Source organism: Bacteroides sp. MSK.18.37 (assembly GCF_019129155.2).
In the GTDB taxonomy this organism is placed as follows: domain Bacteria; phylum Bacteroidota; class Bacteroidia; order Bacteroidales; family Bacteroidaceae; genus Bacteroides; species Bacteroides ovatus.
Genome location: NZ_JAHOIB020000001.1, coordinates 6,574,549 through 6,686,903, shown reverse-complemented (window position 1 = coordinate 6,686,903; position 112,355 = coordinate 6,574,549). Strand labels below are relative to the sequence as shown.

Annotated in this window: 138 protein-coding genes, 2 tRNA genes and 6 pseudogenes (2 of these 146 only partly in view); 49 read left to right on the top strand and 97 right to left on the bottom strand. The window is 39.3% G+C overall.

The window, feature by feature from the left end:
* The 10 genes in view from KSX81_RS26380 to KSX81_RS26335 are tightly spaced (at most 49 nt apart) and all read left to right on the top strand, a layout consistent with a single transcriptional unit that may run on beyond the window.
* Positions 1-125, top strand: partial view of a hypothetical protein gene (locus tag KSX81_RS26380; protein WP_117833884.1) — the end only. It extends 250 nt beyond the left edge of the window; only the last 125 of its 375 coding nucleotides appear in the window; its start codon lies off the left edge, out of view; its stop codon occupies positions 123-125.
* Positions 126-135: 10 nt separating this feature from the next.
* Complete coding sequence (locus KSX81_RS26375; RefSeq protein ID WP_217725899.1) at positions 136-618, top strand: DNA N-6-adenine-methyltransferase; 483 nt, start codon at positions 136-138, stop codon at positions 616-618.
* A 10-nt stretch (positions 619-628) separates the two neighbouring features.
* The gene (traM, locus tag KSX81_RS26370) at positions 629-1,774 is read left to right on the top strand and encodes a conjugative transposon protein TraM (protein WP_032577472.1); all 1,146 of its coding nucleotides are present in this window, start codon (positions 629-631) and stop codon (positions 1,772-1,774) included.
* Between the two features lie 12 nt (positions 1,775-1,786).
* Positions 1,787-2,122 carry a hypothetical protein gene (locus KSX81_RS26365; protein ID WP_004322067.1) on the top strand — a complete coding sequence of 112 codons (336 nt, stop codon included), beginning with the start codon at positions 1,787-1,789 and terminating at the stop codon, positions 2,120-2,122.
* A 49-nt stretch (positions 2,123-2,171) separates the two neighbouring features.
* Positions 2,172-2,771 carry a hypothetical protein gene (locus KSX81_RS26360; RefSeq protein ID WP_007218153.1) on the top strand — a complete coding sequence of 200 codons (600 nt, stop codon included), beginning with the start codon at positions 2,172-2,174 and terminating at the stop codon, positions 2,769-2,771.
* A 12-nt stretch (positions 2,772-2,783) separates the two neighbouring features.
* A complete protein-coding gene (traN, locus tag KSX81_RS26355) occupies positions 2,784-3,629 on the top strand; it encodes a conjugative transposon protein TraN (protein WP_007218152.1) in 846 nt (281 codons plus the stop codon).
* On the top strand, positions 3,626-4,138 hold the full coding sequence (locus KSX81_RS26350; protein WP_065739942.1) for a hypothetical protein: 513 nt from the start codon (positions 3,626-3,628) through the stop codon (positions 4,136-4,138). The genes traN and KSX81_RS26350 overlap by 4 nt, the downstream gene beginning before the upstream one ends.
* 21 nt (positions 4,139-4,159) lie before the next feature.
* Entirely contained in the window at positions 4,160-4,816 is a 657-nt protein-coding gene (locus KSX81_RS26345) for a DUF1566 domain-containing protein (protein ID WP_004310168.1), read from the top strand.
* Positions 4,817-4,829: 13 nt separating this feature from the next.
* Positions 4,830-5,567, top strand: a complete 738-nt coding sequence (locus KSX81_RS26340) for a DNA-directed RNA polymerase subunit alpha C-terminal domain-containing protein (protein WP_004310167.1) — start codon at positions 4,830-4,832, stop codon at positions 5,565-5,567.
* Positions 5,568-5,570: 3 nt separating this feature from the next.
* Positions 5,571-7,757 (top strand): type IV secretory system conjugative DNA transfer family protein, encoded by a 2,187-nt coding sequence (locus KSX81_RS26335; RefSeq protein ID WP_004310166.1) that lies wholly within the window; start codon positions 5,571-5,573, stop codon positions 7,755-7,757.
* A 123-nt stretch (positions 7,758-7,880) separates the two neighbouring features.
* Here the strand turns inward: KSX81_RS26335 and KSX81_RS26330 are convergent, their stop codons facing one another.
* Genes KSX81_RS26330 through KSX81_RS26320 form a run of 3 tightly spaced genes read right to left on the bottom strand, consistent with a single transcriptional unit; the run spans position 7,881 to position 8,826 of the window.
* Entirely contained in the window at positions 7,881-8,237 is a 357-nt protein-coding gene (locus KSX81_RS26330; RefSeq protein WP_004310165.1) for a hypothetical protein, read from the bottom strand.
* Positions 8,238-8,270: 33 nt separating this feature from the next.
* Positions 8,271-8,543 (bottom strand): hypothetical protein, encoded by a 273-nt coding sequence (locus KSX81_RS26325; RefSeq protein ID WP_004310164.1) that lies wholly within the window; start codon positions 8,541-8,543, stop codon positions 8,271-8,273.
* A 7-nt stretch (positions 8,544-8,550) separates the two neighbouring features.
* Complete coding sequence (locus KSX81_RS26320; RefSeq protein ID WP_065739955.1) at positions 8,551-8,826, bottom strand: hypothetical protein; 276 nt, start codon at positions 8,824-8,826, stop codon at positions 8,551-8,553.
* A gap of 295 nt (positions 8,827-9,121) precedes the next feature.
* Between KSX81_RS26320 and KSX81_RS26315 the strand changes: the two genes are divergently transcribed.
* A complete protein-coding gene (locus KSX81_RS26315; protein ID WP_081305297.1) occupies positions 9,122-9,259 on the top strand; it encodes a hypothetical protein in 138 nt (45 codons plus the stop codon).
* A 70-nt stretch (positions 9,260-9,329) separates the two neighbouring features.
* Here the strand turns inward: KSX81_RS26315 and KSX81_RS26310 are convergent, their stop codons facing one another.
* Positions 9,330-11,069 carry a ParB/RepB/Spo0J family partition protein gene (locus KSX81_RS26310; protein ID WP_181989547.1) on the bottom strand — a complete coding sequence of 580 codons (1,740 nt, stop codon included), beginning with the start codon at positions 11,067-11,069 and terminating at the stop codon, positions 9,330-9,332.
* A 48-nt stretch (positions 11,070-11,117) separates the two neighbouring features.
* Here KSX81_RS26310 and KSX81_RS26305 point away from each other — a divergent pair, with 48 nt between their 5' ends.
* Both KSX81_RS26305 and KSX81_RS26300 read left to right on the top strand, forming a co-directional pair.
* Positions 11,118-11,354 (top strand): hypothetical protein, encoded by a 237-nt coding sequence (locus tag KSX81_RS26305; protein ID WP_005777345.1) that lies wholly within the window; start codon positions 11,118-11,120, stop codon positions 11,352-11,354.
* Positions 11,355-11,623: 269 nt separating this feature from the next.
* On the top strand, positions 11,624-12,943 hold the full coding sequence (locus tag KSX81_RS26300; protein ID WP_117833881.1) for an ATP-binding protein: 1,320 nt from the start codon (positions 11,624-11,626) through the stop codon (positions 12,941-12,943).
* Positions 12,944-13,013: 70 nt separating this feature from the next.
* Here KSX81_RS26300 and KSX81_RS26295 read toward each other — a convergent pair whose 3' ends face one another.
* On the bottom strand, positions 13,014-13,268 hold the full coding sequence (locus KSX81_RS26295) for a hypothetical protein (protein ID WP_004310159.1): 255 nt from the start codon (positions 13,266-13,268) through the stop codon (positions 13,014-13,016).
* A 6-nt stretch (positions 13,269-13,274) separates the two neighbouring features.
* Positions 13,275-13,367: pseudogene (locus KSX81_RS26290) on the bottom strand (ParA family protein); the annotation flags it as partial.
* A gap of 1 nt (position 13,368) precedes the next feature.
* On the opposite strand from KSX81_RS26290, the pseudogene KSX81_RS26285 reads away from it, so the two are divergent.
* Both KSX81_RS26285 and KSX81_RS26280 read left to right on the top strand, forming a co-directional pair.
* A pseudogene (locus tag KSX81_RS26285) lies at positions 13,369-13,818 on the top strand (hypothetical protein); the annotation flags it as partial.
* 5 nt (positions 13,819-13,823) lie between these two features.
* Positions 13,824-15,506, top strand: coding sequence for a zincin-like metallopeptidase domain-containing protein (locus tag KSX81_RS26280; RefSeq protein ID WP_032577413.1), 1,683 nt, complete (start codon positions 13,824-13,826; stop codon positions 15,504-15,506).
* A 54-nt stretch (positions 15,507-15,560) separates the two neighbouring features.
* Here KSX81_RS26280 and KSX81_RS26275 read toward each other — a convergent pair whose 3' ends face one another.
* The 4 genes from KSX81_RS26275 to KSX81_RS26260 all read right to left on the bottom strand — a co-directional run bounded on the left by KSX81_RS26275 (position 15,561) and on the right by KSX81_RS26260 (position 17,343).
* The gene (locus tag KSX81_RS26275) at positions 15,561-15,932 is read right to left on the bottom strand and encodes a hypothetical protein (protein WP_004308703.1); all 372 of its coding nucleotides are present in this window, start codon (positions 15,930-15,932) and stop codon (positions 15,561-15,563) included.
* A gap of 10 nt (positions 15,933-15,942) precedes the next feature.
* Positions 15,943-16,227: a hypothetical protein gene (locus KSX81_RS26270; RefSeq protein WP_004308705.1), complete on the bottom strand. Its 285-nt coding sequence runs from the start codon at positions 16,225-16,227 to the stop codon at positions 15,943-15,945.
* Positions 16,228-16,231: 4 nt separating this feature from the next.
* Positions 16,232-16,426, bottom strand: coding sequence for a hypothetical protein (locus KSX81_RS26265; RefSeq protein ID WP_004313635.1), 195 nt, complete (start codon positions 16,424-16,426; stop codon positions 16,232-16,234).
* Between the two features lie 431 nt (positions 16,427-16,857).
* Positions 16,858-17,343, bottom strand: coding sequence for a hypothetical protein (locus KSX81_RS26260; protein ID WP_217725900.1), 486 nt, complete (start codon positions 17,341-17,343; stop codon positions 16,858-16,860).
* Between the two features lie 15 nt (positions 17,344-17,358).
* On the opposite strand from KSX81_RS26260, the gene KSX81_RS26255 reads away from it, so the two are divergent.
* Positions 17,359-17,595 (top strand): hypothetical protein, encoded by a 237-nt coding sequence (locus tag KSX81_RS26255; protein ID WP_117833921.1) that lies wholly within the window; start codon positions 17,359-17,361, stop codon positions 17,593-17,595.
* A gap of 201 nt (positions 17,596-17,796) precedes the next feature.
* Here the strand turns inward: KSX81_RS26255 and KSX81_RS26250 are convergent, their stop codons facing one another.
* Both KSX81_RS26250 and KSX81_RS26245 read right to left on the bottom strand, forming a co-directional pair.
* The gene (locus tag KSX81_RS26250; RefSeq protein WP_008640420.1) at positions 17,797-18,153 is read right to left on the bottom strand and encodes a hypothetical protein; all 357 of its coding nucleotides are present in this window, start codon (positions 18,151-18,153) and stop codon (positions 17,797-17,799) included.
* A gap of 175 nt (positions 18,154-18,328) precedes the next feature.
* Positions 18,329-18,799: a hypothetical protein gene (locus tag KSX81_RS26245; protein WP_004308716.1), complete on the bottom strand. Its 471-nt coding sequence runs from the start codon at positions 18,797-18,799 to the stop codon at positions 18,329-18,331.
* A gap of 469 nt (positions 18,800-19,268) precedes the next feature.
* Here KSX81_RS26245 and KSX81_RS26240 point away from each other — a divergent pair, with 469 nt between their 5' ends.
* A complete protein-coding gene (locus KSX81_RS26240; RefSeq protein ID WP_004323432.1) occupies positions 19,269-19,442 on the top strand; it encodes a histone H1 in 174 nt (57 codons plus the stop codon).
* Positions 19,443-19,571: 129 nt separating this feature from the next.
* Here KSX81_RS26240 and KSX81_RS26235 read toward each other — a convergent pair whose 3' ends face one another.
* From KSX81_RS26235 to KSX81_RS26205, 7 genes are all read right to left on the bottom strand, one after another.
* A complete protein-coding gene (locus tag KSX81_RS26235) occupies positions 19,572-21,014 on the bottom strand; it encodes an OmpA family protein (protein ID WP_004308721.1) in 1,443 nt (480 codons plus the stop codon).
* A gap of 53 nt (positions 21,015-21,067) precedes the next feature.
* Complete coding sequence (gene mobV / locus KSX81_RS26230; RefSeq protein ID WP_032946564.1) at positions 21,068-22,525, bottom strand: MobV family relaxase; 1,458 nt, start codon at positions 22,523-22,525, stop codon at positions 21,068-21,070.
* 206 nt (positions 22,526-22,731) lie between these two features.
* A complete protein-coding gene (locus tag KSX81_RS26225) occupies positions 22,732-23,592 on the bottom strand; it encodes a hypothetical protein (protein ID WP_008640423.1) in 861 nt (286 codons plus the stop codon).
* A 24-nt stretch (positions 23,593-23,616) separates the two neighbouring features.
* On the bottom strand, positions 23,617-24,174 hold the full coding sequence (locus KSX81_RS26220; RefSeq protein WP_004323436.1) for a hypothetical protein: 558 nt from the start codon (positions 24,172-24,174) through the stop codon (positions 23,617-23,619).
* Entirely contained in the window at positions 24,171-24,566 is a 396-nt protein-coding gene (locus tag KSX81_RS26215) for a hypothetical protein (RefSeq protein WP_008640424.1), read from the bottom strand. Before KSX81_RS26215 ends, KSX81_RS26220 begins: the two co-directional genes overlap by 4 nt.
* A gap of 10 nt (positions 24,567-24,576) precedes the next feature.
* The gene (locus tag KSX81_RS26210; RefSeq protein ID WP_004308726.1) at positions 24,577-25,023 is read right to left on the bottom strand and encodes a hypothetical protein; all 447 of its coding nucleotides are present in this window, start codon (positions 25,021-25,023) and stop codon (positions 24,577-24,579) included.
* Between the two features lie 17 nt (positions 25,024-25,040).
* Entirely contained in the window at positions 25,041-26,090 is a 1,050-nt protein-coding gene (locus tag KSX81_RS26205) for a hypothetical protein (protein ID WP_004323439.1), read from the bottom strand.
* 235 nt (positions 26,091-26,325) lie between these two features.
* On the opposite strand from KSX81_RS26205, the gene KSX81_RS26200 reads away from it, so the two are divergent.
* Complete coding sequence (locus KSX81_RS26200; RefSeq protein WP_032946524.1) at positions 26,326-26,970, top strand: recombinase family protein; 645 nt, start codon at positions 26,326-26,328, stop codon at positions 26,968-26,970.
* A 369-nt stretch (positions 26,971-27,339) separates the two neighbouring features.
* On the opposite strand, the gene KSX81_RS26195 is transcribed toward KSX81_RS26200, so the two are convergent.
* The 6 genes from KSX81_RS26195 to KSX81_RS26170 all read right to left on the bottom strand — a co-directional run bounded on the left by KSX81_RS26195 (position 27,340) and on the right by KSX81_RS26170 (position 32,340).
* Positions 27,340-28,020, bottom strand: a complete 681-nt coding sequence (locus KSX81_RS26195) for a hypothetical protein (RefSeq protein WP_217725901.1) — start codon at positions 28,018-28,020, stop codon at positions 27,340-27,342.
* A 480-nt stretch (positions 28,021-28,500) separates the two neighbouring features.
* Positions 28,501-28,755, bottom strand: a complete 255-nt coding sequence (locus KSX81_RS26190; RefSeq protein ID WP_032946527.1) for an LPD11 domain-containing protein — start codon at positions 28,753-28,755, stop codon at positions 28,501-28,503.
* A gap of 490 nt (positions 28,756-29,245) precedes the next feature.
* The gene (locus KSX81_RS26185) at positions 29,246-29,746 is read right to left on the bottom strand and encodes a DUF4313 domain-containing protein (RefSeq protein ID WP_007218096.1); all 501 of its coding nucleotides are present in this window, start codon (positions 29,744-29,746) and stop codon (positions 29,246-29,248) included.
* 418 nt (positions 29,747-30,164) lie between these two features.
* Positions 30,165-30,479, bottom strand: coding sequence for a hypothetical protein (locus KSX81_RS26180; protein WP_008640431.1), 315 nt, complete (start codon positions 30,477-30,479; stop codon positions 30,165-30,167).
* A 465-nt stretch (positions 30,480-30,944) separates the two neighbouring features.
* Complete coding sequence (locus KSX81_RS26175) at positions 30,945-31,472, bottom strand: hypothetical protein (protein ID WP_004308734.1); 528 nt, start codon at positions 31,470-31,472, stop codon at positions 30,945-30,947.
* Positions 31,473-31,959: 487 nt separating this feature from the next.
* Positions 31,960-32,340: a single-stranded DNA-binding protein gene (locus KSX81_RS26170; RefSeq protein ID WP_004308735.1), complete on the bottom strand. Its 381-nt coding sequence runs from the start codon at positions 32,338-32,340 to the stop codon at positions 31,960-31,962.
* Between the two features lie 431 nt (positions 32,341-32,771).
* Here KSX81_RS26170 and KSX81_RS26165 point away from each other — a divergent pair, with 431 nt between their 5' ends.
* Complete coding sequence (locus KSX81_RS26165) at positions 32,772-33,044, top strand: hypothetical protein (RefSeq protein WP_004323449.1); 273 nt, start codon at positions 32,772-32,774, stop codon at positions 33,042-33,044.
* Here KSX81_RS26165 and KSX81_RS26160 read toward each other — a convergent pair.
* From KSX81_RS26160 to KSX81_RS26145, 4 genes are read right to left on the bottom strand one after another with little or no spacing between them, the layout of a single operon-like run.
* On the bottom strand, positions 33,038-33,298 hold the full coding sequence (locus KSX81_RS26160; protein WP_004308737.1) for a hypothetical protein: 261 nt from the start codon (positions 33,296-33,298) through the stop codon (positions 33,038-33,040). The genes KSX81_RS26165 and KSX81_RS26160 overlap by 7 nt on opposite strands.
* Positions 33,299-33,312: 14 nt before the next feature.
* Positions 33,313-33,642: a hypothetical protein gene (locus KSX81_RS26155; RefSeq protein ID WP_004323450.1), complete on the bottom strand. Its 330-nt coding sequence runs from the start codon at positions 33,640-33,642 to the stop codon at positions 33,313-33,315.
* 27 nt (positions 33,643-33,669) lie between these two features.
* Positions 33,670-33,801, bottom strand: coding sequence for a hypothetical protein (locus KSX81_RS26150; protein WP_016662077.1), 132 nt, complete (start codon positions 33,799-33,801; stop codon positions 33,670-33,672).
* Positions 33,802-33,824: 23 nt separating this feature from the next.
* Positions 33,825-34,127, bottom strand: coding sequence for a hypothetical protein (locus KSX81_RS26145; RefSeq protein WP_004323452.1), 303 nt, complete (start codon positions 34,125-34,127; stop codon positions 33,825-33,827).
* A gap of 71 nt (positions 34,128-34,198) precedes the next feature.
* Here KSX81_RS26145 and KSX81_RS26140 point away from each other — a divergent pair, with 71 nt between their 5' ends.
* A complete protein-coding gene (locus tag KSX81_RS26140; protein ID WP_032946529.1) occupies positions 34,199-34,498 on the top strand; it encodes a hypothetical protein in 300 nt (99 codons plus the stop codon).
* A 489-nt stretch (positions 34,499-34,987) separates the two neighbouring features.
* Here KSX81_RS26140 and KSX81_RS26135 read toward each other — a convergent pair whose 3' ends face one another.
* Positions 34,988-35,812 carry a hypothetical protein gene (locus KSX81_RS26135; protein ID WP_217731662.1) on the bottom strand — a complete coding sequence of 275 codons (825 nt, stop codon included), beginning with the start codon at positions 35,810-35,812 and terminating at the stop codon, positions 34,988-34,990.
* Between the two features lie 616 nt (positions 35,813-36,428).
* On the opposite strand from KSX81_RS26135, the gene KSX81_RS26130 reads away from it, so the two are divergent.
* The 5 genes from KSX81_RS26130 to KSX81_RS26110 all read left to right on the top strand — a co-directional run bounded on the left by KSX81_RS26130 (position 36,429) and on the right by KSX81_RS26110 (position 39,324).
* Positions 36,429-36,905: a hypothetical protein gene (locus KSX81_RS26130; RefSeq protein ID WP_055167978.1), complete on the top strand. Its 477-nt coding sequence runs from the start codon at positions 36,429-36,431 to the stop codon at positions 36,903-36,905.
* A 158-nt stretch (positions 36,906-37,063) separates the two neighbouring features.
* Entirely contained in the window at positions 37,064-37,477 is a 414-nt protein-coding gene (locus tag KSX81_RS26125) for a hypothetical protein (protein WP_055167980.1), read from the top strand.
* Between the two features lie 104 nt (positions 37,478-37,581).
* Positions 37,582-38,271 carry a DUF2971 domain-containing protein gene (locus KSX81_RS26120; RefSeq protein ID WP_217726188.1) on the top strand — a complete coding sequence of 230 codons (690 nt, stop codon included), beginning with the start codon at positions 37,582-37,584 and terminating at the stop codon, positions 38,269-38,271.
* A 33-nt stretch (positions 38,272-38,304) separates the two neighbouring features.
* Positions 38,305-38,781: a hypothetical protein gene (locus KSX81_RS26115; RefSeq protein WP_217731661.1), complete on the top strand. Its 477-nt coding sequence runs from the start codon at positions 38,305-38,307 to the stop codon at positions 38,779-38,781.
* Positions 38,782-38,922: 141 nt separating this feature from the next.
* Positions 38,923-39,324 carry a hypothetical protein gene (locus KSX81_RS26110; RefSeq protein ID WP_217726155.1) on the top strand — a complete coding sequence of 134 codons (402 nt, stop codon included), beginning with the start codon at positions 38,923-38,925 and terminating at the stop codon, positions 39,322-39,324.
* Between the two features lie 50 nt (positions 39,325-39,374).
* On the opposite strand, the gene KSX81_RS26105 is transcribed toward KSX81_RS26110, so the two are convergent.
* From KSX81_RS26105 to KSX81_RS25950, 32 genes and pseudogenes are all read right to left on the bottom strand, one after another.
* Positions 39,375-39,641 (bottom strand): hypothetical protein, encoded by a 267-nt coding sequence (locus KSX81_RS26105; protein ID WP_254884658.1) that lies wholly within the window; start codon positions 39,639-39,641, stop codon positions 39,375-39,377.
* 88 nt (positions 39,642-39,729) lie between these two features.
* On the bottom strand, positions 39,730-40,131 hold the full coding sequence (locus KSX81_RS26100) for a KilA-N domain-containing protein (RefSeq protein ID WP_254884283.1): 402 nt from the start codon (positions 40,129-40,131) through the stop codon (positions 39,730-39,732).
* A gap of 59 nt (positions 40,132-40,190) precedes the next feature.
* On the bottom strand, positions 40,191-40,898 hold the full coding sequence (locus KSX81_RS26095) for a hypothetical protein (RefSeq protein WP_217726154.1): 708 nt from the start codon (positions 40,896-40,898) through the stop codon (positions 40,191-40,193).
* A 54-nt stretch (positions 40,899-40,952) separates the two neighbouring features.
* Positions 40,953-41,420: a hypothetical protein gene (locus KSX81_RS26090; RefSeq protein ID WP_217726153.1), complete on the bottom strand. Its 468-nt coding sequence runs from the start codon at positions 41,418-41,420 to the stop codon at positions 40,953-40,955.
* A 6-nt stretch (positions 41,421-41,426) separates the two neighbouring features.
* Positions 41,427-41,828 carry a hypothetical protein gene (locus KSX81_RS26085; RefSeq protein ID WP_217726152.1) on the bottom strand — a complete coding sequence of 134 codons (402 nt, stop codon included), beginning with the start codon at positions 41,826-41,828 and terminating at the stop codon, positions 41,427-41,429.
* Positions 41,825-42,286, bottom strand: coding sequence for a hypothetical protein (locus KSX81_RS26080; RefSeq protein WP_217726151.1), 462 nt, complete (start codon positions 42,284-42,286; stop codon positions 41,825-41,827). The genes KSX81_RS26085 and KSX81_RS26080 overlap by 4 nt, the downstream gene beginning before the upstream one ends.
* A complete protein-coding gene (locus KSX81_RS26075) occupies positions 42,277-42,597 on the bottom strand; it encodes a hypothetical protein (RefSeq protein ID WP_118299741.1) in 321 nt (106 codons plus the stop codon). Before KSX81_RS26075 ends, KSX81_RS26080 begins: the two co-directional genes overlap by 10 nt.
* Entirely contained in the window at positions 42,594-42,920 is a 327-nt protein-coding gene (locus KSX81_RS26070) for a DUF6706 family protein (protein WP_055167998.1), read from the bottom strand. The genes KSX81_RS26075 and KSX81_RS26070 overlap by 4 nt, the downstream gene beginning before the upstream one ends.
* A 399-nt stretch (positions 42,921-43,319) precedes the next feature.
* Positions 43,320-43,649 carry a hypothetical protein gene (locus KSX81_RS26065; RefSeq protein ID WP_118299743.1) on the bottom strand — a complete coding sequence of 110 codons (330 nt, stop codon included), beginning with the start codon at positions 43,647-43,649 and terminating at the stop codon, positions 43,320-43,322.
* The gene (locus KSX81_RS26060) at positions 43,646-44,722 is read right to left on the bottom strand and encodes a major capsid protein (RefSeq protein ID WP_118299744.1); all 1,077 of its coding nucleotides are present in this window, start codon (positions 44,720-44,722) and stop codon (positions 43,646-43,648) included. Before KSX81_RS26060 ends, KSX81_RS26065 begins: the two co-directional genes overlap by 4 nt.
* Positions 44,722-45,126, bottom strand: coding sequence for a hypothetical protein (locus tag KSX81_RS26055; protein WP_055168006.1), 405 nt, complete (start codon positions 45,124-45,126; stop codon positions 44,722-44,724). Before KSX81_RS26055 ends, KSX81_RS26060 begins: the two co-directional genes overlap by 1 nt.
* 10 nt (positions 45,127-45,136) lie before the next feature.
* Positions 45,137-45,811: a hypothetical protein gene (locus tag KSX81_RS26050; protein WP_217726150.1), complete on the bottom strand. Its 675-nt coding sequence runs from the start codon at positions 45,809-45,811 to the stop codon at positions 45,137-45,139.
* A 320-nt stretch (positions 45,812-46,131) separates the two neighbouring features.
* Entirely contained in the window at positions 46,132-47,280 is a 1,149-nt protein-coding gene (locus KSX81_RS26045) for a PD-(D/E)XK nuclease family protein (protein WP_217731660.1), read from the bottom strand.
* A gap of 166 nt (positions 47,281-47,446) precedes the next feature.
* Positions 47,447-47,773 (bottom strand): annotated as a pseudogene (locus KSX81_RS26040) (helix-turn-helix domain-containing protein); the annotation flags it as partial.
* Between the two features lie 35 nt (positions 47,774-47,808).
* On the bottom strand, positions 47,809-48,111 hold the full coding sequence (locus KSX81_RS26035; protein WP_118496663.1) for a helix-turn-helix domain-containing protein: 303 nt from the start codon (positions 48,109-48,111) through the stop codon (positions 47,809-47,811).
* Positions 48,083-48,424, bottom strand: coding sequence for a type II toxin-antitoxin system RelE/ParE family toxin (locus KSX81_RS26030; protein ID WP_055168014.1), 342 nt, complete (start codon positions 48,422-48,424; stop codon positions 48,083-48,085). Before KSX81_RS26030 ends, KSX81_RS26035 begins: the two co-directional genes overlap by 29 nt.
* A gap of 212 nt (positions 48,425-48,636) precedes the next feature.
* The gene (locus tag KSX81_RS26025; RefSeq protein ID WP_118496710.1) at positions 48,637-50,037 is read right to left on the bottom strand and encodes a phage portal protein; all 1,401 of its coding nucleotides are present in this window, start codon (positions 50,035-50,037) and stop codon (positions 48,637-48,639) included.
* A gap of 11 nt (positions 50,038-50,048) precedes the next feature.
* Positions 50,049-51,242 (bottom strand): annotated as a pseudogene (locus KSX81_RS26020) (PBSX family phage terminase large subunit); the annotation flags it as partial.
* Positions 51,243-51,434: 192 nt separating this feature from the next.
* Positions 51,435-52,244: pseudogene (locus KSX81_RS26015) on the bottom strand (Hint domain-containing homing endonuclease); the annotation flags it as partial.
* A 101-nt stretch (positions 52,245-52,345) separates the two neighbouring features.
* Positions 52,346-52,861, bottom strand: coding sequence for a hypothetical protein (locus tag KSX81_RS26010; protein WP_217725893.1), 516 nt, complete (start codon positions 52,859-52,861; stop codon positions 52,346-52,348).
* A gap of 207 nt (positions 52,862-53,068) precedes the next feature.
* Entirely contained in the window at positions 53,069-53,809 is a 741-nt protein-coding gene (locus KSX81_RS26005) for a ParB N-terminal domain-containing protein (RefSeq protein WP_118299750.1), read from the bottom strand.
* A gap of 1 nt (position 53,810) precedes the next feature.
* Entirely contained in the window at positions 53,811-54,026 is a 216-nt protein-coding gene (locus KSX81_RS26000) for a hypothetical protein (protein ID WP_055168021.1), read from the bottom strand.
* Positions 54,023-54,730 (bottom strand): phosphoadenosine phosphosulfate reductase family protein, encoded by a 708-nt coding sequence (locus KSX81_RS25995; protein ID WP_217725892.1) that lies wholly within the window; start codon positions 54,728-54,730, stop codon positions 54,023-54,025. The genes KSX81_RS26000 and KSX81_RS25995 overlap by 4 nt, the downstream gene beginning before the upstream one ends.
* A 199-nt stretch (positions 54,731-54,929) precedes the next feature.
* Positions 54,930-55,319 (bottom strand): ASCH domain-containing protein, encoded by a 390-nt coding sequence (locus KSX81_RS25990; protein ID WP_118299752.1) that lies wholly within the window; start codon positions 55,317-55,319, stop codon positions 54,930-54,932.
* Between the two features lie 31 nt (positions 55,320-55,350).
* Positions 55,351-55,424: transfer RNA gene (locus tag KSX81_RS25985), tRNA-Val, on the bottom strand.
* Complete coding sequence (locus tag KSX81_RS25980) at positions 55,402-55,911, bottom strand: HNH endonuclease (protein ID WP_217725891.1); 510 nt, start codon at positions 55,909-55,911, stop codon at positions 55,402-55,404. The genes KSX81_RS25985 and KSX81_RS25980 overlap by 23 nt, the downstream gene beginning before the upstream one ends.
* Positions 55,912-55,990: 79 nt before the next feature.
* Positions 55,991-56,197 carry a DUF3873 family protein gene (locus KSX81_RS25975; RefSeq protein WP_217725890.1) on the bottom strand — a complete coding sequence of 69 codons (207 nt, stop codon included), beginning with the start codon at positions 56,195-56,197 and terminating at the stop codon, positions 55,991-55,993.
* 6 nt (positions 56,198-56,203) lie between these two features.
* Positions 56,204-56,449, bottom strand: coding sequence for a hypothetical protein (locus KSX81_RS25970; protein ID WP_217725889.1), 246 nt, complete (start codon positions 56,447-56,449; stop codon positions 56,204-56,206).
* Positions 56,450-56,459: 10 nt separating this feature from the next.
* Positions 56,460-56,669 carry a hypothetical protein gene (locus KSX81_RS25965; RefSeq protein ID WP_118161096.1) on the bottom strand — a complete coding sequence of 70 codons (210 nt, stop codon included), beginning with the start codon at positions 56,667-56,669 and terminating at the stop codon, positions 56,460-56,462.
* Between the two features lie 10 nt (positions 56,670-56,679).
* Positions 56,680-56,862 carry a hypothetical protein gene (locus tag KSX81_RS25960; protein WP_217725888.1) on the bottom strand — a complete coding sequence of 61 codons (183 nt, stop codon included), beginning with the start codon at positions 56,860-56,862 and terminating at the stop codon, positions 56,680-56,682.
* A gap of 43 nt (positions 56,863-56,905) precedes the next feature.
* Positions 56,906-57,121, bottom strand: a complete 216-nt coding sequence (locus KSX81_RS25955; protein WP_217725887.1) for a hypothetical protein — start codon at positions 57,119-57,121, stop codon at positions 56,906-56,908.
* 45 nt (positions 57,122-57,166) lie between these two features.
* The gene (locus tag KSX81_RS25950) at positions 57,167-57,343 is read right to left on the bottom strand and encodes a hypothetical protein (RefSeq protein WP_217725886.1); all 177 of its coding nucleotides are present in this window, start codon (positions 57,341-57,343) and stop codon (positions 57,167-57,169) included.
* A gap of 192 nt (positions 57,344-57,535) precedes the next feature.
* On the opposite strand from KSX81_RS25950, the gene KSX81_RS25945 reads away from it, so the two are divergent.
* Complete coding sequence (locus KSX81_RS25945) at positions 57,536-57,790, top strand: helix-turn-helix domain-containing protein (protein ID WP_118299759.1); 255 nt, start codon at positions 57,536-57,538, stop codon at positions 57,788-57,790.
* A gap of 3 nt (positions 57,791-57,793) precedes the next feature.
* Positions 57,794-58,387 (top strand): hypothetical protein, encoded by a 594-nt coding sequence (locus KSX81_RS25940; RefSeq protein WP_118299760.1) that lies wholly within the window; start codon positions 57,794-57,796, stop codon positions 58,385-58,387.
* A 33-nt stretch (positions 58,388-58,420) separates the two neighbouring features.
* On the opposite strand, the gene KSX81_RS25935 is transcribed toward KSX81_RS25940, so the two are convergent.
* The 31 genes and pseudogenes from KSX81_RS25935 to KSX81_RS25785 all read right to left on the bottom strand — a co-directional run bounded on the left by KSX81_RS25935 (position 58,421) and on the right by KSX81_RS25785 (position 76,014).
* Complete coding sequence (locus KSX81_RS25935) at positions 58,421-58,858, bottom strand: hypothetical protein (RefSeq protein WP_118299761.1); 438 nt, start codon at positions 58,856-58,858, stop codon at positions 58,421-58,423.
* A 96-nt stretch (positions 58,859-58,954) separates the two neighbouring features.
* Positions 58,955-59,134 carry a hypothetical protein gene (locus KSX81_RS25930; protein ID WP_217736708.1) on the bottom strand — a complete coding sequence of 60 codons (180 nt, stop codon included), beginning with the start codon at positions 59,132-59,134 and terminating at the stop codon, positions 58,955-58,957.
* Positions 59,135-59,521: 387 nt separating this feature from the next.
* On the bottom strand, positions 59,522-60,106 hold the full coding sequence (locus KSX81_RS25925; RefSeq protein WP_217731659.1) for a hypothetical protein: 585 nt from the start codon (positions 60,104-60,106) through the stop codon (positions 59,522-59,524).
* A gap of 25 nt (positions 60,107-60,131) precedes the next feature.
* Positions 60,132-60,587 carry a RusA family crossover junction endodeoxyribonuclease gene (locus KSX81_RS25920; protein ID WP_217725884.1) on the bottom strand — a complete coding sequence of 152 codons (456 nt, stop codon included), beginning with the start codon at positions 60,585-60,587 and terminating at the stop codon, positions 60,132-60,134.
* Between the two features lie 133 nt (positions 60,588-60,720).
* The gene (locus tag KSX81_RS25915) at positions 60,721-61,113 is read right to left on the bottom strand and encodes a YopX family protein (protein WP_217725883.1); all 393 of its coding nucleotides are present in this window, start codon (positions 61,111-61,113) and stop codon (positions 60,721-60,723) included.
* Positions 61,114-61,139: 26 nt separating this feature from the next.
* Complete coding sequence (locus KSX81_RS25910) at positions 61,140-61,358, bottom strand: hypothetical protein (RefSeq protein WP_217725882.1); 219 nt, start codon at positions 61,356-61,358, stop codon at positions 61,140-61,142.
* A gap of 158 nt (positions 61,359-61,516) precedes the next feature.
* A pseudogene (locus KSX81_RS29160) lies at positions 61,517-62,026 on the bottom strand (ASCH domain-containing protein).
* A 346-nt stretch (positions 62,027-62,372) separates the two neighbouring features.
* On the bottom strand, positions 62,373-62,981 hold the full coding sequence (locus KSX81_RS25900; RefSeq protein ID WP_217725881.1) for a hypothetical protein: 609 nt from the start codon (positions 62,979-62,981) through the stop codon (positions 62,373-62,375).
* A 12-nt stretch (positions 62,982-62,993) separates the two neighbouring features.
* Positions 62,994-63,749 (bottom strand): DNA-methyltransferase, encoded by a 756-nt coding sequence (locus KSX81_RS25895; protein ID WP_217725880.1) that lies wholly within the window; start codon positions 63,747-63,749, stop codon positions 62,994-62,996.
* A 120-nt stretch (positions 63,750-63,869) separates the two neighbouring features.
* Positions 63,870-64,274, bottom strand: coding sequence for a hypothetical protein (locus KSX81_RS25890; RefSeq protein WP_118299769.1), 405 nt, complete (start codon positions 64,272-64,274; stop codon positions 63,870-63,872).
* Positions 64,275-64,278: 4 nt separating this feature from the next.
* Entirely contained in the window at positions 64,279-64,479 is a 201-nt protein-coding gene (locus KSX81_RS25885) for a hypothetical protein (protein ID WP_217725879.1), read from the bottom strand.
* Entirely contained in the window at positions 64,476-65,132 is a 657-nt protein-coding gene (locus KSX81_RS25880) for a DUF6633 family protein (RefSeq protein WP_254884211.1), read from the bottom strand. The genes KSX81_RS25885 and KSX81_RS25880 overlap by 4 nt, the downstream gene beginning before the upstream one ends.
* Entirely contained in the window at positions 65,029-65,637 is a 609-nt protein-coding gene (locus tag KSX81_RS25875; protein WP_254888211.1) for a hypothetical protein, read from the bottom strand. The genes KSX81_RS25880 and KSX81_RS25875 overlap by 104 nt, the downstream gene beginning before the upstream one ends.
* 388 nt (positions 65,638-66,025) lie before the next feature.
* The gene (locus KSX81_RS25870; RefSeq protein ID WP_217725878.1) at positions 66,026-67,195 is read right to left on the bottom strand and encodes a DEAD/DEAH box helicase; all 1,170 of its coding nucleotides are present in this window, start codon (positions 67,193-67,195) and stop codon (positions 66,026-66,028) included.
* Entirely contained in the window at positions 67,179-67,574 is a 396-nt protein-coding gene (locus KSX81_RS25865; RefSeq protein ID WP_099147150.1) for a hypothetical protein, read from the bottom strand. The genes KSX81_RS25870 and KSX81_RS25865 overlap by 17 nt, the downstream gene beginning before the upstream one ends.
* Complete coding sequence (locus tag KSX81_RS25860) at positions 67,571-68,050, bottom strand: recombination protein NinG (RefSeq protein ID WP_118299772.1); 480 nt, start codon at positions 68,048-68,050, stop codon at positions 67,571-67,573. The genes KSX81_RS25865 and KSX81_RS25860 overlap by 4 nt, the downstream gene beginning before the upstream one ends.
* On the bottom strand, positions 68,035-68,454 hold the full coding sequence (locus KSX81_RS25855) for a zinc-finger-containing protein (protein ID WP_118299773.1): 420 nt from the start codon (positions 68,452-68,454) through the stop codon (positions 68,035-68,037). Before KSX81_RS25855 ends, KSX81_RS25860 begins: the two co-directional genes overlap by 16 nt.
* A gap of 410 nt (positions 68,455-68,864) precedes the next feature.
* Positions 68,865-69,710 carry an RNA polymerase subunit sigma gene (locus KSX81_RS25850; protein WP_217725877.1) on the bottom strand — a complete coding sequence of 282 codons (846 nt, stop codon included), beginning with the start codon at positions 69,708-69,710 and terminating at the stop codon, positions 68,865-68,867.
* Positions 69,707-70,225, bottom strand: a complete 519-nt coding sequence (locus KSX81_RS25845) for an Nmad5 family putative nucleotide modification protein (protein WP_118299775.1) — start codon at positions 70,223-70,225, stop codon at positions 69,707-69,709. The genes KSX81_RS25850 and KSX81_RS25845 overlap by 4 nt, the downstream gene beginning before the upstream one ends.
* Before the next feature lie 2 nt (positions 70,226-70,227).
* Positions 70,228-70,665, bottom strand: coding sequence for a hypothetical protein (locus KSX81_RS25840; RefSeq protein ID WP_055167884.1), 438 nt, complete (start codon positions 70,663-70,665; stop codon positions 70,228-70,230).
* A complete protein-coding gene (locus KSX81_RS25835; protein WP_118299776.1) occupies positions 70,646-71,413 on the bottom strand; it encodes an HNH endonuclease in 768 nt (255 codons plus the stop codon). Before KSX81_RS25835 ends, KSX81_RS25840 begins: the two co-directional genes overlap by 20 nt.
* Entirely contained in the window at positions 71,403-72,335 is a 933-nt protein-coding gene (locus tag KSX81_RS25830) for an ATP-binding protein (RefSeq protein ID WP_118299777.1), read from the bottom strand. The genes KSX81_RS25835 and KSX81_RS25830 overlap by 11 nt, the downstream gene beginning before the upstream one ends.
* Positions 72,336-72,358: 23 nt before the next feature.
* The gene (locus KSX81_RS25825; RefSeq protein ID WP_055167878.1) at positions 72,359-72,586 is read right to left on the bottom strand and encodes a hypothetical protein; all 228 of its coding nucleotides are present in this window, start codon (positions 72,584-72,586) and stop codon (positions 72,359-72,361) included.
* Positions 72,583-72,945: a response regulator transcription factor gene (locus KSX81_RS25820; RefSeq protein WP_118299778.1), complete on the bottom strand. Its 363-nt coding sequence runs from the start codon at positions 72,943-72,945 to the stop codon at positions 72,583-72,585. Before KSX81_RS25820 ends, KSX81_RS25825 begins: the two co-directional genes overlap by 4 nt.
* Positions 72,946-72,964: 19 nt before the next feature.
* Complete coding sequence (locus KSX81_RS25815) at positions 72,965-73,159, bottom strand: hypothetical protein (protein WP_118299779.1); 195 nt, start codon at positions 73,157-73,159, stop codon at positions 72,965-72,967.
* A 338-nt stretch (positions 73,160-73,497) separates the two neighbouring features.
* Positions 73,498-73,564 (bottom strand) — tRNA-OTHER (locus KSX81_RS25810).
* Between the two features lie 160 nt (positions 73,565-73,724).
* Positions 73,725-73,883, bottom strand: coding sequence for a hypothetical protein (locus tag KSX81_RS25805; protein ID WP_182423825.1), 159 nt, complete (start codon positions 73,881-73,883; stop codon positions 73,725-73,727).
* A 228-nt stretch (positions 73,884-74,111) separates the two neighbouring features.
* The gene (locus tag KSX81_RS25800; RefSeq protein WP_182423826.1) at positions 74,112-74,276 is read right to left on the bottom strand and encodes a hypothetical protein; all 165 of its coding nucleotides are present in this window, start codon (positions 74,274-74,276) and stop codon (positions 74,112-74,114) included.
* Positions 74,277-74,290: 14 nt separating this feature from the next.
* Positions 74,291-74,719 (bottom strand): YopX family protein, encoded by a 429-nt coding sequence (locus tag KSX81_RS25795; RefSeq protein ID WP_118299790.1) that lies wholly within the window; start codon positions 74,717-74,719, stop codon positions 74,291-74,293.
* Between the two features lie 714 nt (positions 74,720-75,433).
* Positions 75,434-75,679: a hypothetical protein gene (locus tag KSX81_RS25790; protein WP_118299783.1), complete on the bottom strand. Its 246-nt coding sequence runs from the start codon at positions 75,677-75,679 to the stop codon at positions 75,434-75,436.
* Between the two features lie 2 nt (positions 75,680-75,681).
* On the bottom strand, positions 75,682-76,014 hold the full coding sequence (locus tag KSX81_RS25785; protein WP_118299784.1) for an SH3 beta-barrel fold-containing protein: 333 nt from the start codon (positions 76,012-76,014) through the stop codon (positions 75,682-75,684).
* Positions 76,015-76,173: 159 nt separating this feature from the next.
* On the opposite strand from KSX81_RS25785, the gene KSX81_RS25780 reads away from it, so the two are divergent.
* From KSX81_RS25780 to KSX81_RS25765, 4 genes are all read left to right on the top strand, one after another.
* Entirely contained in the window at positions 76,174-76,872 is a 699-nt protein-coding gene (locus KSX81_RS25780; protein WP_217725876.1) for an XRE family transcriptional regulator, read from the top strand.
* Between the two features lie 79 nt (positions 76,873-76,951).
* A complete protein-coding gene (locus KSX81_RS25775) occupies positions 76,952-77,620 on the top strand; it encodes an FRG domain-containing protein (RefSeq protein WP_217725875.1) in 669 nt (222 codons plus the stop codon).
* Between the two features lie 100 nt (positions 77,621-77,720).
* Positions 77,721-78,920: a hypothetical protein gene (locus tag KSX81_RS25770; RefSeq protein WP_217725874.1), complete on the top strand. Its 1,200-nt coding sequence runs from the start codon at positions 77,721-77,723 to the stop codon at positions 78,918-78,920.
* Positions 78,921-78,929: 9 nt separating this feature from the next.
* Positions 78,930-79,757, top strand: a complete 828-nt coding sequence (locus KSX81_RS25765; RefSeq protein ID WP_217725873.1) for a hypothetical protein — start codon at positions 78,930-78,932, stop codon at positions 79,755-79,757.
* 397 nt (positions 79,758-80,154) lie between these two features.
* Here KSX81_RS25765 and KSX81_RS25760 read toward each other — a convergent pair whose 3' ends face one another.
* Positions 80,155-81,363, bottom strand: a complete 1,209-nt coding sequence (locus KSX81_RS25760) for an ROK family transcriptional regulator (RefSeq protein ID WP_004307234.1) — start codon at positions 81,361-81,363, stop codon at positions 80,155-80,157.
* A gap of 334 nt (positions 81,364-81,697) precedes the next feature.
* Here KSX81_RS25760 and KSX81_RS25755 point away from each other — a divergent pair, with 334 nt between their 5' ends.
* From KSX81_RS25755 to KSX81_RS25690, 14 genes are all read left to right on the top strand, one after another.
* A complete protein-coding gene (locus KSX81_RS25755; RefSeq protein WP_004307233.1) occupies positions 81,698-83,572 on the top strand; it encodes an FAD-dependent oxidoreductase in 1,875 nt (624 codons plus the stop codon).
* Positions 83,573-83,616: 44 nt separating this feature from the next.
* On the top strand, positions 83,617-84,714 hold the full coding sequence (locus KSX81_RS25750) for a DUF4434 domain-containing protein (protein WP_004307232.1): 1,098 nt from the start codon (positions 83,617-83,619) through the stop codon (positions 84,712-84,714).
* Positions 84,715-84,719: 5 nt separating this feature from the next.
* Entirely contained in the window at positions 84,720-86,123 is a 1,404-nt protein-coding gene (locus KSX81_RS25745; protein WP_217725872.1) for a sugar porter family MFS transporter, read from the top strand.
* 131 nt (positions 86,124-86,254) lie between these two features.
* The gene (locus KSX81_RS25740; protein ID WP_217725896.1) at positions 86,255-87,424 is read left to right on the top strand and encodes an AGE family epimerase/isomerase; all 1,170 of its coding nucleotides are present in this window, start codon (positions 86,255-86,257) and stop codon (positions 87,422-87,424) included.
* Between the two features lie 15 nt (positions 87,425-87,439).
* Complete coding sequence (locus tag KSX81_RS25735) at positions 87,440-88,684, top strand: alpha amylase family protein (protein ID WP_004307206.1); 1,245 nt, start codon at positions 87,440-87,442, stop codon at positions 88,682-88,684.
* A 42-nt stretch (positions 88,685-88,726) separates the two neighbouring features.
* Positions 88,727-91,846, top strand: coding sequence for a SusC/RagA family TonB-linked outer membrane protein (locus KSX81_RS25730; protein ID WP_004307207.1), 3,120 nt, complete (start codon positions 88,727-88,729; stop codon positions 91,844-91,846).
* Positions 91,847-91,864: 18 nt separating this feature from the next.
* The gene (locus KSX81_RS25725) at positions 91,865-93,580 is read left to right on the top strand and encodes a RagB/SusD family nutrient uptake outer membrane protein (protein WP_004307208.1); all 1,716 of its coding nucleotides are present in this window, start codon (positions 91,865-91,867) and stop codon (positions 93,578-93,580) included.
* Positions 93,581-93,606: 26 nt separating this feature from the next.
* Entirely contained in the window at positions 93,607-94,050 is a 444-nt protein-coding gene (locus KSX81_RS25720) for a hypothetical protein (protein WP_004307209.1), read from the top strand.
* A 27-nt stretch (positions 94,051-94,077) separates the two neighbouring features.
* Positions 94,078-95,553, top strand: coding sequence for a DUF5018 domain-containing protein (locus tag KSX81_RS25715; RefSeq protein ID WP_004307210.1), 1,476 nt, complete (start codon positions 94,078-94,080; stop codon positions 95,551-95,553).
* A 17-nt stretch (positions 95,554-95,570) separates the two neighbouring features.
* Entirely contained in the window at positions 95,571-96,866 is a 1,296-nt protein-coding gene (locus KSX81_RS25710) for a family 10 glycosylhydrolase (protein ID WP_004307211.1), read from the top strand.
* A complete protein-coding gene (locus KSX81_RS25705) occupies positions 96,863-98,836 on the top strand; it encodes a glycoside hydrolase family 97 protein (protein ID WP_217725871.1) in 1,974 nt (657 codons plus the stop codon). The genes KSX81_RS25710 and KSX81_RS25705 overlap by 4 nt, the downstream gene beginning before the upstream one ends.
* A 12-nt stretch (positions 98,837-98,848) precedes the next feature.
* The gene (locus tag KSX81_RS25700; protein WP_217725870.1) at positions 98,849-100,237 is read left to right on the top strand and encodes an SGNH/GDSL hydrolase family protein; all 1,389 of its coding nucleotides are present in this window, start codon (positions 98,849-98,851) and stop codon (positions 100,235-100,237) included.
* A complete protein-coding gene (locus KSX81_RS25695) occupies positions 100,234-101,706 on the top strand; it encodes a calcineurin-like phosphoesterase C-terminal domain-containing protein (RefSeq protein ID WP_217725869.1) in 1,473 nt (490 codons plus the stop codon). Before KSX81_RS25700 ends, KSX81_RS25695 begins: the two co-directional genes overlap by 4 nt.
* 131 nt (positions 101,707-101,837) lie before the next feature.
* Positions 101,838-103,196 (top strand): transposase, encoded by a 1,359-nt coding sequence (locus KSX81_RS25690; protein WP_217726205.1) that lies wholly within the window; start codon positions 101,838-101,840, stop codon positions 103,194-103,196.
* 278 nt (positions 103,197-103,474) lie between these two features.
* Here KSX81_RS25690 and KSX81_RS25685 read toward each other — a convergent pair whose 3' ends face one another.
* Both KSX81_RS25685 and rlmD read right to left on the bottom strand, forming a co-directional pair.
* Positions 103,475-104,395: an RluA family pseudouridine synthase gene (locus KSX81_RS25685; RefSeq protein WP_004317963.1), complete on the bottom strand. Its 921-nt coding sequence runs from the start codon at positions 104,393-104,395 to the stop codon at positions 103,475-103,477.
* A gap of 36 nt (positions 104,396-104,431) precedes the next feature.
* A complete protein-coding gene (gene rlmD / locus KSX81_RS25680; protein WP_217622112.1) occupies positions 104,432-105,802 on the bottom strand; it encodes a 23S rRNA (uracil(1939)-C(5))-methyltransferase RlmD in 1,371 nt (456 codons plus the stop codon).
* 247 nt (positions 105,803-106,049) lie between these two features.
* Here rlmD and ppdK point away from each other — a divergent pair, with 247 nt between their 5' ends.
* Complete coding sequence (ppdK, locus tag KSX81_RS25675; protein ID WP_217725969.1) at positions 106,050-108,779, top strand: pyruvate, phosphate dikinase; 2,730 nt, start codon at positions 106,050-106,052, stop codon at positions 108,777-108,779.
* A gap of 315 nt (positions 108,780-109,094) precedes the next feature.
* Positions 109,095-110,591 carry a tyrosine-type recombinase/integrase gene (locus tag KSX81_RS25670; RefSeq protein ID WP_022162034.1) on the top strand — a complete coding sequence of 499 codons (1,497 nt, stop codon included), beginning with the start codon at positions 109,095-109,097 and terminating at the stop codon, positions 110,589-110,591.
* Between the two features lie 100 nt (positions 110,592-110,691).
* On the opposite strand, the gene KSX81_RS25665 is transcribed toward KSX81_RS25670, so the two are convergent.
* Positions 110,692-110,889 carry a hypothetical protein gene (locus KSX81_RS25665; RefSeq protein WP_217725968.1) on the bottom strand — a complete coding sequence of 66 codons (198 nt, stop codon included), beginning with the start codon at positions 110,887-110,889 and terminating at the stop codon, positions 110,692-110,694.
* 824 nt (positions 110,890-111,713) lie between these two features.
* Here KSX81_RS25665 and KSX81_RS25660 point away from each other — a divergent pair.
* Together KSX81_RS25660 and KSX81_RS25655 are read left to right on the top strand one after the other, a co-directional pair.
* Positions 111,714-112,106 carry a plasmid mobilization protein gene (locus tag KSX81_RS25660; protein WP_075318831.1) on the top strand — a complete coding sequence of 131 codons (393 nt, stop codon included), beginning with the start codon at positions 111,714-111,716 and terminating at the stop codon, positions 112,104-112,106.
* 31 nt (positions 112,107-112,137) lie between these two features.
* Positions 112,138-112,355 carry the 5' end (the start) of a relaxase/mobilization nuclease domain-containing protein gene (locus KSX81_RS25655; protein ID WP_217725967.1) on the top strand. 1,345 nt of this gene lie beyond the right edge of the window, so the window shows 218 of its 1,563 coding nt (coding positions 1-218); its start codon is at positions 112,138-112,140; its stop codon lies beyond the right edge, outside the window.

The following is a 112,355-nucleotide window of genomic DNA, read 5'->3' as shown; positions in this document are numbered from 1 at the left end:
ACAGACACAGTCCGGCAAGTCGCACGGCGACGGAAATGCAGGATTCTGTGCTTCGGAAACGGCACAAGCTGTTGCAGGAAGTCGAAATAAGGGAACATAAAAACAGAGGGGACAAACCACAATAAAAGAATACTTATGAATACACGGCTTGAAAAATCAGTCCGTTCGTCAGACGAATGGTACACGCCAAAGGAGATACTGGACGCATTGGGCAAATTCGACCTTGACCCTTGCACTCCCATCCGTCCGTTGTGGCCGACTGCCGAGGTCATGTATGACCAGAACATAGATGGGTTGTCCCAGATATGGGAAGGGCGTGTGTGGCTCAATCCTCCCTATTCGCGTCCTCTTATCGAGCTATTCGTCCGGAAATTGGCAGAACATGGCAACGGCATTGCATTATTATTCAACCGTTGCGATTCCAAAATGTTTCAGGACGTCATCTTCCCAAAAGCGACGGGAATGAAATTCCTACGCCACCGCATCCGATTCTACCGACCAGACGGAGCACGAGGTGACTCTCCCAGTCGCGGTAGCATCCTATTAGCTTTCGGAGAAGACAACGCAGAGATACTGAGAAATTGTGCCATTGAAGGCAAATATGTACAACTCAATTAAAAGATGTATAATGAAGATATTGGAGAAAATCAATTTTCGCCAGCCGAAATATATGCTTCCCGCCATCCTTTATTTCCCCCTGCTCGGCACGTCTTATTTCATCTTCGACCTGTTTCAGACAGAAACGATAGAAATACAAGACAAGGCGTTGCAGACGACGGAGTTCCTGAACCCCGAATTGCCGGGGGCACAGATCAAGGACGATGGCATAGGCAGCAAATACGAGAATATGGCGAAATCATGGGGTAAGATACAAGACTACTCCGCTGTAGATAACATAGACCGGGAAGAACCCGATAAAAACAAGGAAGAGTATGAATCGAAATACACGCAGGACGACATCGACCTGCTCACGGAAGAACAACAGGAAAAAGCTGCGGCAGCGGAAATTGCCTCTGCCAAGACACGAGAACAGGAAGCACTTGCCGAACTGGAAAAAGCACTCGCAGAGGCGAGACTGAGAGGGCAAAACGCGACTGTACCCCCGGCAGAAGCGGACACGGCCAACATTGCTCCACCACAAGGAGCAGCAGCCTCCGGAACCATCAACGAAGAGAGCCGGGCTGTGAAAACGCCATCAGCGGACGAACCGCCCAGCGAGGTGGTACGCAAGGTGAAGACAACCTCGGACTACTTTAACACACTGTCGAAGAATGTCCGTGAACCGAAACTCATCCAAGCCATCATTGACGAGAACATCAAAGCGGTGGACGGCTCGCGCGTGAGGTTGCGCCTGCTTGACGATGTGGAGATTGGCGAGTGTGTGATAGCAAGGGGAACATACCTGTACGCTACGGTAAGCGGATTCTCATCCGGGCGCGTGAAAGGTAATATCAGCAGCATCCTCGTGAATGACGAATTGGTGAAAGTGAGTCTCTCACTCTATGATACAGATGGCATGGAGGGGCTGTATGTGCCCAACAGCCAATTCCGGGAAACGAGCAAGGATGTAGCAAGCGGGGCAATGTCGGGCAATATGAACATGAGTATGGGAAGTACAACAGGAAACAGCCTTGCACAATGGGGGATGCAGGCGGTGAACAATGCCTACCAGAAAACAAGCAATGCCATTAGCAAAGCTATCAAGAAAAACAAAGTCAAGTTGAAATACGGAACTTTCGTGTATTTAGTGAACGGACAGGAAAAAAGGAATTAAAACGATGATGACATGGAAACAGATTTATCAGAATATCACAAAGGTACGGATGGGCTTTATTATGCGGACTATATAGCCCCAAATAAAGCCGAAACATTTATCGGAAAACTTGTGAGTACCGAATGGTGGCATCACAGAGGGCAGTTTGCCCTAATATGCAACTTCCGAACAGAAGACAGACGGAGGATTGCCTTATTCGCTTTTCAAAAACATACCGGTTTTTACGGACCAAGATACGGGAATGTTAATTTCAAAACAGTGGAGAAGGGCACTCTTTGGCAATGTGAAATCCAAATGACCCGGACGGGACGTTGTACTTGGGCGCGTGCCAGGCAGATAAAGAAATGAAGCGAAATAGGGAAAAGAAATCAATATAAATATTTTTAATCATGTGCCTATGAAATCTTCAAACTACTTAAAAAAATTATACGGGAATCCGACAGATGAAAAATATACACCGGGATATGGTGTATTACCCATTATCAAATATATACCCGAAGGCAAGATAGTCTGGTGTCCTTTCGATACGAAGCGCAGTGAGTTTGTGCAGAAATTCAAGGATGCCGGTTTCCATGTCGTGTATTCCCATATCTATAACGGACAGGATTTTTTCAACTATGAACCGTCCCAATGGGATATACTCGTATCCAATCCTCCTTTCAGCCGGAAGGTGGAAGTCTTTGAACGCTGTCTGAAACTCGGAAAACCATTCGCCTTGCTGATGTCCAACTATTGGCTGAACAACGTAGCACCCTGCCGACTTTTCCAGAATACTGATCTGGAATTACTCATGTTCGATAAACGTATTCAGTTCGGAAAAGGGAAAAACGTACCGTTCAACAGCAGCTATTTCTGCCATAAAATACTTCCGAAACAAATCATATTCGAACAGATAGATGTTACGGACAAATCTCCAAGTTGTATGCAGGATGACATCCCAGATAAGGCAAATATCAATTCGCAAGAGAATAAAGCAATCATGAATTTTCAATTATAACTCTGTATTTCAATGAAAAGGAATTTATTTGGCATTATGCTTCTATCAGGTATTTCCATTTTACCGAAAGCTAACGCACAAACTACCTACGAAGAAATGGAACAACTGACGGTAAACGAACAGATAACAACTGTCATCACTGCATCGGAACCGGTGCGTTTCGTGGATATTTCCACTGACAAGGTGGCGGGCGATCAGCCCATTGACAACATCATTCGCCTAAAGCCCAAGGAAAGCGGACACGAGGATGGTGAAATACTCGCCATCGTCACCATTGTGACGGAACGATACCGCACACAATACGCACTGATTTATACCACAAGGATGAAAGAGGCAGTAACAGATAAGGAGATATTGCTACAAGAGCGTAATGCGTACAACAATCCGGCAGTCTCAATGTCCACTGCCGACATGACACATCATGCACGGCGCATCTGGAACTCACCTGCAAAAATCCGCAACGTAGCTACCAAAGCACACCGCATGGTGATGCGTCTGAACAATATCTACTCGGTGGGTGACTACTTCTTCATAGACTTTTCCATCGAGAACAAGACGAACATCCGTTTTGACATTGATGAGATACGGATAAAGCTGACAGACAAGAAACTCGCCAAGGCAACCAACGCACAGACTATCGAACTGACACCTGCCCTGGTTCTGGAATCGGGCAAGACATTCAGACACGGCTATCGGAATGTGATTGTCGTGAAAAAGATGACCTTTCCCAATGACAAGCTACTGACCATCGAAATGACGGAGAAACAGATTAGTGGCCGTAACATCAGTCTGAACATCGACTATGAGGATATACTGGCGGCAGATTCGTTCCATGCAGATTTATTGGAGGAGGAATGACTATGAAAAAGACAATCATCGTGATAATTACCTGCGTGTGTATCGCTGCAAGTACAAATGCACAACAAGGTAGCGGACGCCTCTCGCTTGGCACAGGGCTACTCTACAAGAACGGCATGGATATAACGCTCGCCTACGAACACGAAATGAACTATCGCCATACGTGGGAGTTCTTCGTCAACGGCTATCTACAATGGGCAGAGTGCGCTTCGTGCGGGCATATCTGCCTGGAATCATTTTGGCGAAACTACCGCAGCTACGGTTTTGGCGTGGCCTACAAGCCGTGCATGACGCGGGGACGCAACCACTATGGCAGTCTGCGTATCGGAGCTTCAGCCGGAAGCGACATGAATAAGTTCCTCGGTGGCCTGCACTTCGGTTACGAACACAACTATGTGCTACGGGCCGGATGGACACTGTATTGGCAAGTGAAAAGCGATGTGATGATAAAAGGTGCGGACGTGCTGCGAGCAGGTGTCGTGCTGGGTGTGAAACTACCTATAAAATAGGGAAACAAAAAAGAAAGCAATATGATACGAAAGATACATTTGGTGGCAGCGGCAACGGCTGCCGTGCTTTGCGCTGCCTGTGACACGCATATAGACGTACCCGATACAGCAGTTCGTCCAGGACATATCCTCTGCGAGGATGGAACAGCCTTGCCTTACGCACAATATGAACAATCGGGGAAAAAAGCGATAGCGGTTGTCTTCGATACCGAAAAACGCGGAGATACGGAGGGGGACGGTTATGCAGTTTACCTGTGGGACATTGCTCCACAGGCATTCGCCGACAGCCTCGGCATCGCACAAGGCACATCGGCTGACATCATGGCTTATGATGGCAATGAGAATACATTCGCACTGTATGATACACAAGAAACCGCTTCGCCAATGGCAGAAGCGGTTTTCGACCTATGGCGGTACGGGCAGAGTGCCTATGTACCGTCCGTGGCAGAGATGCGGCTGCTCTACACCATGCGAAAGATAATCAACCCTGTCATCGAACAATGTGGCGGTGAGCCGTTACCACTGGATGAAAACGACTGTTGGTACTGGACATCCACAGAAGTCGAAAAGCAACAGACAGCCAAGGCATGGCTCTATTCCATGGGGAGCGGCGCAATGCAGGAAACACCTAAAGTACAGGCGCACAAAGTACGCCCTATAATTACCATAAACGAATAAAAGATAGAAAGATATGAAAGATACGGATATATTTTTCAGCATAGCATTGATGATATTGGGAATTGTCCTCATGTATAAGTCCATGAAAGGTAATTCATGCCGACAAATACTGGCAAAACTCGCAGATTCCATAGCATCGGATAAAGAAGATATTAATTTTCAAATTAAAAGGTTCGGCTACCTTTTGGACGAAATGACTGCCGATAATGAAAAAAATTCAATCTTGAAGCGTCATGCCGACAGACTGGAGGAACTTGTCACGCAATTAGACCGCACACGAAACGAGCTTGAAACAAGTAATCTGTCAATGGCGGATATTAACGGAGAGTTGAAAAGAAGTAATGCCGAACTTGTAAAGAGAGCAACCCAATTACGCAATGAGATACAGCAAGACGAGCTTGTCATCCAAAAGATGCAAGAACGCCTTGATTCTCTCAAAAGAATCAAAGTGGGGCTTGAAATAGCCCTGAATAACATTCAGGCAGAAGAAGTACACTATCTCTCGGAACCGGTATTCAGTTTGGGTATTACCCCATCCATCAAAAGCCATCTTGAATCTCATGGAATATTATATATCGGAGACCTGATTCATCTTAACGAGCAATATCTCATGGAAATCTGGGGTATCGGTCCGGTAACACTTGATAAGATAAAAACAAAACTGAACGAGAATGGTGCATGGTTCGGTATGGATGTAATCAGAGTAGGTAATCATTGGTATCGTAGAAAACAAGGACTAATAACAGACTGACTTATGGAAGAAAGTAAGGAATTGCAAGGGTTCTATAAAATATTCCGCACAGTGGTATATGTGTCCGTGCTGCTGGAGTTCTTTGAATATGCCATTGACCCTGCAATGCTCGACCACTGGGGCGGCATACTGACCGACATTCACGGACGCATCAAACAATGGATGATTTACCACGACGGCAATCTTGTGTACAGCAAAATCGCAACGGTACTGCTTATCTGCATCACTTGTGTCGGAACGCGGAACAAGAAGCATCTGGAGTTCAACGCACGCCGGCAGGTGGTGTATCCATTGACGAGTGGGTTATTGCTGCTCGTACTCTCTGTATGGCTGTTCGGCCATACGATGGAAACAAGGCTTTATACCTTACCTCTGAATATCATTCTCTATATGATTGCCTCCATTGCTGGCGTAGTACTGGTACATATCGCATTAGACAACATTTCAAAGTTCATCAAGGAGGGACTGATGAAAGACCGTTTCAACTTCGAGAATGAAAGTTTTGAACAATGTGAAGAAAAAGTCGAGAATGAATACAGCGTAAATATCCCCATGCGATACTACTATAAGGGTAAATTCCGTAAGGGGTGGATTTCTGTAAGCAACTGCTTTCGAGGAACATGGGTAGTTGGAACACCGGGATCGGGTAAGACTTTCAGTATCATAGAGCCGTTTATCCGACAGCATTCGGCCAAAGGTTTCGCCATGGTGGTGTATGACTACAAGTTTCCTACATTGGCGACCAAGCTCTACTACCATTACAAGAAGAACGAGAAACTGGGCAGAGTACCCCAAGGGTGCAAGTTCAACATGATTAATTTTGTGGATGTGGAGTACAGCCGTCGGGTGAATCCAATTCAGGCAAAGTACATCAACAATCTTGCGGCGGCCAGCGAAACGGCGGAAACATTATTGGAAAGCCTACAAAAGGGTAAGAAAGAGGGAGGCGGCGGAAGCGACCAGTTCTTCCAAACCTCGGCGGTAAACTTCCTTGCCGCTTGTATCTACTTCTTCGTGAATTATGAACGTGAACCCTACGATGCCAACGGCAAGCCTCTATATGCGGAAAGACAGCAAGATCCGCAGACCAAATTCTGGAAACCGACAGGTATCGTGCGCGACCGTGAAGGCGGCAATATCGTGGAACCTGCCTACTGGCTGGGAAAGTATTCGGACATGCCACATATTCTGTCATTCTTGAATGAAAGTTATCAGACGATTTTCGAGGTACTGGAAACTGACAATGAGGTTGCTCCGCTGCTTGGTCCATTCCAGACAGCTTTCAAAAATAAGGCAATGGAACAATTGGAGGGTATGATTGGCACGTTACGTGTTTATACCTCGCGTCTGGCAACCAAAGAGAGCTACTGGATATTCCACCGGGATGGCGATGACTTCGACCTGAAGGTGAGTGACCCGAAGAATCCGAGTTACCTGCTGATTGCAAATGACCCGGAAATGGAATCCATCATCGGTGCATTGAACGCTCTTATCCTAAACCGTCTCGTTACCCGTGTGAATACCGGGCAGGGGAAAAATATTCCTGTGAGTATTATAGTGGACGAGTTACCGACACTTTACTTTCACAAAATAGACCGTCTGATAGGTACGGCGCGAAGCAATAAGGTGAGTGTAACGCTCGGCTTTCAGGAACTACCGCAACTGGAAGCCGATTATGGTAAGGTAGGTATGCAAAAGATCATTACGACGGTAGGTAATGTGGTAAGCGGCTCGGCACGTGCCAAAGAAACGCTGGAATGGTTGTCCAATGACATCTTCGGCAAGGTGGTCCAGGTCAAAAAAGGCGTGACTATTGACCGGGACAAAACAAGTATCAATCTCAATGAGAATATGGATAACCTTGTGCCTGCCTCGAAAATCTCGGATATGGCAACCGGATGGATATGCGGTCAGACGGCACGGGACTTTGTGAAGACGAAAACAGGTATGGGCGGTTCAATGAATATTCAAGAATCGGAAGAGTTCAAGACTACAAAGTTCTTCTGCAAAACAGATTTTGATATGGCAGAAATCAAGAAAGAAGAAGCGGCGTATGTGCCGCTGCCGAAGTTCTACACTTTCAAGTCGAGAGAGGAACGGGAGCGCATCCTATATAAAAACTTCGTACAAGTGGGGCAAGATGTGAAAGAGATGATAAAAGACGTTCAAAATAAGCGCAACGCGAAATAAAAATCCGGCTGTCTGACATATAATGTAAATAAAAACAACAAAAACAAAAACCGTCAGTACAATCGTACTGGCGGTTTACTACTAACTAATCTCTTCTTCTGGTTTATCAGGAGAGCTACCTGCTTAATAATTGGGTGAGTTGCTGATGGCAATTTTTTCGTATTCCTCTTTGTCAGTACCGCATTCAATTGCCCTGTCAATGACATCCCCTAACTCGTTGTAACAAACTTCTTCATTGACACACTCTGCATCTTTGCCTTTCAACAGATATACCTCATAATAGTCCGACCCATTAAGTGCAATAATGACGTATCCGGTGTGTAACAGTCCGTTTACTTTGATACGAAGTGCAGGCAGGTCTTTGAAGATGGTGGCTGCAAACTCTGCGATACCCCATGACATGAGGACGGGCATAGGGGTAAGTCCTATCAACTGCTCTTGAATGGTCTGTGCTATTTGTATTACATACTCTTTTTCCATAACTATGCTATTTTTAAGATGATTATTGTTTTTTTATTCGAACCATTCCGGGTTGTCCTTTTTCAGTTCGGCAACCAATTCTACGTCTGTCAGTCGCAGGTTTGCCATGTCGGTAAAGAAGAAAACCTCGTCATAGATTCTTTCGGCTTCCTTGCTTGCGAAGCCTTCGTTTTCATCGTTGAAACTACCGGGCTGAAGGGCATCAAGCAAGGTAATCGAGCCGATAAGGAGTTCTTCACCCTCGTTGGATTCCACCACACGGCAAGGATAGTTATTGCCGCCAAATTGTACTTCTTGTGTTTTCATACGCTTGTTATTTTAATGGGATATGCTTTCCATTTGTCTTGAGGTATTCCATAAGACACTTTGCTTCTTCATGTGATGCACGATTGCGGTCATCATAGTGACGTGTCTCATCCGCCATCACAATGATGCACTCCTTAAACAATCTATAGAGGCTCTGTTGCAGTGTGGGGTGCATATCAGGTATAGCGGCTGCAAAACGCTTGGGATTGAAACTAAAACTATTCACTGCCATTTCCCATTCTTTGGCAAGTTTGTACTCTTTGCTTTCTTTGATGTTGTCCATTGTCATGAAATTTTAATGATTTATTTTTCTTCCCTCTGTTCGGTTCTATATTCTGTCTGAACCGCTTGGGATTTACAGATGCTTTACAGGACTGACGAACAAGCTACTTCCAACGCTTTTTTTGGAAAATTACTCTTTCACAGAAAGGAAGAATTTTATAAAAATGCACTTCAAAGCGATGGAATCAAGTGTGGCAGTCCACCTTCGCGTCTGGAAAACCAATCGGCGAGGACAGGAAGGAACCGGAGAAGGAATAAGATGGAAAAGATAAAAAGGAGGAAACTGATAGGTATAAATGAAGACGGGTGGCGGCGGGGTATCGGGAGGTAGCTATAAATGGGATAGAAAAGGCATAATCGCGCGGATGGCGGGTTTGCCCGGCAGACGCGCCGCCCGACAACGGTTTGGAGCAGTTGTCCGTGAACATCTTTAATCTAATTACAAATTAGGAACGAATAGAGGACAGATTACTCCACCCTCTATTCGTTGGTTACTGATTATGGTTAAGCTGCAATATCTTCCTCTTGTGGCTGTTCTTCGGTCTGCATCCCTACTTCGGATTGCTGTTTGTCAGATTGCTCCGCTTCCTGCTTTGCTTGTTCCTGCACCAAAAGAACGGCTTTTTTCTCTTCGATACGTTGGTGACGCTTCTCATACACTTCATTATGTCCGTTCTTGATGTCTGCCAACAGGTCGGGCATATGTTTTTGTGCGAAGTCAAGCAAGAGGGATGCAATGGCATTGTTGCCGTATGCGTTCTTGAAATTAGCAATTAGAAAATCCCTGCGAATAATCGCTTTCTGCTTGCTCGTGAGGTTGGCAATGATGTTTATCTTTTCTTCATCTGTAAGGTAGGAATAAGGCTTTTTTTCCTCGATACCTACCGCTTCGAAATGCTCTTTGCGGAGGGATGATAGCAAGAAGAAATAAATCATCTTGTCCTCGTCTTGCCCAAACTTGCAATCGGACATATCAACCTCCAAAATCTGTTTTTTTGTGTCCTCTACAGTCTTTTCAAGGGCAATTTCCTTGTTGCGTTTGTCTTGCTTTTCCAACTTCTCTACCGGTGAAAGCGTCTGCTCCTGTTTTGTGTCATTGGTAGTACAGGTAACTTTCGGAACATAACAGAGTACGATGTCCTTGCTCTCAATACGGAAATAAAGGATGATTTCACCTGCTTCACTTCGGGTACGGATTTCTTCGCATTCTTCCGTGTAATCGTTCAAATCCTGTTCGAACTCGCTCTGTGCCTGTTCGTATTCTTCGGTGGTGTCGTACTCATCTTTTCGGGGTGCTTCGGGCTGTTCGGGATATGCCTTTGCATAATAGTTAAGGCTTTCCACTTCGTAACCCATGGCGGTAAGACGTTCTACTACGGCTTCATTGCTGTTGAAACTTTCATAGCAGAGGGATACCTCAGGGCGTTCTTCCATAAGGCGCACGGCTTTCTCCGTGAGATATGCTGCATTCATTTCAGCAAGGCAAGTACGATTGGCGCAATTTCCGCAACCACCCTCGCAAAATAACATCATATTATTTGTATTGTGAGGACACGACAGACAGAGGGTCTTGTCAAATGCGTATCGCTCCAAGTCGGTGGTATATTGCCGTTCGATGTTCCGTGCAACATCAGAGGCTTTCATTCCTCGCCAACTATTGTACTGCATCCCCTCTTTAAGATGCTTGTTGTACACCTCTTTCTGAATATCTTCCCCATAACGGCAAATTTCGCTCGCTACGCTGATTGTGATTTCGTCCTGTTCCAAAAGCTGTGCGATTTCGGGCATTAAGGAAACGAATTTAAGGCGTGTGCGGATATAGCTTTCGTTTTTACCGAACTGCACCGCCAAAGACTGCACATCGTGGCGACCACTATCAATGAGCTTTTGGTAGGCATTTGCTTCCTCTATCGGGGTAACATCCTTGCGCTGGAGGTTTTCAGTTACCGCCATTTCTTCGGCAACTTCGTCTGAAATTTCCATAACGACAGCCGGAATGTCTTCCAATCCTGCCATGAGGGAGGCACGATATCGGCGTTCTCCAAAAACAATCTCAAAGCGGTTGTCTTCTATTGGGCGTACTCCAATAGGCTGTAACACACCCTGCTGACGAATACTCTCGGAAAGTTCTGCAAGGCTCGCTTCGTCAAAATTCTTACGTGGGTTGTAATTGCTCGGCTGCACGTTTGCCAATGCTACCATTGTGATGTTTTTCTCTACTGATTGAATTGCTGTTGCTTCCATAATCATAAAAATTTAATTGGTTTTAATATTTAATTTTTTATTTTCCCTTTGTTCGGTTCTCTTTTCTGCCTGAACCGCTTGGGATTTACAGATGCTTTACAAGGACTGACGAATAAGCGATTTCCGACGCTTTTTCCGGAAAATTACTCTTTCGCAGAAAGGAAGAATTTTATAGGAAATGCACTTCAAAGCGACGGAATCAAGCGCGGCAGTCCACCTTTGCGTCTGGAAAACCAACCGGTGATGGCAGGAATGGACCGGATGAGTGGCATTAAAAGAATATAGAAAAGGAAGAATACGCTGAAAGGCGGATGGTAAAACGGATGGAACTATAAAGGGATGATTAACGATACAACGGGACAAGCGGAAGGACGTAAGACCAGACGGTGTAAAACAGGAATGGAACTTACCGGATAAAAATCCTTTGAGCCATTTCGCTAAATAAATCTGTATCAATTGCCTGTTTTACCAGAAATTTGCATTATTTTTGCAGTAACGAAACAGCCGTTTCGGAAACAGCCGTTTCGGAAACAGCAATAAAAAAGGATAAGGATATGAGATTTTTTGACAGGACAGAAGAAATAGCCTCTCTTCGCAAGATTCGCGAAATGGCCAAAAACAATGCTCAGTTTACAGTGGTAACGGGACGTCGCCGTATCGGTAAGACATCACTCGTGTGGAAGGCATACGAGGACGAACCGATTCTCTATTTCTTTGTTGCCCGGAAAGCCGAAGGCGATTTGTGTGAGGATTACCGGCTTGAAATAGAGAACAAGTTGGGAGTCCCAACCATGGGGCGGGCAGAACACTTCACCGATGTGTTCGAGTACCTGATGAAACTTTCGGCAGAACGTCCCATCACACTCTTTATCGACGAGTTCCAGGAGTTTTTCCGTGTGAACAAATCGGTGTTCAGCGATATGCAGCGCATCTGGGATCTATACAGCCCGAAGTCCCGTATTAACCTGATTGTCTGTGGTTCGATTTATTCCATGATGACAAAGATATTCAAGGATAAGAAAGAGCCGTTGTATAACCGGCAGTCGCGCTTTATGACTGTGCGTCCGTTTACCCCAACTGTTCTGAAAGATATTCTTTCGGAATACAACCCCGGCTACACGGCAGAAGATCTGCTGGCCTTGTACGCTTTCACGGGCGGTGTGGCGAAGTATGTACAACTACTCGTGGATGCAGGAGCAACAACCAAAACGACTATGCTCGACCAGATTATAAAGGCCGACTCCATATTTTTGGGCGAGGGTAAAGCGATTCTTATCGAAGAGTTCGGCAAGGATTACGGAATCTATTTCTCCATACTATCGGCCATTGCACGAGGAAAAACATCCCGTTCGGAAATTGAAAACGTGGTAGGCAAGGAAATCGGCGGTTATCTTACCAAGCTGGAGAAAGAATACGAAATCATATCGAAGAAGCAACCGCTGTTCGAGAAGAGTTCCGCCAAGAATGTCCGGTATGTCATCGAGGATAATTTTTTCACGTTCTGGTTCCGCTTCATCTACAAGTACAGCTATATGCTGGAGATAGAGAACTATGGAAGTGTGAAGATGATTATAGGTCGGGATTATGAAACTTTCAGCGGTCTGATGCTTGAACGTTACTTTAAGCGTGTACTGATAGAACGGCAAGTCTATACGCGTATCGGAGGCTGGTGGGACCGCAAGGGTGAGAACGAAATAGACATAGTAACTGAAAACGAACTGGACGATACGGCGACATTTTTCGAAGTCAAACGCAAGGCCGAAAATATCGACATGGAAAAACTGGAAGCGAAAGCAGCCGCTTTCATGCGTGCAACGGGAGAGTTCAAAGGTTATTCCCTGTCATACAAAGGGTTGTCAATGACTGATATGTAGCAATACATATCGGCATAACGTACTAACAGAAGTCACTGATTTAAAAGAACGGGAAGCGAGGAACATACCCTCACTTACCGTTTTTTTCCAAATACTCCTTCATCGCCTCATTTACAATGTCTCTCAATGACATATTCTTCTCAATAGCAAGGAATTTCATACGCGTATGAACACTCTTGTCGATAACGAAATTGCAATGTACCGCAGGCTCTTTTTCAGTTTTAAGCGGTGTGGCTTCCTTCTTTTGCGGAGATTTCTTCGTGGATGACAGCAATCCGTCCAGTCCGCTTTTCATACTGTCTTTCAATAAATCACTCTTGCCCATATTGTCTTATTTTAATTTCAAAACCTCTTGTGCCAAAGCTATATAATCTTTGGCTCCATTGCAGTTCTTATTGTACTCAAAGACGTTCTTTCCCTTTATTGCCGGAAAGGAGGTTTCCAAATATCGAAATGGTTCCCGCATCGAGGTTTCGGGGACAATGTATCTCAAACACCGTGGTGACAAACTTTATTTCAATCTTTTTATTAACGAAATTCGTACAGCTACGGCAGATGCGAAAGATACGGTCAAGGGCGAATTAGTATTTCGAGGTAAGGTCGGGCAGCATATCGAGGAAAAAAGGGATAAGAAAGACCAGCCTTACACAATGTTTTCGGCATTCAGTACGGAGAAAGTAGAGGATGGCTTTGAATACCAATGGGTACGTTTTTTCTGTTTTGGCAAAGAACGCGAAGCATGGTTACAGCCGGGCGTGCGAGTGGATGCCAAAGGTGAAATATCCCTTTCGGCATATAACGGAAAGCTGAATGTTTCATGCAAAGTGGAAGAACTTGTACAGTATGTAGCAGATTCGTCTAATTCCAATCAGTAAAGGATATGGCCGGATATAAAAAACAGCACACGGACGGGCCGAACAGCGAAGATAAAGCATTAGACCTCTTCGCTGAAATGATGATTGAGAAAATCGAGAGTATCCGTAAGGATTGGAGAAAGCCATGGTTCACGGAAGGAGCGTTACAATGGCCCTGCAATCTTTCCGGACGCGAGTATAATGGTATGAATGCCATTATGTTGCTTATACATTGTGAAAAGGAAGGTTACAAGATTCCGCGCTTCTGCACTTTTGAGTGTGTACAACGGCTCAACAAATCCGATAAGGACAATCAGGAGAAACCTCGTGTTTCTGTACTTCGTGGAGAGAAATCATTCCCAATCATGCTGACTACATTCACCTGCATACACAAGGATTCTGGTGAGAAGATTAAGTATGATGACTACAAAAAACTATCTGATAACGAGAAGAAGGAATACAATGTTTATCCTAAGATGCAGGTATTCCGAGTCTTTAACGTGGCACAGACCAACTTGCAGGAGGCAAGACCGGAGCTGTGGCAAAAACTCGAAAAGGAGTATTCGCTACCGAATATTGAGAACGGAGAGTATTTCAGCTTCGCTCCCGTCGATGCGCTGATAAAGGACAATCTGTGGATTTGTCCGATCAAACCACAGCATCAGGATAACGCTTACTACTCTATATCGAGAAATGAAATCGTTGTGCCGGAAAAGGAACAGTTCAAATCTGGAGAGGCGTTCTATGGAACACTATTCCATGAGATGACACACTCGACCGGTGCGGAAGGAGTTCTCGACCGTATCAAGCCGACAACTTTCGGCTCGGCAGAGTATGCGCGCGAAGAATTGGTAGCCGAGTTAGGCAGCGCATTGGTTGCCCAACGTTACGGCATGACGAAACATATAAAAGAGGACAGTTGTGCCTACCTCAAAGGATGGCTCGACGAATTGAAGGAATCGCCACAATTCATCAAGACAACTCTGTTGGATGTGAAAAGAGCGGCTTCTCTGATTACCCAAAAGGTGGATAAGATTGCACTGGAATTGGAGCAGAACATTGATGAAGAGCAAACAGTAGCACCGAAAGAAAAAGTGTATTATTCTTCCGTGGCCTATCTTCAGCTTACCGATGACACGATGCGGTTGGACGCATTCAAGGATAAGGGGGACTACGAAGGACTGCTGACTCTCGCCAAGGAGTATTATGACGGTAACGGCATTAACGAAGAATATACTTATTCTTCTCCCATACAGAACCGAGGAGACAATCTTTTGATTGAGGACAAGGATTTTGCTGTGGTGTACAATGGGAGTGTCGGAGGAACTTATGAAGTGATGCTGAAATTCACGGAAAAGGAAGTACGCGACCATATCAGGCGTTATGGTATCGAACATGCTGGAGATACGTTAAAAGGGGTAGCCAAGGAGATGGCTGCGGAACAATTCGCTATCATGACACAACAAAAGATTCCTGCATTTGAAATGCCGAATGGTGATGTGCTGTATGTCAGCTATAATAAAGAATCCGACATGATAGATATCGGGCCAGTTACTAATGCGGGACTTGTCGCACAACATCGTTTCCCATACGACCATAATGCTTCGTTGGATGCCAACCTGCAAACCGTGAACGAAAAGCTGAATAATATGGAGGAATACCGGGAAGAGCTACAAGAAGCAGAGTACAGCGGCGGAATGCGCCGATAAAACGGAAAAAGATGCGGAGCTGTTTGCTCCGTACCTTTTCTTGAATTTATTTTATTACTCTAACAAATTATCTATCATAGACTGTAAATTTGTTATATCGCAATACTGATTATGTCCCCCTCTGTAATCTTTCGCGTGTTGGGCTGTCCGGATTAAGAAAGAATCGAGTTCTATTTTTACACCGCTACCCATTCGGGACAAACCGGAAGAGTGACTGATGTAAACGAATTTACCGTTACGTTCTATGAAACAAGAGGTATTATAATGCCCCTTTAAGTTGAATGTTACTTTTGCGCCAACGGCTGTTGCGTACTTGGAAATCTCACGTACTAAGGCCGTTTGGAAACTGCGGTATTTTTTTGAAACATAGACTCCTGCATCTGCAAGGATTGCGTTCTGCCATTTGGTATAAAAATTCTGTGCCATATTTTTAATATTAATTCTGTAAATAATTCTCCCAATTCTCTTTGTCAATAGTTAATTTGTTCATTTCCCAATCGTATTCCACTTCCGGCATATCAGAATAAGGGAAATACACAGTGTAGCCTATCTGTCCATAAGAACAATGTAGCGGTATAACGCAAATCTCCTGACCACAATAAGGCTGTGGCGTACAATATTTCTTCCAATCAAAACGACCTGCTGCTATATTGCAGCAAAGTAATTTTAGAGTTACTATACCTTTCCAACTCTGAAAATCTTTTTTATAACCTTTTTTCATACTACTAATGTGCTATATTATAATAAACTTCGGGTTCACTTGACACGTTGTAAATCCAGCTTCCGCAACGTACCAATAGAGCATTCTTGCCATAATAGAGTTTCTTCATTCCGGTTATACTTCCTGTTATGTGAAAGTTAGGGAAACGACTGATGTCTATTTTCTGTGCATCGCATCTGTAGAGTGTTTTAGTTCTCATTGCATTTATTTTTTTAAGTTGTTTTTTATTTCCCTCTTCTTGAAGCCTTCCGACTTTACCCAAGAGGTTGTTTCATGTGCATTTTCAACGGTGGATGCAAGAACTATGAGCAAGTAACCGGAATGAAATTTTATGAATACCGGAATCTGTGATTGCGGAAGGTTACGTCAAATTTCATTTCAGGTAGCAACAGCGGTACTTGAACATCGTTTGCCACCGTACCTTTGCGCACGAAACAAACAATGGTGCATGTCGGGACTGTGAGAATGTAATACAATTAGAACAGGTAATATAGAATCGGTAAAAGAGGCTGTGAATTGGTAACAGAGGTTCGGCAGAACATGGTCTATAAAAGTAACCGGACTGTTATATAGGAAGATGATAACCACCCGCTTGAGTTGCGGGTGGCTTTAAAAAAATTATATGGAGTATCAGAAGTGATAGTCGATGACTCCTCCGATATAGAGTATCGTTCCCGGTTCAAGCGTACAGACAAACTCCATAAATGCAAAAGATTTTTCGGCAAATGACTGGTATCCCTCTCCGTCCAAATAGAAATGATACGCAATATCCAATGGATTTTCCAATGCCTTTTCAAGTTGATAAACAGGGCCTACAAACTCCAACATATTTTCCGTCGTAATAGCTTCAGCTTTCTTACAGATGTTAGTCACAAAGTTCTCTTTCCATTGTTCCACACCACCAATGTAGCGTATGGTGTCATCACCTACAAGTTCGAACATATCTTTTGGTAGAGCAGTATTGACCAAATAACGAATATCCTCCTTACGTTCTTCGTCATCTATCTCCGCACAATAGTCATAGAAACTGCCATCTCCTTGATGGAGAGTGTCTTCATTCAGATAGTTTTCTTTTTCTATCCACATTTTAGAAATCTGAAAAATTCGGCTGTGCATAATTTTGAAATTTAAATGATTAAACTTTATTCCCTTTACTTGAAGCTCTTCCGGCTTCTTGTCTGGAATGATTTTTATGCGAAATTGACAGCAAGGAAAGGATGGATAAGGCAAGTAAACAGTGGATGGAATGAAGTGGAATACCCAAATCTTCGATATGCGGAAGGCTGCCACAAGTATCCGGGAACTGTTAGCGCAGCGTTACTTGACCATTCTAAAGCTGTATCTTTGCATACAAAATCTCTCAGATAAGAACTGCCGATGTGCGATATAAAGAATATCCGGATTGGAAGAATATAAAAGACTGGAGAAGCACTCTGAGACTGTATAAAAGGACTGAAGGCGACAAAGTCTCCCCAATCTGCATGGCAAATCAGAGAAGCTTATCGGATAATGATAGTTCGCTGCACGCTGTCAGCATACCGTCATTTCGTTTTCTGCATCGGATTAGTCTTAGCCTGCGGCATATTCATAGATGTTACAGAAAGAATTGTCGTTTTCATCTTTCCGTTGTTCGGCAATAGCAAGAATTTCTGTTATTGATTCGACAGACTGACCGCTTATCACCTCAAACCACTTGAATACTTCTGTCTGGTTGACAAAATATTCCTTGTACCATTTGTCGTCTGGAGTACATAGGTCTGCAATGTACTTGTCGGGAAAGTATTTACCCTCTTGGTCATTTGTCCAGTACTCCGCCAGACCCGACTCTTCCGATTGATAGAAATAACATAGTGTTGGGAATTTCTCACATACCAGTTCAAGTGTTTCATCACACGGAAACCAAGCTGTTTCCGTTGTGAATTTCAAGAATGTCAGGCCAATAAATGTGTTATACTGTTTAGAAACGGAGTACGACGAGTAAAAAAGGAATAGGACCGGTTGTGGGAGTTCGGTGGAGCATGGCTATAAGAGTAATCGGGCTGAATATACAATACAAGGAAATGCTATCCACCCGCTTTGGCTACAGGTGGATATGTTATTGTCATTCCGCACCTCTCATGATGGTGAGTTGGTCGGGACGGTTAGGAAACCAATAAGAATCACTGTCAATATATACACATCTGCCACTATTACAGAGATTCCCAAAAGCTAAGACCTCACAAGGTCCAAATATCACTCCATAATCGTTTGTAAACGCCACCATATCTCCCACACTCAAGTCGTTTTCCGTATCCATCACCTTGGAAAGGTGGTCGTAAAACTCAATACCTTCAGCTTCACGTTCTGTTTTCCAACGCAAAAAGTCTTCTTTATGACTTCTACCGGTATGTATCGGTGATAATTCAGAAGGAAAAACCTCCGCTTCCGAAGTATCAGATGCAATCAAAATAACGCTATCCTCTTCAATGTTTTCCGGAATAGAAGCCACTTGGTAAACCCCATTAGACAGACCACTATCTGGGTCATGCCAATAAAGAAGATTACCCAACTTGATAAAATCGTATTTTCCCATATTCTTTGATTTATTATTTCCCTTTGCTTGAAGCTCTTTCGGCTTCTTGCCGGGGATTGATTTTTATGCAGGATTAACAGTGGAATAAGGGCGATAAGACAAGTAAACAGTAAATGGAATGGAACGGAATACCCAACCTTCGAATGTAAGAGCAGAAGCAGGCTTGTCCTTTTATACCTTGCAATGAGAAGGGGACTGAAAGTCAATCTTTGATTTGAGGAAGGCTGCCGTAAAATATCCAGGAACCGTTAGCATAGCGGTGCTTGACAATCGTCCGGACACTGTACCTTTGCATATAAAATCTCTTCGGCCAGATTTGCCGATGGTGCGATAAGGGAATACTCAGAATGGAAAAACATAAAAAGGGGTATCATATTATAGGCGAAATATATAACAGAGCTAATATAAGTCCTAAAAAAATATTTTTGCTATCTTTGCCAGAGTATTATATAATATTAAGAACATAACAATGGAAAAAACATTTACACAAATCTGTGAATTGTTCGATCAATTCTCAAAAGATGCCAACCTCCAGATGGAGAAAAGCAACAAAGCTGCCGGAACTCGTGCCCGCAAAGTATCACTTGAACTTGAAAAACTTCTCAAACAGTTCAGAAAAGAGTCACTCGAAGCATCGAAATAATTTTCATTCTGGTTCTGACAGTAGGAAAATGGCGAACTTCACGTGTACCATATCGAAAAAGCCTCTTCGCTTCACAGCGGAGAGGCTTCATTGATTATGACAAAGTTAAACATCAATTATGCGAAATTTCTATTTCGCTTTTGGAAAAAACAACTCCACTTTCGTATGTCTGTTGGCTTCCACGGGCGTATAGTCGGCAATTCCACCTTTGCTAACTCTGATAATCCGCTTGGCTGGTATTCCACGTTGTTCCAGTTCTGCGGTAATAAAACCTGCTCTCGATATACTCAAAGAATCATTGATACTTGATGTTCCTGTAGAACTGTCAGCAGCACCAGTTACCCTCACGGATAAACTGTATTTCTTAGCTACACGAGCCAGTTCGTCAAGATTAAGCCTCTGTGAGGTATCCGTCAGATGTGTCGTATTGAGAGCAAAAAAGAAATAGATGGGTGTACCGATGCACTCTCCATCAGCGTATGAAAGAACCGTGGAATCCATAGCGAGGGTGTCCTGATGGGCGGACTGCACATTTCGGGAAGCCGTGTAATTATATGATGGCTTTCCATTCTCTGTCTGAAGAATAGTCGTGTCAAGAGGTGACGACCCGTCCCAATAGCTATGCTTCAATCTTGCACGAAGCGAGTTCAAACCGCTATAATTATTTATAGGATATCTGCATCCGGTTATATCGTCGTTGTCAAAGATATGGCTATATGTATCGAGTAGTCCTTCGATTTCCAGAATTTTCTTTAATTCCACGAGCGTTCGCTTATCTTGATTGTGACGTCCCACATAACGCCTGTTCTCCTCCGAAAGGAAGTTGCCATAATCGACAAGCAGTTCGTTCCGATGGATGTATGGTGCCGTATCCACTGCGCGCTTCCAGCCGACCTTACCGAGATGAAAGGTGAATCCGGCAGTCAGCGAAAGCATGTGATCGCCCAGACGGTTTGGATAGCCATATCCGTCGAAATCCTGGAATGTAGTTGTGTTAGAGAGTTCCAGCATAGCACTAACCCGTTTGGAAATACGGTATTGTGTTAGTATGCCGTAAGAAAGCGCAAAGGGATTGTTCCCGTTGGTGGCGTTATGTAGCAGACCGACACCCATAAAGGGTGCAAGCCTCCAACGTACCTGTTCCTGTCGGGCATATCTGCGTCCAAGGAGATTCCACAGGAGATCTGCATGGATATAATGGTAGTCCTGCGTAGATAATTGTGCATCCTTAAACTGCAAGCCACTATAATTTACCCTTGCGCCGACCAAAGGAGTAAACCATTTGCCGACGGCGAGGCTGTACGAAGGTTTCACTCGTCCAAAAAGGTCTTCACAACCGAGAGGTGTACCAAGAAAAACTGTCGCACCTCCGGATATGCTAACAAACCAGTTGCCGGTTCGAGATGCCGGAAGTAGCACCCCGTTGAGATAGACGGGCTGCATCGGTTGAAGCAATTCCGCTACTTCATAATGAATAGTGTGTCGTACAGTGTCCTTCTGTACGGGTTGTACACTTGCTTGTGCCTGCAACGTGCAGAGCAAAGCGAAGATGAAAATAATTTGTTTCGTCATATTCCAATGATTTCATTAGTTATACTTTTAATCTGGTGTAAAGCGTATGCCATTTACCGTTTAGATTTCTTGCCGATAGTCGAGCGCATCATGCGGCTCGCCATCCTCATACAGCGAAGTGCCCATGCTCGATTGTCCTCGTCCTCGTCGCGTCCCCATTTGAGGTCACTCCCTCCGCCTCCACCACCATGTGATTCGGCAAATGTAGTGGCATCATCTACCATTCCGAGAAATAGCATTGTCGCACAGTGCATGATTTCCGTACCCCGCTCGGCGATAGACTGTACCAGTGAACCGTCAAAGAGCTGCCGTTCTGAAACATTCATTTGTGCCGATGCGTTACGATACTCGCTGATTACACTCTCCAGTAGGACGTCTTTAAACAAGCTATCCACTTTGGAGTGTACATCACGGGAATATTGATAGGCCTCCTCTTTGAGTTCTTCGGTACGTTCTTCAATGGCTCCCATATCCTTTTTCAGTTCGATGAGTTGCCGGTCAGCCGTCTGCAACTTTTCCTGCTTGTCTGCCAGTTGTCTGATGATTCCTTGCAGCTCTTTTTCCAACATTTGTATTTGGATTGCCAATTCTGCCGCATTGCCTTTGTTTTCTTTTAAATTGTACTCGGCTGCCGATAACAAGGTTTCTTTTTCAGTTTTCTGCTTTTCAAGATTGCTAATCATTGTCGTAAGCCCTTTGACTCTGCGTTCTGCCAACCGGATGTCTGATTGAAGTTCACCCAATACCTGTTGATGGAGTTTGATATTATCCTCGATTGTTGTACACTCTTCAGACAACATTCGGCGGTATTCCTCAGTCGTTCTGTGCCGTGCACCCGTTTCGGATATGCTTGTTCCTCTTGACATTCCCCACTTTGTATTGACTTCTGCGAAAAAGTCCGTATGAAGTTGTTTCATTCTTGCACTATATTCAAACTTATCCTTACCGGCGAAGATTTCCTTGTACGCAAAGCGACTATCCTTGATTGGCAGAAGCGTACAGTGGATATGCGGGTTCAATTCATCCAGATGTACAATGAATGCAGCGATGTTCTGCTCACCATATCTGCCACAAACGAATGAATAAACATCCTTGGCCCAGCGTTCAATGTCACGCTTCCGTTCGATGCGGGTATTGTCCGCACCTTTTTCAAAGTCCACCTGTTGCGTACCGAAAGCAAGTTCCTGCATTCGCTGCCGTGAACCGCCGAAGATGATATTTACCACCGTGCGGTATTTTGGTTCGAGCAGCCCCTCATTAGGATCTTTGATTCCACGGTGACTCAATATGTCCGCCATCCGTTTGGGAATGCTACGGCTTGTGTCGATGGGATGTATTTTACCTCCGGGCGCAATCTCGAAGTTCAGCCGTTTACGCGTAGGATCATAATTTCCCTTACTCATAGCGTACTTCTCTGCCTTTTCACTACGGTCACGCAGATGTTCATTACTTTGGGCGGTGGTAATCCCTTTCGACACCTGCACGTCGAGTACCTGTTTTTGATTTGCCATACGTTTTTCATATTGTTTCGGACAATCTACCGTGTCCCAGCTTGCTGCTTGTTCGGACACCCTTCCCACCAACGTCAGGCAGGTGGGGTATTAGGCTCCCCCTTCCCTTTGTTCGTGGCAGGCGGGCAAGCCCGGATGCCTTCTATAACTGGCAGGGGGGCTTCACTGGATACAAAAGTGGATTGTTGCGGTTATACATTCTGTTTTCAACCTCCAATCTGATACGTTGCCTCCTGTGCCTTTGCCGCAAATGCCAGAAAAGGCTTAAAAAGCGTTTTAAGGAACTCCCTGTCATCTTCATCATAATCGGAATTTTCATCCCTATCTACATCAAGAATAAGCCCGGCAATACCTTTCGAAGTTGCAATAAGTCCTGTCCAGTCTCCATACAATTCCAATCGGAAGTAGTCCATAAACTCTGCACTGTCATCGAATCTCGACTTACGCAGTGCCCGTTGTATAGCGGCAAATGTAATGCACTCCAAAGCTACCATACGAATCTTGACAGCTCGTTCATCATCATCCGCTGCCGGATTGATGCGAGTGATACTGTCCGGAGATGGGCAGCTATCGCATATGCCAGCTTCATCCATTGCCCGACGAACAAGTTGCTCACACTTGATTCCGATCTCGTCAAGGGACACTTTGCCGATTATCCAATCGGACAATGCCTCACGTAGCTGTTCTGCAAGGTTCAACTTCTTCTGTCCATTGCAAGACTCCGTGGATTGGCTGGTTTGCACAGTCATGGTAATGATGACGCTTTTGGAAAGCCGGATGCGATTCAACAAGCCGAACTCTTCCATTACATCCAAAAAAGAACGGACAGTAGCCCTATGCCAATGCCATTCCGATGAAAGGTCAGAAACAGTCACGTGGCACTGGTTGGGTTGAAGTTCGTAGCCTTTGTTCCTTAAAAAAGGGGAAACAAAACCTGCCAAAGATTTATCCAATAAATCACAGAAGGCTTCTGTCTTTGTTTTTCGTTCACCGACTTTCTCCTTGAGGTAGTCAAATACTTCTCTGTCTGCCAATATAGGGACAGCTATTTTCTGCTTGGTTTTCATTTTCATTTCATTTTTTAATTATTACTATTGTGCGGATATATCAGTGTTGCCGCTATCCGCATCTTGCGGCAATATCGCGTGATGATGGTCATAATAACTTTCGGCTAATAGTCTGGGGAATTTCATCCATTCAGAGATTATGCCTATGTCCTGAAATTCGGTCATAACCCGAACAGAGGGATAGAACAGGGCAGCCAAAAGAAGATAGGCGGCAGTTACCGCCGTTGTGTACAAGTGTGGAACAAAACTGATGGCCAAAGCCACCAATGAGAGTATGACAAACATACATGGTCGGTCACATAAACCTCTTAACAATCTGTCCGCTCTCCTAAATGAATATATAGTGGCACAGATAGCAGTTGAAAGAAAAACACCGAACTCGCCAACATGTCCGCTGATGTAAACATAGTGGAAGAGCAATAGCAGAATCAATACGACCTGTACATATAGTTTACGAGCCTTTACACTGTGTATCATAGCATCGTAGAACCTTACCATAAAAGAACGGTGGCTTTTGTACAATGCTAATGGCAATACGAAAAGCGTTATACAGAAGATAAGTTGTAGTATATTCCAAATCATAAATAATAGGGTTTCTCGCGTATTTGAATGGGGGATATCATCAACTCTAATTGGACAATATTGTGGGTGGCCAATAGGATGATAACTTCGGCGTCCCTCGGTGAAAGGTATATCGCTGCTTTCTTAATACGTTGCTTGAACGTATGCTCCTGCTTACGGTAGGCTGCCAATGCCTTATCCAGTTTATGTTCCGGAATTGTCCATGTCATGCCTTTGGCGTATGAGCCTTTGTCTTTGTAAGCCCGCAGTACCAACGTGCGGGAAACAATGTAATTGATATATCCGTTTCTTGACAAAGCATACTCCTTATAGAAATTGTCATCAACAACCTCTATCCATGTCCGGTATTCCCTAATCCAATAAACCATTTGTCGGTATAGTGTGTCCCGCATAACATGACCATTAAAGGAAATCCATCAAGAGATCGTCTTTGTTCTTCTTATACTTGAATGTGCCACTTTTGGAATGAAGATCCAAATCAAGGCACAGCTCGCCGTACATCTGCTCAAGAGAATCATAGATGGTGACAAGAATGCTATTTACCTTACCGTCTGCATCTGTCTTGCAATTCATCTTGAACATCTGTCCAAATGCCGGGTTGGAGTATGCACAGGTGCTATGCCCGAATTTGTCAGCGTGCGTGGGGATGTGGTGGTAGAGAGTTATAAGCTCCATATCGTCCTCAAACAGATCCATCACTTCCTCCAAATCGTAAGGGTCGCGTAGCGGGAAGGTCAGTAGAGCGTAGTCACCGTAGAATTGTGCTTCCTCCATTGTCGTCACATCGAGTAGTTGCGGTAGTTGCAGAGGGACAAATGTCATAAAGTCATTGAAAAAATGTCGTAACATATTCATTTTTTATATTGTTAGAGCGTCTGTATGAAAATATCCATAAGCATTCCTGGCAGTTCAGTCAGTTGACCACTTTCCGATTGCAGGATTCGGCTCAAGGTTTTGAACGCCACAGGTGTCTGTGCCGCCATCCTGTCAAGTTGTTTCCGTTCTTTATCGGAAAGCAATGTCATAGAGAATCCGTCCAGTGAAGTATAAGGGTGGATAAGCATCCATATATAAGCATGTGCTTGCGAAGAAGTCTTGATTTTTTTGTTCCGAACATCTTCTATACAAATCTGCATATTTTGTATTTGGCGACGATTGGTGCGCATTGTCAAATAAAGCATAGCCTCCCGATAGGTAATCTCCTTTCTCTCAGCGGCAAAGAATATCTGCGAACAACACTGTTCAGTACCACGTGTGATGTCAGCCATACTCTCACCTTCGAAATCGTGCAAGTGAGAGAGGAACGCACGGAATATAGCATCTTCTTTAGTGATATAAGTAATCAGTTCATTGCGGCTATGTATGCCGTTACGGATAGTTCGAGTCAGTAACATACGGTAAGCCGCAAGGATTTCCTCTTTGTTACCCTTATGAAGCGGAAGATTATCCAGTGAGTTGAAAAACGGGCGGATTTCTCCAGCGGCATGATGCAGTTCCTCATCATTGTTATAAGGTGAGAACTCTCCTTTGAGAGCCAAAAGTTCCTGATAAGTACGCGTCTTTGAGAGGGCTAAGCGTGAGAACTCAGTGCGGATAGAATCATGCAGTCTGATACACTCTTCACGCTGATTGGAATGGGGGTGGCTGAGCGTATCATTCCGGAGATACCTAAAAACAGAGTCTTTTACAGTTTGCCATTGTAGGATATGCTTGGTCAATACTTGAAATGAGGAATCTTTCTGACGTCGTATATTGTATAAGTACTCCCTGTATATTCCGGCAGGATCGTTCGTAGCTTCAGACAATGATTTGCCATTTCTATCGCTGCATGATATCAGGCCCAATATGGCCAATGAAACGATACATCTTCCAGTCAAAAATGATGGAGTCTTGTAGTATGATTTTAAAATTTTCATATTTAACAATTCATATTTAACGATGCAAATCTATATATTATTTTTATTGTAAAAGCTCTTTTATATCGCATTTAGTATAATTTTTGGTATCATATTAATAATATGATTATCAATGAAAACAAGTGCAAGAAAAAAAGCTAAAAAAAGGATTCAGCGAGATTTTTGCCACGATATGATTTTAGATTAAAATGAAAGTGCTATATTTGCACTTGTTATCAAAACAGTGTATATTAAAATGGCAAAAGTTGGCTATATATTCAAGGAAAATAATGACAGTTTTGATGCTGAGAGAGAATGGATGCAGCGATACGGTTGTGTACAAATCGTAGAGGAAACAGTTGAACATGAAACATTGAGACCTATGTGGAAACAGCTTATGGCGAATCTTCAAAGGGGCGATGAAATAGTCATATCCAAATTCAGCAATGCTGCACGCGGTTTAAGAGAACTGGCCGCGTTCATCGAACTATGCCGTATCAAAATTGTACGTGTCATATCCATTCATGACAGAGTTGATACTCGCGGTGAATTATTCCCCGGTACGACAGCAGCCGATGTGTTGTGGATAATAGGGGCATTTCCGGAAGAAATTGCCGCACTACGAAAATATTCCGCTCATGTCGAGAAGTTACGCCAGAATATCAAAGCCCCGGCTATGCCGAAGGTATTACCTAAAGCTGAACGAGATAAGACAATCGTGGATATGTATATCAACGGGCATTCTTTCGATGACATTTGGGCTGCAAGCGGTTTTAGCAGCAAAAGTTCTATTTGGCGCATACTCAATAAATATGGCGTAAAACTTGATCGTGGCCAAACCAGCGGTCCGCGTGTCAAACAGAACCCGAAAGAGGACGGAACAAATGAAGGTGGCTCCTGATAGAATTTTCAGATAATCAGGATCGTATATTTGTTTTTCGGTTATTATTTTGTATTTTTATTATTGTTAAAACTATAAAAGTAAGACTTATGGGAGATATTATAATTGTATTGCTGGTATTCTGGGTTGTCGGCAAGCTCTTGAAGGGCGTGTTTGGCGGTTTCAGTAAAAGCAGCTTCAAAGATGATAAGTAGGCCAGCCAAGGGATGGGATAAATACGGTCAAAAAAGACTGGTTCAAGAGGCGTGAAATTGTAAGAAGGAAGTGGAATGGAATAAATATAAACGGAGCTTCCGGCAACAGGAATCCAGGATATATCGGTTGAGATATACCCTGAATACATGTCGGATATTGTCTGTCCGGAGATGTTTAGGCTTTCCACCTATACCCCTCGTCTGTCAGTTCCAAGTATTCCTCTAATCCCGGTTTTACGAAAAAGACAATTTCAAAGGCTTCGTTACTTCCGTTATCGGGGAATGTCATGTCGGTTTCTCCATTTCGGATAGTCCCTTTGCCCACGTTGGAACCAAGGTCTTCATCCGCATAGGCATATTGAAACTCGACGTCCGGAAATATCTCGGAGAGTGTTTGGATAAGCAGAGGCACACCTTCCCAAGCCGTATCAAACCAAAGCATGTTCGGTTCTTCAAAATTCTGATTAAAGGCATTCCATTTTGTACCCCAGTTGGCAATAGACCATTCATACCAAGTAGGATAACCGTATTTTCCCCAGTTTCTCAGATATGTCATTCCAAGTTGTAATGCTTCTTCCCTGACTTTTTCCTCCTGAATTTCCATCCATTGAATGACTTTCAGGTCGTCCTGTGAATTGAACGGTTTACGTTGCTGTGCTATGATATACTGCATACCAAATTCCCCAGAAGTGGACGCTTCTATCAGTAAGTCCTTTGGCATAGGGATAATGTTGTTGAAGTCAATATAGCAAGGCGTACTGTCTTCATCAGTTTTTCCTTTTAAGAAATCCATCACATTTTGTACTGTTTCTCTGTCTGCGTTTATTTCTAAACGGTTTGTTACATAATTAGGCATGATTTTAATGTTTAAAGAATTGGTTAGTATTAACTTTTATTTCCCATATTGTCGGTTCTTTACTGATTGAACCGTTTTGGGATTTATGGATGCGGTAAACGGATGTCGATACAGCTTCATACGGCAACTTTTCTTGCCAAATTACTCTTGCGCAGGAAGGAAGAATTTTGTAAGAAATACACTTCAAGTAGCAGGATCAAGCGCGATAGCCGACCTTTGCATCTGATAAAACCAAACCGGTGATAGGATGAAGAATAGATGGGAGATAAAATGAAAAATAATTAATATAAAAGAAGAATGCTATTCCTTTTGCAGAAATATAAAAAAGGAATAGAATGATATAATTATAAAAGAGGGGCTATTATTACCCTCTCAATTATAAGAGGGTATGTTCTCAAACTCGCGCCCCTTATTTGTAATACTGTAATACTGTAATACCGCAACACCTCCGTTAAAGGTCATTACGGTATTTTTTTTGAATTATTCTTGTGTTGCTTCCATAGCATTGCTGTATTCTTTGATTTGCTCCATTGTCAGCCATTCGGGTTTTTCGTTTTCTCGGAAGCTGTCGTGAATTTTCGTCATGTATTCAATTTGTGTCTTTTCAGAACCAGCCCACAAACGACGAGAACTTTTGTTTCCAAAGCCAAGATAATATTCACAGTCGGCTTGCAAACGCCCCAATAACATATACCTGAATTTTAAATCGTGCTGTAATACTTCTTCTATTGTCATACTCGTTTTCGTTTTTAATTAAGTTTTTTATTTTCCCTTTTTTCAAGTCTTTCGACTTTGCCGGAAGGGTTGTTTTTCATGTGCGTCCCAAACGACGAAGCAGGAACGCAGTGCAAGGAATCGGAAATGAAATTTTATGAATACCGAAATCTATGATTTAGGAAGATTACGTCAAATTTCATTTCGGATAGCGTAGCGATACTTGGATAGCGTTCGTTCGCCGTAATTTTGCACACGAAAACAAGACCGGGCGAAAGTCTGGATAACGACAGGAAACATCAACATTCATTACATAAGGACTGTAAAAGAGAAGCAGGCAGTTACGCTGCTATAAAAGGGAAACAAGGAAATTAAAAAAGTGGGCACGGAGCAATCTGTAAAAAAGGGGGATGCCACCTGTCTTCGGGCAAAAGAAGATACCATACCGATATGATTTAACCGATACGGTATCTCTTTGGTAGTCATCAGTACCATACTTTCAGAAAACCATTTAAAAACATTCGATATTCGCCTCTTGGAAAATCTGCGGGGCGTGCTGATAAAGCAAAGGAAGATTCAATACCGCCATTGGATATTCCACAAATCCGCTTCTACGCTTGTAACCTGAATAGGTCGCTAAATTATTTGTCTCCAGAAACTCCATTGCATCCGGATAATGATTCACATCAATAAATGTACGGTCTGGCAAATCGAGTGCATCCATGCTCTCCAAATTGACGGATAGCACGATATACTCTGTTTCATCTTCCACACTTTGCAAAGTAAGTGCTAACCAGCCATTGCCATAAAATTGAGGCATGAGATAAAAGCGTTCTCCACGAAACTCGTATTCTTTCCGCGTTAGGGAGCTGTCCGGCTCTACCAAGCGAAAATCATCCTCTCCAGAAACAAATTCTGTTGATGGGTCGCTGACATCCACATACGTTCCATTTACATTGTGACACAAATACTCTGCATTTTCTGAACGAACAATCACAAATTGAATTTCCATACTTTTAAAATTTAGCTATTAAACATCATGTTCTTTTTTTCCCTTTTTTCGGAAGCCTTTAGGCTTCTCCAGTCGGGATTTGATTTTTACGTGCATTCAAGATTGCCTTTAAGGAAAAGCAGGCAAGGAATTTGGACAGAATTTTTACAGTTGCGGTATGGAGCGTATACGACATTTGAGCGATTGAAAATCGGGAAAGCTACTGAAAAATTGTGTTCAAATAGCGTAGCGGTACTTGAATGTTTTTCCGTGGCAATACCTTTGCACAGGAAAAAACAAGTCCTGACTGGTAGCAGCCTGAAACGAAATAATTTCGTTTTATACAAGGGTAAAACGGAGTGATAAAAAAGGGAATGACCACAAAGAGCAGCCGACAAAAGCCGGCTTTCTTTTGTTCCTGTGGGAGGAGCTGGGACATTTAATCCGTTACATCATAATAATAGCTTAGCTCGTCATCTTTCAGATACTCCATTGCATATTGACTGGCTTGTGCCCAAAGGGTATTATACAATGTCGCAATTTCCGGCCTTGTTTCATAATGCTGCCATATCTTATGGTTAAGCACTAAAACCAGTTCCGTGAGATACTTGTAGTTCTCTTTCCACTCCTCAAAAGCACGGCTGAAAGTGTCCTGTATCGCCGAAAGACCAAATCGGTCAGCAATGGAAAAATCATTCCAAAAGGTTGTTTGCAATTCATAACCGTTCTCTAACATAAATTCTCTGAATGTCATAATGCCTCAAATTTTAAGATTAATATTTTATTTATTTCCCTTCGATACTTCCTGTACCGAAAGGTTGATTATTTTTCTGCCCACGGGATTGGCGGCCAGAACGGGCAAGGAGGATGCGGAAAATACACTCTTCGATATTTCGGAGAGGAAGATTTTACAGCAGCAAGTGTCAGCGGTCCTTGACAGGACGGACAGCCGGCAATCGAATTTTGCAGGGAAATAACCAGGCTTGCGGGATAGAAATATAGGGGGTAGCTGGATGGGGCTATAAAGGAGGGCCGGAGTCTAAAAAAGGAAACTGGCACAAGCGGCCACCTACAACAGTTGGGCGGGAACATTCATAAATGTGTAAAAAGGAATAGTTTCCCACCACATTTTATGCAGAATATATACGGCATAAAACACAAGTGCCGTAACAGCCTCTTGAGAAAGCGTTACGGCATTTGTTTAAGTACAGGTTACAGGCTATTTTACCTGAACGAGGTTGTCCTGTAGAGTTTTCCAGCCATACACTGCGGCCACATAGGGGTGGAGGGAACGTGTAACTTGGCGAAAACCATTCTCGTCAATTTCATAGTTGTAGATTTTTGCGGCAATCCGTTCTGCGTCGTCACGATTTTCAGCGACACGGTACAAAACATAATTCGTGCCATCATGGTGCGACATACGGCCTCGTATATCGTAGCCGTCACCGTACCACTCTGCATCATACTGTGTAGATTGTAATATCCCGGCAATGTTGTCACCCAAAATTTGATAGCCTTGTTTGCGTCCGTTCCACAATCCTAAATCTCCAAATGCAATAATGACTCCATTGACATCCTTGTTTAGGTTCTGCCGCTCATCCCCCAATTCATTATACACTTCGTCCGACCACTCTTCATCGCTGACCTTGTAGGCATCATCGTCCAGTTCTTCTCGCTTGAAATTTTGATAATACTCTCTTGCTGTTTCATCCAATAGAGCATCACTTGACCAAATTATTTGTTTCATACATTCTAATTTTTTATTTTCCCTTCCCTTCAGAGGCTTTTACCTCGTCCGGTGGGATTTGATTTTACGTGCAAACCACAAGGCGGAAGAAGAGAACAATGCAAGGAGGAAGCGGAATCCGAAGGATTTCATTTGAACGGCATTGACTGCAAATGAAACGCGCCTTGCAGGTTCACGTCCGACTTAACTTCGCACTGTAAAATTAATGGACGGCGGACGTAACCTCACTTTTGGGAAGAAATATGGTTATAAGAGGGACTGGAAAGCTGCTCAGAGGTATGGAATTGAGAGAGTCTTCTTTTTTCTATTGAAAATCGTAATTTGCCTGTTCATCAAGTGGAGCTAAGTATAACAGTATTACCGGGTGAAGATTTCATTTGGAGCTTGGCATCGCAACAGTCACTTATAAAAGTATGATGCGTATTAATCCGGTCATGAGCAAAACAAAAGCGACCAAAAGATCGCTTTGTTCATGATAAGGCAAGAATTATTTTTTGCCTTTTTTCACGGGCTTTACCGGCTTTTCAGGAACATCCTCCTTTTCGATAGGAGGATAAAACTTGACAGCCACCATAACAACACGATTGTGCTTCACACCGACCTTGTCGGTCCACTCTTCAGGCTTAAAGTAGCCTTCAATGGTGAGCATCGTACCTTTGGTCAGTTGGTCGAATGACCCAGTATTCTCGTTTTTACGCCAAGCCTCAATATTCATAAAGGCTGAAATGCGGTTGGTTTCCTCGGCATTCCTTTCCTGACGGCTTACGGCCAATGGGAAACGTGCGACACTGCTGTTGGTGAACTCTCGGATTTCAGCGTCTTTACCTAAGAATCCGGTTACTGTGAAATTGTTTTCAATCTTTTTCATGTTGAATTGCTTTTAGAAGTTATTAAATCAATTTTTACACTGCCTAAAAAGTAGATGTCGTTTAAGGGATGCACCAAGGATAGCGCGTCAATACGCTTTATTTTTAGCCACAGGTAAAATCGAAGGCTCGATAAAGGAAGATTGAAGCGGCTACGCCATTGGTCAAGACAACCATGTCGTTCCCGTCGGCATACTATCTTTGCAGAGGAAAAATGATGATTGCTTCGATAAAAAGCGATTATGGAAAATGGGAAACAAGTAAACCGGTAATGATAAGGAAAAAGAGCAAATCCAAATGTCGGCACAAAGGCGAAACATCCGTCCGAAAGTCAGTGAAGAATAGCAAAGCCAAAGCGAGACATGCCTGGCTTGAATTGAGACTGTAACAAACAGAATACCATCCAATCAGAAAAAAGGCCACTGCATAAGGAATGTGTCAGCCAAGAGTGGACAGAAGCGTAGGTAGCCCATCCTTGGAGGATAGTGATATCCGCATCGAAAAAAAATGGAACTGGAAGGAAAAACGGCAGGAAGAACCAGACTTTTCACAAAGTGGTTTCCAATTCGCTTTGTGCGAATGGCTGGTTTCTACAAAAGGGAGTGGCGCAGCCAAAAGAAAAAGTTATAAAAGGAAAATGGAAGTAAGGCTGAAATGGGTGATTCCATTCCAGCCAGTCGATGATATTTGTCCAAGGTGTCATTGAAATTCAACCATCATAATACGATGCTCGAATATTTTGGTTTTGTCGCTGGGACGTCGCTGGCAAACCCAAAGGTGTCGTGCACCGTAACCGTATGTGAAATATTCATCAAGTGGAGTTTTTTTCTCCAACTGTCTCATGCTTTCACGCAATTCCGCCTCATTGCCAGAAAAAAGAATCGTGTTAATGATTCGGAAATAAAGTTCAGTTACCTCGTCACAATAGGGGCAAAAGCTGTGTTCAATTGTTACTTTCATGCTTCTTTTGATTTTTATTGTACTTCGATTATATCTTCAATTCGACCATATAGGACAGAACGTAGTGCGGTTTTGTCAATGGCATAATATTCGGCAATATGTCCGTGTTGTTTCACGAAATACCGTTTGAGAACATCGGAGAAGTCAAAACGGTAGCCCATTAAAGCGATACCTCTTTTGAAATGGCAGCACTCTTTCACATTGCGGGTGAGCCAGTTCTTTTCTTCCCGACTCAACTTGTCGCCATTATCAAGACGTTCCCGTAATTTGTAAACCTTGCTATCTTTCAGTTTTTCCAATTCGGGCACATCCCATTGGACGAATTTCATTGCTATCTGTGTCATGGTTTCTATGTTGTAAAATTGTAAAAATTACTTCATCACAGTATTTAATACTCTCTCTTTGCCACAGATGAAACGAACAGTGATTTTGTTGTCGAAATCACCGACAATCGTTCCATCCGTGTGTCTCTTATAGAATAAGCAAAGTGTAGGATAGAGCATAATTTTACTTTATCTTCTTCTACTCATTCAGTTACTAATTTGACCTTCCATTCTCCCTGAGAGAATATTCTAAAGCTCACGTACTCGTCTTCAAATTCATAGGTTAGAATCTTGATATAGACTTTATCTTTGTCCTCCAACGATTCTACCAATTTTTTGATTTCTTCTTCTGGATACACCCAACGAGAGGAAAATTCTGCATCTACACTATCACCATATCGATTGGTAAATTCGCTGAAAGTGTCATCCAAGAAAGCCTCTATTTTGTCGAGGTCTGTTTTATTTTCCGTTCTTGCGTGGAAAATGTTGGTTGCATAATTTGCCATAAATACCAAGTTTTAAGTTTGTTACTTTCCCTCCTGTAGCATTTCACTTACTTTCGGGCTTGATTGAAATTATGTCGCTTCAACAGGTGGCATGGCTATGTATGCAGGGTTTCACTACAAAATACGACCTCTGCGAAGCGGAGCGTGGAGATTTTGTAGTGAACCTTCAGGTTACAACCTTGCATACAATAAAGACATGGCAAATACCTTTGCGACACAATTCCCATCGGGCAGACCGAAAGTTGATATGCGAGCATGTGGGAGTTTGCTCGGTACGGATGTGTGTAAAAGGTGGCTATGAAGTAAAAGAGTATCGCAGCGAAAAGAGAAAAGAGGCAAGAGCTTATCTTCTCTTTTGGCTGTATGGGTAGAATGGGAAAATCACAAAAAGTAACATGAAAATCCAGTTTGGTTTAGTTTGTTAGCCTTATATATGCTAAACTAAATTAAACTAAATATAGGCAGGCATTTTTGGCTGCCTGTACAAAAAAGATTATCTTTGCTACAAGCAATACAACTTCAAGAGATAATAATTTGTATTCTCTTTATGAGCTGCAAATAATTTGTTAGTTAAAGTTAGGAGCAAATTCTTCGAATGATGAGAGCAGATAAAATTGCTCGGAATGCACTCTGAAAGCAAACAAACGAAAAGAAAGAAACAGAGTGCAAATAGAAAAATGAGAAATCACTTTAATTCCTATTTTTGTTCCTTATTTGTTTCTTCATTAAAACCACCTTTCTTATAACATATTGATTATAAAATATTTAAGTATGTATTTTTAAGATGGTTAAGAATATTTCCAAATAACTCAATAATGATGCGATTGCTAAGTATGCTATTATTTTTATAGCTCTATTCATCAAACTATACTCTTTAAAATGTCTTTTATATCATTTGGATTTCCTATTATTTGTAGTTCATCCAATTCTATTTCCTTAGTAGTATGACCTGTTCTTATTTTCCTCCTAAACCCTTTGAGTCCAATAGCAACTTCTGATCCACAATCAGCTGCACCATTATTCAACTCTTGAATATCCTTATCGTTTTCATCGATATATAGAGTTTTATCTTTTTCAGCTTCAAATTCAAGCGTAGTTGTAGAACTCCTTGTTCGTGCACTTGCATTTTTCAGCATTTCAGGAATCAACGACCTTACTCTAGGTAAATTAGGATAATCAAATTTAAACTTAATACTTGTGATTTGATCTGAATTCGCATTTACAATATCCCAAAACTCACTTCTACTATACTCCCTTCTAATAGAGATTTGCAGAAAAGCATCCTGTAATACTTGTCGCACAGAATTTGCAATAATACTAGCAACAACATTAGTGTCTGAAAAAGCTAATAAATCTTGCTGAATAGCCATTCGTTGTACTTCTCTATCATTATGTATAATTACATAAGCACTTGGCTCATTCAATTCTTCACTCACTTGAAAAGACTTTTCTATGATAATTTTTCTTGGATTAGATATCTGAAAAATAAAAAAATCATTTGTCTTAACTATGAAGTGAACGTTATGCTTTTTATTTCTGTATGCAAAGATAACATCTTTCAAAGCTTCAGCAAATATAATATTCTTTTTCTCCATTGCTTTTTTAGCCTCCAAGTCAGGATCGCAAAATAAGGTACGTTCTTGATATATTGGTTTAAATTGGTATGTGTAAATATTGAAAATCATAGTACTTGATTTATATCATTATTTAATCGCGTTTCTTGAAATGTTTATACAATCACAAATAAACACACAATTATGAAGAAAATCAAGTTTTTACTATTTTTTTCTTTGATTCAAGCAACATTTTCTCAAAATACACCCAAATAGAACATGCGCACGTCGTTAGATTGACGTGCGCATGTTGTTTAATTTCTACTGTTAAAAAGCTTATGTAAAATATCCATATCTTTGAAGTTTCCTTCAAGTAAGCATGATATATCCTTTCCTATGGAAATTAATTCAGCCTTATTATCTTTTAAATTATCAAGTGCCCAAATCTTTTCTATAATTAACTGGATGTTCTAAAGATGATAAAGAAGCAGTGATAGAAGGTATTTTTATTGGAGAAGTTAAAGCAATTGAAGACTGCACTAATCAGTTCAAATTCTCATAACATAATAAAAGTAATTAAAGCCGGATTTCTCCGGCTTTTACTTTACCTACCATAGTTCTACAAAGTCACCACGATGGTCGAATTGGAGAAAATTGTGGCTGAAATCAAAGAAAAGAAGGAAAATAGTTGATTAGTTAAATATTGTTTCTACATTTGTGTATTGTTTAATATTTAAAACACACGATTATGGAAAATTTTCTGTCCTCACTAGGGTTTGATGTAATCACAACAATAGTATCTGCATTTATTATATTTTTATGTCGTAATTTTATTATGATTACCCTAAGTTATATTATCAATTTGTTTTCTACCGATGATGTTAATATAAATGGAGTATGGTATGGACGACCTATTGGAGATGATTACGAGGACCCTAATTACGAGGAGAAGATAATAATTCATCGAGTAGGTAAGAATGTTATTGGAACAGTAGAAACGATAAATGGCATTTTTAAAAATAGAAAGTATTACTTTAAAGGCAAATTTTGCAATTTAACTTTTGTAGTCTGGTATAAATCAAAAGATAATAAAAACATGGAGATGGGAAACTACTCTCTTTGCTTCTTAAATTGTGGTAGTGAAATGGAGGGATATGTTACATATTATCGGGATGATAAAAAGGAGATGAAAGCGGCAAAATATATATTGAAGCGCAAAGATTAGATTCTAATATTTAGTGAATATTTCATTTAACATAATGCAATTTAACGCAGTAGTGGGATCTATCCGTATAGGAGACAATACTCATGTAGTGAATAGTAAGGAGGATATTAAGAAACTGGCTGAGAATTTATAAACTAATAAAAATAGGAGGTGATATTATGATTAATGCACGTGAATTGCAAATCGGAAACCACATTGTGTCAAACGGTATTAATTATACCGTATTAGGAATAATACAAAACGTAGGAATGCCTACAGTAATTAATGTTTGTGATGAACATAATCGCATTTTAGATTTAAATGAAGAAGAGTGTGAACCCAAATCAATAACACCCAGTATTCTGACTGAATTTGGTTTTGTTCCACTCAACTCTTATCCAGATATCTTAAAACTTAAAATTACTGACTTGATGAGTTTGTATGCTATAAAAATAGAGGAAGAAGAAAATATTCATATTGTAATTTCAGCTCCCGTACAATATGGAGATGATATTGTATTTCAAGCCGCAAAGGAAAATACATGCATCAACTCCTTACATAAATTAGAAAATTTATACAATCTTTTAAGATAAAAGCAGAACAGTCGGACTAACCATCCGGCTTTCCCTTTTAATCACCAAACGCCCCATACAGTCGCCAAACAGAGTATAGGGTATTCAATAAAAACACTAACACTATGAAATTATATAAATATAGAGCTGATATATATAGAGATTTGTTGACTCTTGTCAATAATCAAATATATGCGCCAACCGCACAAAATCTTAATGACCCAGCTGAGACCATAGTTAATGACAGTAAGATGTATGAAGTTTTTAACCTCATAGAGAAAAGTGGACTTCCTATAAATATAGCAAAAGATAATTATGCAAAGATAATAGCACAAGCTAGAACTAAATTGGGAATATTCTCTTTAAGCAAAACAGTCTTTAATGAATTATTATGGGCATATTATACTAATGGACATAAAGGTTTTTGTATTGAATATGATTTTGAACAGCTACAAAAGTCTTTATCAAATAGACAATTGCACGGTATTTTCAATGTTCAATATAAAAATGATACTCCAGAATTTTCAATGAATAGCATAACTTACAATTTAGTAGATGATACACAATTTATAAAATGCTTAATCGCTACTAAATCAATGGCATGGGAACGCGAAGAAGAAATTAGAATAACTTTATATTCCTCTGGCTTATTGGGAATATCACCCGAATCCGTCACTGGGATATATTTTGGTCTTCGAATGGCTGAATCCGACAAAGAACTGGTAAAAAACTCTTTGAAAGGTCGAAATATAAAGTATTATCAAATGAAGCTAAAGCTTAATAGCTATCTATTAGAAGCTGAATTAATTAAATAGAGTACTAAAATTAAGATGGAGGGATAAAAGGGTATGGCAAAGAGAGGTGAATTCAAAAAACAAACCAAACTAGCAGAAAAGGCATATAAAGCATTTAAAGCTTTAGATGATAAAAGTTACAAGCAACGAATTCAAACTTTAGTTAGCGTACATGAATATGGCTTTGCTATCTTAATATTATGGTCTAGAATTGAAATTACCTTAAAACTATTAAGATATTATGATAAAATAGAAGAATATCCAGATAAGCTGGATTTCATATCTAGAAAATGGAAAATATTGAACAATGTTTATATGAGTAACTCTAACTTTTATGATTTAATTATTCAAAATCAGTCAAAATCTCTTTGGAAAACTAGAGATAGAATAGCACATGCAGCTATTAACATATCAAAGGAAGATTATGATAAATATAAACCGGCTGCTGATTATTTTTTATTAAGTATTTCTCAGTCTTTACAACCAATAAATGAATATAAAGCAAAATTGAAAAGAAAAAGGGTAAAATAAGAATTCTATTAATTAACCACCAAACGCCCCATCCCGTTGCCAAACGGAGGATGGAGCGTTAAAATATAAGTATACATTTTGTTTTCTTGGAATATTGTTGGTATGTTTGCGATATTGTTTAACCTTTTAAAAAAATAAATTATGCTAACTTTAAAAGATTTGTATTTAGGATGTTCTTATCTAACATTGGACAATAAACCAGTGATATGTAAACTAATATCGTTTACGGATGAATGTAATATTGAGATACAGTATGGAAATGAAAAAGATGTAATAACGATTTGGGATATAAAAGGAGCTGAACCAACTGATCGTTTTTTTGATTCAAGATGCGATGAACACGAAAGTTTAGGAAATGACATAATTTGGAAATTTAACAAGAGAGAAAATCCATTTACTATATATAGAAGAAATGGAGGTCTCTACTACTCTAATGGCATAATAGAGAAAAGAAATGCAAGTCCTATGCCATTTAACTACATACATGAATTACAAACAGGGCATCAAAGTTTTTACTCTGAAATAATAAATTTCAATATTTAAGAACAAGCCGGACTAACCATCCGGCTTGTTCTTATTTATCACCATTCCCCTCAAGACGCACAATCAAACACCCGTGAATAATTCCTCTTTTGGTACTGGTTCCTTAAATAAATCAGCAGATTCTCATAAGAAGAAATAAACCCTTCATTGATTAAATCGGCTACTTTCTTCTCCAGCTGATAAAGTTCACGCTGCTTTAATTCATTTCCATGCTTATTTCTCAATAGCTTCTCATGGCTATTGAAAATAACCCAGTTCAATGCCTCTCCTACCTTTTGCATAGCTTTAGGCATGAAGTCTTTAGGGACTATCTTCATAATTGCTGAACTGAGTTCTTTGTAAGCGTCTCTGGCATCGTTACGGTAGCGTATCATTTCGTCATAGACGAAGCGCAATACTTTAACTTCAAATGTGCGGGTTTATCCACATAGCAAACTTTATAAAAAGTAGTGGATTCATCCAAACTTTATCAGGTGTTTTTCCCTCTTTTGAATTTCGACCCTTCACTTTTATAAGTAGTTGATTTTCACCAATGAGCAAATTTGCACTTTGGCTTTCGTCCTTTGCAAGAGCTATTAGAAACTCTTTTGTCGTGTCCATCTCTAAAAACTTACTCATTTGCCTTCTTGGATTATCGGCTACATTATTCCATTGACGAAGCAATTCACTTCCGTCAAAATACCCATCACTTGTTCGCTGGATCACTGAAAAATTATCAATGTAGCGAACCATTTCTTGATTTGTTTTCATACTTTTGTACTCAAGATTTAGAAATTGAACCTCACCAAAGGATGCTCCTAACTTCATCCAATGACGGGGTTTATACTATTCAGCCGTTAGGATAGCTGAGTTATTTCAATATTCTACTATTCACTAAGCATTCTCCGAATCAACTCCTTATTCTTCGGGTCATCGGCATTAACAACCTCGCTATCATCGAAGATATTCAGTTTCTTTCGTTCATCCTCACTCAAATAGACAGTAGTGATGGCATCAGCCATGAGCATCTTTAAATTAGCGTAACTGATTCCCCATAAAATATAATCCATAGTCCATCCGTAACGCTGACAGGCAAAGTCTATCAATGTTCCATAGGTACTATTGCCTCCAAAGGTTACGCTACTATTATCTTTCTTAACTGCGGCTATTCTGTTACGCTCTAAGCGTTCTTTATCTATCCCGAAGTGCTTGATAAACTCTTCTGTATTATCTCCGGATAGAACGATTGTAAACATGGTAGCAAGCTCTTCTACTTCTAATTCAGAAAACTCTTTTGTCCGCGCCTCTATCTTAACACTATCAAAGACATCCTCCTTCCGGTTGAACGTATAGTTAGACAGTATTCGGCAAACAACCTCTTTTTTTTCAGTACATAATCGAATGCCTTCCAAATATGGATTAGTAGATACCAATCTAGCATCAGCTCCCAAACTCTTGAACAATCCTGCAAGGTGATAAGTCATCCCCAAAGTAGGAGGATATAGGTAAAATTGCTGACTACCAATATTGAAACCAATAGGTCTCTCAATGATGGTATCAGCAATGTTCATTTCAAGCAATTCTTTATCTTTCATAATGCTGAATAGTTAAAGAGTGCTGTTGAAAGCACTCTTTTAAAAACAATATTCTCAACCCTCTGGAGCAGTAGGTGCTGTATATGGTTTTACTTGATTACCCGTAGCTGGTTTCAAGACATCAGCCGTATACTTCCACTTCTTACCTTCAGCCGTGTCAAATGTATCTTCTACTGACACAGTAGAGCGTTCAATCAAGAACCCTTCACATTCAGGATTCTCCGGTGTCAAACGGAAAGCATACTCATCTGCGACTACCCCATCTTCGTCTTCAATAGGCTTAGTACGTCCTTTAGCAGCACGAATTTCGAACTCAAACGTATAAGTGTTCTTTGTATACTTAACAGCTTCATTCTCACCGCCTTCGACTTTAGCCTCTTTCTTCTCACCTTTGGTAGGTGTCAACTTTGTAGAGTTTTCTACCGGATCATACGGTAATTTAGTCCATGTTGTTGGTGCAGCGCCATCAGCACTGCACTTACCGAATTCAATTGAGGGTTTACCCCATGATAATTGTGCCATAATCTTTTATTCGTTAGATATTTGAATTAATAATTTATTATTGATGAAGTGCTCGTCTTTACCGTTCACTTCTAATACACGCTGTTTGGAGCCTTTGGAATCAACCCGAAAGCCAGCACCTCGGCAATTAAACAGAAGTTCATAAGACATCTTGCAAAGCTCGCGCAATCGGATGGTATTCTCTTCTGCTTGACCGTCCCGGATATAATCAGGAACATATATATTCACGTTAACAAAAGCCTTTTGCATCTGACCACTACCGTTGTCGAGAATGGAAATGACAATATCCTCTTTATTAGAGCTGGTAGGGCGTTTTGTTTTCTTCAACTTCCCGGTAACAGCTTTTTCTAAAGAAGAGCCTTTTATAACCGCATAAATCGCGTCCTTTATTTCTATATCCGATTTCATTTCGCAACTTGATTTCTAAGTTTCTCCATCACATTGTAAAATTCTGCATGTGCTAATAGTTCAGCAGATGCAAGAACAGATTTATTGTCTCTGGCTTCTACAAGTCCGGCATAGTTCATTCCAGCAACAACGATAAGAGCATAACCGTTTGAATACTTCTTCGCACGTTCTTCAGCCAAAGCCTTTCCTGCCCTTGAACCTTCCGAGCCATGAAGTACAGTTCCAAAATCAGAGCTTTTAACAATACGACCATGAGCGACAACCACATAACCTACAGAACTTCTTAGATTACCAGTTTGATTGAACCAGCTTTCTTCTTGTGCTCTATCTCTAGCTTCAGCGACACACATATCACCCAAATTTGAGAGAGCCTGAATAGCTATTTTATCTACCCGTTCAGTTTCTGCTTTAATTAAAGCGTCAATTTCACTCATTGATGTATTCATTCTTATAGCCATAACTTTGCATTTAGTTGCCCTCTGTGGAATCCTTGAACCTGCTTTTCAGCTACAATAGCCCCATTATTCAGAAGTCGGATAATATCGCCACATTTGAACTCTCTACAGTCCTGATTCAAATAGACTACATACTGATACACATAAGTCTTCCCATCTTCGAAGGCTATTGTATTGGCTTTCCCGTTCGGTTCATATCGGCAGGGAATGCTACCTTCAAATGAAGATGTACCGGGATGATAATCACCGTTATTATCTTCGTAACCTCCAGTGTTTACTTGGTATTGCAATATATGAGGTCTGAACTGTATCATAAATAATCTGCTATATCAAGTACTTTAATCCTATTCCCTAACGCATTGGGTAAATCATACTCACGGCATAATACTGTATAGTAATCTTTAATTCCCTGGATATTCCAAGACATAGAGAAACCACTTTCGCTGATTGAAGTGGCACGGAGTAGGAGAGAGGGGATGAACTTTGCGATAGCCACCGACACCCGCATGCGGTTATCCTCATTCATCTCATCCTCTCCGCTTATCTTCGAGTTCAGACACATATCCAAAAGGTCAGCCTCCGACAAGTTAATGCCGAAGGTTTGGAACTTTTGTTTTATGTAGTCTCTTGCTTTCATGTTAATATGGTGTAATCAGTCGGCTATAGGAAGTATTACTATAATGCGTGCAATACTTTGACCTGTATAGATATCGGAACGGACATTTAGGCACTACGGTTGGTTTGTTTTCAATGGTTATAATTTCAATACTGCATAGAGGTGGAGCGATATTTATCGCAAGAACGTTCATCGGAGCAATAGAAATGACACCAGCTTGAACAGTAGGCGTATCAACAAAGCTAATAGGCGCATCTACAGACTTAGACGGGATTGATTCACTGAAACTGGACGCTTGCACACCTAGAGATGTAAACAGCATCATAAACGAGCAAAACAGAAAACAAATAAACTTTTTCATCTTTTCTTGATTTATAAATTATACATTTGTCAGGGTGTAGTCTCCCACACCCTGACCTTTTACTCAATACCAAGAGCAATTTTTAGTTTGGAATTTGCTTCTTCGTCAAGTTCGGCAACCTTATCAAGAAGAGTTTTCTCCCCCATGTTTCCAGTCACTTGAACACCGATACCCTTCAACGCATCAACCAAACCCTTTTTCTCAAATTCCTTTTCAAAGAGGGAGATTTTAACCTCTTTCTTTTCTTCGGGAACTTCGACCCGTTTAGCGAGTTTGCGACTCTCCAAGTCCTGTACACGGGCTTCATCCTTGATGTCAAAGGAATCTCCACAGTTATATAACCGATGAGTGAACTTATCGCGGAAAACACTAGTCACTATTACTTTCATGCCTGTACAGTTTTAGAGTCCATACAATAAATTCTATCAACATTGTCGATTACAGGAACTACCATAGCCTGAGAAGAAGTAAATTCCTGAAGAGGATCGTTCTTCGCATACTTAGACAATAAAATGAAGTCATCAGCTTCCTGATAGACTACCCCGGCAACCGGTCTTGTCTTTTCTGCAAGTGTTGTCCATACCAAAGAGCCTAACTTTTCATCACAAGTAAATACGGCCGTACCATCCTTCCAGGGTTTGTGAGACTGGCGTACGCCATTAATTTCAGTCTTGATCTTGCGGTTAATACGATGGAGGGTAATACTAAACTTCTTCTTTAAAGTTTCAGTGGCAGAATCCAAGTCCAACGCCGGAACAGAGGTGCCGACAAACTTATTGATAAAGGCCCATTGTTCTCTAGCCTGCTGATTGGTATAGAAAGCATTCAGCCAAGTATCATCAGCCCAAACGTCAGTAATAGTATTGCTGTCCTCGTCAGCTTTATCCATGACACGTTTGATATCATCCACAACTTTAGCATCTGCACTACTCCACAAAGCAGCAACACCAAACTGATTTTCATCCTTATACCCATAAGATAACCTAATCCCGGTTCCGTTATTTCTCGTTGATAGAGCAACACCAGTAGAAAGGCCGGACAAGAACATATCTTCAATACGCTCCCAAACACCTTCAAGACATCGTGGGGTATCAGCAAAGATTTTATTGATAATAAGATTCACTGAAAGTCCCTGTGCAATCATATTATCAATATCCTTCATCTGCTTTTCAGTCAGGTAAAGTTTCATTCCCAACTTGGGAATATCACCTGTGGCAGTGGAAAGAGAATCACGCTTTTTCAGCGGTAGTTCTGAATCTAAAGATACAACATCGGCAGCCACACGGCTGTAATCAGCTAATATGCTGGCCCACTTCCCATCAGCAGAGAAATCTGGATTAAGCAGATTTTTATACATATAAGTCTGCTTAGTCTTGTTTCTTTCATTTATCTTCTCAACAATGGATAACACCAACTGAGGAAAGAACTTTTGAGCGTACTCGAAATAAAATGATTTTTCCATTATGCTTCCTCGTCTTTTCTAAATTCAACCAAAGGCAACGCTGCTTTCAACGCATCCAAAATAGCATTGTAAGGGTACGGAGCTGCTGCCGGATTAACTCTACCTCGTGTCATGATTGCAGCAAAAGGTTTTGCAGTACGGATAGTACCTTTAATAATACCTGCATAGGAATATCCTTCAGGAAGTGCCGCAAATGCAGTTCCTTCTGCATTAAGGGGCATAGGTTTGTATGTCCCGGCACCATCAGTAATGGCAGGAACACCAGCCTTAATTACCTTCAATGGATAACCGGTCACATCCAAAGAACGCCCACCGTCAATACCGTCAAGGTATTTAGCAATAACGATGTTATCATTTCCTGTGATAATCTCGTTCGGTTCATTGTTTAGATTCACTTTTGTCATCTTTCAATTTTTAATGGATTAAAGAATTTGCAATGTCTGAAATCTGTTCCTTAGACGGTTTCCCGTCATCAAGGACGTGTCCCAGTCTATTGCTTGGTAAATTTGCCGTCTTTAGGTTTGTTGCGACTGTAGTAAGGTGTGAGTTGATTGCTGCTTCATCCGCTTCTGCAGAAATAGCAAACCCCTCTTTGATACGCCATTCGGGAATACCTAACTCTTTGGCTTTAGACAAAATCGTATTGGCTCTGGCAGACTCGGCTTTTTCCTTCTCAAGAGCTTCGTATTTTTCTTGCAAAGCCTTGAATTCCTTCTCGCGCTCGACCTCTTTCTTCGAGAACTCTTCGAAGCGTTTGTCCATCTCCTTTTGCCATTCCGGTTTGTCCTTGTTTTCAGCGGTTTTCTTGGCATCTTCCTCAGCTTTCTTTCTCTCGGCTTCTGCTTTCGCTTCGTCTTCGGTCTTTTTAGCGTCAGCTAATGCCTTTTCACGTGCTGTTGTTACTCGTTTGTCAATTCCGCTTTGAAGACCTGTCAAAAAATCTTTTTGAGCGGCAACGACAACACTAAGGTTTTCGTCAGTTACAAGTCCTATTGCTGCAAGTGCATTGGCGTGTCCCTGCAAAATTTCATCACTTAACCCAAGGGCTTTATACTCTTGTTTTAAAGCATTGAAAATCTTTTCTTTCATATTGTATAAATATTAATTTGTTAGAAGTTTAATTTGTGGAAGTAAAAATACCACCAATACAGATAATTAGTTAATATTTAGACATTCCATTCGCAACAAGTTGACTATTGTTGTGAATATGGTATAAAAGTAGTGAGTAAGTGGGGGAAGGGTAGATTATTGGATGGTTAAGAATTTACTAAGAAGAGATTGTGGAGAAATAGAATAAAAAAAGGCGTGAAGTAACAAATTCACGCCTAAAATGCTATAAAAATGAATTATAGTTATTCGGGGGAATGAATAATAAAATAATCTATTTTATTACATCAGACATTTGTAAATTATGAATTTTCTCTTTGTGATAATTCTGCTAAAAATGAATCAATAAACGCCAATAAGCTATTTTCGTTATTAAAATCAAAGTGTTTGATTATATCAAACCGATTATTGTTATAATATTCAAATCCAACTAATGATTTAGTAGTCTCAAAATATTTTAAAATATCACATTGTTCATTGGGCTCCCAAAAATGAACATAATACCCTTTCTCATTGCACCAAATATCCATTTTAAAATATAAAGTTCCAATAGTATATCCATCAAAAACCATATTGGTACCCTTATATCGCCAAATCTTTGCAAAAGGTGAGTGATTTTCTTTATATCTATCCTCTAGTCTAATTGCCATATATTCGGGTAAATCGTTCATCATATTTCTGATTGACTTGGCAGTCTTAAGATTCTCTTCATCCATCAAAGAATTATAAAATTTCTCTAAAATTATTGTATCCATTATATTTGAATTTAAATATGTTATCAAATCTGCATACTGACGTAAAATGGCTATACAATTCATATTTTGCGCCTGTAATATTGCTGGTTTAATCCAGCTATCCACGAGATTTATGCCATTATCCAACGAATAAGCAGGTATGATTACTAAATGTTGGTGCACATTTATTTTATCCTGTTTTGTCCAACTACTTTCATCAGGCCGTTTAGATTTATCTAAAGGTAAATAAACAATAGCATCTATTGTAAAATTAGATGAGACCAAATCATAATAGCGAGGCAGTTGACGAGCCATATCTCCAGCATTATTTATCTTATTCTCAATGATAATAGCTTTTTTAGTAGTTTCTGATTTTATCAAAATATCGATTTTACCTTCTTCTCTGACTACTTCTGCATCTTTAAAGTCATCTTTTTTAATTGTTTTCCCGGCCAAATTAAGCATTTCTATGAATAATTGTAAGAACAACGATTTTTCGTTATGTTTCTCAGTGGGATCAAGAAATGCCTTGATAACATCTGAATGATAGTTTTCACGATAATAAATATCAGAGGTCAAGCGAAAAATATTAAACCCAATATCAGAAATACGTCTTTTGGTTTTATCATAATCATGAGCAACTATTCTAAGATCTGCTAATAATTGAGAAATATTTACTATATGTGCATCAGTAATCTTTTTCCAAGTTGATATCATCTTAATTATATTCTATTTTGACTCCCATGTTAAATCAAATTTGTTACAGAAAACTCCTTTGCTAAAGATTATACATCTTTCTGAATTTTCTCAACCTGTTGCTTGAGAGGCCTATGAGCACCGACTGTATAATGTCACCACCACTCATTTCTATTGATATGTTCTGTACTCCCAACACTATATTAGCATCAATATTCAATTTTCGACTTATTTCACGAGCCACCTTCAATGTAGGTTCACTCCTGCCAGTAAGATAATCACTGATACGTGATGGACTTACACCAAGTAATTCTGATAGTTTTGTTTGATTTATACCCATCTCATACATGCGTAACTTAATAACATCAGCCAAAGAAGGAGTTTTGATTGGATAATGTTCATCCTCATATTCCTCAACAAGCCCAGACAATAAATTCAATTCAATAAGATTCCTGTCAGTCAATGGAGTGTTATCGTCTACTAATGGAAAAAGTTCTTATATTCTTTGACAGATTGCATCATGTTCTACCTCATTTTATATCTTAGCCATCACATAGCAGGAGTCAATTCAACATTCAATCCCAATGCGGAAGCGATACGGTAAAAAGTAGAAACTTTAGGTTCCGTTCTTCCTGTTTCAACGCGGGAAATATAAGACTTATTAGTTCCGATCTTTGCAGCAAGCTCTGCCTGTGTCATATTAGCTTTCTTTCTGGCTTCCTCAATTAGTTGCCCTGTAAAGAAAGCATTAGCTCTATCCTCAGCAGCTTTACGCTCCGGGGTTCCTTCTTTGCCGAATGCGGCATCTAATTGCGCATCGACATCAAACATCTTTAGTTCTTTTTCGCTCATAATATTCTTTCTTTAATTTTAATGCTTTATCTATTTCTTTATCGGGCGTTTTCTGTGTTTTCTTCTGAAAGCCATTGAATAAAATCACAATCTGTCCTTCATCAAAACAGAAGAAAATCCGATAAATATTACTTTGCCACTCAATTCTTAACTCAAACAGGCCGTCTTTAATAGACTTCACATATTTAGCAGATAGCCTGTCTACAGTCTTTAACATGAGTAAACCGTATAATACCTTTTCTTGCGCACCTTTGTTCAAGGTGTCAAAAAAATCTTTATAGTAGTTTTCGTATGCTATTATCTTTCTGTTCATGTAGCAAAGATAGTAAAAGTTTATCAGTTGAGCAACTTTTGCGAGATGAATTTTAGCCAATAAACAAAAAATAACGGCAACTCTATCGAATCACCGCTATCCAAAAGAAGGGCTAACAGCCTTTACCTTTTTTCTTTGAACCTTTCTTCTTTCCCATGATAAAATGTTCTATTTATCCTATTAGAAAATTATAACCCTCGTAATTTTTATGACTAAGATGTCGGCTGATGTTCTTTTTCACTGATTTTTTTCTTTTCTGCCGCTTCTCTTAGAATCTTTTCTACCTCTTCATCTGGCTTATCAGTTATACCCAAGAGCCTAACAGCGGTATTCAATGATATTATTCCATTGGAATAAGCACTACCAATAGATGACCACCGAGTTTGTCTGTCTTCTTCAAATGGTTCTTGAAACTCAAACGAGACAACCAACTCGTCAAGGGGCTTCGCTTTATCTGGATGAAGGAATTTCAATACTGATATAATAACCTTTACTTCTCGGTCAACCAAGATGTCATATATCTCAAGATTCTTCAACCGCTTGATATAGCCGATAATCAAAGCCCTCTTTATGGCTTCTCCCGAAAGAGTACCCATACCTTTCATTCCTTCAAAAGACATATCAGGGGTAAGGGAGTCTTCGAGGATAGATGATTTCAAATCTTTCTTCTCGGCTTCACGTGTTTCAGAAGAAAGAGGAGGGTCTATGTATTCAAACTTAGAATCTTTCCCATAGTACTGAATCAATGTACCTATTGCATCCGGATCTTTTAAGTTTTCGATAACATCTGCTGTAGCTGCCGCCATAGGATCAGAGAAATAGTTATTGATATCTCCGGTTTTAGAATCAAGCATTTCCTCTCTTTCTGCCCGATGTTGCACACCCATCCAAGCCTTTTCCTGCTGATAGAATATAATGTTTATCTTTCCAGTTGGGTTCTGGTAAGTCTCCACTTCCCATCCCACTGTTCCCTTTTTACAGTTGAAATAAAAGTCTTTAGTTTGAATATCCCAATGTTGCACGGACTTACCTGATGATTTAACGGAATACCCGAAAGCAAAGGCAACCAATGTGCCAAACTGGTCAAACAAAGGTCTTAGTTTATACCCTGTGGAACGGGCCAGCACAACAACCTTGACTTCTGCCTGGTTACTTTCGTTCCTGTATAGATGATAAAGCTTTGCACTCTCTGTTTCCGCTCCGGCAAGCCTCTTTACTTTGCGCATGGTGACATTAAACCTCGTTTTATCAATGAAGTCAAGAAACATCTGATAAACATCATCATTGCCGTTTTTCTTTTCCCACTTAATCGGTTTACCAAGAAGAAAGAATAATTCTACTTCATTGATGAATTGCTGCCTGTTCCGGGGAAGCTTCTCGCTGATATACGGGTCTTTGTTCTTTCTGAACTTATTAGGACGCTTCATAACCTTGTGAAGTTCCGGCTTGTACTCACTTAAAGCGATATCCACTTCATCCTCCCTATTCTGCATCAGAGCGATGGCTGTACTAATATCACCATCCTTTATAAGTTGGAATATGTCTCTCTCAACACCCATTGAGTTAAGGGCCTTATTCCTGAATAGTGTTAATAATTCCTGTATATAATTCATAATCTGTAAATTTACCAAATTCCTAATTCTTCTTTTGAAACTTTTTGTGACTTTATTATCTTACCAAGAAGCTCACCCAAAACCCAGTAACGAGCGGCATCTATTCCGTGATTATCATGGTCTTCCGGCTCGTTGATATAGTTTCCGTCTTTATCCTTTGCCCATACATATTTTCTATACTCTCTTTGTAAGTTATACGAACGTTTGGTTATGTATATTTCATACTCCTTCATCTTATCTATACCCGCTACAACAGAACCGGGGTATTTACTTACAGCATATATCCTCACACCTCCGTTATGAATCTCTTGAATGGTTCTTGGGTCTGCACTATCAGCTATAGTTTTTAATCCCCAAGGGCGTATAGATTTAACAATGTCGGATGACAGCAGTCCTGTTCGATAGTCTACTTCATCAAGATATAGGCGATTATCAATAACTCCACACCGGATTGCTGCCGTTGGATCATTGGTGAAACCAAAGTCAAGACCTAAACCGACTTTTTTGCATTCCTGCGGGAATTCGTCAATAATACCCCACTTCTTGAATACAGCACCCTCTGCCACGTCAGCCCAACGACCGATAACCACGTGAGCATACTTTTCAGGATTCTTCTCTTTCATTTCCTGCACTTCCCGAAGGAACTCAGGAGAAAGGTTCTCTAAGTTGTCAAAGTAGATAGTGTGAATATGAAGTACATTCGGATGGGTAGAAACCTGAACTTGCACACCGTCAATCTCTACGAGCTTGTGAGTATTCTCGATGTACTTTTTATAAATGAAGTGATTAGAGTCGCAGGGGTTCATTATGATGATAATCCGGTTCTGAATCCCTTTCTTACGGATAGAGAGCATTATTTTATCGAACTCTTCTTCATTTGTCCACTCTTCCGCTTCATCGCAGACGAAAGTAGTGATACCCTGAATAGATTTTAGTTTTGCCGTCTGATTACCGGAAGAAGTCTTGATGCCTCGGAACATGATACGGCTATTAGTCATTTTATTGACTATATCCGTCTTGGTAGTCTTGAAATACTTAGTTGTTCCGTCTAGCTCTATCTTCTCCATCATTTCGGGAATGATAGACATACCAGCGGAAACCATCGTGTAGCGGGTGTAGAGAACCTGATGCACTATCTTTTCGGCTTCCGTCATTTCAAAGGTCAGACGTTCAATGAAGGTGGAAGCATTGAAGGATTTCCCCGAATTATGTGTCACAGTGCCATCTGAGTGCAAATAGCGTTGATTTCCATCAAGACAGATACCACACCAATCGCCCATGCCAACTGACTCTATTGAAAGCTGAGATAGATGCCAATCCTTATTTTTACGCACTTCGTCTTTACTGATTTTCTTCCTTGATATCTTGCACGGGATTCTCCATACATCTCCGTTTATGAAAACACGATATACAAAACCGCAATCCTTACCATTACATCTTGCCAGCTTTTTATTGATACTTGTCCTAAACCCAAGTGTGTCGGCAACATATTTTATTTGCTTTGCAAGTTTCTCATTCTTTTGAATAATCTCATACCCATTCCTAAGCATACAACCATCCGTATCTATAAGTCCTGCAAGCAAATCAAGCCTTACATTTTCGCTATTTGATATATAATCTTGTGGAATATGCTTATTACTAATCAAATTATATTCACGCAGAGTGTCCATTAATGGATTTGTCAGACCTCCGTTCTTTGCAAGTCTATAAGTTATGGCATTTCCTCTTATCCCATTTATGGCTAATCTCATATTATTTCTATCCGCATATTCTCGCAAATAGTCTTTTATCTCAAAATCAGCGGTTGTTACTTGAGGAAACATGCTTGTTCCATCACCCAACCACACACCAAGAAGATAAGGCTCAATGTTCACATATTTTTCAATGTATGGTATTGAGTTTGATTTATAGCCACGGAAACGGTCTCTGAAACGCTTACTTTGATTCACAAAGTCGGTAATGCGCATATCCAAAAACTCAGGATAAGCGGTATATCTTCCATCTCTAATTGAATCTCCACTCTTTCTTAAGCTTATTATATGCGCATCATTCACAAAATAATCTTCCGCACTTGTTTGCTGGACACGAAACATTTCACTTTGTCCTCGCATCGTCCCAATTACCTTTCGTGGGCATCCATCATCACCCATGACAAAATCGCCTACTTTAATATCCTTGATTTGCTTTACCGTCAAATCAGACATTATTACTTCTTGCGTGGGTGTTTCACATCCACGCCCACCGGTGATAAGGATAATGAATTTCTCATTATCGGTGTACAGAGGGTGGTATATCGCCTGGGGTTCTATCATTTCAGTTTGTCTTTAATCCAGGAATCAATACTGATACCGTGGTTTATGTCGGTAGGAATGTCAGCTTCTTCATCCTGCTTACGTTCAACCTTTCTCCAATCTTCATCGTAATGGTAGAGCCAAACAGACTGCGCCTGCAAACTGGGCGCCAGCTCACCTTCTACAACTTGAACTTCTTCTTCACCTGTCAGATTTCCGTCCCTATCCTTTATCTTTCGTATAGTGGTACTTTTCGTCTTGACACCCCCCAAAGCCATAGCTAGGAACTTTGCCCGGACTGTTGCAGTTATGGTCGCCCGCCCGCGCGTTAATACTTCACTTAATTCAGAGTACTGACTTTTCTTCTCACAAAATGTCTGTGGGGCCAATCCTACAGCAAAAGCAATTTCCTTATCTGTGAATCCCTTTTTTGCATACGATTCTATGAGAGAAAGAAAGTCTTTATTTGTATAGTCAAACTTAGGCTTTCTTCCTCCACGACCTTTTGTATTTTGAGATTCACTATTATTCATAAATTTATCCGTTACTTAATCCCCTGCTCGAGGTTGTTTTTTCCATCCTGCTTCTTGTATTGATAAAAGCGTTTCGTACTCTCAACTCATTCCTTAAAGCATTTCTTCCAAGCATGTGCTCACTGTTTCTCAATCTTTCATATTGATTTTCGAGTTGTTTCACCGTCTTTCTTCTTCTGACTCGGCTTTCCTCCTAATTTTAAGTTATTAATCTATTCTTTCAATTTGCTCATCAAAGACTTCCCCCTTGATAAACTTCATATCCGGATCATAACCGAACCGTTTGCAGAAAGCCGCTTTAGCTTTATAGGAATCAAAGGATAACATTACATAAGCATCCATATTCTCGGCTTGCTTTTGTGCGTTCTCCTTGACTTGTTGCTTGACTTCTTTCATGTGGGCTACTTTTTCGGCACGTTCCAACTGTTTGGCGGCTTTATCGGCTTCTTTCTGTTCGGTGACAGGTGACATCATATCAGACAAAGCATCAGCAATGGAGCTTTCTTCTTCAGTCTGCAACAGATAATCAACACCAATCATGTTTAGGTCAGCATCAGTCAGACCTGCGTCTTTCCAATCAATATCAGGAACAATCTGCGCAAGAGCGTCGAAATCCCAGGTACCTTGTGCATTTGGGTTATTCATCAGAATATTTAGTTCCTTCTCCTGTTTTTCGTCCACGTCTATCACATCGACCCGGATGCGGTAATCGTTATCGGGGAACTTCTGCAATTCATCCATGACAGACAAACGCTGATGTCCGCTGACTACGGTCAATCCAGTACGCTTGTTCACGACAATTCCACCGACCAACCCGAATTTCTTGATACCACGTTTTAATGTCTTTCGTGATTCATCGGAAAGTTTTCGAGGATTATAATTTGCAAAGTGAATGGCAGAACGATTTAGTTCTACCGATTCGCTCTTTATGTACTTACTTAGTTCCATGTTATCCGTTACTTAAACCTAATCCACCACTGCGTCCTTGACGAGCAGACCTTGAATATTGTTGGTACACGCTTCCGTTTCTTGCATAATTTAAACGGCTAAGGTTACGATACATGGCACCGCCAATACTGTTAATTCTTGCCTGCCTTCCTGGATTACCAGCTGCAGCATTACTCAAACGATTGGTTTGTACGCCTATATCGGCAGCACTTTTCATTCTTCCTCTTCTTCTATTTCTGACTCGGCTATTTGTTTTTTATTATTATACTCAAATAAAATTCTTTCACTCATAGGAAATACCCGATAGATTCGTTGTAAATCCTGCGGATAGTTCTCTTTTAACCAAAGCATACAATCAAGATTAAAACCCACTCCTGAACTGGCTTTTAAAGAATATCTAACTGGTTCTGGCAATCCATGTTGTCTCATGTATGCAAGAATATCCATTTGCGTCCAGTCAGCCAAAGGATAACATAAGCCGTTGTTCTCATATCCGTTAGCTTCATACCCTTTCAGCATCAAACGTCTATTCATGCCATCGGCTTTCTTCATCCCCAAGAACGTGTAATAAACTCCATACTTTAGCTGCATAGCTTGTACTATATCCGCAAGTTTCAGTAACTTCACTTTTGGATTAGGGACACAATACAACCCGCCACGAAGAATGTAAGTAAGATTCCAGTGAGGCGCTTGCACAAACTCAATCTTTGGATATTTGGCTTTAGTCCAGCCAATCCATCGGTTTATGTGCTCCAAGTCTTTGACGAAGTACATAAACACACAAACGATCCGATCAAACTTTGGATAGATTAAATCAAGTAAGACAAGCGAATCTTTACCCAAGGATAAAAACAGTAAAGCCTCATTCGATTTTACCCGAATGAGGTCTATATACCGGTTCGCTTGCTCTACTTTATTCATAGCTAACCACCAGATAATCCAAATGAAACACGAAGATCACCGTAACGTTGTCTACGTGAACCTAACTGGGTGGCACTTGCCGTACCCCTACGATTAGCAACTAATCTACCACCAGCACCTGCGCCATTCATATTTCTGCGCGGTCCGGCTACTCTGTTTACTCTTCTTGCGACTCAGCAATAATTTTTAAATTAAACAATCAATCTATATGTTTCTCTAATACCTCGCCTAAAGTATAGTCCATTTGGGCTGTAAGGTATTCTTCGCCTTGGTGTTCGTAGACAATATCGTTACCATCTTCATTGGTAAGGATCGAAGCTTCTGCACCTTTAACCTCTACAATAGCATAAGGTCGTTTGCCTTTGTACTCACCAGTGAGAAATTTAATAGCATCGTACTTGATAGGCTTTAACTCGATTTCACCCTCTTCGGGAAGTTCTTCATCAGCTTTATATTCTTTACCACCACATAAGTAGGTTATGTACTTTTTTGCATTGGTAGGTCTGATTTCGCGGTATTCGTGCGTTTTCTTACCAGCCAAAATTTCATCGAAATATATTTGCTTAATACTAAGCGTTAGAATGTTCATAATCGTGTCTTTTAAATTAATAATTAAGTAGTTGCGGAAACAGGACTCGAACCTGTGACCACCGCCAAGTCAAAGCGGTAAGCTAACCAACTGCTCCATTCCGCGATATATTTCTTTTAAGTATATAATTCAATGTGCCTTTGCTACTTATCGAATATTTTTTCATAAGCTCTCTATAATTAGAACCCTTTGAGTATTCTAATTGAATCTGTTGTGCTAATTCATCTGAGTATTTTTTAATTGCCTCTGATGCTTTTTTAGCGCAGCGCATTCTTGTTTCTTTAGCCTTATCCATCGCATTTTCAAACGGTGTACCTATTGCTATATTCTCATACGAATTATCAAAAGAATCACCATTTAAATGTCTAACTTCAATGCCTTTGTCAAAAATAGCATCACCAAATTTTTGATAAGCCTGCAATCTATGTACATAGACCTTGATAACTTTCGTTTCACTCACCCTTATGCCAATATACATATACGGGTCACTGTCACGCGTACCGACTTTTTTACCGCGTGCAGAAAAGGCATTGCCTTGTGAATCGACATAATATCCTTTATCTTTGGCTAATATTTCATATCTGCTCTTCATATTTTAAATATTCACTTCAAAGGTACTATCACAACCAAAGATAACGAAATTTATCTTAGTCTGATACACAACAACTGTCTTATTGTTGTAAACTAAGCCACTTATCACGTTTTTCTCTGCACTTTTCTAAGGTTGCCGCGCAACAGGTAAATAATTCACCATTTTCAGTACGGTAGTCATACTGGTACATTCTCACTTTCTTACCTCTCAGCTTGGTGTTATAGGTGCAGTAGTTCTCTTTACCAGGGGCGCATACACTGCATCCGTTTTTATTTATTGAGTTCATAATCGTTTAATTTATTTGTTCGATAAATATGTACTTAGTATAACAATCATAACCATTTGATTTGAAACGGTGTACATAAACACCGTCTACAAATGGATACGGGTAACTCTTAAAAATGCGGTGATATTCTTCTTCGGTGAATACTCTATCTTTATTACGTTCATCTGTAGCAAAAGGTAGATTGTTTAAATCAGGCTGGCAGGCCAAAAATTTAGGGGCATAAATCTGCACCTGTATTGTACCTATTTTCATAAGAGTGTTATTAAAGATTCATATATAAACAAGTCAGATCACATTCTTCATCGTAGTCGTATTCAAGCGATACGGGCGCAAAGTATTGTTGTATCTTCTTTGCTGCTGTTTCATTCTTACCCTCAAAAGAGAAAGTAAAAGAGCGTTTGCCTCTGACTGTTATTTCAACCGGTATACCTGCTACCTTAGTCATGTTGTTTTCAAGTTCTTGTTTTGTCATAATCGTATATTTAAGCGTTAATACCAATTGCATTTCTCATAAAGTTACTTGCTTGTTCTACTGACATATCCAACTTCTTTTGGATCAGAAGAAGCATACAGCTTACTTGCTCTTTTGTATTTAAGTTGCCTTGTACAAATTCTGATATGATGAACTTTTCTATTGTTCTTTGTTTAATTACTGATGTTGCCATAAGCGTGTGTATTGTGGTAGCCCGAAGGCTACCGGATTAAGACTTAATAAATTATACCGGTTGAGCCGTATACGCCACCGTTGTACCATCTTGCGAGCTTGCCGTAATAACCGTACTTCTTATAGTTGATTGTATCGGCTTTAAACAATTTCATTGCTTCTACCTTGTTGCTTGCTTCGTAATGTACACCTGTGTCTTTACCGTTGCAATCATACACTACGTAAGTATTACTCTGTTTCTTTGATTCTATTGTCAACATAATCGTATGTGTTACACAGGGCTTTCGCCCTGCTGGTTAATACTATTATTTAATACCGCAAAGTTTTGAAACTTTCAATAGCTCTTTATCGCTCATAAATATGAGGTCAAAGAAAACACCTTCATCAAAAGGCTTGTTTTGCGATAAAGCGGCTGATTTCATTTCAACCATGATTCTAGTAATCAATTCACTTTTTACCTTATCGCTCATTTTTGTTGCCATAATCTTTATATTTTAATTGTTATTACTTCGTTTTTGATGATGCAAAGATAAAGCAAACTTTATTAAACACAACATATTTGATAAAGCTTTATTTATTGATTAAGAATATTTAATAAATTAGACTTTATTGATATTAGGTTGTTTGATAAAGTTTGCATTACTTTGTAGAGTAATCAAAATAAAGTATAGTTTATGGAATTGAAAATAAAAGAAACAATGAATGAGAGAGGTGTTACTTCTGCATGGCTTGCAGAACAAGTAGGCATTTCAAAGGTGGCTGTTAGTAATATCGTAACCGGCAAATCTTCGCCATCACTGGATAATATTCTAAAGATTGCTGATGCTTTGAATGTATCTATAACAGAATTAATAGGAGAAGAAAAAGCTGATAACACTATCACCTGTCCTCATTGCGGAAAGAAAATAAAAATAGAGAAAGGAGAATAATATATGGAAAGTAAAATCTCAAAATTTATGCGTGATGACACGATTGACAAAGATGGGAAGCTGGAAACCATTATGGATTACGTTATATCATGGACGCTAAGAATGGCCCAAAATTCATGCAGTACAGCAGATTCTCTACTATATGAATACTCGCGTGCCATTTTGGGAAAATTACTTCATAGAAATATTGATAATTTGACTAATATAGAATCTGTCAAGGTTGAAAAGCAATGCTATAATATAGATTTATGGGTTAATGTAGTTTTAACTATCAATGAGCAAAAGGAGAAACATGCCATATTAATAGAAAATAAGGCGTATTCTCCTATTCATAATGCAACAGACGAAGATGGAGCTTCTAGGTGTCAACTAGAAGTATATAAGAAAAAATTTAATAGAGACTATGCTAACGATGAAGATGTTATTAAGCACTACTGGTTGATAACATGTCATGAAGAAGAGAAATACCTGAAACCTATTAGAGAGATATGTCAATTGCATGATTTCGAACTTATCCCATTAACCGAACTTCAAGATAATGGGGCTCCGGATACTCAAAGTGACATCTTTAATGAATTTTGGTTAAGGTATTGGTAAACAAAGTATGCCGGAGTTAAGTGCTCCGGCACATTAATTGATTAGCCCTTTGAATTTCAAACGATTTATAATTTCTGTGTAAAGATAGTCTATATCCTCGCTAAAATCACCGTAATTTTGATACAGAAACACAACATCTTCGCAGTTGTTGGAAATTGTACTTTCAGATTGAATGCCAACAACCTTTGCAATTTCCCCTCTTATCCCATAAACAGTCTTTCCACCGGCAAGTGTACTGGGTGAAAACAAGTATAGAATAATAAAGATGAACTTCTTTCTTTGGGTGACATTTTCGAGGCATGGGGGACAATCTCTTTCGTTGAGTATCTCAGCGAATATCTTATAGATTTCATAAATAAGGCTTTTATCAGATAGAATAGGCGTAGATATTGCATTCTCTTCTTCGGAAAGTTCTGATTTCTTGATTCTAATCTTTTTTAAGCGAATAATTCTATCAAAATTCAGTTCCATAACACGATTATTTTAAAAGTAAATAGTATATTTGCATCATAATCGTGTAAGATTTGGGAGAATCAATGCTTGGTCGTGCTGGCAGATTCTCCCTTTCTATTTTAAAGCCCTATTCCTTTTGAGAATGGCTTTATTTTTTTTGTCTACTTCTCTGCTCCATATTGAAGCATTATAAAGAGATACAGCATACAGTTTTATTTCCTCGCTGTTTGCAAGGAATTTCACTTTCAACGCTGCTTTCATAGATTCAGCGTATAGGTAAGTATCTATTTCCATTGTTATTTATAAATTAAGTCCCCGCCTAACCAACCTGAGTTAGCAAGTGAGGACAGGGTAAATAAAAAAGGCATCGAACCGTTAGATTCAATGCCGGGTGATAATTGCAGCGGTAGCTAGACGGTACTCGTTAACAAGAAAGCTCAAAAGAATGCACTGAAACTTACAAGGGTGAGCTTGCTTAGATTAACGTATGCGATGGTGACGATAATTCTAATACTTGTATCCTGAAGTGATTGCCTCAGTATCAAAACTGCATGGGATGATGCCCGGCGGTCGAGGCTCCTAGAATATACAAATCGCCCTCAGCGGTCAACTGACAGCCAAGGGCAGGGATTTGGTATATGTACTGGGCAAAGAGAATTTTAAGGTTGATGTGTTGGGTGGTTAAAATTCTGAAGTGTCAACATCTATATTAATTATATCAACATTACGAATCTTGTTTTTTTCTAATTCAAGATTCACATCAAATTTAAAAGAAAAAGATTCTGTTGTTTCTAACCCATCCCCTCTGGCTTGATCGCCATCAGACCCATACTGCAACATAACATCCAGAACACCTTCACCAATGCAATTTACTTCTTGTCCATTTATGCACAGGGTATGTATATCAACATCGTGAACTTCTTCTATTCGAGAGTGTGTTGCTAAAATATCAATATTATCAGGAATAGAATAATTCATTGCATCCAGCAAGGCATCTTCAATACCGTCAACCGTTATTTGCTTATTTTTAGGAGGTATTGCAATAGCTATACGAAATTTGTAATCACCTAAAGACTTGACATAGTCAGCAATATCCTTCAGACGAGTTTTAACTTCAGATCTCAATTTTCGAGTTTTAATTTCAATAACTATTTTTTCTGATTCATTTTCAATGACTAAATCAGCCCTAAATCTACCTAAAGGCACCTCTCTTTTAACTGTATATCCCATTTTTTTGTATTGATCGGTAATTTGATCCTCAGCCATTCTATGGTAATACTTCTCAATATACTTATAATCTATTTGCATTTTCCTCTAAATTAAAAATCCACATATTATTATTAACTAATCCACACTCAATGTAAAGTGTATGCTTTTCCGTAAATACAGAATTTACTATATCTACAATAGTTTCTCCATCTAATCCACTAAAATCAATAAGATTTACATCATATTGATTCAAATCTATTGCTATTATTGATCGAGTAATTATCTGACTATCGTCGCCGTATAAAACGCCATTTAAAGAATCCCACACAGGCTTACTAAGATTATCCGCATCTAAAGATAAGTTTTCTCTGAAGAAATAATAGACTAAGCCATATAAATGTTCTGAAGTATAAGGTTTTAATTTTCGTTTGTACTTCCTTTGACATGAACTTACAAGTTCGGCTTTATATCTCTTTTTTTTAGCAGGATCTGCCGAATTATAGGACAGAGGCCTTTTATTTAATATAAAATTTATCATCTCTAACTGTAAATCTGTATTTCAAATGATATTGTCTGTGACAAAGTTTCCACAAAGTTAATGATTCTGTCTGTATTTTCACGCATCTAATTTATAAAGTTTGAGTAAAGTACGCATAAAAAATCTGCTTTGGTCATTCTTTACCTCCTTTCAGTAATTCGGGGTTATCGTGGATGTTACCGACAACAAATAGTTCTATTGATAAAAATCCAAGAGGTGTAGTGTATATAAGGTCTTTGTTCTTTAGCCACCAAGCGCCCCGTTCACTATTCCAACACACAAAGTAATTGCACTGCCCGTTGTTGAGTATATCCCCTTCATAGATTTCTTTTCCGTTCTTGTCGAATAATCCAGTGAACTGACCTACGGTTTCGGGAATGACTACATAGGGAACATTTCGGCTTGTCTCCGATAATGACTGCCTGTCTTCTACAATGTATGTATTACCACACTCATGATAATAGTACCCGGTGATCCATTTCCTGTTATCGGCAGACTTCCCTCTGAATTTTATTGTACGATTCATTTTATTCCTCCTATTCCTGTTTTACGTTAATAACTTGGATTCAATACACTCACATCACATTCGTGGCACAAGCTGCATTCCTTCAGTTTATCTCTAAGGCACATAGCTTTAGAAGTTGCTTTATTCTTTTCTGCCCATTTTGCACCAGTGATAAAAGAACGTTCTGCCGTTGCACGAACATTCAGCACCTTTTTCATTTCTATTTCTGCATATTGTTTTGCAGCTTCTTTCATATCTTTACTCATATATCTGTTTGTTTTAATCTTTATAAAAACAAAGCGGAAGAGGTGCTGCATAGCAAGATAGCTTTTAAACCACCTCCCCGAAGGTTCGAACTTCTTGAGCAATTTCCGTGACTTACTGTACACATTCGGCTTTGTTTCATTTCCATATCAATTTGAATTTACTTGTACCAACGTCCACCGCAATATTTACATACGCAATATTTTCCCATACTCATCACCTGCACTTTTTCATCAACGCATATACGACATATGCAAACATTGTGGTCGCCATCTGACACGGGTTCCTGAATCTTATCATATTCCCAAAGGGATAGTTTACCTTTAGCCGGTATTGGTTCAGGGAATAAGATAGGATTAGCCAATACCCAATTATATACACCTTTATCCGCCCAAATGGATGTATGGTTTTGCACGCAGTCTACGATCTCCACACTACCGATGATGGAGCCAAAAGGAAGATCGTTGAAACCTATACGGCTCATAGGCGTATTAAGAATCTTTAGTCTTTGATTTGGCTGTAAGCAGCCAAACTTGGCAATATCACTCTTTGCGCTTGAATGAATAAGGACACGTCCACGGAAATTTGTTCACCAACTCCGGTTCTCAATATCCTTGATACCGTGAACGATCAATGAGGCCCACGGTTGCTTTATTGTTATTGCTTTCATTGTTCCAAACTTTTTTTTGTTGCTACTTGTTTAATTAAAAAATAGATTATATGAGAACCAAATTACTACTTACGTTATTCTGCATATCATTATGCCTTAACATTGCTTCATGTATGTCGGTGAGGGTTCACCCGCATAAGGATAAAACAATTCCTCCAGGACAAATAAAGAAAGTGACAGGCAGTAAGTCTGCGAGATATTATGCTCCGGGGCACAATAAGTAGAATAGTTATTCTTCTGTTTTTCGCAAATCCTTGATAATTCTTCAAGAACTTGCAAGGTCATTACTTGGTCTTATTCATTAAAAAACTTGGTCTTTTAACAGTTTGCTATTTTGATTTGATAGCTAATATTTCTTTCCGTGCATCTTCTCACGGAGTTCGTTATACTTCATTTTCTGTTCGATGTGCCAAAACAGGTCTATATCTAAGTGCTTGGCAAGCCCGAATATTGATAGTATCATATCATTCACGGCTGTAGGAAAATCAAATATTCCGTCATACCTAACAGGAAGTGTAGAGATGGAATAGATTGATTCGGTGAAAGTTTCGTCTTTACAGGCTTCTGCCATATCTTCAATACAGTCATCAATATCTCCGTTGGCAAGTTCAAGGCTTATTCCTCGAAGTCCTGCAAGGTCAAGCAAGCGGATTACAGCATCGGCTAACTCTTCCTCAATTGAGCCTTTTATAGTTTCATTGTATGCGACTTCGTAACCACGCTCTTTGGGAATGTCTGGGTCTAACCCTTGACAAATGCGGCTGTTAGCAATCTTCTTATTATACCGATCAACATTGGCTCGTTTACCTTTTCTATCAGCTTCCACAGCTTCCATGAGTTCGGATATAACAAGACAAAGACAGTGCTCGTTACTCAATTCCTGATCGTGAAAGCCGTGTTCACAAGCGGTTTTATATGCCCTATCACGGAGGGCGTTCAAATCTATTTTACTCATATTTATCTTGAATTATTGAAATAGTGCTTGCTGCACTTGCGACAATACAAATTTATTCGCATCAGCGAAGAACTTTTTCTTTATTTCGAATCCGTATGCTCTGCGTCCTAGTTGGGCGGCAGCTAATAAAGTAGAACCACTGCCGGCACATGGATCAATAACGACATCACCTTTATCAGTGAATATCTCTATTAACCTACGAAGTAATGGTACTGGCTTTTGGGTATTGTGAACCTTCGGTGTTTCATTATCCTGTACCCAATCAAAGCAATTGAATATCATCCGTCCGTCGTTGTTAAACTTTGGAAGCTTGTCACGATACAACAAAAGACCATATTCGCAGTTACCAACCACTTTCATGTTTGCTTTTAAAACCTGCGATGAAAATTTTTTTCTAAATACAAGATTTATGTATTTACCCAAACCGTATCTCTTACCAAGTTCGATATATCGGAACTGGTCTTCAAATTCACAAAAGATTATCATACATGGTGCACTTTTTTTAGTCTTAGGTTCTTTTATAAGCATTTGGCTACAGAAGTGCATAAACTCTGCCGGGCGAAAGTCTTTATCGGTATCAAAGAATTGTTTGCCCGCCTTATCACTTTCTCCGTTCTTATTATCACCATTCACATACCATGAGGGATTAGAGGCATAAGCATTATTTCCCAAATTGTAAGGGACATCGGCTATAATTAGTTGAGCTTTAGGGATTCCATAAACTTTGTAGTTCTGGAAATGGTCATTATATAGTTCGACTTCTTTCATATCTTACTAATCTTGATTTAATTAATATTATCCATCAGGTGGGCCGCTATCGCATAAACCACCAGGTAAAATAAGATGTTTACTCCTAGGAGAAGGAGGATGTTTGAAGTATTCTCATGACTAATCCGGCTTCTTATTACTTTCGAAAATATGAGCGAATGTACTTTTTTCATCTGATAGATCGAGTTCAAGTTGTGAAGGGTGACGTTTGATGTAATTATAAAATGCGAACATCTTCTTGTCATCGTCACCGCAGCGGTCTACCAACAGCCGGATGAAAGCCAAAAGGCAATCGGAGTCGTTTCCGAAGTTTTCCTGTGTGGATAGCTGGGATTTATCCACATCTTGTTTCAATTTACGGATCGCGGCTATTGCTGTGTTGAAATTGCGTTTTGCATCGTGGCGTAGCTCATAACCTTGCTTTCCCATTTCGCTTCTCAAATCATAGAGAAGGGTTTCTACGACATCTGTCAACACATAGGTTAAGTTGAGAGTCGTATTGAGATTTGTTGTTCCTATTAACATGATTTTATTTATTTCTTATTTGGATAAATCCACGATTTTCTGTCTCTCTAAGGAGTTCAATATCTTCTTCCTTGATATCGCAAGGAGTTTCACCGTTTACGGTAGTATAGTCCGGGATATTAAACTTATCCCTGATTTTCTTTTTGATTCTAGGGATGTCTTTAGGATCAAGATGCTTTGTTATCCAATAGATAGTTACTTTCATGATTCTTGCTTATTATAAAACTCTTCTAATTGCATTTTCTGCTTTTCAAACTTTCTTTTGGATAGCTCATCCATTAGACTATTAGATATACGCAAAGCATTGATAGCAGATTCATCCCCAGATGCTGCACGCTTTTCAAGTTCTGTTCTATACTCTTCATAGAACATGCCGGACATAGGCTTTAACTCATCCGCTATATGTGATTTATGCTCATTCCAAGACTGGGTGTCGGCAGCAGCACATCGTTCCTTATTATACTCACGAAGCCAACTCATAATCACCTGCCCATCAATACGATTGTATATTCGTCCGTATTTCATCTTCATGGCATTTTTGAAACAGAGTTTCAAGTCGTCCGTTTTGAGGTATGGATATTCCTCCATAATCAAATCAACGGTCATAGCTACTTGAATATCAGACATAGTTTCAGTAGCATTGAAAAATTCCAAAGCATCGGCAAGCAAAAGAACAACGGCGGCTCTTGACTTTGTTTCCCCAAGTATCCTTGTAATTGTTCCTATTGCTGGTTCTGAACTTAAAAATACATCTTCAATCGTTTTGGGGCGAAGCATCTTGCAGTATTGCTCCGGCGAGGTTTTTAAGGCGACCAACCGACTCTCTTCTTGTGGCAGCAGTATCAGTTCGTTTTCCATTGTAATTACCTTCTAAAATTTTAGTATAATTTGCTTGTTTAAATATCCAATCAAAATCACATTTCCAATTGCGGTCATTTCCTCCAAGAAGAAAGGGACTCTGAAGAACAAGATTAAAAGCTGTTCTGATGGATTCTTTGCCATATTGGGATATCCGGGCTTTAACGGCTTTCTTTCTAGCCTCGGTCATTGACTTTATCTGCTGAAGTTTGTTCTTGAATGTAGAGTTATAGTATTCCATCAATCCGTTGTAATCAACCTTTTCAGAAAGGGAGGGCGAAGAAAGCTTGTCTTTCTTTGATACTCCGTTAGGAGTATTTTCTTTCTTTTGATTATTAAGAGATATATCTATATACTCTCTTTCTTTATCTTTCTTTGTATTTGTGCCCTCCGTGTGCCCTAATTTTTGTGAAAATTCAGATTGTGGCGGGTGATTATTCGTAGGCTGTGCCGCAAGTTGTGCCCTTAATTGTGCCCATTCTTCTTTTAAACTATTGATTTCCATGTCAATATCTGTGCCCTTGTTTGTGTCCTTTGTTGTGCCGGCATCGTTATATTCGTCATATTTGCACAATGTTATGATATTGATACCTTGTGTACATTCAGAAGTTATCATACCTTCTTTCCGTAGATGCTCCAAAAAAGAACGGACTTTCTTTTCTGACCATTGCCAACGTTTTGCTAAAAATCTGATGGATGCTGGGTATTGCCCACGATTATAGACCACCTCTCGACCTCCGATACACTCCTTTCGGGGCGTTGCATCAAATCGTGCAGATTGTATTAAATCTAACCACGCTTCGCAACTGCTAAATGTCCGGGCTTCATTCCACATTATATTCGAGAAGAACCTGCGGCTTAGTTTTATAAATCCTTTATCGTTTTCCATTCGATTAAAATCTCACGTTTGTTAATTGTCTTCCTTTAGAGCAAACTACCCATTTACCATTACCGCTATCAAACAACCGTAAATCAGAGACTTCGCCAAAACGTTTGATGTTCCCACATAAATCTACGATCCAGCCACATTCTTTAGAAGGGTGGGGGCGAATAGCCCGACCGACTATCTGATACCACATAGCAAGTGACATCGTAGGACGTGCCATAACGATTGTATCAAGCTCTGGATAATCAAAACCCGTAGTAAGTACTCCAACATTAGCAACTACCGGAATTTCGCCTGATTTGAATTTATTAAGTATCATTTCACGGGTAGCCATTGGAGTGTCACCCGAAACAATTGCACATCCTGGTATTGACATCGTAAGCCGTTCGGCTTCTTTCAAGAACCGAGTAAATACTAAAATGCCTTTTCTCTTACCACCTGCTTTGGGGGTTATCAGCCTTTGAACGATATGAACGAGATAACCATAGAAGTCTATCCGTTCATATTCTCGTTGAACTGATTTATCGGTATAGTCGGCACCGGTGGTATTTACTTTCAGGTTAAGTTCATTCCATCCTGAAGGATTCATTGGATAATAGTTTAGCTTCGCCAAGTAGCCCATATCTAATAGGGTTGATACCTGTACATGGAAAATGACCTCTGAAAAAACATGAGACTTTGTCCGGGTGATGAATTTCAGCATAGAACCGAAATTACGACTGGATGATAACCGATAAGGCGTAGCTGTCAGCCCAAGAACCTTACACTTCACCGCATCGAAGAAATCCTTATACATTCCTTCTTTGGGGTTTACCAAATGACATTCATCCACAATGATGTTTTTGAAGTGAGTAAAGAGTTCGGGATGAGCTTTCACAGAACCGATGGTAGCAAATGTTATTCGGTTTATCTCCTTTGAGTTGAAGGAAGCAGAATAGATGCTACAGTCGAGAATGCCGTATGAACATAGTTTTTTGAAATTTTGCTCGAGTATTTCCTTACTCGGCTGGAATACTAAAGTATGGCCCTCAAGTCTTGCAGCTATATCCGCAATGATAAGCGACTTTCCCGATCCTGTAGGCAATACCATGATGGCGTTAGTTTTCTTTGCCTTGTTGCTGAAGAAAGAAACGGCTGAATCAGATGCTTTCTGTTGATAATCACGTAGTTTGTACATTGTCTGCTCTTCTTTCTGTAACGGTTCTGATTCTTCCGAGTTTCATTATCTCATCGCACATCCAAGTATATCCACAGAAACCTTTAGATTTCCGCATTATTTTTTTAGATTCGCTTGGTGTAACATATCTGACTTCCACATTTGCTACCCATCCATCGCCAAAATCATAATAGAAGTTTCCTTCTTTTAGATTTGAATAGATTGGCTTTCCACGTCTAAATGCAACCTGCGAATAGGCATATAAATTTCCTTCTCCAGTCCATTTACCATTCCATGAATTGTTTTTGGGCATAGTGAGGATAAATAAAGCTACTGTCTTATTTTCTTTTTTTATCGGTGTGAGTTTATACTCAACTCCTTCAATGATAGTGGATTTCATATTCCTTTCTCCTTTCGTAGTTTCTTATTAAGTGCTTTGTAATACTTGATAAGCTGCTCATAATCAAAATCAGACTTCTTAGAAGTACCGGCAGCTTTCACTTTCAGCAAGTCGAATTTCTGTTGTCCAATTTTGGCTATCAGATTCACCCGATATCCTTCCAGATGATCAGCTTTGAACCTATTGCAGTGACGGCATTCGGCATGGCAGTTATTCTCATCAAACCGTGTCGCCAAATGCGTGCGACTGAAGTAGTGCCCGCAATCGGCTTGCTCAAACGGTTTTATCTGTCCGCAACTGATACAGCGAAAATATCCGTTCGGCATACAATCACGAAGCCGGATAAAGAGAGAGAACTCCTTATCAAGTTTAGCTTTCAAATTCGGCTTCTTCTTTACTGTTACCCCTGCTTTATCAAACAGAGGTAAAGGCTTGTCTTTCTTCTTAGCCTTGGTTCGTTTTATGTAATATGGCATTCTACTATTGGTTTACATAGTTCAATAACTCGCTTACAATCATCCACATCGAACATTCCTATATGGCAAACTTCACGGGGTATATTCAGTTGGTTAGATAGCCATAAGTAAGCTTTGTTTCTGTTCGAGGTATTGGGAATGTGTTTCTTCCAAATCTTATTGATTAGGTCTGTTTTGGCAATCTGGTCAAAATAGAAGTGAGCTTCTTTCTTTGCTTCTCTCAATTCCGCATTTGCTAAACGTCCTAATGCTTGGTTCGTACCCTTATGTACACCAACGTAAGCTCTACAATCACGACACAGATAAATCATGCCGTAGGAACGTCCGTAGATTATGGAACTATCCACGTATTCAGTAGGCTTACCGCAATAGGGGCAAATCTTAGCTGCTATAATTTCATCCATAATTTTCCAATTAAAAGCCCCGAAGCGTATTCTCCGGGGCATTACATACAATTTAGTCTATGCAGTTGAACAGTGCTGCTCACTTTATTACGTCGGGGACACTATCTGTCTGCGCACAACAGAAACATTCATTTGCAACTGAATGCTTTCGTGTCCCCTTTCTCACACAAGTTTGTGGATAAGCCAGGACTCGAACCTGGACGATAGGAGTTATTTTTGCTATTACATTTAAAATAGCTATGCCCGTTACTTTTATGCACTTAGCTTGGGTGCAACCTACCTATAAACATATCACTTTAGCGTCTAACCAATTCCGCCACTTATCCAATTTTGCCTGTACCACGCTTGATACAGGACTTGTCCTAACTTTAAATAATACTATGAAAAACAAAATATACACCCTCACGGGCTTATTCTTTAGTCTCAATGTAAGCCATTGAGAACTCCATCGGAATATATCTACCAACTGGAATAGGTTTAGCAGATTCAACCATAGCGTGAACTTCTTCTTTGTCATACTCACGCCCGGCCTTTCTCGCTTCCTCTTCTCTTTCGTATTGCTTTTTCTTTAGGTAGTCGGTGATAATCATCATTGCACGGTCAACGTTGAAAGTGTGGACCACAAACGTATAGGTTGATTCACTACCACCACTACCGAAGACTATTCTCGATTCAATTTGGTAGAACTTCTTTTCATCCGGCTTTTCATCTTCTTCATTGTCACCTTCTACATTCAAGTTTTTTTCTTCCCAATCAAGAGGTAAAGTATCAATCTTACGTTCTTTCAAAGTGTCAGTAAGGATGATACAAGTATCGAACTCTTTCACCATGACAATAGTAAAGCCGAAAGAGTAATTGAGTTCTATGTAGTCTTTGAGGATAAGCAAGGCTGTATCAAGCGTACTGGCGTAGAATAGAAACTTATGCTTCTTATCTTTGATTTTAGCCTGTGCGATATATGGATGAAGGTAAGTACTTGGCTGTTCTTGGGCGATACGTTTCTGATTGCTCACCTCTACCTCTTTGATTCCATCAGCTTCCATACTAAAGCGAATTTGTGCCAATCGATCTTGGTCGATTAAATCGCCACGCTCAAATAAGACTTCGTTTCGTTCGATTGATACGACTTGTCCCGTATCTTCGTCTACAAAGTCTTCAGTCCACGTTTTTAGGACACGTTTTGCAAGATACATATTGAGCATCTTGTGAGGATCGGATGTTATATAGCGTTCCTCATTTTTCTTGGTTTCTATCATGGCTTATATTTATTGATTGTTGAGAGAATATCTTCAATAGGTAAAGACACCGCTGTTTTGCCTGGTTCTTCGTATTCTTTCAAATACTCATAAGCATCAGGAAATTGTTCTTTTGCTCTTTTAAATGTCCTCAAAGAAAGAAGGGCTGATACAATTGAATTGTAAGTCTTTTCTTTTTCATCGTTTAGTTTATCAATCTTTATCCGCAGTTTATCAAGATGTTCAATGACTTGACTACCAACTTCGATATGCGGATACCAAGATGATGAAGCAGGAAAATATGATAGCTTCTCAATCCTAATTTCATGTTTACCGGAGTAGAGGGTTGCGCAGGATGATTTCTGAAAGCAACTTCTGTGCTTTTTAAAACAATCTTTCAAATCTTTAGGTAGAGAGTTCTGAATCGCTTCCTCTGATATTATTTGTCTTTCATCTGATAGTGACTTTATCTTAGCAACTATCGGGGCTACCATCTTTTCGGCAACTTGTTCAGATATGGTTCTTGTTATATTCATAATTAAATAAATTCTTTGTTACGTTCAATTTCTTGTTGGATATGGATTAGAAACTGATTTTCATTGGGAGCCGGCAGATAAATACCAGCTTGAGCAACAGAATAGTTTCTGAATCTCTCTATGGCTGTTGTCATCTCGCCAGTGGTAAGTTCTGAACTACTACGCATATAAGTGATTTCATTTCCCTGCTTATTGATTTTCTTTCGTTCGAATAAATCACGATTACAGGTCTTTTTGAAGTAGTCAAGCTTAACCTCATCGAGACTGCAGCCAAGTTCACAGGCAAAAAAACTAAGTATCAGATGTAAATAGCTATTTTGCGCTAATGTGCGGTTGGGAAGTCGCTTTTTAACCTCCACAACCGCGCGGTCTTTGAATAGCTTGTTTACATACTCTTTATACTTATCTACTTCGTAGGGGTTACTCAGGTTGAAGATCATCTAAGCCAAAAATTTTAGTATCAGTAATAAGCTCCCTGTTTTCCTCCAAGAACCGAATAAACTCTTCACAATGATTAGTGAGAATTGGTATATCACGTTCGGGAACAAAAACATAGGTTTCAGTATAAGTATCTACCGGGTAGCCCGCCTTACTAAATTCAAGTATATTATACTCGAATGTTCGTATATCATTGCCATTTTGAATCAAAGCATACGGGTAAACGAGGTGTTGAAAGTGACTTTTGAACTTACCAACGCTGTAGCTACCTGTTGTCTTGATGTCGTGAACGGTGGTAGGCATCAGTTCATCAATGAAGCCATAAACCAATACATTGCCGAATGTGGTAGGAAGGATTGCTTCTACTCGTTGCTGAGTTAGAGCACCTTTGAAGTAGTTGGCAAACTCGCGGCAGATAGAGATAGGAAAAGTAAATACCCTGTTGTTGTAAGTAGCCTGATAAGACAAATCATCTGCTGTCCTCTCTACAATTATATCTTTTGGCTTTCTATTCTCTATCAAGGCATCTACCAATTCATTGAAGCAAGTACCCCTGTCCGCTTTCTCGTTATCAAAAGGCTTTCGATTGATACGGTCTATCAGTTCTTGAAACTGCTGTTCGTGAAATTCTTCGGGAGTATAGGGAGGATTTTCACTCCATCCCCAATACTTATCCCAAATTACATCACTATTCAGATAACCCCAAAAGGCATCAAGAATTGTAGCATAAAAGCGGTACTTAAGCTGCATCTGAATAGGTTTTAGTTTCTTTGTCAAATACCAATCCCAAAGAGTTTACTTTGGCTGCAAACAGGCTTCTCGCTTTCATTAGAGAACTACCAACGTGTTCAAACTCATTGATATGTGAAGCGAACTCATTAGCGGAGTTGGCATCGGTGATAAATTCAATGCTTTCTTTTATTTCTTCTATCACCTTGTCATACTTTTCCTGCGCTTCCTTCTTAGCCGCCAGCATACTTAAATATGAATTGATTATCTTAGTGGTGATAAAGTCGTTCTTTGCGGTCGGATTACCGCTCTTATCGACGATAGTAGGCACCTCCATTACAGAAGGTAGATTGCAAGTATTCTTACCGTCATTTCTTGAAGTCGGGTCAAAAGTTATAGTGCGTCTTTGAACGCCTCTTTCGCTTTTCATTTCAAGATAACCGAGCAAATCCAGTTCAGTAACGATGGAGTTGTAGGACTTCTCACGTAAGGCAGGAATGAACACCGTATCATCACCTTCTTTTCTCGTATCACGGTGGGCGACAAAAATGATATGTTTATTCAGACTTGAGAGTGTTCTTGTCATCCAAGAAAATTCCGCATTGATACCACTCCAATCTCTGATAGACGGTTGGCGGCTACCACATTTATAAGTAATGATAAAGTCCATCATCTTACCGATAGTATCAACAACGATTGTCTGATAAGCTGACAAATCTTCTTGCAAGACTTGTTGAACATCACTCCAAGAAGTGACTTGTACTGTGTCTATGTTTTCCAAATGTACCATATTCATACGTTTCACCCCGTTATCGAAATCCAATAACAAAGGTTTCGGAGCACTCAATGCTACCGTACTCTTTCCCATACCGGCTTGACCGTAAATCATCATTTTTACTGTGGTAGGGATTACTAATTCATTACTTTTTTTGATAAGACTCATAATCGTAAAATTTAAAGGGTTAATTATATTCTTTGTTCTTTAGAATCAATAGCGTAAAGAAGCACATCACAAGCATTGATTGCATAAGGAGACATTTTCGTGGTTCCGGTCTTTTCTGCCCGTATTTTCTTTTCTGCTATCAGCTTTTCAAGTCTATAGCGACCGCCTACAAACTCTTTGGCCTGCTCTTTATTGAGAGAAACTCTGCTACCTATTCGATAGAGAGTATTTAGTTTTGCCTCTGCATTCATTCTGACCTCCTTACTCTTTCAATAGTTTCAACTCTTGTTCTTCTTGCCCTTCTCATATCACTCTGTTCGTGATAAAGTGAAAAAGAAAAAAGGCATAAAAAGCAGCAAGCAACTGCAGAACGAGCAATAGGAGAGAAGTCCATAGTAAATTTCATTCCTGTCATTCGTTCATAAAACATTGTCGCCAGCTCTCTTCCGTTTCTAATTCGAAGAATTCTGAAAGCCTCTTGCAGTTGGTTATTTATCGTACTCAACGCCCTGCATTTCATCGAAGCTATCTCCTTCTTCTCATACCCCTGTGCGTACATTCGTGCTGTAACCTCACATTCAGGTGTAAGTTCTGTTAATACTCTTTCCATAATCGTGTAAGTTGATTGGTTACGCAGTTCTGGTAACTATAACAATACCTTTTTCTTTGAATGATTCAGACTTCCATTTCTTGCCTTCGCTGTAATGTTTGGCGTTCAAAAGGGATACATTGTTACGAATTGTCTCTAACGAAGATATTGGCAATTTGATTGTTGCCCCTTTCTTCATGGTTTTCATTTTTTCTTTGCTACTTACTTTTTCCATAAGCTGTTTTTTAAATTAGTGATTGTGGATAAGCCCCGATTCGAACGGGGATGGGCTTTACTGCCAATGAGCGAGAGTCCCGGCATACGTTCCGTGCGTTTTCCAATTCCGCCACTTATCCATATTTGCCACACCAACGCTATGATGTGAACTTGAGGTAAAAACTATAATTACGAATAAAACTTCTGTTCACTCTCACGAGCTACTTTGTTCCCGGATACCGAATCAACGGACACCGGGATAGATGCAGAACATTTAAAAATCAAATAAATACAGGGGCTTAAACCCTACGACGTCCTTTTCGTCGGCATCATTGGTTAAACATAAAATAAACTTTGTGAAGGAACCCGGACTCGAACCGGGAATGCCAAGCTTTATCGTGTCTGCCAATTCCGCCATTCCTTCAAATAAAAAAGGTGCACTATCTTCACAGACCGCGCACCAGTACAACACAAACACAAAATAAAACACGATAAAAACTACTATATTTTTCAGAATCCGCCCGGCTGGTTTCCCTTACTCACAGTACTGACTTATTGCAGGAACCTTATGCCAGATTATCGGTCTACCTTTTTGCGGATGTCTGTTTGGATTTTAGTTGTTTCAATTCTTCAATCATCCTTTCAAGGCGATTGTATTCTTCTCTCCCGGCATCGTAATCAAGTACGATACAGTCACGACAAAACTCTAACCGCTTAATTTGCAGTTCTAATGCTTCATTCATTTCTATTCTTATTTAACGGTTATTATTCTTAAACGTTTGACAAGAGCATTTCCTAGGTGATAAGAATCACCAAAAAGAGTAATACCCTTAAAGGAGCTGTGTCGGATATTCACATTGCCAACTGTTCTTATCAGTCCGTCTGTATGTAAAATAGTGTCTCCGGCTTGAATTGTACTTATATGTACCTCTTCTACCTCATAGTTCATTTTATCTAATTTATATTGAAGATTATTTTTTATCTGCCAAGATCTCGAAACATTTCTTAGGAAGATTCTTTTTGAATTTCTCCCATGCGAGGCGTTTTGCTTCTGTCTCTGAACAGGCTTTTACTTCGTAGTCTATCGACCAACGCATATCTACATTGACCAAATATTCTTTTTTAATTTTATTCATTTCTTATTCTGTTATTAGTCAATTAATTCGGGATTATCATGAATATTACCAAGTACTTTAATTATTCGTTTTGATGAATTCCACCAACCGGGAGATACTTGATGCCAATAACCTGTGTCCATTTTTTCGTCCAGGTCTTTTATGTTGGCTAAACAAAAACAAGCATAATCATCTATATATCTCACCAATTTGGGGTATTTACCGTTTACGCTGATTATATCCCCTTCATAGATTTCGTTGCCGTTTTTGTCGAATAAGCCTGTGAATTGTCCCACAGTTGTAGTTTCTACCTTACTTCTATTAAACATTTCAGTAGCTTCGCATCCATATTGGGAAAGTTTCTTGCTGAAAATAGCCATTTCACCACTTTCGTACTGAATCAAGTCACCAAATATCCATTCGTTATTATATAAGTTTTTACCTCTGAATTTTATTGTTCTCATATTCATTACTTATTTAATTTGAACTTATTCGTGTAATTCTGTATAGGCTATTCTGACAAAGGCGAAAGAACCGATACATATAATACCCATTATAATAATAGATATTAATTTCATGGGGCTAGATGTCGTTATTGCCCCGTATAGCATACCAATAGCACACAAAGCTAAAATTATGGATAAAACAAACTGGATTAACTTCATTTTAATCCTCCTTTTCTACTTTAAAGCCCTTGTCTTCGAGATAACTAATTATGGTATCTTCGTTTATCTGATTTAGGATTTCTGTTTCATCCATTTCAGAAACCAAACTAGATGTATCGAAATACTCTACGCAATCAGATGCATTCACTAGCGATAATAAACTATCTGCATCTACTTTTGAATAATAATGCGACATAATCGTATAATTTAAAATTTGTGCCCGCCAACCTTTTAGACAGTTGTACCCAGAATCGAGACTGGACGGGCAATATATCGTTGAATTTCTACTGAAAGAAAATTTAAAAGTCATACTTACAACTTGAATCTTTCGTTTAGAACCTTGTGAACGTGTCGGTGGTTACTGCCTGTAGCCGATTAACTTCGCTGTCTGCTATGTGCCCGAAGGCTTACCATTATGCGCACGGACGAAAAATCCGTTATATATTGCGCCCGCCATACCTTCTACGGATTGTACCCGGTATCGAGACCGGACGGGCATTGTATAATCGTGTATTATGCGTATCTGCTTAAGCCTTGAATCAGACAAAGGGCATCATAATCCATATCATTATCTTCACCTGTATCTGGCCCTGAAAGGATGGCTTCATAGGTATCAATTTCTTCTTCGATAACTTCTATGATGTCAGCCTTGCAATCCACATTGTAAACTCTACGGACTGTTTCTTCATCCATATTCTGAATATTATCCAAGTCTTTGTATAAGGCATTCAAGCCTTGTTCTAATTCGTAGTGTGTCATAATCATGCAATTTTTAAAAGGTTAGCTTTCTTATAGCATCTGAACTCACCTACTTCTGTATCGAAATAAGTCTGAACGGTGTCGTTCTTAGCCCTTTTATCAGTACCGGTTACTGTGGGCATGTATTTTTCGCAAAGAGTACCGTATGCTTCACGTACAGAACCATCGATTTTCTGAAAGTAGAACTTTACGATCCGTTTTTTCATTTCAGCTTTCAGCTTCGAATTAGTCCAGGCTGTTTTCAAAGCTTCTGACATTGAAAAACCGTTCTTCTTAACCATTTGCCAAGCAAGGCTCATGACCTCTTTCATCTGATTTTTAAAATTCGTGCTCATAATCGTGTATTTTAATATGTATGTACTATTTTATCCTATCAACCTTTTTTCTATCTTTGTATCGTGATTGAATGATTGATGATGCAAATATACTATCTTATTGCAATATATCGCTAAATATCGCAATAAAATATTGCTATAATGACAATATTTAACATTATGAATAAGATTAATATCGCAAGTTTAAGGAAGTCTCTGAAACTTAGGCAAAAGGATTTTGGTGAAAAAATTGGTATCAAACAAGCCTATTTGTCAGAAATAGAAAGTGGTAAAAAGCCTCTTACAGAGGAGTTATATAATAATATTATAGAAGTATTTGGCATGGATAAAGTTTCTGAATACTTTATCAGTACGAATGATAGCGATATTATCGCAAATAACAATACAAACGAAGCAGTTCCAATAAACCAAAACTACATAATACACGTACCACTAGTGAACCAATACGCACAAGCAGGATATTTATGCGGCTATGAAGATGCTGCATATATGGCAACTTTACCTACTATACCTTTTATAGTAGATCATGAAGCCCAAGGAAATTATGTTGCCTTTGAAGTAAAAGGTGACAGCATGAATGATGGAACAGAAGATAGTTACCTAGAAGGTGATCGACTCCTTTGCCGAGAGATACAATCTCATTTATGGGTAACTTCCAAATTGCACATTAGAAAATGGGATTTTGTCATTGTTCACCAAGAAGGAATACTTGTTAAAAGAATAATAGATCACAATGTAGATAATCATACAATTACAATACATTCTTTGAATGATATGTATCCAAATAAAGTTATTGACCTAGCAGAAGTAAAACAGATTTTTAATGTGATCGAGTTACAAAGACCAAGACGAAGGTAATATTCAATTAATAGTGAACATTAGAAAAACTCTCTATATAAAAACACTCAAAATAAAAAATTACTAGAGATAGAACACTATGGAAAACTTTACAATAAATTCGGTAAAAGATTTCATATCTATATTAGATGAAAGAAATATAAAACCTGATATTGATTTCTTTAGAGGTCATTCCGATATTAATTATAAACTCATACCTTCTATTGGTAGGCTTTTTCCCAAAGATTTAAAAAGGACCAAAGATTTTGAGCAAGACATGATGTCTGAATTTAGAAGAATGCATACTCTTCATGTGGATAAGTGCAATAATGAGTTTGAGTTATTATTCTTAGCTCAACACCATGGATTACCCACGAGATTACTTGATTGGAGCTATAATCCATTAGTTGCTTTATATTTTGCAGTATGCAGTAACTATGATAAAGACGGATGTGTATATCAATATTTCCCCTCAAGAATGATCTTTGTAGATAATAGAAGTCCTTATACTATTGAATCCAATTTTTTAGTTAAACCTATTATAACAAATGAAAGATACAAAAACCAAAATAGTGTATTCATAATATATGCAAACCCGACAGAAGAAGAATCTGATATTTATGCAAAGTATAGAATTCAAGCAGCATATAAGAAACATATTCTTATGAGTTTAAGAAAAATAGGAATAAGCCATAGTTTTATATATCCAACGCTAGAAGGACTTTGCAAAGATATTAAACTAACAAAGTTAAATCTATGGGAAATATAAATTTATAATATTTATATTAGACAACACTCGAACAATAAACAACAAAAAAACTCATAACTATACATATAATCCATTTTTTGCAGAATAATAAAGAAACCAAATGCTCCACATAATAAAATATATTTTACACTTAATAATCGTCATTCTTTTAATAGTTGGATGTAACACTAATAAAAACGATGATGAAATAAACACTTTCGAAATACTTACATTTGATAAGCACGAACTGACAATTAATCCAAGCAGTCCTTATCAAACCATGTTTATAAATGCAACAGGGAAATTCAAGATTAAAGTAGAAGGAATAAAAGATAACGACAGATGGTTATATTACACATTATCGGAAAACGAACTTACGATCAATGCATTACCTAACAATGATGAAGTTGTAAAATCAGCTCTCATCGTTATTTATGATGAAGAGAATGCTATATCTGACACACTAAAGATCACTCAACCTATCTATGAAGAAAGGATTGCTCTTATCAAATTTTACAAAGCTCTCAATGGCGATGAATGGACAAAAAATGAAAACTGGTGCAGCGACAAACCAATAAGTGAATGGTATGGAATTAGAGCAATCAACGATGCATTTGTTAGCAGTATTTGGCTTTCTGGCGACGCTTATATAAAAGGAGAGCTACCGTCATGTATAACATCACTTAAAAACTTAAGAGAATTCTGTTTTGAAGGCACAAGAATGAGTGGAAAATTGCCTAGCAATATTGGCGATCTCACGAAACTTCAACACATAGCAATTAAAAATTGTAACTTTTCAGGAACCATACCTGAATCTTTGAAGAGTTGTAAAGAATTAAAAATTGTCGATCTCTCTCATAATAATTTTTCAGGTGCTATTCCAGAGTTCTTCTTCCAGTTACCTAAATTACATTCTATAGAGTTGAATCACAATAAATTTGAATCATTTAGTATGAATAGCAACCCAATAGAAGGAGATCTAGTTTACATGTCTATAGATAACAACGAAATATCATCTTCTATTCCAGAAAACATATTTAAAATAAAAACTATGCAATTTATATATGCGAATGACAACAAAATTAGTGGAACAATCCCTGAGAACATTGGAGATTCACGAAACCTTATGATATTAAGATTGGAAAATAATAGCATTACAGGAAAACTCCCCGAAAGCATGGTAAATCTACAGTTATTAAATGATTTCAGAATTACTAACAATTATATAGATGTCAATAATACCGACTATTTAAAATCTAACTCCAACTACTCCAACTGGAGATTCGAAAATCAAAACAACAATATAAAACCAAATAATTAAAGTAAAACAATGAAGAATATCTTTTTTTTAATGATGGTTGCACTGGTGATAGCTGGATGTAGCAAAGATAAAACTATAATAGAAAAGGAACCGATTAAATTGAATCAACAAAATATAGTTATAAACTACCAAGAAGATATTAAAGTTCTGTTATCCTCTGGTGATATACGTGATTGCAGCTATAGCATTGAAGACGAATACATCGTACGTGTTTTATTTTTGATGGATGGATTTTATATAACAGGCGATCATGTAGGAGAAACAAATATTTATATTTCAGATGGCAATTCTACGGCTACTCTAAACGTTAAAGTAAAACCAACAAAAACAGCAATCGCTACACCATTTTTAGATTATAATATACCTTCAGGAAAAATTAAAGAATATATGTCTGACAAAAATGTAAAAAAGTCAACAACAAATAAATACGGAGATATATTTTATAAATATGATAACCAGATTGATATATATATACCAGAATATAAATCTATCATGTCATATGTTAGATACACAGATGAATCTATTAATAGCTTAGAGGAGAAGTATAAACTACATTTAAATGAGATATATAATTATTTGAACGAATCATATGAAATCTATGAAAGTTTCACCTCGCATAAGAAAGTGAGATATAAATATTCATACAATCGTCCCAATAAAGATTACGCTGCATTTCTTTTAGAGTATACTGGTGGTTCTTCAAACATTAAATATCCAGAAGTTTACATTATATATTCAAATTCTGAAAAAAATATCCAAAATTTAATTGACGAATTGAAACATGAAGAATGTTACGTATATCCAACAGATCGAAGATTTCAGTTAGATATTTATTAAAATAAAACGTTTTATTAATATTTCAATTCTACCTTAAAAATAGCAATTGTATAGTAGATTGTTTTTTGAAAAGGTTAGAAAAGAGTATTTAATGAATTAGTAATCAGTATAATAATAGAACCGCTACACGGGACTTCGTAACGCGTAGGTCGCCAGTTCAAGTCTGGCTAGCGGCTCTCAAATTAGAACGCTGATTATTAATTAATAATCAGCGTTCTAATTTTTACAGGATTCCCTATTCTTATTTTAAAAGGGAAATCCTGCGTATGTAATAGATGTGAAATATAAAAATGTAATCTATGTTGAGTCGTATTATTGTTTTAGTGGTTGCCGGAGTAGCCGTAGTCTATATCGTTCGCTTTATAGATAACTTTTTCTCCCAACGTAGAAGATAAAACTAGCTTTCAAACATTCTGCTGCGTGCGAGCATACAAGCGCCAACGATGCCGGCTTTGTCTTTCAGCTTAGATGTGATGATGGCTGAATCTTTATTAACCAGATTTAGAGAGTACTTGCGTACGGCTGTTTTTATGGGTTGGGTGATATAATCGCCGGTTAAAGATAAAGTTCCACCTATAATGACCAGTTCCGGGTTGAAGATATTGATTAGCCCGGCAATCTGTTTGCCTAGTTTCTGTCCGATTTCTTCTACAATTTCAATGCAAAGCAGGTCTTCTTTATTCACAGCGGCAATGATCTCATCAAGAGTGATCGGATTTTCCTCTGTGGCGATTCGTGTAGATAGAATGGAACTTTCCCCACTTTGAATACGCTCTAATAAGATACGATGAAGTGCCGATCCGGAAGCTTCCGTCTCCAAACAACCTTTTTTCCCGCAATGGCAGATTATCTCATTATCATAAGCACTCATGTGTCCAAATTCACCGGAGAATCCGGATTTCCCGGTATAAATCTTACCATCAATAATAATTCCGATACCTACTCCCCAGCTTACATTTACAAAAATGATATCCTTTTCTCCTTTTACGCAGCCTTGCATATATTCGCCATAAGTCATGGCACGCGTGTCATTATCAATGGTTACTTTATATCCCAATTTTTCGGATAATACATCCGCCAACGGCCTTTCCTCAAAATTGAATTGGCTGAAGCTATACCCTGATTCAGGATTTACACGCCCCGACACATTTACATTAATATTTAAGATCTTCTCTTTATTAATAGTGAGTTTCTTTATAAAATTGAGAATATGCTTGCATAACTCATTCATCCCTTCGATTGAGTTCTCAAACTTATAAGGTATATTCATTTTCAATTCTACCATATCGCCTTTGAAATTTATCAGTCCGATATTGACGGCGAATCTTTTGATGTCTACACCCAAAAAGTAACCGGATTCCGGATTAAGCCCATAGAGGTTGGGATGGCGTCCGCCACTAGTTTCCAATTTGCCATAATCATTAATATATCCGTCATCACACATTTCACCGATAAATTTGGTGACAGTCGGTACACTTAAATCCAGCTCTTTTGAAAGATCGGGAATTGTAGAACTTCCATTATATATATAATGTGTAATAATCCTCTTTTTGACAAGAGCACTTTTAGAGCCTTTTTCTATTTCTTTCAAGAATTGTTGGTTCATAACTATGTATATTTGGTAATTCACACAAAGATAATTAATTTTTTTATTAATACGTGGTTTTGAGGCCTTGAAAATTAGAATATCTTGAATGTTATATTCCCTATATACTATGTAATGGATTTATATATAGGATAATGTAGCTATGGACGATTGTGGATATAATAAATGAAATAAGACGATTTGTGAGGTAATTCCCCCTTCTATTAATTAATAATGCGAGGAATAACGATTTTATTAATAAAATATTTTATTATCTATTGTTTATTTAATAAATATAGCTATATTTGTGCCGTGATATTATTAATAAAACTCTATATCCTTAAATGAATTTAGTATGAGAAACTATTTTTTAGGTCTGTGTTTATTATTTGCTTTGTGTTTTACGGCATGCTCTCATTCAGATGATTCTGTTGATGTGCTAATTATTGGTGGAGGCGCTAGTGGAGTGACTGCTGGTATTCAGTCTGCTCGAATGGGGGCTGCAACATTGATAGTAGAAGAAACAGAATGGCTGGGTGGAATGCTTACATCTGCAGGTGTAAGTGCTGTTGACGGAAACTATGATTTACCGGCAGGCTTGTTTGGTGAGTTTCGCGGACATTTGGCAGATTATTATGGAGGGCTTGATTCTCTAAAAACCGGTTGGGTGAGTGCAGTGTTGTTTGAACCTTCAGTCGGAAATAAAATTTTCCATGAAATGGTTGACGCGGAGAAAAATTTAAAAGTATGGCATAATGCTACTTTGGTAAAGCTGGAAAGAGAGAATGATGCTTGGATTGCTCAAATTCAGATGAAAGATAATACAATTAAAAAAATACATGCTAAAATATTGATTGATGGTACTGAATTGGGGGATATAGCAAAAATGTGCGGGGTGAAATATGATGTCGGTATGGAAAGCCGTCATGATACTAAAGAAGATATTGCTCCGGAAGAGAAAAATAATATAGTTCAGGATATTACATACGTAGCAATCTTGAAAGATTATGGTAAAGATGTGACTATTCCTTGTCCTGAAGGATATAATAAAGATGAATTTGCTTGTGCTTGTGCCAGTCATGTTTGTATCATGCCTAAAGAACCGGATCGTGTATGGTCTAAAGACATGATGATAACTTATGGAAAACTTCCTAATAATAAATACATGATTAATTGGCCGATAGAAGGCAATGATTATTATGTAAACTTGATTGAAATGACCCGTGAGGAACGTGAAGAAGCCTTGAAATATGCAAAACATTATACGATGTGTTTCGTTTATTTTCTGCAACATGAATTAGGTTTTAATACATTGGGCTTAGCTGATGATGAATATCCTACAGCCGACAAATTACCATTTATTCCTTACCATAGAGAGTCTAGGAGAATCCATGGGCTAGTACGTTTTGATTTAAATCATGCTTGTGAACCGTTCAGGCAGTCTCAACCTCTTTATCGTACTTGTATTGCCGTGGGGAATTATCCTGTGGACCATCATCATACGCGTTATCATGGATATGAAGAGTTGCCTAATCTTTATTTTCATCCGATACCGTCATACGGTTTACCTTTAGGAACTTTGATTCCGAAAGATGTTGAAGGATTGATTGTTGCTGAAAAATCAATATCTGTTTCTAATATAATTAATGGTACCACTCGTTTGCAGCCGATGGTTATGCAGATCGGGCAGGCAGCGGGAGCATTAGCAGCTCTTGCGGTGAAAGAAGGTAAAAATATAAGAGAAGTATCTGTTCGGGAAGTACAAAATGCGATTTTGGATGGAAAAGGATATTTATTGCCTTATTTAGATGTTGAGTTAGATCACCCAATGTTTAAGTCACTACAACGTATCGGCTCTACAGGTATATTAAAAGGTATAGGTAAAAGTGTTGACTGGTCAAATCAAATGTGGTTCAGAGCGGATACATTATTATTGGCAAATGAGTTGAAAGGATTGGGTGATGTTTATCCTTTTGTCAATAAGCAAGTATTCGAAGGTAATAATACCATATCAATTCAGAAAGCTACAGAGCTAGTAGGAGAGATTGCAGAAAAAGAAGGTATTGAGATGAAAGAGGGTAGGGTAGAAGAGATCTGGGATAAATTTGATTTGAAAGATTTTGATATGAATCGAAATATTTTGAGAAGTGAAATGGCAATTTTGATTGATCAGATATTAGATCCTTTCAATAATAAAAAAGTAGATATTATAGGGCAATATATTCAATAGGTAATAATAATATAAGTGTTAACTGCTGTTTTAATTAAACTAATATGAAAACATTAGATCGAAGAGACTTTCTAAAAAAAGCCACATTGGCTGGCGCGTCAGCCTTGACTGTACCAACTTTGTTTGAATCTTGTACTTCAAAAGCTAGTGCCAGTACAGTAGTGGCAACTGATGGTTTGGAAAGTAAACTCATTGTTCCTAAAAACAATGGCTTAAAAATTACCGGAACTTTTTTGGATGAAATATCACATGATATTCCACATCAGAACTGGGGTGAGAAAGAATGGGACTTGGATTTTCAGCACATGAAAAATATAGGAATTGATACAGTAATAATGATCCGTTCTGGTTATCGTAAGTTTGTCACTTTTCCTTCTCCTTATTTATTGAAGAAAGGTTGTTATATGCCTTCCGTTGACTTGGTGGATATGTTTTTACGTTTAGCTGAAAAGTATGGAATGAAATTCTATTTTGGACTATACGATTCGGGTAAATACTGGGACACAGGGGATATGACCTGGGAAGTGGAAGATAACAAATATGTAATTGATGAAGTTTGGGAAAATTATGGTTCCAAGTATAAAAGTTTTGGAGGATGGTATATCAGTGGTGAAATAAGCCGGGCAACGAAAGGGGCGATTGGTGCTTTTCATGCATTAGGAAAACAATGTAAGGATATATCTAATGGATTGCCTACTTTTATATCTCCTTGGATTGATGGCAAAAAAGCAATCATGGGAACGACAAAAATGACGAGAGAAGATGCCGTTTCTGTACAACAACACGAAAAAGAATGGGATGAAATTTTTGATGGAATTCATGATGTGGTAGATGCATGTGCATTTCAAGATGGGCATATTGATTATGACGAATTGGATGCGTTCTTTTCTGTCAATAAAAAATTAGCAGATAAGTATGGTATGCAATGTTGGACAAATGCCGAATCTTTTGACCGTGATATGCCAATTCGTTTTCTACCCATTAAGTTTGATAAACTTCGGATGAAGTTGGAAGCAGCCAAACGTGCCGGATATGATAAGGCTATTACTTTTGAATTTTCTCATTTTATGAGTCCGCAATCAGCCTATCTGCAAGCTGGTCATTTATATGACAGATATAAAGAATATTTTGAAATAAAATAAATGTTATGAAGTCTACAATCAATTTTAGTTATCTTATATTCCTATCTGTTGTGGCAGCATTGGGAGGCTTCTTGTTCGGATATGATACTGTGGTTATATCGGGAACAATTGCCCAAGTGACTCAACTTTTTCAATTAGATGCACTACAACAGGGATGGTATGTAGGATGTGCTTTAGTAGGCTCTATCGTAGGTGTTCTTTTTGCTGGAATCTTAAGCGATAAGTTAGGAAGAAAACTTACGATGGTTATATCAGCTGTGTTGTTTTCCACATCAGCTCTAGGATGTGCTCTATCAGCCGATTTTGCCCAATTGGTAGTTTATCGGATTATAGGTGGAGTAGGAATAGGGGTTGTGTCCATTGTTTCTCCTCTTTATATATCAGAACTAGCTGTAGCGCAGTATAGAGGACGTTTGGTGTCATTGTATCAGTTGGCTGTAACAGTTGGTTTTTTGGGAGCTTATTTAGTTAACTATCAATTATTGGCATGGGCGGAGAGTGGTACGCAATTAAGTGTGGATTGGTTGAATAAAATATTTATAACTGAAGTATGGAGAGGTATGTTGGGTATGGAAACATTGCCGGCAATCTTATTCTTCATAATCATATTTTTTATTCCGGAAAGTCCCCGCTGGTTAATCGTACGTGGAAAGGAATTGAAAGCTGTAAATATATTAGAGAAAATATATAATTCAATTACAGAAGCGAAAAGTCAATTAAATGAAACGAAATCTGTGCTGACCTCTGAAACAAAATCGGAATGGTCTTTATTGATGAAGCCTGGAATTTTCAAAGCTGTTATTATCGGTGTGTGTATTGCGATTTTAGGACAGTTTATGGGTGTGAACGCAGTACTTTATTATGGCCCTTCTATCTTTGAAAACGCAGGACTTTCAGGAGGAGATTCTCTTTTTTACCAAGTTCTGGTAGGACTAGTCAATACTTTGACCACCATTCTGGCTCTTGTCATCATTGATAAGGTAGGCCGCAAGAAACTTGTTTATTACGGAGTTTCGGGAATGGTTGTTTCTCTGATTCTCATCGGCCTGTACTTCCTCTTCGGAGATTCCCTGGGAGTATCCAGCCTCTTCCTGCTCGTTTTCTTCCTGTTCTATGTATTCTGCTGTGCCGTGTCTATCTGTGCCGTGGTGTTCGTGCTCCTCTCGGAGATGTATCCCACCAAGGTTCGCGGACTGGCCATGTCAATAGCAGGATTCGCTCTGTGGATCGGAACGTACCTGATCGGACAGTTAACCCCCTGGATGCTCCAGAACCTTACCCCCGCCGGAACATTCTTCCTGTTCGCTGTTATGTGCGTACCGTATATGCTAATTGTCTGGAAACTCGTGCCGGAGACTACCGGGAAGTCGCTGGAAGAGATTGAAAGATATTGGACCCGTTCGGAATAAATATAAAACAGACCTTAATAACAATAAACTAACATTTTATAAATATGGATAGTAAGAATAACATTGGTCATTCAGCAGACATCTCTTTAACTGCTGAATTACCCATACCAATCTATAATGGAAATACGATTATGGATTTCAAAAAACTGGCAAGTCTGTACAAGGATGAGCTCCTGGACAACGTCCTTCCTTTCTGGCTTGAACATTCACAAGACCATGAGTTTGGTGGTTACTTCACCTGTCTGGACCGTGAAGGAAAAGTATTCGATACGGATAAGTTTATTTGGCTGCAAAGTCGTGAGGTATGGATGTTCTCCATGCTTTACAATAAAGTGGAAAATCGCCAAGAATGGTTGGACTGCGCCATTCAGGGTGGCGAATTCCTAAAAAAATATGGACATGACGGCAATTATAACTGGTATTTTTCCCTTGACCGTTCGGGTAGACCATTGGTAGAACCGTACAATATCTTTTCATATACATTTGCTACCATGGCTTTCGGTCAGCTAAGTCTTGCCACCGGCAATCAGGAATATGCAGACATTGCCAGGAAAACCTTCGATATCATCCTGTCTAAAGTGGATAATCCGAAAGGCAAATGGAACAAGCTTCATCCGGGTACTCGCAATTTGAAGAACTTTGCCTTGCCGATGATCCTTTGTAACCTGGCTCTGGAAATAGAACATCTTTTAGATGAAAGTTATCTAAAAGAAACAATGGAAACTTGTATCCATGAAGTAATGGAAGTTTTTTACCGTCCTGAACTTGGAGGTATCATTGTTGAAAATGTAGATGTAGACGGTAGTCTGGTTGACTGCTTTGAAGGTCGTCAGATAACTCCGGGACATGCTATTGAAGCGATGTGGTTTATCATGGATCTGGGCAAACGCCTGAACCGTCCTGAATTGATAGAGAAAGCCAAAGATACCACCCTTACAATGCTTAATTATGGCTGGGATAAGGAGTATGGAGGTATCTACTATTTCATGGACCGTAACGGTTGTCCACCTCAACAACTGGAGTGGGATCAGAAACTCTGGTGGGTGCATATTGAGACTTTGATATCTCTATTAAAAGGTTATCAGTTAACGGGAGATCAAAAATGCCTGGAATGGTTTGAGAAAGTACATGACTATACATGGACACATTTCAAAGATCCCGAATATCCTGAATGGTTTGGTTATCTGAACCGCAGAGGAGAAGTTTTGCTTCCACTCAAAGGAGGAAAATGGAAAGGATGTTTCCATGTACCAAGAGGACTGTTTCAGTGCTGGAAAACATTAGAAGAAATAAAACTATAAACACTAATAAATAATATGCTTAACAAAAATCTTATTTTATCCATTCTACTATTATTTACCACATATTCTTTTGCTGGAAATATCAATAAGGAAAAGCCAAAATATCTTTGGTTTGATGCTGAAGCCAATTTTGAACGCTTTAGTTCAAAAGATTCCATTTCATACTATTTGGAAAAAGCAAAAGACGTGGGATTTAATCAGGTTGTAGTAGATGTAAAGCCCATTTATGGAGAAGTTTTATATAAAAGTAAAATACTTCCTCCACTTACTACAGTCCATAATAAGGTCATCGAACGTGATTGGGATTATTTACAATATTTTATAGACGAAGCTCATCGTCTAGGGCTAAAAGTCACTGTTTCTACGGCTGTATTTACTGCTGGACATCCCGCTACCTGTGAGGGGCTGGTCTATGAAGACAAACGATGGAACGGAAAAACATGTTTAGAGTATATGTCTAATAATAAAATGCTCGATATTAGAGATGATAAGCAAAAGGTAGGAGCCTTTTTGAATCCTGTTCGCAAAGATGTTCGTAACTTTGCATTAAGTATTATACGCGAAATCGTAAAGAACTATGATATAGATGCATACGCACTAGACTATTGCCGATATCCTGCTGATAATAGTGATTTTTCTAATGAAACTCGTAAAGCTTTTGAGAACTATTTAGGGAAAAAGATTAAGAACTTTCCAGAAGATATATTTAGCTGGAATACAGATGGGAGCAAAAGACCGGGAATTTATTTTAAAGAATGGTGGGCTTTCCGTGCTAATGTAATTTCCAGTTTTGTAAAAGAGGTCCGTGAAAATATTCATAGTATAAATAAAAATGTAAAATTGGAATATTGGGCTGCTTCATGGATTCATGCAATTTATGGACAAGGTCAAAATTGGGCTAGTCCCAAATCTGATTTTTCTCTCAATTATGCATGGGGATCAAAAGCCTATAATGAAACAGGATTTGCACCTTATTTAGATACTTTTCTATGCGGAACATATCTAGAAAAAATCTATGGAATGGATGATCCTGAATCTATCGAATTTGGTATAGAGCGTGCAAAAAAAATAATTAATGGAGACTGTAAGGTATTGGGTACCATCTATGCTCTAAATCATCAAACTAACATAGCAGATGCTGTAAAAGTGTGTTTAACAAAATCTGAAGGATTGATGGTGTTTGATATTGTACAAGTTATTGAGATGAATTTGTGGGATGGAATAAAGACAGGTATCAAATATGCTGAAGTACAAAAATAAAGAAGAATAATCACTTTTTGTTTTATTAATACTAATATTTATATGAAAAAACAATTAACATGGAGTATAAGGTTCACAACCTTATTATTATGTCTGTTTTCCGTATTATGTATTCGGGCGCAACAAGCCTCGAATGTGAAAGGAACAGTGTTGGATTCTAATAATGAACCACTAATCGGTGCTACAGTCAGTGTAAAGGGAAATCCATCTCATGGATCTATAACTGACATTGACGGAAATTTCAACCTTCAGGTTCAAAATTCCCAAGGAACGCTAGTTGTATCTTATGTAGGGTATTTGACTCAGGAAATACCTCTTCAAGGTCGCTTGAACTTAGTGATAAAAATGAAAGAAGACGCTCAAACTTTAGATGAAGTCGTTGTAGTCGGCTACGGAAGTCAAAAACGTGGACATTTGACTAGCGCAGTATCATCAATAAACGCCAAAGAATTAATGAAAGCACCAATGCAAAATGTCTCAAATTTGCTTACTGGTAAAATTTCAGGTTTGACAAGTATCCAAGCGTCAGGTAAGCCAGGTGATGATGGAACAACTTTATATGTACGTGGCTTGAATTCATTTAGTAATAATGGTCCTATGGTTATTGTAGATGGTGTAGCGCGTCCTATGGACTATGTAAATCCCAATGACATTGCTAGTATTTCTATTTTGAAAGATGCAGCTGCTTCAATTTATGGTGTACAAGGAGCAAATGGAGTTATCCTGATTACAACAAAAAACGGTGGAGAAGGTCCAGCTAAGATTTCATATGATGGTTCTGTTACAATAACTCAAAATACAGCAATGCCTGAATTTTTAAATGCTAGAGACTATATGTATTGGCATAATAAAGCACGTGAAATGGATAATCTCACTCCATTATGGACTGCCGATATTCAAAATAAGGTATTAAGTAATGATCCTAACAGTATTTGGGGAGAAACTGATTGGCTGGATATGATATTTAGAACAGGGTTTACCCAACAGCACAATATATCAGCATCTGGAGGTACAGAGAAAACACGATACTATGCCAGTCTTGGTTATATGGATCAAGAAGGTACATTAAAAAACACAAGTTTCACTCGTTACAATGCACGTGTAAACTTAGATGTAGAAGTTGCCAAAAATCTAAGGTTTTCGACAAATATATCAGGTTATCGTTCTAGTAGAGACTGGCCAGGTACAGCAATTGCCAATCAGGGTGAATTTGACCCAATTAGACAAGCAATAAATACAATACCCATTATTAAATCTGAATTTAATGGGATGCCTACAGCATGGACAGGAAGTTCCTATTATGTAAATGGTTATGCTGCATTAACAAAATCAGGATATAAAAAACAAACTCGTTGGACATTAGATTCCAATTATAAACTAGAATATGATTTCTCTGGTTTAACTGATATCTTAAAGGGATTAAAAGTTTCTATATTCGGAGCCTATAATTATCGCAATACCATAGATTCTAATTTCGACCGTTATTATGAATTATATAGTATAAATGATACTTTTGATGAAAAGGTTGTTGGCGCAAGCGGATTTTCTAAAGACAATTCTTATACAAAGGCAGCTTCTTTTGGAGATACATGGCTATTACGACCACAAATTGATTATTCTCTGGACTTTAAAAAGCATCATGTAAATACATTGTTATTTTATGAAGCACAAAAAGTATATTCAGATACTATGACTGGTAAAAAAACAGGCTATTTTAGTGATGATCCTGTTGATTTGTCATTAGGAACCATTCTTCCAGAGAATCCAATTACTGGTTCACATTCATACACGGCTCAGGCATCATGGGCGGGACGCTTTAGTTATGCCTACGATCAAAAATATCTAGCAGAATTTGCTTTCCGTTATGATGGCTCTTATGTATTTGCCCCTGAAAATCGCTGGGGATTTTTTCCATCGGCATCAATAGGTTGGGTAGTTTCACAAGAAAAATTCTTTCAGGAAGCACTTCCTTTTGTTAATTATTTCAAGATCCGTGCTAGTTATGGACAATCTGGTAATGATAATGTAACAGCCTATTTATATAATTCAAATTTTGCTATTGCAAATAATAGTATGGTATTAGGCGATGCTCCTATATCTCAATTCTATACAAAAAATAAGTATATCTACCGTGATCTAACATGGGCTACGACTCACAGCTTCAATTTAGGCTTTGAATTTGACCTATGGCACCAAAAATTAGGCGTCGAATTGGATTTATTCTATAAACTTACTGAAGACATTCTAGAAAGCAAAAGTGGTAGTTATCCGACTTCCTTAGGGGAGTACTATCCAAGTTATCAGAATTCAGGCAAAGTAGATAATAGAGGACTTGAACTTACAGTAAAACATATAAATCAAATTAATCGAGATTGGGGATATAGATTAGAAGGAATTTTCTCATATGCTCGTAACCGCGTATTAAAAAAAGCTGTAACTGATAATTACCCTAATTATCGTGCGATTTTAGGACAACCAATGAATACCCGCTTTGGCTATCAGGCACTTGGCTTGTTTCAAACAGAAGAAGAATTAGATAATTATCCAGCGGCTCCTACAGGGACAAAAAACCTAGGAGACCTAAAATATCTGGACGTCAATGGTGATGGTATCATTAATCCAGAATACGATTATGTAAAAACTGGTTACGGTCAAATACCAGAAATTAATTTTTCCCTAAATATGGAAGTTACTTATAAAAATTTTTATGCTACAATGTTATGGCAGGGAGTTACGCATTGTGATTATGAATTATCCGGAGTATATGACTCAGGTACAACTGCAGCCACAAGCTATACTAGTCCATTTGGTGGAAAAGGTAATTCTGCATATTATTTAATAGAAGGAGCTTGGACACCAGAAAATACAAATGCTAAATACCCACGTCTGACTACCATTGCCAATGGAAACAATGCGGCACGTTCTACATGGTGGGTTGTGAATGGACAATATTTGCGACTTAAGAATTTTAATATTGGTTATAATGTTCCAGAAAGAGTGTTGAGAAAAACACCTTTCAGCCGAATAAATATATACTTAGCAGGTACCAATCTACTTACATTAAGTCACTTTAAATATGTGGATCCAGAAAGCCCTTCAGTAAGTAATGGATATTATCCGCAACAAAAAACTTATAGTTTAGGTCTTAATGTTACATTCTAATATCAGGAGGAAATCAATATGAAAGGAATAACAATAAAAAGTTTAATAATTATCGTTGCTGCCAGTTTAGAACTATCCTCATGCAATGTATTAGATATAAATGACACATCGTCATTATCAGATCAAGCTATTTGGAGCTCTGAAACAGCAGCCGACATGTATGTTACAGCATCATATAAAACATTTACAGACGTCTCACAAGTGGGTAATAGTCGCAAAGTATTTTATGATAGTTATTCAGATTTAATGAAGTCGACTTCTTACGATCAATACACACATACGTATAATAAGGCTTTATTACAAGCTAGCTCTTTCTCGTCTGGAAGTGCAGGCGCTTTCGAATGTTGGGCTGATGTTTATTATGAACGAATTCGGCGTGCTAATGTCTTATTAAACGATATTAAACGTTATGGAGTTTCTAGTTTCGGACAAGAGTGGTGCGATATTCGTAGTGCAGAAGCACGTCTCTGTCGTGCATTTTCATACTATCGTTTAATTCGTGTATATGGCGGAATAGTTCTCCGGACAGATATTTCTGGGACAAGCGGAGGTGTAGATGATGGATTATATGATGCGGATATAAATAAAAAGCGCATAACAGAAGCTGAAAGTTGGGATTTTGTGCTTGAAGAGCTAAAGTGGGCTGCAGAACATTTACCTGCTACTTGGGGAACTGATGCCGAACCTAACAAATGGAAAGGACGCGCAACAAAAAGTACTGCATACGGTTTACTTTCACGTATGGCATTATATGCAGGAAAATGGCAAATAGCTATTGATGCAGCAAATAAAGTAAAAGAATTGGGAGGTGATTTGGCGAAAGATTATGCTAAGATTTTTCAGGTAGACGGTAAGCAAGATAACTCTAAAGAAATCTTATTTGCATTATATTATCAAGAAGGAAGTGTCACTCACAATTATGATTTATATAATCGCCCCTTTGGCGATATAGCCGTACATGGTAACGCATACGCTGAACATGTTCCAACAGCAGAACTCGCAGATTTGTATGAATTTCAAGATGGAAGTATCTTTGACTGGGACACTTATAAAAGTGAAGGGCACGAAGATCCTTATACTGACCGTGAGCCACGTTTCCATGCAACAATTATGTATAATGGATGTCAATGGGAAGGAAGAACAATTCAGACCTATGTAGGAGGAAGTGATGGATTCGTAGAATTTACTCAAAGTGGTAGTACTAATGCTCACACTTGTACAGGGTATTATCTGAGAAAATATCTACAAGAAGGTTATTCGGACTATATAACAAAACACAGTTATCAATATGATGTCGTATTACGTTATGCCGAAGTTCTCTTAAATAAAGCAGAAGCATATGCCCAGTTAAATTATGATCAATATAAGAATGAAGCATTAGAAGCACTAAATGAAGTGAGAAATAGAGTGAATCTACCAGATAAAACTACTACCGATGCTCCAGACAAAGAATCATTTATGAAACTGTTACGTAAAGAACGTTGTGTAGAGTTAGCAGGTGAAGGCTTCCGGTATTGGGATCTTCGACGTTGGAAACTTGCTGAAAATATAATCAACGGACAAAATGCACATGGAATAAAGATTACAAAAAATGATGATTCAACTTTTTCTTATGAAAAAGTTGAATGTGATGGAGGAACACCTCGCATTTTTCTCGAAAAATATTATTATTTCTCACTACCTACATCAGAAACGGCAAATAATAAGCTATGTGAGAATAATCCCTACTGGTAATTAAAACAATATAATTAAGAGTTGATATGAGAACTACATATAAAATAAAAACATGGATATTAGGAATTTTAGCAATGGTCGTTTTGACATACAGTTGTGCTAAAGCTGATGAAGAATTTGTGCATCGTACAAATACCATTTCACAGATGATTTGTAAAGCATCACATGGAGGTGGTGAGTTCCAAGGCGCTATTTATGAATATAATGCAAACGATGAGCTGATGACCGGAAGTTTTAATCAGGAAGATATAGAAGGTGGTTATGGTTTGATCATATTCGCTATTCCTCAAACCTTGGAGAAAGATATAGATTTAACTAATATATACTTAACTGCGACATTGACGTATGATGAAATTATCACTCCATCATTAAGTGGAAGGCATGATATTACAGGTGATGGTATTATTATTACTGTAAAATCAGGAGTTGGAACAACACGGCGTTATCGTGTTAGAGGTTATTATGAATAATAAGAATCAAATCTAATAAACTACAAGATGAAAAAACTAAATTTAATATTCCTATTAGGAATCATCATGAGTTGTATTTTATCCCTAACTTCTTGTAAGGATGAATCTCTTAGTGAGAAATTAGGGCATGAGGCTAAGATAATGATATCTTTTAAAGTCAAAGGGACAAGTGGAACTGTGTTCAATTCATCTATAGGTGATGATAATACAATAACAATTAAAGTATCTCCTTACCTCGATGCTGTAGAAGAGTTAAAATCTGCTATACCAACATTTTACTTGTCTAAAGGATCTACGGTGACACCAGACCCCAGCTTACCACAAAATTTCGCACAAGAGGGTGGTGTAAAATATACAGTAACATCGGAGGATCACTCCACAACACGTGAGTACATTGTTACTTGGGGAGTATCTGATAAACTACCTTATGGAGCCGGCTTTAGCTACGCAGAAGTGGGGGCTCATAAAATATTTACAGAGTTAGGCTATCCAGGAGAATTAAAAGGTTATAATACAGGTAAGAGTGCCGTAGAATATGGTGATCTACAAATGTATCATGCATATTGTGGAAATTATATCGTTTTGTTGTCACGGGCATATATAGACATTGATGTTAATTCACCTTATTGCATAAAGGTGGTAGATAAAATGACCCTAAATGATGCTGGTTCATTAAATATTGGTTCTATATCATTAACCAATATCAAGATGATTACATCAGATTATAGAGGAAGGTGTGTGGCAGCAGTAGTGACTAATGATGAAACTGAATTCTTTTATTGGACCAAGCCATCCGATACCCCTATTTCCATAGGCAAAATTAATGTAAATATGGCACCAACCAGTGACTTGTCGAATAATTTTCAGGTAGCTGGAGATATTACGACTAACGCATGGATTACAGCATTGGCTCCACGTGATGCTGCAGGTACGCACTACCGTATAAAGGTAACTGATGGTCATTTGGCATCTACATATTCTACCATAGAAACGGGGTACGTAAGTAGTGATTGCAGTCAATTCCAAATGATTTCTCCTATAGATGATTCAGATCAACCTAATTTTGTAATAGGTGATGCAGAGGGTACAGCAGGTGCGGCAAATAGCGTTCATTGTTATGTGAATTCATTCGCAGGTTCAACACTGTTCACAATGCCACCACTCTGGCAAAGTACATTACAAGCTTGGTGGGTAGGAACAGGGTTTACTACAACTCGTGGAGGAGGTCGCTGTCCGATAGTTTCCGCCCTTCCTATCAATGGTAAAACTTATGTTACGGTAACAAGCGGCACTTCCTTCTGGTTCGCTGCTGCTGTATTAACATCTAACTTACAAGAACTAGCCCATGAAAATCTAAATATCGCAGTAGGTGATATTAGCCGTGGATGGAGTTTCGGTGAGTGGGTTGATTGGTATTGGGATGAAGAACAACAGGAAGCTTATCTGTCAGTTTGGTTTGGTAGATACGGACTTTATACTTATAAAATGACTTGTTTTGAATAGAAATAAAATTATATATTATGAGAAAATATTTGCTAATGTTTGCCCTTGGTTGTCTGACAGCATGCCACTCGGATGGAACAACCTTAGATAACAATGATGAAAAGGAAATACCTTTGTCACCTAATGAATCAGAAGAAAAAATTAATAAGCCCAAAGGGATATGGATTGATGCACATGCTAATTTGAGTCGTTTTGCAACAAAAGATGCAATTACTTCATATCTGGAGAAAATAAAAGATACAGGCTTTAACGAAATTTATCTTGATGTAAAACCTGGTATAGGATATGCCCTGTATGATAGCGATATTCTAGCTCCACTAACTAAATGGGGAGATGAGATCGTAAACCGTGATTTCGATTATTTAGGTTTTTGGTTGGAAGAAGCGGAACGTTTGGATATTGATGTCATAGCAACTATTTCAGCCATGGGCTATGGTTATACAAAAGGGAAAGAAGGGCCGATATATGAGGATAGCAGATGGGACGGAAAAACGCAAGTTATGTTACCGGAAAATAATGATCCTACTCAATTGGTGGATATACGTGATCAGGAAGATGTCGATGCAGCAATGTTAAATCCATGTCTACCGGAAGTTCAAGAGTTTGTTATTTCCATTGTAGAAGAAATTGTTACTAAATATCCCAAGCTGAAAGGTATTAGTCTGGATTATTGTCGTTGGTATGGTGGAAACTATGGCTTTAGCGATGCTACTATTCGTGCATTCGAAACATATAGTGGTAAGAGTGTGACAAATAAAAATGATATAATCACTGCTAGTGGAGGTATCGGGACATTATATAAAGACTGGATTGAGTTTCGCTCTATGTGTATCACTAACCTAATTACCAATATCCGTTCAAAAGTCAAAACCATTAATCCGGATATGGAAATTCAATTATGGGCATCCGCAGATTGGGGGTCACGCTATAGTGTCGGACAGAACTGGGCAAGTAAAAAATATATTCCAGATCCAGGCATAAGATATACAGAAAAGTATAATGAAACAGGGTTTGCAAATCAATTGGACGTATTTGTGTTAGGAGCATATGCGGAGGCCGTATGGATAAAGGATAATCCTAACTCTGTATGGTCTGTAGAGAACTTTGTCAATACATATGATGATTATATAAAGGGAGATTGTAAAGTATATGGTTCTATTCAGTCATACCAGTATAACAGTACAGGTCTGTCTGATGCTATTTACCTCTGCATGAAAAGAACAGATGGATTGATGATATTCGAGATTTCTCATGTAATTAATAATAATTCTTGGGCTGACATTAAAGAGGCCATTAAGCGTATAGAAAAATGAAACAAAAAATATTTATTCTATTATGTACAATAGGTATATGTATATCGGTTCACGCAAAAAAATATATTGTTCATTCTCCAGATAACAAAATCAAAGTTTCAATAACAGCTGATAAACAATTGATTTGGAGTATTGACTACAACGGAGAACGTATATTGACACCTAGTGCCATACAAATGAATATTGAGGGATTAAAAATACAACCGGGTATAAACCCGGTTGTTATCAACGCAAAAGTCGACAAGATCAATGCGGAACAAATTGCAGTTGTACCAGTTAAACAGAAAACTATCAGAGACCAATATACCCAGTTAACTTTAATTTGTAAAGGTGATTATAATATAATATTCAGGGTGTATAACAATGGGGCTGCCTATCGTTTTGAGACTGTACTAAAACAATCCCCCATTATTGTAAACAGTGAAACTGTTGAACTTAATTTGATTGATGGTTGCAAAGCATATTGGCCAAGAGAAAAAAATCAAGAATATATTACCCATTGTGAAGCTATTTTTGATGAATTAAAATTAGAATCTCTTACAAAAGAGATGAAAGGCTATCTGCCAATTTATCTTTCTACTCCTAAAGGTACAAAGATTGTTATTATGGAATCCGATCTTTCCGATTATCCTAATCTATTTCTGACAGGTAATCGCAACAACACACTGTCCGGCGAATTTCCTCCTGTAGTTTTAAAAAGTGCACTAAAAGAAGGTACTGACCGTGATGAAGTATTGCTGGAGAAGGCCTCTTACATCGCTGAGACTGAAGGAACAAGAGCCTTCTCTTGGCGTGTATTAATGATTAACGAGGATGATAAAGCAGTAATTGAAAACAACTTAGTATATCAATTGGCCTCTCCATCTGTCACTCAAGATACAGAATGGATTAAACCCGGAAAGATCTCTTGGGATTGGTGGAGTACACTCAATGTATATGGAGTAGATTTTAAGGCAGGTGTGAATACTGATACTTATAAATATTTCATTGATTTCGCTTCAAAATACGGAATTGAATATATTTTATTAGATGAAGGATGGTCAGCCGGGACTTGGAATATTAAAGAAGCAATCCCCGAACTTAATATCCCGGAACTTGTACGATATGGAAAGGAAAGAAACGTTGGCCTTGTATTATGGACTTTGTGGAACCCGCTGGATAAAGATTTGGAAGGAATTCTGGATATTTATGAAAAATGGGGAATCAAAGGTATAAAAGTCGATTTTATGCAACGTTCGGATCAATATATGGTTAATTTCTACGAGCGTGTAGGAAAAGCGGCTATGGACCGTAAATTACTCGTTGATTTTCATGGCTCTTTCAAACCTTCCGGCTTACAAAAGAGATACCCCAATGTGATGACTTTTGAAGGTGTACTGGGATTAGAGCACGATAAAGATTCAAGAGATATTAATCCGGTACATGACCTGATACTTCCATTCACTAGAATGGTAGCCGGTCCGATGGATTATACGCCTGGTGCAGTAAACAATGCGACAGCAGAAGATTTTTACATCAATTTCGTGCATCCGATCAGTTTAGGTACGCGTGCCCATCAAGCAGCCTTATATGTAGTGTATGAAAGCTCGTTACAAATGTTAGCAGATTCTCCTTCAAACTATTATAAAGCTCCTGAATTTGCTTCCTTTATCTCCCGTATACCTACCACTTGGGACGATACCAAAGCGATAACAGCCAAAATCGGAGAACAATTGGTGATTGCTCGTAAAAATGGGAAGAATTGGTATTTGGCAGGTCTGACAGACTGGAATGCCCGCAGCATTGAAGTAAAACTGGATTTTCTTGAGGCAGACAAATATAAAATGGAAGTTTTCAAAGATGGTGTGAATGCAGATGTTTATGCATCGGATTTTAGAACAGAAGAGGTAATAGTTTCAAAAGGTGATTCAATCAATGTCACAATGGCCAAAGGTGGTGGTTGGGCAGCAATTCTGACTCCTGTTGAATAGAAAGATTGAGCAATGAAAAAAATACTATTCATATTATATATCTGTTGCATTTTATTATTTCCCGTAAGTGCACAGCAAATTCCATCATTTAAAGCCAATGACAGAATTGTCTTTCTCGGAAATAGTATAACGGAAGGAGGCCATTATCATTCTTATATATGGCTGTATTATATGACGCACTTCCCCGAATTGCCTCTTCGTATTTATAATGGAGGAATCGGTGGTGATTGTGTGAGCCACATGGTTTTTCGTTTCGATTCAGATATTAAAATTAAAAAGCCAACTTATCTGGTTTGTTCCTTTGGAATGAATGATTCCAGATATGACGGATATAATAAGCCCGGATATGATAAGTACGCGAATAAACAGGTAGAATACGCTAACACAGAGTTTGGAAAACTACAACAGCAGATTCTTGCAGACAAGAAAATAAAAAACGTAGTACTTTTGGGTTCTTCTCCCTATGATGAGAATGTGAAATTGGAAGGAGTGGAAACTTTACATGGAAAGAATGAGACGATCAAAAGAATTATTGAAATGCAAGCAGAAGTTGCCCAAAAGCGAGGATGGGGATTTGTTAATTTCAATACAGTGATGTGTGAGCTGAATAAGGAGATTCAGCAGTCTGATTCTACAGCTACTTTCTGTGGAGGTGACAGAATTCATCCGGATAAAGACGGCCACATGGTAATGGCGTATTTGTTCTTAAAAGCACAGGGACTTGCAGGAAAAGAAGTCGCTTATTTTCATATCAATGCAACTAACAGGAAAGCAATGGAAGAGAGAAATTGTCGAATAACTCATATAAAGAACGAAAATGACACAATATCTTTCAGCTATTTATCCCGTTCTTTGCCCTTTCCTGTCGACACTATTCCTCGTTGGGGAACAAAAGGTACAGCCCGGGATGCTGTCAGACAAATTCCCTTTATGCAGGAAATGAATCAGGAAATAATGAAAGTGACCGATTTGCATGGAAATTTCCGAGTGACTATTGATGGAACAGAAATAGGACGCTGGGACGGCAATGAATTGAGTAAAGGAATTAATCTGGCTGAAATAACATGCACGCCCCAATACCAACAGAGCCTGTCTATCATGTATCTGAATGAGGAAAGATGTGCTATAGAAAAACGTTTACGACAGTATATGGCTATGCAGTATGTCTTTTTTAAGCATAGAGGATTACTTTTCGCAGATAATAAAGCTGCTCTTGATGCTGCCAAAGCGGAGCGGGAAAGTCACTATTTAGTGAAGTATTTATATACCAATTACACCCAAGCCATGTTTCCACAGATACGTGAAGCCTGGCAAGCTGAAATAGACCAGTTGATAACTCAAATATATAAAATAAACAAGCCTCTCACACGTTTGATTAAAATAGAAAGGATTAAAGAATGAATTTAAGACTATTATTGCTTTTAAGCTTGTTACAATGGAGTTTTTCCTGTTTCAGTGTGCAGGCAATCACTACTCCCGTGGTCTATTATGGGAAAGTACTGTCCGGAGGTAAGGGAATTGCTAATGTACCTGTTACAGATGGTACACAAATTGTCCTTACGGATGACAAGGGACGATATTCCATATCAAGTACCTCTAATGCAGAATACATTTACATCACCCTTCCTGATGGCTATAATATTCCGATGAAAGGTAAAGTTCCTGCGTTCTTTCAAAAAGTACCTGCTCAACCTTCAAAAAAAGTGCATTTTGATTTTGAACTGACACCATCATCTACTGACAACAAAAAGCACGTTTTGGTGGTATGGGCTGACCCACAAGTCTATTTCGATGAAGAAATGCCACAAGTACAGCAGGCTTCAAAAGATGTAAAAGAACTGTTGGCAACTAATTATCAGGGGATTCCTGCCTATGGAATAGTCTGTGGAGACATTATCGGTGACATCAATAAAAAGCCCAGTTACTTTGCACCGATGATAGATGCAATAGCTGAAACGGAAATTCCCTTTTTCTATGTAATTGGAAATCATGATTTAGATTTAAACGTACGTTCTAATGAGCATGCCCGTACTACTTACAAATCTTATTATGGTCCCACTTATTATTCATTTAATAGAGGAGATATACATTATGTTGTTCTTGATGATATTTTCTTTATTGCAAAAAGCTATTTATATGTTGGTTATCTCACCGAGCAGCAACTTCAGTGGCTGGAACAGGATTTGAAACAAGTCACTCCGGGATCTACAGTAGTAGTTGCCATGCATATTCCTACATATTCAAGAGAAGCACGTCGGAAAGAATGGGGAAAAGAGTCTACTATGAAAGTCATGAACAACCGTTCTCATTTGTATGAGCTGCTAAAACCTTACAATACCCATATCATGTCGGGGCATGAGCACTATAATGAAAATTATGTTTTGGCAGACAATCTTTACGAACATGTACATGCTCCCTTGTCAACACTGTTTTGGCAAGCTCCCTGGGCTTGTGACGGAACTCCGGGCGGATATGCCGTTTACGAGTTTGACGGAGGCAAAGTCAACTGGTATTACAAATGTGTAGGAAAAGACAAAGACTATCAATTCGAGCTTTATCCGGTAGGTGCCAGTCGTAATAAAAAGGAGGCAGTTGTAGCAAATGTTTGGAATTACGATTCAACCTGGAAAGTGAAATGGTATGAAAATGGTATTGACAAGGGGGAAATGACCCGTTTTTCCGGATACGATCCTGCTATTTATGAATACTGCGAGAAAAATAGTTCTACATTCAAACATAAGTATTTGGGAGCGGACATTACCGAACACTTGTTTTATGCGGTTCCTGAAACGAAGGATTCCGAAATACGAGTAGAAGTTATAGATCATTGTGGTAATGTATATACCCGCAAAATGCAGCAATCTAAATAGGGATATTCCTAAAATAATAAAATTTAAGGCAACTAATTCATTGCGAGTTAGTTGCCTTTTTTGTATCTTTAAGCATTCCCCCCCAAAAACGGTTTGACGGCCAAAACGGGGGGAATTAAAAATAAAAACACATGGTAAAGATACAAAAAATCTCAGAAATCGAACCTTGTTTAGGTTTTACCGAGTTCGATATGCTTAAAAAATATCGTCAAAGTTTTGCAACGAGTGAATTAGGTCGACTCCATTCTCTGTTCCCTTTCTCGGAACTGGCCCGACAAATGCATTTGAAGTCCTCTCCTTTGGGGCGTAAAAGTTATTTTTCTCCCGAAGGTAAAATAGCCTTGATGGTCTTGAAGTCCTATACCAACTTTTCCGATGCACAACTGATTGAGCATTTAAACGGTAATATTCATTACCAGTTATTTTGTGGTATTCAGATTGATCCGCTTCATCCACTGACCAATCCTAAAATCGTCAGTGCAATTCGTCAGGAACTAGCGGATCGCCTTGATATTGAGTCCCTCCAGCTCATTCTTGCCGAGCATTGGAAACCTTATCTTGAGAACCTTCATGTCTGTATGACCGATGCCACCTGTTATGAAAGTCATCTGCGCTTTCCTACTGATACCAAACTCTTATGGGAAGGTATTGTATGGCTTCATCGTCATCTGTGCAAACATTGCCAGACCTTGCACATACAACGTCCCCGTAACAAGTATCTTGATGTACGCCGTGCCTATCTTGCTTATAGCAAACTGCGTAAACGCAAGAAATCACAGACTCGTATGATTACACGAAGGTTACTTCAGTTATTGGAAAAGTTACTTGACCAGCTGGAGCAGCTTCATTCATCCTACAGGAACAGGCTTACACTATCCTCTGATTACCAAAGACGTTTCTCGGTCATACAGACAGTCCTTGAGCAAGGGAAAAATTTATTTGCAGGCAAAAAAGTGTCCAACCGTATCGTGAGTATCGACCGGCATTACCTTCGTCCCATTATCAGAGGCAAGGAAACCAAATCCGTTGAATTCGGAGCCAAAGTCAACAATATACAGATAGACGGAATCTCCTTTATAGAACATATCTCCTTTAAGGCTTTTAACGAAGGAGTACGTTTGAAAGACTGTATTCATCTGCAACAACAACTGACCGGGGTCAGGGTTAAGGCGCTTGCGGCGGATTCAATCTATGCCAATAATGCCAACCGGAAATTTTGTACAAAATATCATATAAGTACTTCCTTTAAGCGTAAGGGCAGAGCTGCCAAAGATGAGCCGCTTCGGAAAATCTTACGGTCGGAACTCAGCCGTGAAAGAGCTACCCGCCTGGAAGGAAGTTTTGGAACGCAGAAACAACATTACTCACTGGCCAGGATAAAAGCTAGAAACAGGAAAACGGAAGTACTTTGGATTTTCTTTGGGATACATACAGCCAATGCGGTATGTATGATAGAAAAGGTCGAAAAGAAAAAAAGAAAGGCAGCATAATCTGACTAAAATAACAGGAAAAACAGGAGAGGTTTTAACTTCCCCTAAAAAAGACATGTACATAATGCAAGGGTGGGAAGGAAAAAACAAGAATATGTAAACAATATTGTACAAAAAAGATAGAAGACTGGGAGAGTTGAACGAAAAAATCAAGAGAAAAGCTCACGTAAAGCAAAGCTTTTCTCTTGATTTTTTAGAAAGAGGAACATTTACTGAATATCCCTAAAAATAAAGCCAGAGTCGATTATGATTCTGGCTTTATTTTTGAATATAGGAATTTATTTTTTCAGAAACAACTTCTTAAACTCCGCCGGATAAGGTGTCTCGAACTCCATCAAATCTCCCGTTACCGGATGATAGAAACAAAGTTTGAAAGCATGGAGTGCCAGTCGTCCGATAGGGTTGGGAGCATCTTCTCTTCCATATCTTCCATCACCGATAATAGGATGTCCTAAATCTTGCATGTGTACACGAATCTGATTCTTTCGGCCGGTTTCCAAATCGAGTTCCAACAGAGAATATCCGTTGGCACGTTTGATGGTCTTATAGTGGGTAATAGATTTTGATCCACCGTCATCATATTCACTGGAACTTACATAAAGCGTTTTATCAGTCAGCCAGGAAACGACTGTATCATAATCTTTTTCCATACTTCCCTCCACCACAGCTACATATCGACGGTCAGTCACGATATCGTGCCAGTTATCACGTAGTGTCCGCTGTGTTTTTTCGTCTTTAGCAAACATCATCAGGCCGGAAGTGTCCCTGTCCAGGCGATGAACGATAAACACACGGAATTGACGTCCGGAACGTTGCACGTATTCGTTAAGTATTGTATAGGCTGTGCGCTCTTTCTGTCTTTCTGTATTGACTGATAAAAGTCCCTGCATCTTCTCGACAACAATGATATAGGCATCCTCATATACGATTTTCAGCAGTCTGTTATTAAATTCTTTTTTTCCCTTTTGTTTGCTGATTTGCACTTTCATGCCCGCTTCAAGAGGAAAGTTGAATTGTGTGGTTATCACATTATCAACAAATACAACCCGTTTGCTTAACAACGATTTTAATTTCGTACGACTTGCGTCCGGCATCTTGGTAGCCAGGAACTCCATTAGTTCCATGGGTTCTTTCACTGCATAATTGGTATATTGAGCACGTGCTTTTTCAGCAGGAGTTCTTCTAGGTCTTTTTCCCATTTCTTTTTTCTTTTGAAATTCTATTATCATCACGGATTATCGAAGTTCCAGCAACACCACATTTTCTACGTGGTGGGTGTGAGGGAACATATCTACCGGTTGAATGGCTTTCACCTTGTATTTCTCATCGAGTAATTGCAAATCCCGTGCTTGAGTAGCAGGATTACAACTTACATACACAATCCGTTTCGGTTCGGCAAACAAGATGACATCAACTACATCCTGGTGCATACCGGCACGAGGAGGATCAGTAATGATTACATCCGGGCGTCCATGCTGATTGATGAAATCCTGCGTCAGTATATCCTTCATATCACCGGCATAAAACAATGCATTCTTGATATCATTGATTTCTGCATTTACCTTTGCGTCTTCGATAGCTTCCGGCACATATTCGATACCGATTACCTGGCGAGCCTGGCGTGATACGAAGTTGGCGATTGTTCCCGTTCCTGTATAGAGGTCATATACCAGTTCGTTGCCTGTTAATCCGGCAAATTCACGGGCCACTTTATATAAATTATAAGCCTGTTCCGAGTTGGTCTGATAGAATGATTTCGGTCCTACTTTGAAACGCAGTCCCTCCATTTCTTCAAAGATGTGATCTTTCCCTTTAAATACATGCACATCCAAATCATTGATTGTGTCATTGCACTTATTATTAATAATGTATAGAAGAGAAGTGATTTCTGGGAAAGAGTCCGCTACGAATTGGAGTAACTGCTTGAACAGTTCCATTTCGTGATCTTCCGTAATCTTGCAAATGACGATTACCATCAGTTCGCCAGTTGAAGAGGTGCGTACAATCATATTCCGCAGCATACCTTCCTGTGTGCGCAGATTGATGAAAGAGTAATCGTGTTCGTAAGCGTAGTCACGTACAGCGTTGCGGATACGGTTGGATATATCATCCTGTAACCAGCATTTCTCAATAGCCAGCACCTTGTCAAAGGCTCCCGGAATGTGGAAACCCACCGCATTCATCTGGTCATACTTCACATCCTGACGAACTTCTTCGTTTGTCAACCAGCGTTTATTTGAGAAGGTGAATTCCAGTTTGTTCCTGTAGAATTCCGTCTTGTCAGAACCGAGAATCGGAGAAATTTCGGGAAGTTCGATTTTCCCGATACGTCTCAAATTATCTTCCACTTGCTTTTGCTTATATCTGATCTGCTCCGAATAGGGGAGCACTTGCCACTTGCAGCCACCGCATACGCCATAGTGTTGGCAGAAAGGAACAGCGCGATTGGGCGACAGCTCGTGAAACTTCACCGCTTCAGCTTCGGCATATTTATTCTTTTTACGCTTGATTTGCAGGTCTACGACATCACCCGGCACTACATAGGGAACAAAAATCACCAGGTCGTTTACTTTTGCGATGGCTTTTCCTTCGGCAGCCACATCCATGATTGTTACCTTCTCCAATAAGGGAAGCTCTTTTTTCTTTCTTGCCACTTTTACACCAGTCTAATAATTACTTTGCAAAAGTAGGTATTTTTTTTGGAAAAAATTCGGGTATACAGAAATATTCCGGATTGTAATGTCGAAATTGCATTTTGATAGAAAGTTTTTTCGCAAAAAGTTTTCAAGTTTGCGAAATATCCTTAGATTTGCGAACAGAAAAAAATCATAATGTAACTTTAAACACAATATTATGGATAAAAAAAGAGTTTATACCTTTGGTAATGGTCAGGCAGAAGGAAAGGCTGACATGAAGAATTTGCTCGGTGGTAAGGGAGCCAACCTTGCAGAAATGAATTTAATCGGAATTCCTGTCCCTCCCGGATTCACAATAACTACAGATGTTTGTACGGAATACAATACGTTAGGACGTGATAAAGTGGTTGAGCTACTGAAAGATGAAGTGGTAAAAGCGATCACTCACGTGGAAACGTTGATGAAATCTAAATTCGGTGACGTTGAAAATCCTTTGTTGGTGTCTGTACGTTCCGGTGCGCGCGCATCTATGCCGGGTATGATGGATACGATTCTGAACTTGGGATTGAATGACGAAGTGGTAGAAGGTATTATCCGTAAGACAGGTAATGCACGCTTTGCATGGGACTCTTATCGTCGTTTTGTGCAGATGTACGGTGACGTAGTATTGGGCATGAAGCCTACCAATAAAGATGATATCGACCCGTTCGAAGCAATCATTGAAGAGGTGAAGAAAGCGAAAGGGGTAGAACTGGATAACGAGTTGAAAGTGGAAGACTTGCAGGAACTCGTAAAGAAATTTAAGGCTGCCGTAAAGGAACAGACCGGAAAAGATTTCCCGACTGGTGCATACGAACAACTTTGGGGAGCTATATGTGCCGTATTTGATTCATGGATGAATGAACGCGCTATCCTTTACCGTAAGATGGAAAGTATACCTGATGAATGGGGTACAGCTGTCAATGTACAGGCTATGGTGTTCGGTAATATGGGTGAAACTTCGGCTACTGGTGTTTGTTTCTCACGTGATGCCGGTACGGGTGAAGACCTTTTCAATGGTGAATATCTGATTAACGCACAAGGTGAAGACGTAGTGGCCGGTATCCGTACTCCGCAACAGATCACCAAGATTGGTTCTCAACGTTGGGCTGTATTGGCTGGTGTGACCGAAGATGTTCGCGCAGCGAAGTTCCCTTCCATGGAAGAGGCAATGCCGGAAATCTATAAAGAATTAGATGCTCTCCAGACTAAACTGGAAAATCATTATAAAGATATGCAGGACATGGAGTTCACCGTACAAGAAGGTAAACTCTGGTTCCTTCAGACACGTAACGGTAAGCGTACAGGTGCTGCTATGGTGAAGATCGCTATGGATTTGCTCCGTCAGGGCATGATTGACGAAAAGACTGCTTTGATGCGCGTGGAACCGAATAAACTCGATGAATTGCTTCACCCTGTATTCGATAAGGATGCTTTGAAGAAAGCCAAAGTGTTGACTCGTGGTCTTCCGGCTTCTCCGGGTGCTGCAACCGGTCAGGTGGTGTTCTTTGCTGACGACGCTGCTGAATGGCATGCTGCCGGTAAACGTGTGGTAATGGTTCGTATCGAAACTTCTCCGGAAGACTTGGCCGGTATGGCAGTTGCCGAAGGTATTCTTACGGCTCGTGGCGGTATGACTTCTCATGCTGCTGTTGTGGCTCGTGGTATGGGTAAATGTTGTGTATCAGGTGCAGGTGCATTGAATATCGATTATAAAAACCGTACCGTAGAAATTGACGGTGTTGTGTTGAAAGAAGGCGATTATATCTCTCTGAACGGAAGTACAGGTGTAGTTTATAATGGTAAGGTAGAAACACAGGCTGCAGAACTTTCCGGTGACTTTGCTGAATTAATGACGCTGGCTGATAAGTATACTCGTCTGCAGGTACGTACAAATGCGGATACTCCTCATGATGCGGAAGTGGCTCGTAACTTCGGTGCAGTAGGTATTGGGCTTTGCCGTACGGAACACATGTTCTTCGAAGGTGAAAAGATCAAGGCAATGCGTGAAATGATTCTGGCGGAAAATGCGGAAGGACGTCGTAAAGCATTGGCTAAGATTCTTCCATACCAACAGGAAGACTTTAAGGGCATCTTTAAAGCAATGGCTGGTTGCCCGGTAACTGTTCGTTTGCTCGATCCTCCTTTGCATGAGTTCGTTCCTCATGATTTGAAGGGACAGCAGGAAATGGCAGATACTATGGGTGTGAGCCTGCAATATATCCAGCAACGTGTAGAATCATTGTGTGAGCATAACCCGATGTTGGGTCACCGTGGTTGCCGTCTGGGAAATACTTATCCTGAAATTACACAGATGCAGACACGTGCCATCTTGGGTGCTGCACTCGAATTGAAGAAAGAAGGAGTGGAAACTCATCCGGAAATCATGGTTCCATTAACTGGTATCTTGTATGAATTCAAGGAGCAGGAAAATGTAATCCGTGCGGAAGCTAAGAAGTTGTTTGAGGAAGTAGGAGATAGCATTGACTTCAAAGTGGGTACAATGATCGAAATTCCGCGTGCCGCTTTGACTGCCGACCGTATCGCTTCTTCTGCCGAGTTCTTCTCATTCGGTACAAATGACTTAACGCAGATGACCTTCGGTTATTCTCGTGATGATATAGCTTCTTTCCTTCCTGTTTATCTGGAAAAGAAGATTTTGAAAGTAGACCCGTTCCAGGTTCTCGATCAGAATGGTGTGGGACAGTTGGTACGTATGGCTACAGAAAAGGGCCGTGCTATCCGTCCGGATCTGAAATGTGGTATTTGTGGTGAACATGGTGGTGAGCCTTCTTCAGTGAAGTTCTGTCACCGGGTAGGTTTGAACTACGTTAGTTGTTCTCCATTCAGAGTGCCGATTGCCAGATTGGCGGCGGCCCAAGCCGCAATCATGCACACTGACAAATAATCATTGCTTACTGTAGGCTTAAACCAAACGGTCAAGTTATTGATTATCACCATACATTTTGTGTGGCGCAGGCTGCAATAGAGCATTCGCAAGAATAGCGACTTTATAAAATTAAAACTTGATATCAGGCTGTAATTCACTGCTTTTAGTGGTAATTACAGCCTGAGTTGCGTTTAGGCGGTTCGTACATTTGACCGCATAAAATGAGCCAAATGAACGTATTTGCTTACACTCTGCTTACACCAAATCCCTGTATTGTTTACACCTGCTTACACCAACTTAAAAGGCTATAGCAGCTATAAAATTAAAGTACATATGACAACATTAAAAGTAATGGTGAGAAAGCCAAGAATTGATGGTCTCTATTCCGTGTACATACGGATAGTACACAATCGTAAACCTGGATATATCAAGACCGATAAAATTGTGGACAAGAATCATATTACGAGCAATGGGGAATTGATTGATCCAGTAGTAAATGAATACTGTTCAATGCTCATAAGGCAATATACAGATAGACTAAATCGAATAAATACATCTTTATGGGATGTTAAGGAAGTCATTGATTATTTGCTTAAAACAGCAGAAGAAGTTTGTTTCAGTGAATATGCCAGAACCTTTGTTAGTTGCATGGAAAAAGAAGGCTTTGAAAGAAATGCAAGAAATTATCAACTTGCCGTAAACCATTTGGAACGTTATTTAGGAACAACTCGTATAATGTTCAGCCATCTAACTACAGCAGTTTTGAAAAAATGGATAGAAAATTTGTCTCATACAAAACGAGCAAAAGAAATGTATCCAACTTGTATTCGCCAAATTTTCAAAAAGGCCATTATAGAGTACAATGACGAAGAAAGAGAAATTAAACGTATAAAATTCAATCCGTGGGAGAAAATTACTATTCCAAAATCAGACAACGGTGTACAACGTGCCATCAGTGCCGAAGCCTGCCGTGAGTTTTTCAACCGGCCACTACCGGAAACGAAGATGATTTCTTCCCTACCGGAACTTGCCCGTGATGTGTCGCTTCTCTCCCTTTGCCTTGGTGGCATCAACACGGTTGACTTGTACGAACTCAAAAAGGAGAATTATAAGGATGGTATTATCGGTTACAAACGGGCAAAGACCCGCCACAGCCGCAGGGACGAAGCGTATATTGAAATGCGTGTCGAGCCGTTCATCCAGTCCACATTTGACAAATACCTCTCCCATGATGAGAACGAGGAATACCTGTTCAATTTTCACAAAAGGTACAGTAATTCAGACAGTTTCAATGCAAACGTAAACAACGGAATCCGAAAGATCTGTGCGGATATGGGAATGAAGAAAGAGGACTACTACTGCTACTATACGTTCCGTCATACATGGGCGACCATTGCACAGAATGACTGTGATGCCAACCTTTATGAAGTGGCATTCGGCATGAACCACAGCCACGGACTGAATGTAACGAGAGGGTATGTGAAAATAGATTTTACTCCAGCTTGGGAACTTAATGCAAAAGTAATAGACTTCATCTTTTTCAGCAGTAAGAAAAGTAAGCAAGGCAAAGCCCGTGATATAGAAGAACCGGCAGACAAGATGTTCCGCATATCCAAGAAAATGATGATTTATGGCCGCGCCTATTTTAAGGGTGATGTCGTCAGTGAACTTACTGATATAGGGTTCAGCAATGTGGATCAAGTCATAAGTAAATTGGCAGCAAAACTTCCGAGTGATATTCCAACGGGATGTACAGTACAATTCCGTCTCATGAATTGTGATTCCAAAAAGGAGGTCGTATATGAACGTAGCAAAGGCAAGGGGTTTTAGCAGGCAGTCAGCCAAAGAATTATCAACGTAAAGGGAAGAACTTACCCACCGTTCACAGAGCCGTATCGGTCATACCCGGCAGGTACGGCTTTATCTTTCCCTACCGGTTGAAAATCCTACCCGTCATAATCAGCGTGAAAGCCCGTGTCAGACCTTTGCCCAGCAGGACAAAGAAGTTCCTCACAAACCACCACAGCAGCCTGAATGTATTTCGGACAAGCCATCTCGCCAGCTTGAACAGTAGTATTACTATCACTACTATCGGAAACAGGTATATCAGCAACAACAATTCAAACATACAAGGTTACTTTTTTAATGAAACTTGATATTCTAAAATCCCGGTTCTATAGTATAAAGGTACTGAAAAATAGTCATATATCAAAGCATCATCACCTTTATATTCAGTAAATTACAAAGAAAAATATAAGAAAATGGGTAACCGAACAAACCGAAATATTCGGATATGGGAAACTGTGGGACTATCATAAGAACAACCCATTTATCAAAGTCCGTAAGTCATTTCAAAACACATTTTTTAGTAAACAGTCCATTGCCTGATACTGATACCGAACTCTTCATTTCCCCTGATGTCCTGATTACTCAAACTCCCGAAAACAGCTTCAACATACCGCCAAACTTGAAACATCCGGTCATTTCAACTTCTATTCTCACATCACTTGATGCCCTAATATTATGGCTGTACGTATCCGTCTGTATTACTTATCCGACTATTCAAATTCTCACAAATCAGGTGAGTGAACTTTCATTATATCACAGATATTTTTTTCGGACTATCTCGAAATGAAGTATTCTTATTATCAATGACCGGGTTATCCGTCATATCGGATTATCCGTGTTCCGGGACTTCCGGGTGGAAACCTACAATTCTGTTGTGCATTTCTCCGCAAGGCGTTTTATGCGGTAATTTTGGTGCAAGAATGAACCCCGGAGGACATCGAACTGCGTTGCAGGATTTGTCAGGCAAGTTGTACCTTTGTGGCCACAAAACTCCGTTTAGCTTCCACAAAGGTAACTTGCCGACTGCTGCGCATCGGAGCGGCAATGCCGCTGTTTCGCCCTGCGAAAGAAGTTCCGGGAAACCCGAAAACAAGTTATCATCGTATGAAGAAGCAAATGACCAAGTACATCAAGGTACGAATGACATTGGAAGAAGTGGAACTGTTTAAGAAAGAGGCTTCTTCTTCCGTCTATAAAACAGTGAGCAGTTATGTGCGCAAGGCACTTGAAGAATACACCCGTGTCGATGTGAGACAGAAACTCAAACTCATCCAGGCACTCGGTGAGTTCTACCGGAAGTACCATAACGAGCTTTCCCATATAGGCGGCAACCTGAACCAGTCGGTCAAGAGAGCCAACGAACTTTCGGTTGCCGGGTTGCTGCCACCGGAATATCTCCGTGAGGTGCTGATGCCGGTTATCCGTGAGACACAGGACACCCTGAACGAAATAAAAAGGGAACTGGAAGAAGTCACCAAAAAGGCCGTCAAGCTCTGAATATCCCGAACTCCCAATCAATCCAACCCAAATGATAGCAACCATATTACCCGGAAGCCCGAACTTCCACGCAGTCGGTTACAATGAGCGGAAAGTCGCGAAAGGTGTAGCCCGTTTACTCGAAATCCAGAATTTCGGGGCACTCGGAACATTTGGTAGACCCACCCCCGATGAACTGGTCAAGTATCTCCAGGAATATACCTCCCGGAACAGCCGGATACAGAAGGCACAGTTCCATGTGGCCATATC

Coding starts and splice junctions, on each gene's coding strand:
- KSX81_RS26375 (WP_217725899.1), top strand. CDS start 136: ATGAATACACGGCTTGAAAAATCAGTCCGTTCGTCAGACGAATGGTAC.
- traM (WP_032577472.1), top strand. CDS start 629: ATGAAGATATTGGAGAAAATCAATTTTCGCCAGCCGAAATATATGCTT.
- KSX81_RS26365 (WP_004322067.1), top strand. CDS start 1,787: ATGGAAACAGATTTATCAGAATATCACAAAGGTACGGATGGGCTTTAT.
- KSX81_RS26360 (WP_007218153.1), top strand. CDS start 2,172: ATGAAATCTTCAAACTACTTAAAAAAATTATACGGGAATCCGACAGAT.
- traN (WP_007218152.1), top strand. CDS start 2,784: ATGAAAAGGAATTTATTTGGCATTATGCTTCTATCAGGTATTTCCATT.
- KSX81_RS26350 (WP_065739942.1), top strand. CDS start 3,626: ATGACTATGAAAAAGACAATCATCGTGATAATTACCTGCGTGTGTATC.
- KSX81_RS26345 (WP_004310168.1), top strand. CDS start 4,160: ATGATACGAAAGATACATTTGGTGGCAGCGGCAACGGCTGCCGTGCTT.
- KSX81_RS26340 (WP_004310167.1), top strand. CDS start 4,830: ATGAAAGATACGGATATATTTTTCAGCATAGCATTGATGATATTGGGA.
- KSX81_RS26335 (WP_004310166.1), top strand. CDS start 5,571: ATGGAAGAAAGTAAGGAATTGCAAGGGTTCTATAAAATATTCCGCACA.
- KSX81_RS26330 (WP_004310165.1), bottom strand. CDS start 8,237: ATGGAAAAAGAGTATGTAATACAAATAGCACAGACCATTCAAGAGCAG.
- KSX81_RS26325 (WP_004310164.1), bottom strand. CDS start 8,543: ATGAAAACACAAGAAGTACAATTTGGCGGCAATAACTATCCTTGCCGT.
- KSX81_RS26320 (WP_065739955.1), bottom strand. CDS start 8,826: ATGGACAACATCAAAGAAAGCAAAGAGTACAAACTTGCCAAAGAATGG.
- KSX81_RS26315 (WP_081305297.1), top strand. CDS start 9,122: ATGAAGACGGGTGGCGGCGGGGTATCGGGAGGTAGCTATAAATGGGAT.
- KSX81_RS26310 (WP_181989547.1), bottom strand. CDS start 11,069: ATGGAAGCAACAGCAATTCAATCAGTAGAGAAAAACATCACAATGGTA.
- KSX81_RS26300 (WP_117833881.1), top strand. CDS start 11,624: ATGAGATTTTTTGACAGGACAGAAGAAATAGCCTCTCTTCGCAAGATT.
- KSX81_RS26295 (WP_004310159.1), bottom strand. CDS start 13,268: ATGGGCAAGAGTGATTTATTGAAAGACAGTATGAAAAGCGGACTGGAC.
- KSX81_RS26280 (WP_032577413.1), top strand. CDS start 13,824: ATGGCCGGATATAAAAAACAGCACACGGACGGGCCGAACAGCGAAGAT.
- KSX81_RS26275 (WP_004308703.1), bottom strand. CDS start 15,932: ATGGCACAGAATTTTTATACCAAATGGCAGAACGCAATCCTTGCAGAT.
- KSX81_RS26270 (WP_004308705.1), bottom strand. CDS start 16,227: ATGAAAAAAGGTTATAAAAAAGATTTTCAGAGTTGGAAAGGTATAGTA.
- KSX81_RS26265 (WP_004313635.1), bottom strand. CDS start 16,426: ATGAGAACTAAAACACTCTACAGATGCGATGCACAGAAAATAGACATC.
- KSX81_RS26260 (WP_217725900.1), bottom strand. CDS start 17,343: ATGCACAGCCGAATTTTTCAGATTTCTAAAATGTGGATAGAAAAAGAA.
- KSX81_RS26255 (WP_117833921.1), top strand. CDS start 17,359: ATGATTAAACTTTATTCCCTTTACTTGAAGCTCTTCCGGCTTCTTGTC.
- KSX81_RS26245 (WP_004308716.1), bottom strand. CDS start 18,799: ATGGGAAAATACGATTTTATCAAGTTGGGTAATCTTCTTTATTGGCAT.
- KSX81_RS26240 (WP_004323432.1), top strand. CDS start 19,269: ATGGAAAAAACATTTACACAAATCTGTGAATTGTTCGATCAATTCTCA.
- KSX81_RS26235 (WP_004308721.1), bottom strand. CDS start 21,014: ATGACGAAACAAATTATTTTCATCTTCGCTTTGCTCTGCACGTTGCAG.
- mobV (WP_032946564.1), bottom strand. CDS start 22,525: ATGGCAAATCAAAAACAGGTACTCGACGTGCAGGTGTCGAAAGGGATT.
- KSX81_RS26225 (WP_008640423.1), bottom strand. CDS start 23,592: ATGAAAACCAAGCAGAAAATAGCTGTCCCTATATTGGCAGACAGAGAA.
- KSX81_RS26220 (WP_004323436.1), bottom strand. CDS start 24,174: ATGATTTGGAATATACTACAACTTATCTTCTGTATAACGCTTTTCGTA.
- KSX81_RS26215 (WP_008640424.1), bottom strand. CDS start 24,566: ATGCGGGACACACTATACCGACAAATGGTTTATTGGATTAGGGAATAC.
- KSX81_RS26210 (WP_004308726.1), bottom strand. CDS start 25,023: ATGTTACGACATTTTTTCAATGACTTTATGACATTTGTCCCTCTGCAA.
- KSX81_RS26205 (WP_004323439.1), bottom strand. CDS start 26,090: ATGAAAATTTTAAAATCATACTACAAGACTCCATCATTTTTGACTGGA.
- KSX81_RS26200 (WP_032946524.1), top strand. CDS start 26,326: ATGGCAAAAGTTGGCTATATATTCAAGGAAAATAATGACAGTTTTGAT.
- KSX81_RS26195 (WP_217725901.1), bottom strand. CDS start 28,020: ATGCCTAATTATGTAACAAACCGTTTAGAAATAAACGCAGACAGAGAA.
- KSX81_RS26190 (WP_032946527.1), bottom strand. CDS start 28,755: ATGACAATAGAAGAAGTATTACAGCACGATTTAAAATTCAGGTATATG.
- KSX81_RS26185 (WP_007218096.1), bottom strand. CDS start 29,746: ATGGAAATTCAATTTGTGATTGTTCGTTCAGAAAATGCAGAGTATTTG.
- KSX81_RS26180 (WP_008640431.1), bottom strand. CDS start 30,479: ATGACATTCAGAGAATTTATGTTAGAGAACGGTTATGAATTGCAAACA.
- KSX81_RS26175 (WP_004308734.1), bottom strand. CDS start 31,472: ATGAAACAAATAATTTGGTCAAGTGATGCTCTATTGGATGAAACAGCA.
- KSX81_RS26170 (WP_004308735.1), bottom strand. CDS start 32,340: ATGAAAAAGATTGAAAACAATTTCACAGTAACCGGATTCTTAGGTAAA.
- KSX81_RS26165 (WP_004323449.1), top strand. CDS start 32,772: ATGTGTCAGCCAAGAGTGGACAGAAGCGTAGGTAGCCCATCCTTGGAG.
- KSX81_RS26160 (WP_004308737.1), bottom strand. CDS start 33,298: ATGAAAGTAACAATTGAACACAGCTTTTGCCCCTATTGTGACGAGGTA.
- KSX81_RS26155 (WP_004323450.1), bottom strand. CDS start 33,642: ATGACACAGATAGCAATGAAATTCGTCCAATGGGATGTGCCCGAATTG.
- KSX81_RS26150 (WP_016662077.1), bottom strand. CDS start 33,801: ATGCTCTATCCTACACTTTGCTTATTCTATAAGAGACACACGGATGGA.
- KSX81_RS26145 (WP_004323452.1), bottom strand. CDS start 34,127: ATGGCAAATTATGCAACCAACATTTTCCACGCAAGAACGGAAAATAAA.
- KSX81_RS26140 (WP_032946529.1), top strand. CDS start 34,199: ATGTCGCTTCAACAGGTGGCATGGCTATGTATGCAGGGTTTCACTACA.
- KSX81_RS26135 (WP_217731662.1), bottom strand. CDS start 35,812: ATGATTTTCAATATTTACACATACCAATTTAAACCAATATATCAAGAA.
- KSX81_RS26130 (WP_055167978.1), top strand. CDS start 36,429: ATGGAAAATTTTCTGTCCTCACTAGGGTTTGATGTAATCACAACAATA.
- KSX81_RS26125 (WP_055167980.1), top strand. CDS start 37,064: ATGATTAATGCACGTGAATTGCAAATCGGAAACCACATTGTGTCAAAC.
- KSX81_RS26120 (WP_217726188.1), top strand. CDS start 37,582: ATGAAATTATATAAATATAGAGCTGATATATATAGAGATTTGTTGACT.
- KSX81_RS26115 (WP_217731661.1), top strand. CDS start 38,305: ATGGCAAAGAGAGGTGAATTCAAAAAACAAACCAAACTAGCAGAAAAG.
- KSX81_RS26110 (WP_217726155.1), top strand. CDS start 38,923: ATGCTAACTTTAAAAGATTTGTATTTAGGATGTTCTTATCTAACATTG.
- KSX81_RS26105 (WP_254884658.1), bottom strand. CDS start 39,641: ATGAAGATAGTCCCTAAAGACTTCATGCCTAAAGCTATGCAAAAGGTA.
- KSX81_RS26100 (WP_254884283.1), bottom strand. CDS start 40,131: ATGAAGTTAGGAGCATCCTTTGGTGAGGTTCAATTTCTAAATCTTGAG.
- KSX81_RS26095 (WP_217726154.1), bottom strand. CDS start 40,898: ATGAAAGATAAAGAATTGCTTGAAATGAACATTGCTGATACCATCATT.
- KSX81_RS26090 (WP_217726153.1), bottom strand. CDS start 41,420: ATGGCACAATTATCATGGGGTAAACCCTCAATTGAATTCGGTAAGTGC.
- KSX81_RS26085 (WP_217726152.1), bottom strand. CDS start 41,828: ATGAAATCGGATATAGAAATAAAGGACGCGATTTATGCGGTTATAAAA.
- KSX81_RS26080 (WP_217726151.1), bottom strand. CDS start 42,286: ATGGCTATAAGAATGAATACATCAATGAGTGAAATTGACGCTTTAATT.
- KSX81_RS26075 (WP_118299741.1), bottom strand. CDS start 42,597: ATGATACAGTTCAGACCTCATATATTGCAATACCAAGTAAACACTGGA.
- KSX81_RS26070 (WP_055167998.1), bottom strand. CDS start 42,920: ATGAAAGCAAGAGACTACATAAAACAAAAGTTCCAAACCTTCGGCATT.
- KSX81_RS26065 (WP_118299743.1), bottom strand. CDS start 43,649: ATGAAAGTAATAGTGACTAGTGTTTTCCGCGATAAGTTCACTCATCGG.
- KSX81_RS26060 (WP_118299744.1), bottom strand. CDS start 44,722: ATGGAAAAATCATTTTATTTCGAGTACGCTCAAAAGTTCTTTCCTCAG.
- KSX81_RS26055 (WP_055168006.1), bottom strand. CDS start 45,126: ATGACAAAAGTGAATCTAAACAATGAACCGAACGAGATTATCACAGGA.
- KSX81_RS26050 (WP_217726150.1), bottom strand. CDS start 45,811: ATGAAAGAAAAGATTTTCAATGCTTTAAAACAAGAGTATAAAGCCCTT.
- KSX81_RS26045 (WP_217731660.1), bottom strand. CDS start 47,280: ATGATATCAACTTGGAAAAAGATTACTGATGCACATATAGTAAATATT.
- KSX81_RS26035 (WP_118496663.1), bottom strand. CDS start 48,111: ATGAGCGAAAAAGAACTAAAGATGTTTGATGTCGATGCGCAATTAGAT.
- KSX81_RS26030 (WP_055168014.1), bottom strand. CDS start 48,424: ATGAACAGAAAGATAATAGCATACGAAAACTACTATAAAGATTTTTTT.
- KSX81_RS26025 (WP_118496710.1), bottom strand. CDS start 50,037: ATGAATTATATACAGGAATTATTAACACTATTCAGGAATAAGGCCCTT.
- KSX81_RS26010 (WP_217725893.1), bottom strand. CDS start 52,861: ATGAATAATAGTGAATCTCAAAATACAAAAGGTCGTGGAGGAAGAAAG.
- KSX81_RS26005 (WP_118299750.1), bottom strand. CDS start 53,809: ATGGAACTAAGTAAGTACATAAAGAGCGAATCGGTAGAACTAAATCGT.
- KSX81_RS26000 (WP_055168021.1), bottom strand. CDS start 54,026: ATGAAAAGTGCTGCCGATATAGGCGTACAAACCAATCGTTTGAGTAAT.
- KSX81_RS25995 (WP_217725892.1), bottom strand. CDS start 54,730: ATGAATAAAGTAGAGCAAGCGAACCGGTATATAGACCTCATTCGGGTA.
- KSX81_RS25990 (WP_118299752.1), bottom strand. CDS start 55,319: ATGAACATTCTAACGCTTAGTATTAAGCAAATATATTTCGATGAAATT.
- KSX81_RS25980 (WP_217725891.1), bottom strand. CDS start 55,911: ATGAAGAGCAGATATGAAATATTAGCCAAAGATAAAGGATATTATGTC.
- KSX81_RS25975 (WP_217725890.1), bottom strand. CDS start 56,197: ATGAACTCAATAAATAAAAACGGATGCAGTGTATGCGCCCCTGGTAAA.
- KSX81_RS25970 (WP_217725889.1), bottom strand. CDS start 56,449: ATGAAAATAGGTACAATACAGGTGCAGATTTATGCCCCTAAATTTTTG.
- KSX81_RS25965 (WP_118161096.1), bottom strand. CDS start 56,669: ATGACAAAACAAGAACTTGAAAACAACATGACTAAGGTAGCAGGTATA.
- KSX81_RS25960 (WP_217725888.1), bottom strand. CDS start 56,862: ATGGCAACATCAGTAATTAAACAAAGAACAATAGAAAAGTTCATCATA.
- KSX81_RS25955 (WP_217725887.1), bottom strand. CDS start 57,121: ATGTTGACAATAGAATCAAAGAAACAGAGTAATACTTACGTAGTGTAT.
- KSX81_RS25950 (WP_217725886.1), bottom strand. CDS start 57,343: ATGGCAACAAAAATGAGCGATAAGGTAAAAAGTGAATTGATTACTAGA.
- KSX81_RS25945 (WP_118299759.1), top strand. CDS start 57,536: ATGGAATTGAAAATAAAAGAAACAATGAATGAGAGAGGTGTTACTTCT.
- KSX81_RS25940 (WP_118299760.1), top strand. CDS start 57,794: ATGGAAAGTAAAATCTCAAAATTTATGCGTGATGACACGATTGACAAA.
- KSX81_RS25935 (WP_118299761.1), bottom strand. CDS start 58,858: ATGGAACTGAATTTTGATAGAATTATTCGCTTAAAAAAGATTAGAATC.
- KSX81_RS25930 (WP_217736708.1), bottom strand. CDS start 59,134: ATGGAAATAGATACTTACCTATACGCTGAATCTATGAAAGCAGCGTTG.
- KSX81_RS25925 (WP_217731659.1), bottom strand. CDS start 60,106: ATGGCTGAGGATCAAATTACCGATCAATACAAAAAAATGGGATATACA.
- KSX81_RS25920 (WP_217725884.1), bottom strand. CDS start 60,587: ATGATAAATTTTATATTAAATAAAAGGCCTCTGTCCTATAATTCGGCA.
- KSX81_RS25915 (WP_217725883.1), bottom strand. CDS start 61,113: ATGAATCGTACAATAAAATTCAGAGGGAAGTCTGCCGATAACAGGAAA.
- KSX81_RS25910 (WP_217725882.1), bottom strand. CDS start 61,358: ATGAGTAAAGATATGAAAGAAGCTGCAAAACAATATGCAGAAATAGAA.
- KSX81_RS25900 (WP_217725881.1), bottom strand. CDS start 62,981: ATGAGTAAAATAGATTTGAACGCCCTCCGTGATAGGGCATATAAAACC.
- KSX81_RS25895 (WP_217725880.1), bottom strand. CDS start 63,749: ATGAAAGAAGTCGAACTATATAATGACCATTTCCAGAACTACAAAGTT.
- KSX81_RS25890 (WP_118299769.1), bottom strand. CDS start 64,274: ATGTTAATAGGAACAACAAATCTCAATACGACTCTCAACTTAACCTAT.
- KSX81_RS25885 (WP_217725879.1), bottom strand. CDS start 64,479: ATGAAAGTAACTATCTATTGGATAACAAAGCATCTTGATCCTAAAGAC.
- KSX81_RS25880 (WP_254884211.1), bottom strand. CDS start 65,132: ATGGAAAACGAACTGATACTGCTGCCACAAGAAGAGAGTCGGTTGGTC.
- KSX81_RS25875 (WP_254888211.1), bottom strand. CDS start 65,637: ATGGAAATCAATAGTTTAAAAGAAGAATGGGCACAATTAAGGGCACAA.
- KSX81_RS25870 (WP_217725878.1), bottom strand. CDS start 67,195: ATGTACAAACTACGTGATTATCAACAGAAAGCATCTGATTCAGCCGTT.
- KSX81_RS25865 (WP_099147150.1), bottom strand. CDS start 67,574: ATGAAATCCACTATCATTGAAGGAGTTGAGTATAAACTCACACCGATA.
- KSX81_RS25860 (WP_118299772.1), bottom strand. CDS start 68,050: ATGCCATATTACATAAAACGAACCAAGGCTAAGAAGAAAGACAAGCCT.
- KSX81_RS25855 (WP_118299773.1), bottom strand. CDS start 68,454: ATGGATGAAATTATAGCAGCTAAGATTTGCCCCTATTGCGGTAAGCCT.
- KSX81_RS25850 (WP_217725877.1), bottom strand. CDS start 69,710: ATGATAGAAACCAAGAAAAATGAGGAACGCTATATAACATCCGATCCT.
- KSX81_RS25845 (WP_118299775.1), bottom strand. CDS start 70,225: ATGAATATAACAAGAACCATATCTGAACAAGTTGCCGAAAAGATGGTA.
- KSX81_RS25840 (WP_055167884.1), bottom strand. CDS start 70,665: ATGATCTTCAACCTGAGTAACCCCTACGAAGTAGATAAGTATAAAGAG.
- KSX81_RS25835 (WP_118299776.1), bottom strand. CDS start 71,413: ATGCAGCTTAAGTACCGCTTTTATGCTACAATTCTTGATGCCTTTTGG.
- KSX81_RS25830 (WP_118299777.1), bottom strand. CDS start 72,335: ATGAGTCTTATCAAAAAAAGTAATGAATTAGTAATCCCTACCACAGTA.
- KSX81_RS25825 (WP_055167878.1), bottom strand. CDS start 72,586: ATGAATGCAGAGGCAAAACTAAATACTCTCTATCGAATAGGTAGCAGA.
- KSX81_RS25820 (WP_118299778.1), bottom strand. CDS start 72,945: ATGGAAAGAGTATTAACAGAACTTACACCTGAATGTGAGGTTACAGCA.
- KSX81_RS25815 (WP_118299779.1), bottom strand. CDS start 73,159: ATGGAAAAAGTAAGTAGCAAAGAAAAAATGAAAACCATGAAGAAAGGG.
- KSX81_RS25805 (WP_182423825.1), bottom strand. CDS start 73,883: ATGAATGAAGCATTAGAACTGCAAATTAAGCGGTTAGAGTTTTGTCGT.
- KSX81_RS25800 (WP_182423826.1), bottom strand. CDS start 74,276: ATGAATAAAATTAAAAAAGAATATTTGGTCAATGTAGATATGCGTTGG.
- KSX81_RS25795 (WP_118299790.1), bottom strand. CDS start 74,719: ATGAGAACAATAAAATTCAGAGGTAAAAACTTATATAATAACGAATGG.
- KSX81_RS25790 (WP_118299783.1), bottom strand. CDS start 75,679: ATGACACACTACGAATTAGAACAAGGCTTGAATGCCTTATACAAAGAC.
- KSX81_RS25785 (WP_118299784.1), bottom strand. CDS start 76,014: ATGAGCACGAATTTTAAAAATCAGATGAAAGAGGTCATGAGCCTTGCT.
- KSX81_RS25780 (WP_217725876.1), top strand. CDS start 76,174: ATGAATAAGATTAATATCGCAAGTTTAAGGAAGTCTCTGAAACTTAGG.
- KSX81_RS25775 (WP_217725875.1), top strand. CDS start 76,952: ATGGAAAACTTTACAATAAATTCGGTAAAAGATTTCATATCTATATTA.
- KSX81_RS25770 (WP_217725874.1), top strand. CDS start 77,721: ATGCTCCACATAATAAAATATATTTTACACTTAATAATCGTCATTCTT.
- KSX81_RS25765 (WP_217725873.1), top strand. CDS start 78,930: ATGAAGAATATCTTTTTTTTAATGATGGTTGCACTGGTGATAGCTGGA.
- KSX81_RS25760 (WP_004307234.1), bottom strand. CDS start 81,363: ATGAACCAACAATTCTTGAAAGAAATAGAAAAAGGCTCTAAAAGTGCT.
- KSX81_RS25755 (WP_004307233.1), top strand. CDS start 81,698: ATGAGAAACTATTTTTTAGGTCTGTGTTTATTATTTGCTTTGTGTTTT.
- KSX81_RS25750 (WP_004307232.1), top strand. CDS start 83,617: ATGAAAACATTAGATCGAAGAGACTTTCTAAAAAAAGCCACATTGGCT.
- KSX81_RS25745 (WP_217725872.1), top strand. CDS start 84,720: ATGAAGTCTACAATCAATTTTAGTTATCTTATATTCCTATCTGTTGTG.
- KSX81_RS25740 (WP_217725896.1), top strand. CDS start 86,255: ATGGATTTCAAAAAACTGGCAAGTCTGTACAAGGATGAGCTCCTGGAC.
- KSX81_RS25735 (WP_004307206.1), top strand. CDS start 87,440: ATGCTTAACAAAAATCTTATTTTATCCATTCTACTATTATTTACCACA.
- KSX81_RS25730 (WP_004307207.1), top strand. CDS start 88,727: ATGAAAAAACAATTAACATGGAGTATAAGGTTCACAACCTTATTATTA.
- KSX81_RS25725 (WP_004307208.1), top strand. CDS start 91,865: ATGAAAGGAATAACAATAAAAAGTTTAATAATTATCGTTGCTGCCAGT.
- KSX81_RS25720 (WP_004307209.1), top strand. CDS start 93,607: ATGAGAACTACATATAAAATAAAAACATGGATATTAGGAATTTTAGCA.
- KSX81_RS25715 (WP_004307210.1), top strand. CDS start 94,078: ATGAAAAAACTAAATTTAATATTCCTATTAGGAATCATCATGAGTTGT.
- KSX81_RS25710 (WP_004307211.1), top strand. CDS start 95,571: ATGAGAAAATATTTGCTAATGTTTGCCCTTGGTTGTCTGACAGCATGC.
- KSX81_RS25705 (WP_217725871.1), top strand. CDS start 96,863: ATGAAACAAAAAATATTTATTCTATTATGTACAATAGGTATATGTATA.
- KSX81_RS25700 (WP_217725870.1), top strand. CDS start 98,849: ATGAAAAAAATACTATTCATATTATATATCTGTTGCATTTTATTATTT.
- KSX81_RS25695 (WP_217725869.1), top strand. CDS start 100,234: ATGAATTTAAGACTATTATTGCTTTTAAGCTTGTTACAATGGAGTTTT.
- KSX81_RS25690 (WP_217726205.1), top strand. CDS start 101,838: ATGGTAAAGATACAAAAAATCTCAGAAATCGAACCTTGTTTAGGTTTT.
- KSX81_RS25685 (WP_004317963.1), bottom strand. CDS start 104,395: ATGGGAAAAAGACCTAGAAGAACTCCTGCTGAAAAAGCACGTGCTCAA.
- rlmD (WP_217622112.1), bottom strand. CDS start 105,802: ATGGATGTGGCTGCCGAAGGAAAAGCCATCGCAAAAGTAAACGACCTG.
- ppdK (WP_217725969.1), top strand. CDS start 106,050: ATGGATAAAAAAAGAGTTTATACCTTTGGTAATGGTCAGGCAGAAGGA.
- KSX81_RS25670 (WP_022162034.1), top strand. CDS start 109,095: ATGACAACATTAAAAGTAATGGTGAGAAAGCCAAGAATTGATGGTCTC.
- KSX81_RS25665 (WP_217725968.1), bottom strand. CDS start 110,889: ATGTTTGAATTGTTGTTGCTGATATACCTGTTTCCGATAGTAGTGATA.
- KSX81_RS25660 (WP_075318831.1), top strand. CDS start 111,714: ATGAAGAAGCAAATGACCAAGTACATCAAGGTACGAATGACATTGGAA.